Source organism: Pantoea sp. X-Soil-TKNS-1211 (assembly GCF_059730495.1).
Map to the genome: position 1 here is coordinate 3,210,668 of NZ_AP035953.1, position 115,343 is coordinate 3,326,010.

General features: G+C 54.4%; 104 protein-coding genes and 1 pseudogene (1 of these 105 cut by a window edge). 33 read left to right on the forward strand and 72 right to left on the reverse strand.

Features of this window, described 5'->3' with window-relative positions; translation table 11 throughout:
• Nucleotides 1-3,812: the 3' portion of a hypothetical protein gene (locus tag AC6I8W_RS15190; RefSeq protein ID WP_497835683.1), read on the forward strand. 1,003 nt of this gene lie to the left of the window's left edge; 3,812 of the gene's 4,815 nt are visible here — the last part of the coding sequence; the start codon falls outside the window, past its left edge; its stop codon occupies nt 3,810-3,812.
• A gap of 45 nt (nt 3,813-3,857) precedes the next feature.
• On the opposite strand, the gene nudK is transcribed toward AC6I8W_RS15190, so the two are convergent.
• The 8 genes from nudK to AC6I8W_RS15230 form a co-directional block, all read right to left on the reverse strand.
• Complete coding sequence (gene nudK / locus AC6I8W_RS15195; RefSeq protein ID WP_497835684.1) at nt 3,858-4,436, reverse strand: GDP-mannose pyrophosphatase NudK; 579 nt, start codon at nt 4,434-4,436, stop codon at nt 3,858-3,860.
• Nucleotides 4,437-4,604: 168 nt separating this feature from the next.
• The gene (gene napC / locus AC6I8W_RS15200; RefSeq protein WP_480364832.1) at nt 4,605-5,189 is read right to left on the reverse strand and encodes a cytochrome c-type protein NapC; all 585 of its coding nucleotides are present in this window, start codon (nt 5,187-5,189) and stop codon (nt 4,605-4,607) included.
• Nucleotides 5,186-5,617, reverse strand: a complete 432-nt coding sequence (gene napB, locus AC6I8W_RS15205; RefSeq protein ID WP_497835685.1) for a nitrate reductase cytochrome c-type subunit — start codon at nt 5,615-5,617, stop codon at nt 5,186-5,188. The genes napC and napB overlap by 4 nt, the downstream gene beginning before the upstream one ends.
• 11 nt (nt 5,618-5,628) lie before the next feature.
• The gene (napA, locus tag AC6I8W_RS15210) at nt 5,629-8,115 is read right to left on the reverse strand and encodes a nitrate reductase catalytic subunit NapA (RefSeq protein ID WP_497835686.1); all 2,487 of its coding nucleotides are present in this window, start codon (nt 8,113-8,115) and stop codon (nt 5,629-5,631) included.
• On the reverse strand, nt 8,106-8,390 hold the full coding sequence (locus tag AC6I8W_RS15215) for a chaperone NapD (RefSeq protein ID WP_497835687.1): 285 nt from the start codon (nt 8,388-8,390) through the stop codon (nt 8,106-8,108). Before AC6I8W_RS15215 ends, napA begins: the two co-directional genes overlap by 10 nt.
• The gene (gene napF / locus AC6I8W_RS15220) at nt 8,377-8,850 is read right to left on the reverse strand and encodes a ferredoxin-type protein NapF (protein WP_497835688.1); all 474 of its coding nucleotides are present in this window, start codon (nt 8,848-8,850) and stop codon (nt 8,377-8,379) included. Before napF ends, AC6I8W_RS15215 begins: the two co-directional genes overlap by 14 nt.
• 219 nt (nt 8,851-9,069) lie before the next feature.
• On the reverse strand, nt 9,070-10,575 hold the full coding sequence (ansP, locus tag AC6I8W_RS15225) for an L-asparagine permease (protein ID WP_497835689.1): 1,506 nt from the start codon (nt 10,573-10,575) through the stop codon (nt 9,070-9,072).
• 273 nt (nt 10,576-10,848) lie between these two features.
• Nucleotides 10,849-11,121 carry a YdgH/BhsA/McbA family protein gene (locus tag AC6I8W_RS15230; protein WP_497835690.1) on the reverse strand — a complete coding sequence of 91 codons (273 nt, stop codon included), beginning with the start codon at nt 11,119-11,121 and terminating at the stop codon, nt 10,849-10,851.
• Nucleotides 11,122-11,365: 244 nt separating this feature from the next.
• Here AC6I8W_RS15230 and narQ point away from each other — a divergent pair, with 244 nt between their 5' ends.
• The 3 genes from narQ to acrD all read left to right on the forward strand — a co-directional run bounded on the left by narQ (nt 11,366) and on the right by acrD (nt 17,031).
• Nucleotides 11,366-13,054: a nitrate/nitrite two-component system sensor histidine kinase NarQ gene (narQ, locus tag AC6I8W_RS15235; protein ID WP_497835691.1), complete on the forward strand. Its 1,689-nt coding sequence runs from the start codon at nt 11,366-11,368 to the stop codon at nt 13,052-13,054.
• A gap of 31 nt (nt 13,055-13,085) precedes the next feature.
• Nucleotides 13,086-13,718, forward strand: coding sequence for a two-component system response regulator NarL (gene narL / locus AC6I8W_RS15240; RefSeq protein WP_497835692.1), 633 nt, complete (start codon nt 13,086-13,088; stop codon nt 13,716-13,718).
• Nucleotides 13,719-13,914: 196 nt separating this feature from the next.
• Nucleotides 13,915-17,031 (forward strand): multidrug efflux RND transporter permease AcrD, encoded by a 3,117-nt coding sequence (gene acrD / locus AC6I8W_RS15245; RefSeq protein ID WP_497835693.1) that lies wholly within the window; start codon nt 13,915-13,917, stop codon nt 17,029-17,031.
• Nucleotides 17,032-17,157: 126 nt separating this feature from the next.
• Here acrD and ypfM read toward each other — a convergent pair whose 3' ends face one another.
• Both ypfM and katG read right to left on the reverse strand, forming a co-directional pair.
• Nucleotides 17,158-17,217, reverse strand: a complete 60-nt coding sequence (gene ypfM / locus AC6I8W_RS15250; RefSeq protein ID WP_139810981.1) for a protein YpfM — start codon at nt 17,215-17,217, stop codon at nt 17,158-17,160.
• 404 nt (nt 17,218-17,621) lie between these two features.
• Entirely contained in the window at nt 17,622-19,787 is a 2,166-nt protein-coding gene (gene katG, locus AC6I8W_RS15255) for a catalase/peroxidase HPI (protein WP_497835694.1), read from the reverse strand.
• 225 nt (nt 19,788-20,012) lie between these two features.
• On the opposite strand from katG, the gene AC6I8W_RS15260 reads away from it, so the two are divergent.
• From AC6I8W_RS15260 to AC6I8W_RS15270, 3 genes are read left to right on the forward strand one after another with little or no spacing between them, the layout of a single operon-like run.
• Nucleotides 20,013-20,372, forward strand: a complete 360-nt coding sequence (locus AC6I8W_RS15260) for an ArsC family reductase (protein WP_497835695.1) — start codon at nt 20,013-20,015, stop codon at nt 20,370-20,372.
• A 1-nt stretch (nt 20,373) separates the two neighbouring features.
• Nucleotides 20,374-21,501 carry a succinyl-diaminopimelate desuccinylase gene (dapE, locus tag AC6I8W_RS15265; protein ID WP_497835696.1) on the forward strand — a complete coding sequence of 376 codons (1,128 nt, stop codon included), beginning with the start codon at nt 20,374-20,376 and terminating at the stop codon, nt 21,499-21,501.
• 23 nt (nt 21,502-21,524) lie between these two features.
• Entirely contained in the window at nt 21,525-21,713 is a 189-nt protein-coding gene (locus tag AC6I8W_RS15270) for a YpfN family protein (RefSeq protein WP_480364858.1), read from the forward strand.
• A gap of 97 nt (nt 21,714-21,810) precedes the next feature.
• Here the strand turns inward: AC6I8W_RS15270 and ypfH are convergent, their stop codons facing one another.
• From ypfH to dapA, 6 genes are all read right to left on the reverse strand, one after another.
• The gene (gene ypfH, locus AC6I8W_RS15275; RefSeq protein WP_497835697.1) at nt 21,811-22,509 is read right to left on the reverse strand and encodes an esterase; all 699 of its coding nucleotides are present in this window, start codon (nt 22,507-22,509) and stop codon (nt 21,811-21,813) included.
• 73 nt (nt 22,510-22,582) lie between these two features.
• A complete protein-coding gene (locus tag AC6I8W_RS15280; RefSeq protein ID WP_497835698.1) occupies nt 22,583-24,544 on the reverse strand; it encodes a tRNA(Met) cytidine acetyltransferase TmcA in 1,962 nt (653 codons plus the stop codon).
• Nucleotides 24,541-25,410, reverse strand: a complete 870-nt coding sequence (gene ypfJ / locus AC6I8W_RS15285) for a KPN_02809 family neutral zinc metallopeptidase (protein ID WP_497835699.1) — start codon at nt 25,408-25,410, stop codon at nt 24,541-24,543. Before ypfJ ends, AC6I8W_RS15280 begins: the two co-directional genes overlap by 4 nt.
• A gap of 154 nt (nt 25,411-25,564) precedes the next feature.
• The gene (gene purC, locus AC6I8W_RS15290; RefSeq protein WP_013510031.1) at nt 25,565-26,278 is read right to left on the reverse strand and encodes a phosphoribosylaminoimidazolesuccinocarboxamide synthase; all 714 of its coding nucleotides are present in this window, start codon (nt 26,276-26,278) and stop codon (nt 25,565-25,567) included.
• A gap of 144 nt (nt 26,279-26,422) precedes the next feature.
• The gene (bamC, locus tag AC6I8W_RS15295; RefSeq protein ID WP_497835700.1) at nt 26,423-27,454 is read right to left on the reverse strand and encodes an outer membrane protein assembly factor BamC; all 1,032 of its coding nucleotides are present in this window, start codon (nt 27,452-27,454) and stop codon (nt 26,423-26,425) included.
• Nucleotides 27,455-27,468: 14 nt separating this feature from the next.
• Nucleotides 27,469-28,347 (reverse strand): 4-hydroxy-tetrahydrodipicolinate synthase, encoded by an 879-nt coding sequence (dapA, locus tag AC6I8W_RS15300; protein ID WP_013510033.1) that lies wholly within the window; start codon nt 28,345-28,347, stop codon nt 27,469-27,471.
• Nucleotides 28,348-28,490: 143 nt separating this feature from the next.
• Between dapA and AC6I8W_RS15305 the strand changes: the two genes are divergently transcribed.
• Nucleotides 28,491-29,045: a glycine cleavage system transcriptional repressor gene (locus AC6I8W_RS15305; RefSeq protein ID WP_013510034.1), complete on the forward strand. Its 555-nt coding sequence runs from the start codon at nt 28,491-28,493 to the stop codon at nt 29,043-29,045.
• A gap of 145 nt (nt 29,046-29,190) precedes the next feature.
• Nucleotides 29,191-29,658 (forward strand): thioredoxin-dependent thiol peroxidase, encoded by a 468-nt coding sequence (gene bcp / locus AC6I8W_RS15310; RefSeq protein ID WP_497835701.1) that lies wholly within the window; start codon nt 29,191-29,193, stop codon nt 29,656-29,658.
• Between the two features lie 33 nt (nt 29,659-29,691).
• Here bcp and AC6I8W_RS15315 read toward each other — a convergent pair whose 3' ends face one another.
• The 10 genes from AC6I8W_RS15315 to AC6I8W_RS15360 form a co-directional block, all read right to left on the reverse strand.
• Nucleotides 29,692-30,750: an AI-2E family transporter gene (locus AC6I8W_RS15315; RefSeq protein WP_497835702.1), complete on the reverse strand. Its 1,059-nt coding sequence runs from the start codon at nt 30,748-30,750 to the stop codon at nt 29,692-29,694.
• 103 nt (nt 30,751-30,853) lie between these two features.
• Nucleotides 30,854-32,446, reverse strand: coding sequence for a sensor domain-containing diguanylate cyclase (locus AC6I8W_RS15320; RefSeq protein WP_497835703.1), 1,593 nt, complete (start codon nt 32,444-32,446; stop codon nt 30,854-30,856).
• Nucleotides 32,447-32,614: 168 nt separating this feature from the next.
• A complete protein-coding gene (locus AC6I8W_RS15325; protein WP_497838202.1) occupies nt 32,615-33,433 on the reverse strand; it encodes a phosphodiesterase in 819 nt (272 codons plus the stop codon).
• Nucleotides 33,434-33,455: 22 nt separating this feature from the next.
• A complete protein-coding gene (locus tag AC6I8W_RS15330; RefSeq protein ID WP_497835704.1) occupies nt 33,456-34,445 on the reverse strand; it encodes an ABC transporter ATP-binding protein in 990 nt (329 codons plus the stop codon).
• Nucleotides 34,442-35,254, reverse strand: coding sequence for an ABC transporter permease (locus AC6I8W_RS15335; protein ID WP_497835705.1), 813 nt, complete (start codon nt 35,252-35,254; stop codon nt 34,442-34,444). The genes AC6I8W_RS15330 and AC6I8W_RS15335 overlap by 4 nt, the downstream gene beginning before the upstream one ends.
• Nucleotides 35,251-36,117, reverse strand: coding sequence for an ABC transporter permease (locus AC6I8W_RS15340; RefSeq protein WP_497835706.1), 867 nt, complete (start codon nt 36,115-36,117; stop codon nt 35,251-35,253). The genes AC6I8W_RS15335 and AC6I8W_RS15340 overlap by 4 nt, the downstream gene beginning before the upstream one ends.
• Nucleotides 36,117-37,139 (reverse strand): ABC transporter substrate-binding protein, encoded by a 1,023-nt coding sequence (locus tag AC6I8W_RS15345; protein ID WP_497835707.1) that lies wholly within the window; start codon nt 37,137-37,139, stop codon nt 36,117-36,119. The genes AC6I8W_RS15340 and AC6I8W_RS15345 overlap by 1 nt, the downstream gene beginning before the upstream one ends.
• The gene (locus AC6I8W_RS15350; RefSeq protein WP_497835708.1) at nt 37,136-38,146 is read right to left on the reverse strand and encodes a LacI family DNA-binding transcriptional regulator; all 1,011 of its coding nucleotides are present in this window, start codon (nt 38,144-38,146) and stop codon (nt 37,136-37,138) included. The genes AC6I8W_RS15345 and AC6I8W_RS15350 overlap by 4 nt, the downstream gene beginning before the upstream one ends.
• Nucleotides 38,147-38,272: 126 nt before the next feature.
• Nucleotides 38,273-38,881 carry a DsrE family protein gene (locus tag AC6I8W_RS15355; RefSeq protein WP_497835709.1) on the reverse strand — a complete coding sequence of 203 codons (609 nt, stop codon included), beginning with the start codon at nt 38,879-38,881 and terminating at the stop codon, nt 38,273-38,275.
• Between the two features lie 33 nt (nt 38,882-38,914).
• Nucleotides 38,915-39,520 (reverse strand): DsrE family protein, encoded by a 606-nt coding sequence (locus AC6I8W_RS15360; RefSeq protein WP_497835710.1) that lies wholly within the window; start codon nt 39,518-39,520, stop codon nt 38,915-38,917.
• 644 nt (nt 39,521-40,164) lie between these two features.
• Between AC6I8W_RS15360 and bepA the strand changes: the two genes are divergently transcribed.
• Both bepA and arsC read left to right on the forward strand, forming a co-directional pair.
• On the forward strand, nt 40,165-41,631 hold the full coding sequence (gene bepA / locus AC6I8W_RS15365) for a beta-barrel assembly-enhancing protease (protein WP_497835711.1): 1,467 nt from the start codon (nt 40,165-40,167) through the stop codon (nt 41,629-41,631).
• 2 nt (nt 41,632-41,633) lie between these two features.
• Nucleotides 41,634-41,981 (forward strand): arsenate reductase (glutaredoxin), encoded by a 348-nt coding sequence (gene arsC / locus AC6I8W_RS15370; protein WP_497835712.1) that lies wholly within the window; start codon nt 41,634-41,636, stop codon nt 41,979-41,981.
• On the opposite strand, the gene hda is transcribed toward arsC, so the two are convergent.
• The 3 genes from hda to upp all read right to left on the reverse strand — a co-directional run bounded on the left by hda (nt 41,978) and on the right by upp (nt 44,754).
• Nucleotides 41,978-42,685, reverse strand: a complete 708-nt coding sequence (hda, locus tag AC6I8W_RS15375) for a DnaA inactivator Hda (RefSeq protein WP_480364897.1) — start codon at nt 42,683-42,685, stop codon at nt 41,978-41,980. The genes arsC and hda overlap by 4 nt on opposite strands.
• Nucleotides 42,686-42,772: 87 nt before the next feature.
• Entirely contained in the window at nt 42,773-44,056 is a 1,284-nt protein-coding gene (gene uraA, locus AC6I8W_RS15380) for a uracil permease (protein WP_497835713.1), read from the reverse strand.
• A 71-nt stretch (nt 44,057-44,127) separates the two neighbouring features.
• Entirely contained in the window at nt 44,128-44,754 is a 627-nt protein-coding gene (upp, locus tag AC6I8W_RS15385; protein ID WP_021184323.1) for a uracil phosphoribosyltransferase, read from the reverse strand.
• Between the two features lie 241 nt (nt 44,755-44,995).
• On the opposite strand from upp, the gene purM reads away from it, so the two are divergent.
• Nucleotides 44,996-46,036, forward strand: a complete 1,041-nt coding sequence (purM, locus tag AC6I8W_RS15390) for a phosphoribosylformylglycinamidine cyclo-ligase (RefSeq protein ID WP_497835714.1) — start codon at nt 44,996-44,998, stop codon at nt 46,034-46,036.
• Nucleotides 46,033-46,671, forward strand: a complete 639-nt coding sequence (purN, locus tag AC6I8W_RS15395; RefSeq protein ID WP_497835715.1) for a phosphoribosylglycinamide formyltransferase — start codon at nt 46,033-46,035, stop codon at nt 46,669-46,671. The genes purM and purN overlap by 4 nt, the downstream gene beginning before the upstream one ends.
• 91 nt (nt 46,672-46,762) lie before the next feature.
• Here the strand turns inward: purN and AC6I8W_RS15400 are convergent, their stop codons facing one another.
• The 8 genes and pseudogenes from AC6I8W_RS15400 to AC6I8W_RS15435 all read right to left on the reverse strand — a co-directional run bounded on the left by AC6I8W_RS15400 (nt 46,763) and on the right by AC6I8W_RS15435 (nt 55,964).
• Nucleotides 46,763-47,512 carry a T6SS immunity protein Tli3 family protein gene (locus AC6I8W_RS15400; protein ID WP_497838203.1) on the reverse strand — a complete coding sequence of 250 codons (750 nt, stop codon included), beginning with the start codon at nt 47,510-47,512 and terminating at the stop codon, nt 46,763-46,765.
• 114 nt (nt 47,513-47,626) lie between these two features.
• Nucleotides 47,627-48,373, reverse strand: coding sequence for a T6SS immunity protein Tli3 family protein (locus tag AC6I8W_RS15405; protein ID WP_497838204.1), 747 nt, complete (start codon nt 48,371-48,373; stop codon nt 47,627-47,629).
• Nucleotides 48,374-48,487: 114 nt separating this feature from the next.
• Nucleotides 48,488-49,234 (reverse strand): T6SS immunity protein Tli3 family protein, encoded by a 747-nt coding sequence (locus AC6I8W_RS15410; protein ID WP_497838205.1) that lies wholly within the window; start codon nt 49,232-49,234, stop codon nt 48,488-48,490.
• A 2-nt stretch (nt 49,235-49,236) separates the two neighbouring features.
• On the reverse strand, nt 49,237-49,719 hold the full coding sequence (locus AC6I8W_RS15415; RefSeq protein ID WP_497835716.1) for an effector protein Tle3 domain-containing protein: 483 nt from the start codon (nt 49,717-49,719) through the stop codon (nt 49,237-49,239).
• Nucleotides 49,720-51,380, reverse strand: a pseudogene (locus AC6I8W_RS15420) (T6SS effector phospholipase Tle3 domain-containing protein).
• 127 nt (nt 51,381-51,507) lie between these two features.
• Entirely contained in the window at nt 51,508-52,275 is a 768-nt protein-coding gene (gene pstB / locus AC6I8W_RS15425; RefSeq protein ID WP_497835717.1) for a phosphate ABC transporter ATP-binding protein PstB, read from the reverse strand.
• Nucleotides 52,276-52,287: 12 nt separating this feature from the next.
• Nucleotides 52,288-53,886: a phosphate ABC transporter permease PstA gene (pstA, locus tag AC6I8W_RS15430; RefSeq protein ID WP_497835718.1), complete on the reverse strand. Its 1,599-nt coding sequence runs from the start codon at nt 53,884-53,886 to the stop codon at nt 52,288-52,290.
• Nucleotides 53,883-55,964, reverse strand: a complete 2,082-nt coding sequence (locus AC6I8W_RS15435) for an ABC transporter permease subunit (protein WP_497835719.1) — start codon at nt 55,962-55,964, stop codon at nt 53,883-53,885. The genes pstA and AC6I8W_RS15435 overlap by 4 nt, the downstream gene beginning before the upstream one ends.
• A 182-nt stretch (nt 55,965-56,146) precedes the next feature.
• On the opposite strand from AC6I8W_RS15435, the gene ppk1 reads away from it, so the two are divergent.
• The 5 genes from ppk1 (at nt 56,147) to mgtE (ending at nt 62,283) form a co-directional block, all read left to right on the forward strand.
• Nucleotides 56,147-58,207, forward strand: a complete 2,061-nt coding sequence (ppk1, locus tag AC6I8W_RS15440; RefSeq protein ID WP_497835720.1) for a polyphosphate kinase 1 — start codon at nt 56,147-56,149, stop codon at nt 58,205-58,207.
• A 5-nt stretch (nt 58,208-58,212) separates the two neighbouring features.
• Nucleotides 58,213-59,736, forward strand: a complete 1,524-nt coding sequence (gene ppx / locus AC6I8W_RS15445; protein ID WP_497835721.1) for an exopolyphosphatase — start codon at nt 58,213-58,215, stop codon at nt 59,734-59,736.
• Between the two features lie 12 nt (nt 59,737-59,748).
• Nucleotides 59,749-60,348 carry a tellurite resistance methyltransferase TehB gene (tehB, locus tag AC6I8W_RS15450; RefSeq protein ID WP_497835722.1) on the forward strand — a complete coding sequence of 200 codons (600 nt, stop codon included), beginning with the start codon at nt 59,749-59,751 and terminating at the stop codon, nt 60,346-60,348.
• A gap of 196 nt (nt 60,349-60,544) precedes the next feature.
• Nucleotides 60,545-60,730, forward strand: coding sequence for a YfgG family protein (locus AC6I8W_RS15455; RefSeq protein ID WP_497835723.1), 186 nt, complete (start codon nt 60,545-60,547; stop codon nt 60,728-60,730).
• 119 nt (nt 60,731-60,849) lie between these two features.
• Nucleotides 60,850-62,283, forward strand: a complete 1,434-nt coding sequence (mgtE, locus tag AC6I8W_RS15460; protein ID WP_497835724.1) for a magnesium transporter — start codon at nt 60,850-60,852, stop codon at nt 62,281-62,283.
• 13 nt (nt 62,284-62,296) lie between these two features.
• Here mgtE and AC6I8W_RS15465 read toward each other — a convergent pair whose 3' ends face one another.
• The 4 genes from AC6I8W_RS15465 to AC6I8W_RS15480 are packed head-to-tail and all read right to left on the reverse strand — an operon-like array spanning nt 62,297 to nt 65,639.
• On the reverse strand, nt 62,297-63,079 hold the full coding sequence (locus AC6I8W_RS15465) for a DUF3750 domain-containing protein (RefSeq protein WP_497835725.1): 783 nt from the start codon (nt 63,077-63,079) through the stop codon (nt 62,297-62,299).
• A 57-nt stretch (nt 63,080-63,136) separates the two neighbouring features.
• Nucleotides 63,137-63,973: a hypothetical protein gene (locus tag AC6I8W_RS15470; protein WP_497835726.1), complete on the reverse strand. Its 837-nt coding sequence runs from the start codon at nt 63,971-63,973 to the stop codon at nt 63,137-63,139.
• Between the two features lies 1 nt (nt 63,974).
• A complete protein-coding gene (locus AC6I8W_RS15475) occupies nt 63,975-64,922 on the reverse strand; it encodes a fatty acid desaturase family protein (protein WP_497835727.1) in 948 nt (315 codons plus the stop codon).
• A 12-nt stretch (nt 64,923-64,934) separates the two neighbouring features.
• Nucleotides 64,935-65,639 carry a class I SAM-dependent methyltransferase gene (locus tag AC6I8W_RS15480; protein WP_497835728.1) on the reverse strand — a complete coding sequence of 235 codons (705 nt, stop codon included), beginning with the start codon at nt 65,637-65,639 and terminating at the stop codon, nt 64,935-64,937.
• A gap of 315 nt (nt 65,640-65,954) precedes the next feature.
• Between AC6I8W_RS15480 and AC6I8W_RS15485 the strand changes: the two genes are divergently transcribed.
• Nucleotides 65,955-66,848: an oxidoreductase gene (locus tag AC6I8W_RS15485; RefSeq protein ID WP_497835729.1), complete on the forward strand. Its 894-nt coding sequence runs from the start codon at nt 65,955-65,957 to the stop codon at nt 66,846-66,848.
• A gap of 7 nt (nt 66,849-66,855) precedes the next feature.
• Here the strand turns inward: AC6I8W_RS15485 and AC6I8W_RS15490 are convergent, their stop codons facing one another.
• On the reverse strand, nt 66,856-67,443 hold the full coding sequence (locus tag AC6I8W_RS15490) for a TetR/AcrR family transcriptional regulator (RefSeq protein ID WP_497835730.1): 588 nt from the start codon (nt 67,441-67,443) through the stop codon (nt 66,856-66,858).
• Nucleotides 67,444-67,549: 106 nt separating this feature from the next.
• On the opposite strand from AC6I8W_RS15490, the gene AC6I8W_RS15495 reads away from it, so the two are divergent.
• Nucleotides 67,550-68,662, forward strand: a complete 1,113-nt coding sequence (locus AC6I8W_RS15495) for an NADH:flavin oxidoreductase (RefSeq protein WP_497835731.1) — start codon at nt 67,550-67,552, stop codon at nt 68,660-68,662.
• 57 nt (nt 68,663-68,719) lie between these two features.
• On the opposite strand, the gene guaA is transcribed toward AC6I8W_RS15495, so the two are convergent.
• Nucleotides 68,720-70,300 (reverse strand): glutamine-hydrolyzing GMP synthase, encoded by a 1,581-nt coding sequence (gene guaA, locus AC6I8W_RS15500; RefSeq protein ID WP_497835732.1) that lies wholly within the window; start codon nt 70,298-70,300, stop codon nt 68,720-68,722.
• A 72-nt stretch (nt 70,301-70,372) separates the two neighbouring features.
• Entirely contained in the window at nt 70,373-71,839 is a 1,467-nt protein-coding gene (guaB, locus tag AC6I8W_RS15505; protein ID WP_497835733.1) for an IMP dehydrogenase, read from the reverse strand.
• 170 nt (nt 71,840-72,009) lie between these two features.
• Between guaB and xseA the strand changes: the two genes are divergently transcribed.
• From xseA to AC6I8W_RS15520, 3 genes are read left to right on the forward strand one after another with little or no spacing between them, the layout of a single operon-like run.
• The gene (gene xseA, locus AC6I8W_RS15510; protein ID WP_497835734.1) at nt 72,010-73,383 is read left to right on the forward strand and encodes an exodeoxyribonuclease VII large subunit; all 1,374 of its coding nucleotides are present in this window, start codon (nt 72,010-72,012) and stop codon (nt 73,381-73,383) included.
• Between the two features lie 58 nt (nt 73,384-73,441).
• The gene (locus AC6I8W_RS15515) at nt 73,442-74,455 is read left to right on the forward strand and encodes a M4 family metallopeptidase (protein WP_497835735.1); all 1,014 of its coding nucleotides are present in this window, start codon (nt 73,442-73,444) and stop codon (nt 74,453-74,455) included.
• On the forward strand, nt 74,431-74,787 hold the full coding sequence (locus AC6I8W_RS15520) for a protealysin inhibitor emfourin (protein ID WP_497835736.1): 357 nt from the start codon (nt 74,431-74,433) through the stop codon (nt 74,785-74,787). The genes AC6I8W_RS15515 and AC6I8W_RS15520 overlap by 25 nt, the downstream gene beginning before the upstream one ends.
• 70 nt (nt 74,788-74,857) lie before the next feature.
• On the opposite strand, the gene AC6I8W_RS15525 is transcribed toward AC6I8W_RS15520, so the two are convergent.
• From AC6I8W_RS15525 to ndk, 11 genes are all read right to left on the reverse strand, one after another.
• Entirely contained in the window at nt 74,858-77,287 is a 2,430-nt protein-coding gene (locus AC6I8W_RS15525; protein ID WP_497835737.1) for a glucose/quinate/shikimate family membrane-bound PQQ-dependent dehydrogenase, read from the reverse strand.
• Nucleotides 77,288-77,683: 396 nt separating this feature from the next.
• On the reverse strand, nt 77,684-77,920 hold the full coding sequence (locus tag AC6I8W_RS15530; RefSeq protein ID WP_497835738.1) for a zinc ribbon domain-containing protein: 237 nt from the start codon (nt 77,918-77,920) through the stop codon (nt 77,684-77,686).
• Between the two features lie 52 nt (nt 77,921-77,972).
• Nucleotides 77,973-79,463, reverse strand: a complete 1,491-nt coding sequence (gene der, locus AC6I8W_RS15535) for a ribosome biogenesis GTPase Der (protein ID WP_497835739.1) — start codon at nt 79,461-79,463, stop codon at nt 77,973-77,975.
• Nucleotides 79,464-79,640: 177 nt separating this feature from the next.
• Nucleotides 79,641-80,822, reverse strand: coding sequence for an outer membrane protein assembly factor BamB (gene bamB, locus AC6I8W_RS15540; RefSeq protein ID WP_497835740.1), 1,182 nt, complete (start codon nt 80,820-80,822; stop codon nt 79,641-79,643).
• 19 nt (nt 80,823-80,841) lie between these two features.
• Nucleotides 80,842-81,459, reverse strand: a complete 618-nt coding sequence (locus AC6I8W_RS15545) for a YfgM family protein (RefSeq protein WP_497835741.1) — start codon at nt 81,457-81,459, stop codon at nt 80,842-80,844.
• A 38-nt stretch (nt 81,460-81,497) separates the two neighbouring features.
• Entirely contained in the window at nt 81,498-82,772 is a 1,275-nt protein-coding gene (hisS, locus tag AC6I8W_RS15550; protein ID WP_497835742.1) for a histidine--tRNA ligase, read from the reverse strand.
• A gap of 104 nt (nt 82,773-82,876) precedes the next feature.
• Nucleotides 82,877-83,998: a flavodoxin-dependent (E)-4-hydroxy-3-methylbut-2-enyl-diphosphate synthase gene (gene ispG, locus AC6I8W_RS15555; protein ID WP_497835743.1), complete on the reverse strand. Its 1,122-nt coding sequence runs from the start codon at nt 83,996-83,998 to the stop codon at nt 82,877-82,879.
• Between the two features lie 38 nt (nt 83,999-84,036).
• Nucleotides 84,037-85,071 (reverse strand): cytoskeleton protein RodZ, encoded by a 1,035-nt coding sequence (gene rodZ, locus AC6I8W_RS15560; RefSeq protein ID WP_497835744.1) that lies wholly within the window; start codon nt 85,069-85,071, stop codon nt 84,037-84,039.
• Nucleotides 85,061-85,795: a type IV pilus biogenesis/stability protein PilW gene (gene pilW, locus AC6I8W_RS15565; RefSeq protein WP_497835745.1), complete on the reverse strand. Its 735-nt coding sequence runs from the start codon at nt 85,793-85,795 to the stop codon at nt 85,061-85,063. Before pilW ends, rodZ begins: the two co-directional genes overlap by 11 nt.
• Before the next feature lie 78 nt (nt 85,796-85,873).
• Nucleotides 85,874-87,043, reverse strand: a complete 1,170-nt coding sequence (gene rlmN, locus AC6I8W_RS15570; RefSeq protein WP_480364976.1) for a dual-specificity RNA methyltransferase RlmN — start codon at nt 87,041-87,043, stop codon at nt 85,874-85,876.
• A 169-nt stretch (nt 87,044-87,212) separates the two neighbouring features.
• Complete coding sequence (gene ndk / locus AC6I8W_RS15575; RefSeq protein WP_007884899.1) at nt 87,213-87,644, reverse strand: nucleoside-diphosphate kinase; 432 nt, start codon at nt 87,642-87,644, stop codon at nt 87,213-87,215.
• A 266-nt stretch (nt 87,645-87,910) separates the two neighbouring features.
• On the opposite strand from ndk, the gene sseA reads away from it, so the two are divergent.
• A complete protein-coding gene (gene sseA / locus AC6I8W_RS15580; protein ID WP_497835746.1) occupies nt 87,911-88,753 on the forward strand; it encodes a 3-mercaptopyruvate sulfurtransferase in 843 nt (280 codons plus the stop codon).
• A 29-nt stretch (nt 88,754-88,782) separates the two neighbouring features.
• On the opposite strand, the gene sseB is transcribed toward sseA, so the two are convergent.
• From sseB to trmJ, 5 genes are all read right to left on the reverse strand, one after another.
• Nucleotides 88,783-89,550, reverse strand: coding sequence for an enhanced serine sensitivity protein SseB (gene sseB, locus AC6I8W_RS15585; RefSeq protein WP_497835747.1), 768 nt, complete (start codon nt 89,548-89,550; stop codon nt 88,783-88,785).
• Between the two features lie 51 nt (nt 89,551-89,601).
• On the reverse strand, nt 89,602-90,888 hold the full coding sequence (pepB, locus tag AC6I8W_RS15590; protein ID WP_497835748.1) for an aminopeptidase PepB: 1,287 nt from the start codon (nt 90,886-90,888) through the stop codon (nt 89,602-89,604).
• A gap of 68 nt (nt 90,889-90,956) precedes the next feature.
• A complete protein-coding gene (locus tag AC6I8W_RS15595; protein ID WP_497835749.1) occupies nt 90,957-92,129 on the reverse strand; it encodes an IscS subfamily cysteine desulfurase in 1,173 nt (390 codons plus the stop codon).
• A gap of 89 nt (nt 92,130-92,218) precedes the next feature.
• Nucleotides 92,219-92,716: a Fe-S cluster assembly transcriptional regulator IscR gene (iscR, locus tag AC6I8W_RS15600; protein WP_013510090.1), complete on the reverse strand. Its 498-nt coding sequence runs from the start codon at nt 92,714-92,716 to the stop codon at nt 92,219-92,221.
• 132 nt (nt 92,717-92,848) lie between these two features.
• Nucleotides 92,849-93,592: a tRNA (cytosine(32)/uridine(32)-2'-O)-methyltransferase TrmJ gene (trmJ, locus tag AC6I8W_RS15605; protein ID WP_497835750.1), complete on the reverse strand. Its 744-nt coding sequence runs from the start codon at nt 93,590-93,592 to the stop codon at nt 92,849-92,851.
• Nucleotides 93,593-93,709: 117 nt separating this feature from the next.
• On the opposite strand from trmJ, the gene suhB reads away from it, so the two are divergent.
• On the forward strand, nt 93,710-94,513 hold the full coding sequence (suhB, locus tag AC6I8W_RS15610; protein ID WP_480364991.1) for an inositol-1-monophosphatase: 804 nt from the start codon (nt 93,710-93,712) through the stop codon (nt 94,511-94,513).
• A 40-nt stretch (nt 94,514-94,553) separates the two neighbouring features.
• Here the strand turns inward: suhB and AC6I8W_RS15615 are convergent, their stop codons facing one another.
• Together AC6I8W_RS15615 and AC6I8W_RS15620 are read right to left on the reverse strand one after the other, a co-directional pair.
• A complete protein-coding gene (locus AC6I8W_RS15615; protein WP_497835751.1) occupies nt 94,554-95,534 on the reverse strand; it encodes a nickel/cobalt transporter in 981 nt (326 codons plus the stop codon).
• Nucleotides 95,525-96,151 carry a DUF1007 family protein gene (locus AC6I8W_RS15620; RefSeq protein WP_497835752.1) on the reverse strand — a complete coding sequence of 209 codons (627 nt, stop codon included), beginning with the start codon at nt 96,149-96,151 and terminating at the stop codon, nt 95,525-95,527. Before AC6I8W_RS15620 ends, AC6I8W_RS15615 begins: the two co-directional genes overlap by 10 nt.
• A 157-nt stretch (nt 96,152-96,308) precedes the next feature.
• On the opposite strand from AC6I8W_RS15620, the gene csiE reads away from it, so the two are divergent.
• Nucleotides 96,309-97,577: a stationary phase inducible protein CsiE gene (gene csiE, locus AC6I8W_RS15625; protein WP_497835753.1), complete on the forward strand. Its 1,269-nt coding sequence runs from the start codon at nt 96,309-96,311 to the stop codon at nt 97,575-97,577.
• Here csiE and AC6I8W_RS15630 read toward each other — a convergent pair.
• The 5 genes from AC6I8W_RS15630 to AC6I8W_RS15650 form a co-directional block, all read right to left on the reverse strand.
• Nucleotides 97,574-98,710 carry a 3-phenylpropionate MFS transporter gene (locus AC6I8W_RS15630; RefSeq protein WP_497835754.1) on the reverse strand — a complete coding sequence of 379 codons (1,137 nt, stop codon included), beginning with the start codon at nt 98,708-98,710 and terminating at the stop codon, nt 97,574-97,576. The genes csiE and AC6I8W_RS15630 overlap by 4 nt on opposite strands.
• 84 nt (nt 98,711-98,794) lie before the next feature.
• The gene (locus tag AC6I8W_RS15635; protein ID WP_497835755.1) at nt 98,795-99,559 is read right to left on the reverse strand and encodes an SDR family NAD(P)-dependent oxidoreductase; all 765 of its coding nucleotides are present in this window, start codon (nt 99,557-99,559) and stop codon (nt 98,795-98,797) included.
• Nucleotides 99,559-100,638: a ketopantoate reductase family protein gene (locus AC6I8W_RS15640; RefSeq protein WP_497835756.1), complete on the reverse strand. Its 1,080-nt coding sequence runs from the start codon at nt 100,636-100,638 to the stop codon at nt 99,559-99,561. The genes AC6I8W_RS15635 and AC6I8W_RS15640 overlap by 1 nt, the downstream gene beginning before the upstream one ends.
• A 31-nt stretch (nt 100,639-100,669) precedes the next feature.
• Nucleotides 100,670-101,365 (reverse strand): creatininase family protein, encoded by a 696-nt coding sequence (locus AC6I8W_RS15645; protein WP_497835757.1) that lies wholly within the window; start codon nt 101,363-101,365, stop codon nt 100,670-100,672.
• The gene (locus AC6I8W_RS15650) at nt 101,352-102,347 is read right to left on the reverse strand and encodes a GntR family transcriptional regulator (RefSeq protein ID WP_497835758.1); all 996 of its coding nucleotides are present in this window, start codon (nt 102,345-102,347) and stop codon (nt 101,352-101,354) included. The genes AC6I8W_RS15645 and AC6I8W_RS15650 overlap by 14 nt, the downstream gene beginning before the upstream one ends.
• 307 nt (nt 102,348-102,654) lie before the next feature.
• Between AC6I8W_RS15650 and AC6I8W_RS15655 the strand changes: the two genes are divergently transcribed.
• From AC6I8W_RS15655 to AC6I8W_RS15675, 5 genes are all read left to right on the forward strand, one after another.
• A complete protein-coding gene (locus tag AC6I8W_RS15655; protein ID WP_497835759.1) occupies nt 102,655-104,238 on the forward strand; it encodes an ABC transporter substrate-binding protein in 1,584 nt (527 codons plus the stop codon).
• Between the two features lie 91 nt (nt 104,239-104,329).
• Nucleotides 104,330-105,268 carry an ABC transporter permease gene (locus tag AC6I8W_RS15660; protein WP_497835760.1) on the forward strand — a complete coding sequence of 313 codons (939 nt, stop codon included), beginning with the start codon at nt 104,330-104,332 and terminating at the stop codon, nt 105,266-105,268.
• The gene (locus AC6I8W_RS15665; RefSeq protein ID WP_497835761.1) at nt 105,265-106,116 is read left to right on the forward strand and encodes an ABC transporter permease; all 852 of its coding nucleotides are present in this window, start codon (nt 105,265-105,267) and stop codon (nt 106,114-106,116) included. The genes AC6I8W_RS15660 and AC6I8W_RS15665 overlap by 4 nt, the downstream gene beginning before the upstream one ends.
• 18 nt (nt 106,117-106,134) lie before the next feature.
• A complete protein-coding gene (locus tag AC6I8W_RS15670; RefSeq protein ID WP_497835762.1) occupies nt 106,135-107,130 on the forward strand; it encodes an ABC transporter ATP-binding protein in 996 nt (331 codons plus the stop codon).
• A 1-nt stretch (nt 107,131) separates the two neighbouring features.
• Entirely contained in the window at nt 107,132-108,148 is a 1,017-nt protein-coding gene (locus tag AC6I8W_RS15675; protein WP_497835763.1) for an ABC transporter ATP-binding protein, read from the forward strand.
• Between the two features lie 51 nt (nt 108,149-108,199).
• On the opposite strand, the gene glyA is transcribed toward AC6I8W_RS15675, so the two are convergent.
• Nucleotides 108,200-109,453 (reverse strand): serine hydroxymethyltransferase, encoded by a 1,254-nt coding sequence (glyA, locus tag AC6I8W_RS15680; protein ID WP_497835764.1) that lies wholly within the window; start codon nt 109,451-109,453, stop codon nt 108,200-108,202.
• A gap of 337 nt (nt 109,454-109,790) precedes the next feature.
• Here glyA and hmpA point away from each other — a divergent pair, with 337 nt between their 5' ends.
• Nucleotides 109,791-110,975 (forward strand): NO-inducible flavohemoprotein, encoded by a 1,185-nt coding sequence (gene hmpA / locus AC6I8W_RS15685; RefSeq protein WP_497835765.1) that lies wholly within the window; start codon nt 109,791-109,793, stop codon nt 110,973-110,975.
• A 94-nt stretch (nt 110,976-111,069) separates the two neighbouring features.
• Here the strand turns inward: hmpA and glnB are convergent, their stop codons facing one another.
• The 4 genes from glnB to AC6I8W_RS15705 form a co-directional block, all read right to left on the reverse strand.
• Nucleotides 111,070-111,408, reverse strand: a complete 339-nt coding sequence (glnB, locus tag AC6I8W_RS15690) for a nitrogen regulatory protein P-II (protein WP_007886217.1) — start codon at nt 111,406-111,408, stop codon at nt 111,070-111,072.
• A gap of 78 nt (nt 111,409-111,486) precedes the next feature.
• Entirely contained in the window at nt 111,487-112,821 is a 1,335-nt protein-coding gene (gene glrR, locus AC6I8W_RS15695) for a two-component system response regulator GlrR (protein WP_497835766.1), read from the reverse strand.
• Nucleotides 112,818-113,486 carry a two-component system QseEF-associated lipoprotein QseG gene (gene qseG / locus AC6I8W_RS15700; protein WP_497835767.1) on the reverse strand — a complete coding sequence of 223 codons (669 nt, stop codon included), beginning with the start codon at nt 113,484-113,486 and terminating at the stop codon, nt 112,818-112,820. Before qseG ends, glrR begins: the two co-directional genes overlap by 4 nt.
• A 3-nt stretch (nt 113,487-113,489) precedes the next feature.
• Nucleotides 113,490-114,917 carry a sensor histidine kinase gene (locus tag AC6I8W_RS15705; RefSeq protein WP_497835768.1) on the reverse strand — a complete coding sequence of 476 codons (1,428 nt, stop codon included), beginning with the start codon at nt 114,915-114,917 and terminating at the stop codon, nt 113,490-113,492.
• Nucleotides 114,918-115,001: 84 nt separating this feature from the next.
• Between AC6I8W_RS15705 and AC6I8W_RS15710 the strand changes: the two genes are divergently transcribed.
• Nucleotides 115,002-115,310 (forward strand): hypothetical protein, encoded by a 309-nt coding sequence (locus AC6I8W_RS15710; RefSeq protein ID WP_497835769.1) that lies wholly within the window; start codon nt 115,002-115,004, stop codon nt 115,308-115,310.
• Nucleotides 115,311-115,343 lie beyond the last annotated feature (33 nt).

Below are 115,343 nucleotides of genomic sequence, written 5' to 3' on the forward strand. Positions count from 1 at the left end.
CAGATAAAATAGCAGTAAAACGTCTGGAGCATAATGCGTCTGAAAAATCTGGCACAGTTCAAAAATGGCTAAAAAAAATCAAGCAAAACTTTAGTTCAGCCCCCCTTCTTGCCGACTTACAACGTCAACTAAGGGCATCTCGTACTTTAAGCCTGAGTATCGCCGCCGAACAGGATCCTGGGTTAAAAATACTCGCTGCTCTCTCTCCTGAACGTGCGGAAAGCTTACTGAGTGAATTAAAAGATAAAGAAAACTGCAATAACGTGATAACTGCAATGGGTCTGTCGCAGGAGGCAAACAAAGTTATCCCAAAATTTATGACTAACAACGTATCGGTATTTGAGGCGATTTGCGTAACTCATGCACTGGATAACACCCGTCAGGTTGCAGAGAACATCCATGATATTGACCAACTATATCGTATCATGAAAAAAAAATTCCTTCACCCCGATGAAATTGAAAAACTTACTTTCAACCGTACCGATCATGAGGGTAATATTATTATCAAAGGGTTAATGCTGGCTGCGCTACGCCGCTTTGCTGCCGCTCCTGAAATGGACTACATTGCCCAAAGAAATATATTACTGGGCTTCGCCGATGATCAACACGCCGCAGCGCTCGATGCCTGTAAACAAAAAGTCAGGCTGCGCGATAACTATGAAATAAACCATTTTGTTGACCTCAATCATTTCGATAAAATCAAGCCGAAAATTATTAATAAAATTAACAAAAAAACCTTGCGATATAAACTTGAACAAAGTATTGAACATGATAGTTACCTTATCAAACTGTTAAATGAAAAAAATATAACCGAAACTTCCCAGAGCATAACCAGCAACATGGTGGACTTCTTGTTTTGTGAAGGAGCTTATGTTGATGCCAATATCAAACCCGTAACTTTCCGCACAACTCTTGCCAGCCTTTTTAAATTGACGCCACAAAAATTTGTCAGTGACCTGGATAAAATTGGCTACGCACCGTCACATCACAGTACACATCATGCTAATAAAAAGGGGGACCTGCTCACGCCGAAGCAAATGGCCTCTGTCGATCACCTGGTAGTGATTTGTGAACGTCTGCGGGAAGTAGTATCTGAAACTATTGCGACGCTTGAACATGCTGAAAATTTATTAGAGGACGCAATATTTTCTGCGCTCAACGAATTTAGCCGCAAAACACAACGGGAGTTGCAACAGGAATACGAGGAGCTGATAACTCAGTTACGTGAAAACCCGTATGATAGTCAGTTAAAAACCAGGGTAAAAGAACAAGCTGAAATTATCCTTGATGCCGTGGACGTGAAAGCATTAAGTGCAACGGGCGATGGTGAGTTGCTAAACAATATCGTTACGATGCATAATTATTTTTCATCCTTAAGGCCTAAAAATATTAGCAATTTCTATGCCTGGATGCAGGAATTGGGGCTTCCTCTCAGTAACAGCAGCCAGCAGATTATCACGCAATATCTGGCTGAAATGTTAGAAGAGAACAAAGCTGGTGAAACCTGTTGTTATGAAGTCATGTCCATTATCATTCGTGAACTATTCGCTTCACCGTTGTTGTCTGATCGACGCTGCACGCCACAAAGTATGCAATCTGTTGAGCGCCTCAATAATCTGGCCAAAAAGTCATTAGATCAGATAGACCAGATTTTACAGGATGCAATAAATAAGGTTATAGCCCCTCTGAATCCCGAAGATAAACAAACAGATCGTAATCATCAAGCCTTTTGCAAAATTATTGACGATCCCAATGCGATTGAAGAAGCATTAGACGAGTTTATTATTAAACCTAATATTAAAAACTTCAGTGAAAAGAAGGCACGCTTAACATCCGAACAATATAATTTCCTTAAAGAGGGATTATATAATTTATTCAAACTTGGCAGCAATGACTACAGTAAGGATATCGATACGATCTTTGAGAGCATGGCGGAATCTGCGATAGAAAAGAGCGCAAACAACACTAAATCCCTTTACAACAACTATTTGATTTACCGCAAGGCATATGCGGACAGAGATACTAAAAAAGCACAGGAATTGCTTAAAGATATGATTGAGAGTGATTTAGATAAAGCGATCCCTCAGCTAATCGCCCTGGGCAGTCTGGATGAGAAGGTACGCTTAAATGCCAGGACGGCTAAAAGAATATTTACTCTGGGAGAAATGAATGTCACCAGCCATGTTGAATTTATAAAAGAATTAAACGACATGTATCAGATTTCCTCCTCCATCTATTATGATATTATCCGCCTCAAAGGTGGATTACCCGTTGCAACTAAAGTACGAGCTGAGGAAATTAACTACCTCGCTAAAAGAACGAAAGATATTGCCTTTTCTGATGCTGCGGCCATCAGACATACAACGTTTCAGAGAATGGGTTCGTTGTATTACGATGATGACGGCTGGGGAAAATATCGCGCTAATTGTGAGAAAGAAGATGCTATAAGTGACAAACAAAAAATTGATAGCCAAATAAATAAAGATCTCTGGAACGATAAAATGAAGAGGATATCAAAAAAATTCCTTGAAAAGGTTAAGGAGTTTTCTGACGAATTTACGTATTGGTGGACACCGGTTTATATTGCCTATAAAACAACTGTATCCGACGCACATAAGTCAGTGATTGTATTTTCCAACGGACAACTTTTCCAAAGTGAAGCTTGTCATATATATGATGGTGCCATTACGATGCTGCGAGGCAAACGTGTCGACTTCATGATTAAAAAAGGGCAACTGGATCAAGGTAAGATACTGGCCTTTATCATGAAATACCAACCTAACTTTAAATGCGTGAATACCCAAATAACACGTAAGGAAGTGGACTACAAGATCATGGCGACTGTTGAAAATGAAGACGGTTACGTGCAGCATGAAATGGCCGCCACCATCACGCAAACACAAACGGTGAATACCACAACCCACATATCGGCAGTACCGGGTAGTTTTATGTATGGCCATCCTGACTACTATCCCAGCCAATATGATACCCAATACATTTATAAAGAATTCTTTTTTCAGCCGGATATACCCAAGGAGGTTCCCCCTGCGGTAGCAACAAAGATTGATTACACAAGTAATACCTGGCTGCCGACCTACGCGGTTAATCCCCCGCCTTTACCTGATTATCCTGACCCCACAGCCGTAGCATCAACGTCAGCGTTCAGCGTAGCCAGACCCTCCGACCCCATCACCAACAATTTGAGAGATATGGGCAGTCCGTTTACGTATAACCGTCCCGAGAACTTACAATTTTCTCAATTCGCTGTGGAACAAATGCAGTTGCATCTCTCAGATACCATCCAAAAGGAGATCGTAACAATAAACAGTAATAATCAAATGACCCACTTCCAGCCTAATGGAATACATGTTTTATTTAACGATCCACTTGAAATTTCAGACTGGGATAAACGAAAGGGGAATTATGCGATAGGATTACCGCATCCTCTCTTGAAAGCTGCCGCAGAAGGAGACATCGTATTACTTTACGAAGATGAACAGCATAAATTTAATGCGATGGAGGTTCAGTTAACAGATGAAGGTTATATATCAAGCATGATACCGCACAGTCCTGAATTACGCGATAGCGTTATTAATAATACATTTAATGATTTTCCCGAATCGCTCAACCCCGTAGCGCAGACATTATTTTCCGCTGTAATGGATGCTGGTTACACCAATTTTTTTGGTAAGCAACCGCAGAATGATATTTCACCCATCACATTGCAAAAAGCCTTTCTGGAACGGTTGAATGAAACGTATCAACAAGAGTCTCAACCGGGCCCCTCCGTTACCTCAATAATTAAGCGCTGATGTCTCAATTTTAACGGCGCGATTTCGCGCCGTTATCAATTAGCTTCAGGCCCGCAGCCATCCCGCCAGTTGCGCATGTTGCAGCAACATAATGGTTTTACCATCACGGATGCGGCCATTTTTCACCATGGCGAGCGCTTCGGGAAACAGCAGTTCCAGCACAGTGATTTCTTCATCCTCCACACCGCCACCGTTATTCGCGTGCTGCGCTTCGCTGTATTCTGCGGCGAAGAAGTGAATAAGTTCGGTGACACCTCCAGGTGACATATAGGCTTGCCAGAGCTTTTCCACGTTTCCCACCTGATAACCGGTCTCCTCAATGGCTTCCTTACGGATGCAATCCTCCGGCGTGTCGTCGTCCAGTAGACCAGCGCAGGTTTCAATCAGTTCACCGGTTTCATTGCCATTCAGGTAAGTGGCGATACGGAACTGACGCGTCAGCACCACGCTGTTTTTTTCGCGGTTATACAACAGGATGGTGGCCCCGTTGCCACGGTCATAGACTTCACGTTTGTGGCGCAGCACTTCGCCATTATTGCGGGTGATTTCGTAGGTAAAGTTGCGCAGCACAAACCAGTTTTCTGACAGCAACTTGTCTTTGATGATGTTGATCTTTAACGGCATGACCACTCCACTGCAAATTTTGAGGGAGCCTGAAAGAATAAAACGATATGGCGGGGAAAACTATCTGAATTGTAGCCACAGGAAAAAAGCGCGATAAATCGCGCCGCTACAGAACGTATTGAACACGTAGCGGCGCGATTTATCGCGCTATTAAAGAAGGAGCGAACATCAAAACCCGTTCTTTTCCTCTTTCATATCAGGCAAATGGTGAGCAATACCTTTATGGCAGTCGATACAGGTCTTACCTTCATCCACCGCTTTGGCATGCATTTTCGCCGCTACCGTTTTCTGCGCTGTGAAATCCATATATTCAAAGTTGTGGCAGTTACGACAGGCCTGCGAATTGTTGTTCCGCATCCTGCGCCACTCGTTTTGCGCCAGTTCGAGCCGTTTTTCCTCAAACTTCTCTGGCGTATCGACAATGCCGAACAACTTGGCATAGACCTCTTTGCTGGCTTCCAGTTTACGCCACATTTTCGGTCCCCACTCGTGCGGCACATGGCAATCCGGGCAGGTGGCGCGCACGCCGCTGCGGTTGTTGTAGTGCACCGTCTGCATATATTCCTGATAGACGTTGTTACGCATTTCATGGCAGCCAATACAGAATTGCTCGCGGTTGGTCATCTCCAGGCCGGTGTTAAAGCCGCCCCAAAAAATGATGCCGCCCGCAAAACCAATTATCAGCAGGGTGCCGAGCGCCAGACGACTGGGACGCCGCCACCAGCGCCAGATACGGATAATCAGCTGTTTCATTGACCAAAGCCCTCAGCCGGGCGGAAGGTGTTTTCTACCACCGGTTTGGCATCGGTCTGCGGCACATGGCATTGCAGGCAAAAATAGCGACGCGGTGACACCGTGCTGCTGACCAGCCCATCACGATCGGTAAAATGCGTTGGACTGACGCGTGGCGCACCGGTGGTGAGATAGCTTTGCGTGCCGTGACATTGCAGACAGCGGTTAACATTCTTCGTTACCTGGTAGCCATCCACGCTATGCGGGATCACTGGCGGCTGATTGACATAGTTCAGCGGCTTGCGGCTCTGCTCTTTGGGCTGATGGATGGTGCCTTGCTGCGTCGCCGTCACCTCCGGTGACTGTTGCAGATCCACGCCGTTATCGGCCCAGACCGCGCCGCCCAGCATCAGGGCGGCCAATGTAAGAAGTGTGATAAGAGGTTTCATTGCATCCTGCCTTAAATTTTCACCAGCTTAACGGCGCATTTTTTGTAATCGGTCTGCTTCGAAAGCGGGTCCGTGGCGTCCAGCGTAATATTGTTAACCAGCACTCCGGCATCGAAGAACGGCGTAAACACCAAGCCCTGAGGCGGCTGATTACGACCACGCGTCTCGACGGTGGCCAGCGCTTCACCACGTCGCGATACCACGCGGACCTTTTCTCCACGGCGTAGACCGCGCGCTTTAGCATCCAGCGGATGGATATACAGCAGCGCCTGCGGCACCGCACGGTGCAGCTCCGGCACGCGGCGCGTCATGGTGCCGGTATGCCAGTGCTCCAGCACGCGACCGGTACAGAACCAAAGATCATATTCCGCATCCGGGGATTCTGCGGGCGGCTCGTAAGGCAGCGCGAAAATCGTCGCTTTGCCGTCTGGCTTGCCATAGAAGCGCACGCCCTCACCGGCTTTCACGTAGCTGTCATAACCTTCGCGATAACGCCAGCGCGTTTCTTTACCGTCAACTACCGGCCAGCGCAGACCCCGCGCCTGATGGTAGGCATCGAACGGGGCCAGATCGTGACCATGACCACGGCCAAAGCTGGCGTACTCTTCGAATAAGCCTTTTTGCAGATAGAAACCGAAAGCGCGTGCGTCGTCGTTCAGTTGATCGTCAGCAACTTCGCTCAGCGGGAACTGGTTGACCTGACCGTTGGCGAACAGCACGTCATACAGGGTTTTGTCACGCAACTCCGGCTGTTGCGCGAGCAGGTCTTCTGACCAGACTTCTGCCACGCGGAAGCGCTTCGCAAAGTTAACCAGCTGCCAGAGATCCGATTTCGCGTCACCCGGTGCTTTCACCTGTTGATGCCAGAATTGGGTGCGACGTTCAGCGTTACCGTAAGCCCCCTCTTTCTCTACCCACATGGCGGTGGGCAAAATCAGGTCAGCCGACAGCGCACTGACGGTCGGATAGGGATCCGACACCACTACAAAGTTGCGCTCATCACGCCAGCCCGGCATACGTTCCTGCGTCAGGTTTGGCCCGGCCTGCATATTGTTGTTGCACATCGACCAATAGGCATTGATTTTGCCGTCTTTCAGGGCGCGGTCCTGCGCCACCGCGTGGTAGCCAGGTTTCGCCGGAATGGTGCCCGACGGCAGTTTCCACAGTTTTTCTGCCAGTGCGCGATGCTTGTCATTGGTCACCACCATGTCGGCAGGCAGACGATGGGAGAAGGTGCCCACTTCACGTGCCGTACCACAAGCGGAAGGTTGACCGGTCAGCGAGAACGGTCCGGTGCCGGGACGCGAGATTTTGCCGGTCAACAGATGCAGGTTGTAGACCAGGTTGTTGGCCCACACACCACGCGTATGCTGGTTGAACCCCATCGTCCAGTACGAGACCACGTTAATCTTCGGATCGGCATACAATTCGGCCAGCTTCACCAATTGATCTTTCTCTACCCCACTCATTGCGCTGGCTTTTTCCAGCGTGTATTCCGCAACAAATTTCGCGTATTCATCGAAGCTGATCGGGGTCGAGTCGCCGCTGTCCGGATTTTTCGCTTTGGCCTGACGCGGATCGGTCGGACGCAAACCATAGCCAATATCCGTCGCGCCCTGACGCAGCGTGACATGGTTTTCGAGGAAGGTTTTATCCACCTTGCCATTCTGAATGATGTAGTTGGCGATAAAGTTAAGAATCACCAAGTCGGTCTGCGGGACGAACACCATACCGTTATCCGCCAGTTCAAAGCTGCGGTGGCGATAGGTCGATAGCACCGCAACTTTGACGTTTTCATTGCTGAGACGGCGCGCCGTGAGGCGTGACCAGAGGATCGGATGCATCTCGGCCATGTTCGATCCCCACAACACGAAAGCATCGGCCTGCTCGATATCGTCATAGCAGCCCATCGGTTCATCCATGCCGAAGGTGCGCATAAAACCCACCACCGCCGACGCCATGCAATGGCGCGCATTTGGGTCGAGGTTGTTGCTACGAAAGCCGGCTTTCATCAGCTTTGATGCCGCATAGCCTTCCCACAGCGTCCATTGACCAGAACCAAACATACCGATGGATTCCGGTCCGTTGGCCTTGAGCGCAGCCTTAAACTTTTCCTCCATGATGTCGAACGCCTGATCCCAGCTGACAGGGGTGAATTCACCGTTTTTATCGTAACGACCATCGGTCATACGCAGCAGCGGCTGGGTAAGGCGATCCTTGCCGTACATAATCTTCGGCAGGAAATAGCCTTTGATGCAGTTAAGGCCACGATTCACCTCGGCCTGCGGATCACCCTGCGACGCGACGACACGGCCATCCTGGGTTCCTACCAGCACGCCGCAGCCCGTGCCGCAAAAACGGCAAGGGGCTTTTTCCCAGCGGATGGGGGCTGCCAGCGAGGTGGCGGCTTTGGTCACGGTGGGTATGACTAATCCGGCAGCGGTAGCCGCAGCCGCCGCTGCATTGGCTTTCATAAAATCACGACGACTCAGTTGCATAAGATTTCCCTGGCAAGTTCTTCAAATTCGTCCTGCTGGTGATAAACCAGCGATACCGCCAGCACGCCGGGTATATTGCGGGTGGCTTCAATGTTGTTGAGGAGCACGGCGCTATCGGACGCCCCCAACGTGACCGCCAGGGTGCCGCGCGCAGCATCCTGTGCCGCGATATCGCTGTCGGGCCAGCTCAGTAATTCTTGCGTCACGGCAGCGATTGCTGCGGGTCGTGCCTGAATCACCAGGCCACAGACGTGCCAACTATTATTCGGGTTCATGATGTAATCCTGTGGCTGAAACCGGACAAGGTGCGATACACGCGCCACAGCCGGTGCAGTGCTGTGGGGTGGTTTCAGGCTGGGCAATACCCTTGGCGGTGTGGCGAAAAACAATCGCCTGCTGCGCGCAGCTTTCCTGACAACTGCGGCAATCCACGCCCTGGAAGGTGATGCAATGGTGGCTGATGCGGATACGCTGCTGCCACGGCGGTTGCTCACGCGGATGAAACAGCGGCTGCGGACAGGCATCAACACAGGCGGCACAGAAGGTACATTCTCCCTGCTGAAAATCGAGCTGGGGTAGCGCGCCCGGAGTCAAATGGACAATTTGTGTTTCGCACGCGGTGACGCAGTTGCCACAACCGTCACATCCCGCCTGATGACGCCACCACGGTAATGCGATTGCACCGGTGACAGCTTTACGCTGCCCGGTAAAGAATTCGCGTCGTGACAGCCCCATCGGCATACCTTAATTCGGGTTAGAAAATCAGGGTTTAAAATAACCTGACACAATGGAGGGCTATATCACCCGAAAGGAGTAATTCCCGGAGTGGGATCAAGGGAGGAGCGAGTGATGATCAGACGGGTCTTGATGCAAGAAAAAACGCGGCGTTACGGCAGCTAAAAACAAAAAAAAGGCCGTCGGTGAGACGGCCTCGTGATAACGCATCATTAGCGCTTAGCGTGAAGAATCTTCCGCCAGGATACGCGGTGCGTCGTCCTGATCGTCAATCTGATGGTGTTCATGCTCTTTCATTGCTTCTTCGTGCACACGCTTACGCACGCCGAACCAACCCAGCACCAGTACCACGGCAATCAGCGGGATGGAAGCGATAGTATAGGTGCCGTTCGGGTAGTCAAACGCCATCAGCACCAGCACGCTCACCAGAAATAGCAACGTCAACCATGAGGTGACCGGCGCCCACGGCAGTTTGAAGCTGACATCTTCCGCTTTGCCTTCTTTGATGGCTTTACGCAGACGCATCTGGCAAACCACGATAAAGCCCCACGAAGAGATGATGCCCAGCGACGCCACGTTGAGGACGATCTCAAACACCTGCGACGGTACGTAGTAGTTCAGCACCACACCCACCACATAAACCGCGATAGTGACCAGGATACCGGCAAACGGCACCTGTTGGCCGCTCATCTTCGACATAAACTTCGGTGCAGAACCGCCCATCGACATCGAACGCAGAATACGCCCGGTGGAGTACAGCCCTGAGTTCAGGCTGGACAACGCTGCACTCAGCACCACGATATTCATCACGCTGCCGATGTAAGGCACACCCAGTTTAGAGAAGAAGGTCACGAACGGACTCTGCCCGGCCTGATAGGCATTCCACGGCAACAGCAGCACCAACAGCACCACCGAACCGACGTAAAACAGGCCGATACGCCAAATCACGCTGTTGATCGCTTTTGGCAGCATGGTTTTCGGGTCTTTACACTCCCCCGCCGCCGTGCCCACTAACTCGATCGAGGCAAAGGCAAACACCACCCCTTGCACCAGCACCAGGGCAGGCAACAGACCATGCGGAAACAAGCCGCCGTTATCGGTTATCAGGTGGAAGCCGGTAGCGTTACCGTCCAGCGGCTTACCGCTGCCGAGGAACACTACGCCGACCACCAGGAACACCACAATGGCCAGCACTTTGATCAGCGCAAACCAAAATTCCATCTCGGCAAACCACTTCACACCGATCATGTTCATGGTGCCGACAATGGCCAGTGCGCCAAGGGCAAACACCCACTGTGGTACGTCGCCAAACGCACCCCAGTAATGCATATACAGCGCAACGGCGGTGATATCGACGATACCGGTCATTGCCCAGTTAACAAAGTACATCCAGCCCGCGACATATGACGCTTTTTCACCAAGGAATTCACGTGCATAGGAGACAAAGCTGCCGCTGGAAGGACGATGTAACACCAGCTCGCCCAACGCACGCAGAATGAAGAAGGAGAAGATACCGCACACCAGATAGACCAATGCCAGAGCCGGGCCTGCCATCTGTAGGCGCGCACCAGCGCCTAAAAACAGCCCCGTACCAATAGCACCGCCGATGGCGATCATTTGAACCTGACGGTTACCCATGGCTTTCTGGTAACCGGTGTCGTGGGAATTAAGCCAGCGTCGTTTCGCAGCGCGTTGTTCGGCCGCGGTTTTTTTAGTAGGTTTCATAGCTTTCCTGTTTATCCTGACCATCAATCACCGGCTTACCAAACGTTTGCGTAGCACGGTGCGAAATGGGGTAAAACCCCGGTTGCAGGCGGCGGAACGATGTCGCGCAGCGATCCGGGAAATTACGGCGATGAATCCTACCCGTTCTGCAAGAACGAAGCAAAATATACCGCCAGATTGCACAGAATGAATCGAGATAATCCTTCTCAGTGCACAAAAAAACCGGCCAGGGGTGCTGACCGGTTAACATTGCGGCAGGAAAAAATCGGGGAATTAACGATAAATCTCGGCAGTACCACTCCATAGACTTGAGTCGCCCGGATTTTGTACACCGATGATGCGGTAATGGCTGGCACCCTGCTCTTGTGCTTTCAGTGACAGCTGACGAGTCGCATCGTCCAGTGAGCCACTGACACCACTCACCGAGACGCTGCCCATACTTTGCATATTTTGTGCTTGTTCCGCGTTTAACGCTGTCGCGGCCAGCGAACTAAAACTTGCTGCGGCTAGCAGTGCACCAGCCAGAACAGCGTATCGAGTCTTCATGGGATGCTCCTGTTATCTTGTGGGGAAAACCGATGGCCTACGCAAAAAGTATTAGCCAGCCAGCGCAAAGCGGAATGACGCAAGCGGTAAAACTGTTCAATTTTTCGACAGTGGTGTCAGATTTATCCTGGGAAATGTAAATAGCGGTTACTTTATGTGCGAAGAGTAACCTGATGTAGCGAGATTACGTCGCCGCCAGGACAGCGCTGCTCTATAATCCCGCGCTCATAACAGGGTTTTTATCGTGATGGTTAAACGTCCCGTAATACGCACTATCGCCCGCGCACTAAGCGCGATTGTTCTGCTTTCGCTGCTCACCTCCGGACTGGCGTTGCTGACGCTTTCCAGCAGCTTACGTGATGCGGAGACAGTCAATGTCGCCGGTTCACTGCGGATGCAGATTTATCGCCTGGCCTGGGATAGCACGCGCGACTCTCAGCAGCTAACGCATCATATCCGTTTATATGAGCAAACTCTGGATTCCCCGGCATTAAGCAATCTGGAGCGGCCGTGGGTGCCTGTCGAAGTGCAAAATCGCTACCACTATCTACGGGATAACTGGCCGGAATTAGAGCAGCGGTTACAAACGGAAAATGCCCAGGTTTACCAGCAGCAAGTCGCCAGTTACGTCAGTGAAATTAATCGTTTCGTGTTGGCCGTGCAGCATTATGCCGAGCTAAAAATGCATCTGGTGGTTGCCTGCAGCCTGTTTGGTTTTCTGGCGATTGTTGGGCTGGCACTGTGGACCATTCGCTTTTTGCGCAGCAACGTGGTGGGGCCACTCAACTCGCTGGTCACCGCGAGCCAATACGTAGAACAAACCCGATTCAGTTTTCCACCGCTGCCCATGAAACAACCCAACGAACTTGGTGTGCTGGCCCATGCTTTCACGGCGATGGCAGCCAGACTACAATCACACTATCGCCTGCTGGAAGATGCCGTGCAGGAGAAGACCGAAAGCCTGACCCAGGCGAACCGCACCCTGTCGTTGCTGTATGAAAGCTCGCAAATGCTGACCAGTAGCGCCCTCAATCCCGATGTTTTTCAGGGGTTGCTCGAGCAACTCAAACTGCGCGAGGGTTTCAACGTGGTGGTGCTGGAGAGTGAAAACCAGACATTCCTGGCAGGCAACAGTGATGCGAACCTTCCCTGGCAGCGCCTGACATTGCGCCAGGATGATCAGCCCTTCGGCGAGTTGCGTTGGCAATCGCCGCACCCCGTCTCCTCTGGGGAGTTGATGCAAAGCCTGGCCAATATGCTGGCACGCGCCCTGTGGGTCTGGCAGACACAGAAGCAGTATCAACAGATGCTGTTGATTGAAGAACGCGCCACCATCGCCCGTGAACTTCACGATTCGCTGGCGCAGTCACTCTCCTTTTTACGCATTCAGCTTACTCTACTGCGACGCACGGTCGATGGCAGCCAGTTGGAGGCGCAAAGTATTATCAGCGAGTTTGACCGAGCGCTGGCGGAAGCCTATCAGCAGCTCCGTGAGTTGCTGACCACCTTCCGCCTGACCATTGAGCAGGCAGATTTGGTGGCGGCGATGCAGGCAATGATCGTACCTTTACAGGAGCAATCCCAGGCGGCGATCCAGTTTAACTATCAGCCAGGACTGCAAAGCCTTGATGCGCAGCAACAGGTACACGTGTTGCAGATTGCGCGCGAGGCGTTACTGAACGCCATCCGCCATGCCGGCGCGCAGCAGATTACTATTTGCTATCAGCGTGTCGCTGAGGAGGATCATCTTTTAACCATCGAAGATGACGGTATTGGCATTCGCAGCACGGAAGAACCGCCGGGTCATTATGGCCTGACGATTATGGCAGAACGCGCAGCACGCCTTTCCGGCACGCTGCTGATTACCCCGCAGGCACGCGGCACGCGAGTGACGTTACGTTTTCCGCCACGCCCGACCTGGCTGCTGGAATAACGCGATACATGGACTGTTTATTGGAGAGAATATGGACCAGCCAAAACTGACAATCATGATAGTAGATGACCATCCCCTGATGCGCCGTGGTATTCGCCAGTTGCTGGCGCTGGAACCCCGGCTTCAGGTGGTGGCGGAGGCCAATAATGGGACGGAAGCGCTGGCCGAGGCCCGTCGTCTGTCACCGGATGTCATTCTGCTCGACCTGAATATGAAAGGCATGTCCGGGCTGGATACGCTAAAAGCATTGCGTCACGAGGAGATCTCCGCCCGCATTCTGGTGCTGACCGTTTCCGACGCCCGCAGTGATATCTATGCCATGATTGATGCCGGTGCCGATGGCTATTTGCTGAAGGACAGCGAACCGGAGCAATTGCTGCAACAAATATTGTCCGGTGCGCAGGGTGAGACGGTGTTCAGTGAGGTGGTCGAGGAGTATCTCGCCAATCGACCGCACAGCTCCAATCCCTTCCGGCAGTTAACCGAACGCGAACTGGATGTGTTGCAGGAGGTGGCTCGCGGTTTGTCGAATAAAGAGATCGCCACGACGCTACATATCTCCGAAGAGACGGTGAAAGTACATATTCGCAATCTATTGCGAAAATTGGACGTACGTTCACGCGTGGCCGCAACGGTCCTGTGGCTGGAGAGTCGCAATGTCTAGCACATCACATAAAATCGTCGGGATATTTACACTTTCTCCATAATTTCTCCACGATTATCTAATTTGCGCCGCGTAGAGTAGGCTGCGGCAGGAGATTCCCCGAGATAGCACACATCCCTCCGCCAGCGTGAACCCCCATGGGTTCACGCTTCTGATAATAAAAGTAAAAAACACGCAGCTGAGGAGTGTCGGTTCCATGTCGAATTTTTTTATCGACCGCCCCATTTTTGCCTGGGTTCTGGCGATTTTGCTTTGCTTATGCGGCACGCTGGCGATCATCTCGCTGCCGATTGAGCAATACCCCGACCTCGCGCCGCCAAATGTGCGCATTACCGCCAACTATCCCGGTGCCTCAGCAGAAACGCTGGAAAATACCGTCACCCAGGTAATCGAGCAGAACATGACCGGCATCGATAACCTGATGTACATGTCCTCGAACAGCAGTAACACTGGTCAGGCACAAATCACCCTCACCTTCACCGCAGGCACCGATCCAGACGAAGCGCGCCAACAGGTGCAGAATCAGTTACAGACCGCACTGCGTCAATTGCCCTCAGCGGTGCAGTCCCAGGGAGTGACCGTCAATAAGACCGGTGACAGTAACATTCTGATGATTGCGTTTGTTTCTACCGACGGAAGTATGGACAAACAGGATATTTCAGATTATGTCGCCAGTAACATTGAGGATCCCCTCAGCCGTATTGATGGCGTAGGTGAAGTCGATGCCTACGGTTCGCAATATTCCATGCGTATCTGGCTCGATCCCAACAAGCTGAACGCCTATGCGTTGACCACCGACGATGTTGTCAGCGCCATTGAATCGCAGAACGCCCAGGTGGCGGTTGGTCAATTGGGGGGATTACCCTCAGTGGAGAAACAGGCGCTGAATGCCACGGTCAATGCCCAGTCAATGCTGCAAACCCCGGAACAGTTCAAGGCCATCACGCTGAAAACCAATAGCGATGGCTCGGTGGTAACGGTGGGCGATGTCGCCGATGTGGCGATGGGTGCAGAGAAATATGACTATCTCAGCCGCTACAATGGCCAGCCGGCCTCCGGCCTTGGCATCAAACTGGCCTCCGGTGCCAACGAGATGAATACCGACAAGCTGGTGCGCGCCCGCGTTGCCGAGTTGTCGCAATATTTTCCGCACGGGCTGGAAGCGAAAGTCGCTTATGAAACCACGCCGTTTGTCAAAGCCTCCATTACCGACGTGGTGAAAACATTACTGGAAGCCATCCTGCTGGTGTTCCTGGTGATGTATCTGTTTATGCAGAACTTCCGCGCCACGCTGATCCCCACCATTGCCGTGCCCGTGGTGTTACTTGGCACCTTTGCGGTGCTCTATGCCTGTGGCTACAGCATCAATACCCTGACCATGTTCGCCACAGTACTGGCGATTGGTCTGCTGGTGGACGACGCCATCGTGGTGGTAGAAAACGTCGAACGTCTGATGAGCGAGGAAGGACTTTCACCACGCGCCGCCACCCGGAAATCAATGGGACAGATTCAGGGCGCACTGGTCGGTATCGCGTTAGTACTTTCGGCAGTGTTTGTGCCGATGGCGTTCTTCGGCGGTACGGTGGGTGCCATCTACCGCCAGTTCTCTATCACCATTGTCTCCGCCATGATTCTGTCGGTGTTGGTGGCGTTGATCCTGACTCCCGCGCTCTGTGCCACCCTGCTTAAACCACTCGAAAAAGGCCAGCATCATGGTCGGCGTGGCTTCTTTGGCTGGTTCAACCGGCATTTCAACGCCAATGCCGCACGTTATGAGCGTGGCGTGGCGCGTATTCTGGTAAAAAGCGGCCGTTGGATGCTGCTCTATCTGGCCATTATTGGTCTGATGGCCTTTATGTTTATCCGCCTGCCAACCTCGTTTCTACCCCAGGAAGACCGAGGCGTGTTTCTGACGCAGGTGCAACTCCCGGCAGGTTCCACGCTGCAACAAACCTCTAACGTGGTAGCAAAGGTAGAAAATTATTATATGACCGCCGAGAAAGATAACGTCTTGTCGGTGTTTTCTACCATTGGTGCGGGCCCTGGCGGTAACGGACAAAACGTGGCCCGTATGTTTATCCGCCTGAAAGATTGGGAAGAACGCCCCGGTGCCAACCGTACCTCCTTTGCCATCATCGACCGTGCGACCAAAGCCTTTCAAAAAATCAGAGAAGCTCGCGTGATCGCCAGCAGCCCACCGGCGATTACCGGTCTGGGCAGTTCTTCAGGCTTTGACCTCGAAATACAGGATCATGGTGGTATTGGTCATACGGCATTGATGGCCATGCGCGATAAATTACTGGATGCTGCGGCGCACGATCCGGCGTTGTCACGCGTGCGCCATAATGGTCTGGACGACAGTCCGCAGTTGCAGATTGATGTTGACCAGCGAAAAGCGCAGGCATTGGGCGTGTCGGTAGATACCATCAATGACACCCTGACCACCGCCTGGGGTTCAACCTATGTGAATGACTTTATCGACCGTGGCCGCGTGAAAAAAGTCTATGTGCAGGCCGCTCCGGAATATCGCATGCTGCCTGACGACATCAATAAATGGTACGTGCGTAATAGCAGCGGCACCATGGTGCCTTTCTCCGCCTTCGCCACCAGCCGCTGGGAAGTTGGCTCACCACGACTGGAGCGTTACAACGGTTATTCCTCGCTGGAAATTGTCGGTGAAGCGGCGAATGGCGTCAGCAGCGGGACAGCAATGGATGCGATGGAGAAGCTGGTCAGTCAGTTGCCTTTGGGCATCGGCTTCCAGTGGACCGGTGCCTCGTATCAGGAACGGCTCTCCGGTTCGCAGGCCCCGGCGCTGTATGCCATCTCGTTGCTGGTGGTGTTCCTGAGCCTGGCAGCGCTGTATGAAAGCTGGTCGATCCCGTTCTCAGTGATGCTGGTGGTGCCGCTGGGCGTGGTGGGGGCGTTGATTGCCACCTGGCTGCGTGGGCTGGAAAACGACGTCTATTTCCAGGTCGGGCTACTGACGGTGATTGGTCTGTCGGCGAAGAACGCCATTCTGATTGTAGAATTTGCCAATGAGATCAACAGCAAAGGACGCGAACTGATTGACGCGACGCTGGAAGCCTCACGCCAGCGCCTGCGTCCCATCCTGATGACATCGCTGGCGTTTATCTTCGGTGTGCTACCGATGGCGATCAGCGCGGGAGCGGGTTCCGGTAGCCAGCATGCGGTGGGGACCGGCGTGATGGGTGGGATGATCTCGGCGACGGTGTTGGCGATCTTCTTTGTACCGTTGTTCTTCGTGTTGGTACGCCGCCGCTTCCCGCTAAAAGAGAAGCCGCATGATTGATTGAAAACCCGCGCAATAAATCGCGCGGCTACGGGCAAAAAATTAAGGCAGCCGTTGGCTGCCTTAATTTATGTTTGGTAAGAATTACAGCAAGTTGGGGATTTGCCCTGCTTTTCTCTTCACGTATTACTTACGTAACATCGCGTCAATAAATTCTTTCCAGTTCCCCAGTTCAGTGTCAACCATAATACCCTCTCTTATTGTGCTGGCGATAATACGCCGTTTTTTTCTACAGGTGAATACGTTTCCACCTGTTATCTGTATCGGCAAAAGCAGGCAAAAGCGTTAATTTGCTCAAAATGCGTACTGACGCACATTTCAGCAAACCCCTAACGTAACGGGAGAAATTTCCTGGTGACAAGGCGTAGCAGATCTTTTCGCTTAGGATAATTCTGATCATGCTTATGGTACTAAGGGGAACTATTCAGGACGTTAATGAAAGCGGTTACTGGTACTAAATTTGTCCTGATGGGTAGCGGTGCGATTTATCGCGCGAGGGAGGGTGGAAACAAAAACAGCGCGATAAATCGCGCCGCTACAAACCAATAAACATCAGACTTCCGGGTGGCCCCGGAAGTCTGATTCAGGCTTTAGAAACGATCCAGGTTCATCACTTTGGTCCATGCAGCCACGAAGTCATGCACCAGCTTCTCACGACCATCGCTGCTGCCATACACTTCCGCCAACGCGCGCAGAATCGCGTTAGAACCAAATACCAGGTCAGCACGGGTGGCGCTGTATTTGACGACACCGCTGCTACGGTCACGTCCTTCATACAGACCTTTCGCCTGATCCACCGCTTTCCATTCGGTCCCCATGTCGAGCAAATTGACGAAGAAATCATTGCTCAGCACGCCTTTGTTAGCGGTGAACACCCCGTGTTCGCTGCCATCAACGTTGGCACCCAGCACACGCAAGCCGCCCACCAGCGCCGTCAACTCCGGCGCGGTCAGGGTCAGTTGCTGCGCTTTATCAATCAGCTGCGTTTCCGCCTCCTGCGTAGTACCGGCACGCTGATAGTTACGGAAGCCATCATAGCCCGGCTCCAGCAACGCAAACGCCTCGACATCGGTCTGTTCCTGGGTCGCATCGACACGACCGGCCGTGAACGGGACTTTAACCGCAACATTGGCTGCCTGCGCGGCCTGCTCAATACCCACCACGCCCGCCAGCACAATCACATCGGCCAGCGAGGCTTTACCGGAAGCCTGCTGAATGGCTTTCAGCTTCGCCAGCGCAGGCTGGATACCGGCATTCACTTCCCAGCTGTTCTGTGGCGCTAAGGCCAGGCGCGCACCATTGGCACCGCCACGTTTATCGCCACCACGGAAGGTCGAGGCAGAAGCCCAGGCCACGGCAACCAACTCGCCCACCGACAGACCGGCATCCGCAATCGCTGTTTTCAGGTTATCGATATCCGTTGCGGTCGGATTGTGTGACGGATTCGGCAGCGGATCTTGCCAGATCAGCGCTTCCTTCGGTACTTCCGGGCCTAAGTAGCGTGCAATCGGCCCCATATCACGGTGCGTCAGCTTGAACCACGCCCGGGCAAAGGCTTCATTAAACGCCTGCGGATTGTTCAGGAATCGACGTGAAATCTTCTCGAATTCCGGATCAAAACGCAGCGTCAGGTCGGTCACCAGCATGGTCGGCTTACGTTTTTTCGCCGGATCAAACGGATCAGGAATGATGTCCGGTCCATCCACCGCTTCGTACTGAATCGCGCCTGCCGGGCTGTGGGTTTTCACCCATTCATATTTGAACAGGTTCTCAAAGAAGTAATTGCTCCACTGGGTCGGGGTTTGCGTCCAGACCACTTCGAGGCCAGAAGTAATGGCATCCGCGCCGACACCGCTGTTGTAGCTGCTTTGCCAGCCAAAGCCTTGCGCTTCTAATCCTGCGGCTTCCGGTTCGGCCCCCACGTGACTGGCCGCACCGGCACCGTGGGTTTTACCCAACGTATGTCCACCGGCGATCAGCGCCACGGTTTCTTCATCGTCCATACCCATATTGCCGAAGGTGGCACGGATAGCCGGGGCCGCCGAGGCCGGATCACCGCTGGCGTTCGGACCTTCCGGATTAACGTAAATCAGACCCATTTCGGTAGCGGAGAGTGGATTTTTCGCCAGCGCTTCCGGATGGCGGTGAGTCAGCCAGGCTTTCTCATCACCCCAGTTCACATCCTGATCCGGCTCCCAAACGTCTGCACGACCTGCACCAAAACCAAAGGTACGGAAACCGGCATTTTCCAGCGCCACGTTACCCGCGAGGATATAGAGATCAGCCCAGGAAATTTTCTGGCCGTATTTTTGTTTCACCGGCCACAGCAGGCGACGCGCTTTATCCAGGCTGACGTTGTCCGGCCAGGAGTTCAACGGCGAAAAGCGCTGCTGACCGCGACCAGAACCACCGCGACCGTCAGTCATACGGTAGGTCCCCGCGCTATGCCAGGCCATACGAATAAATAAACCGGCATAGTTGCCCCAGTCGGCAGGCCACCAGGGTTGGGAGTCGGTGAGCAGCGCTTTCAGATCGGCTTTCAAGGCAAAGTAGTCAAGCTGGCTAAAAGCTTCGCGATAATTGAAGTCTTCACCGAGGGGATTCGAACGATTGGAATGCTGATTCAGTAAATCGACGCGTAACTGCTTGGGCCACCAGTCACGATTGTTGGTTCCACCGCCCGCAGCAGGCAACTCTGCGCCCTGATGAAAGGGGCATTTGGCAGCTGTCGGGTTTGTTTCGTTTGAATTGCTCATGTTGCTCTCCGCTTTTTTAATTTGTGACTAGATTAAAACACCTCAATTGATAGGTAATACTCATTTAGATCAAACGATTTGATAGTTATTATCTTTATACAATAGCGGGCCAACGCTTAATTGCCAGCGAGGATACGAGATCGCTGTTATCCCGTCTGGCAACCTTGTTACAATCCCTGGCCGACCACGCAATCCATCTTCACGCTAAAAGAGTAGTCAAATACTATGTTCCAGCTCTACGGCATTAAAAATTGTGACACCATTAAAAAAGCCCGCCGATATTTAGAGGCTTCCGGTATCGATTATCGCTTCCATGATTACCGGATAGATGGCGTGGATGATGCGCTGTTGCAATCGTTTATCGATCAGCTTGGCTATGAGCCGTTGCTCAATACCCGCGGCACCACCTGGCGCAAGCTGCCCGAAGCAGAACGCGCAGCGGTACAGGATGCTGACAGCGCCAAAGCCATCATGCTGGCGCAGCCTGCCATTATCAAACGCCCGGTGCTGGCGGCAACCAATGGCGACCTGCTGGTTGGCTTTAATGAATCCCTTTATCACGCGTTTATCCAGGAGAAGTCATAACATGTTCTGTCCGGTTATTGAGCTGGCTCAGCAGCTGATTCGCCGCCCTTCCCTCAGCCCGGATGATGCGGGTTGTCAGGCGCTGCTGATTGCCCGACTGGAAGCGATTGGCTTCCAGGTGGAGCCAATGCACATTGGCGATACCCTTAACTTCTGGGCAACGCGTGGTCAGGGTGAGACCCTGGCATTTGCCGGTCACACCGATGTGGTGCCGCCCGGTGATGCCAACCGTTGGATCAACCCGCCATTCGAACCCACCATTCGTGATGGCATGCTGTTTGGCCGTGGTGCCGCTGACATGAAAGGATCGCTGGCCGCGATGGTAGTTGCAGCGGAACGCTTTGTCGCAGCCCATCCCAATCATAAAGGTCGGCTGGCCTTTCTGATCACTTCCGATGAAGAAGCCAGCGCCACCAACGGCACGGTGAAGGTGGTCGAACGTCTGATGGCGCGCAATGAACGCATGGATTACTGCCTGGTGGGCGAGCCATCCAGTACCGAAGTGGTCGGTGACGTGGTGAAAAACGGTCGTCGCGGCTCCATCACCGCTAACCTGACCATTCATGGCGTGCAGGGTCACGTGGCTTACCCGCACCTGGCGGAGAACCCGGTGCATCGCGCCATGCCGGCGTTAAATGAACTGGTAGCCACCGAGTGGGATCAGGGCAATGAATTCTTCCCGCCTACCAGCATGCAGATTGCCAACGTCAAGGCAGGCACCGGCAGCAATAACGTGATTCCCGGCGAATTTTTCGTCCAGTTCAACTTCCGCTTTAGCACCGAACTGACCGACCAGATGATCCGTGAGCGCGTGGCCGCCCTGCTGGATCGCCACCAGTTGCGCTACACGCTGGAGTGGAATCTTTCCGGCCAACCTTTCCTGACTTCTCGTGGCAAGCTGGTGGATGCCGTGGTGAACGCGGTAGCGCACTATAATGAAATCAAGCCGCAGTTGCTGACCACCGGCGGCACCTCCGACGGACGTTTTATCGCTCGTATGGGCGCACAGGTGGTGGAGCTTGGCCCGGTGAACGCCACCATTCATAAAATCAATGAATGCGTGAAGGCGTCAGATTTGCAGATGCTGAGCCGCATGTATCAGCGCATCATGGAACAGCTGATCGCCTGACAATACGCATAAGGAGCGGGCAAATGGAATGGTTGAAAGAGTATTGGTGGATCCTGGTGATCCTGCTGATGGTCGGTATTTTGATGAACGTCTATAAAGACCTGAAACGTATCGATCATAAAAAATTTCTGGAAAACAAACCGGATCTGCCACCACATCGTGACTTCAACGATAAGTGGGACGATGACGATGACTGGCCAAAGAAAAAATAACAGCTGGCACTGACGTAGCGGCGCGATTTACCGCGCGGGTTTTTCCCGCATCACGCACAGGACCGCGCGATAAATCGCGCCGCTACAGGGCAGTTGGTTACACCATCATCACCACATCATCATCGCCGGGTTTCGCCCCGCTCAAGGCTTCGTCAAAGTAACGGCGCGGCACGGTATAGCGCAGATGATTCAACGCCAGCTCCATACTGCGATCGTCAATCGCATGCGGTAAATCCTCCACAATATCCAACGTAACGTCGCCACCCAGCGCGGTTAAACGCTGTGCCGCTTCCTCAGCATGGTGCATCGGGATCTGATCATCATACTCGCCGTGAATCAGATGGATGGTGGTACGGGTGCTGGCCTGTTCCGGTAACGTCGCGTAGCGCCCGCTGAACGCCACCACGCGCCCGGCCAGATCCGGCTGAGCCTTCACACCTTCCAGCACCATCGTACTGCCCTGCGAGAAACCAATCAGCGCCGTGGCCTCCGGCCGTACACCACTTTGTTGCTGCCAGTGGCGCACCGATTCAATAAATTCCGGCATCGCCGCATTCACGCCCTGCTGTTCAGAACGATCGTGCGCCGGGATTTCGGCAAACCATTTACGCCCCTGCGGTATGCTGCCGGGCAAGGGCGCGCCCACTGCCACCACCTGCGCTTGCGGGAAGGCACGCGCAAACCAACTGCCGATCTGCGCCATCGAGTCCGGGTTATCGTTGACTCCGTGGTACAGCAAAAACAGCTGCGCGGGGTCGGTACTCGGTTGCTGAACAATCACATAATGTAGTGCCATAATATCCTCCTCCAATCACTATACGCCGCTGTCAGCGCAGTGATATTGGGAAAATTTGAATGAGATAATGGATTTATTGCAATGACGCAAGGCGTTGTTGCCAGCTGTCTGCGAGCGCGGTATCCCGCACTCGTAACGCCTGGGCCACTTCAGCACGGAGCTGAGCAATCAAGGCTTTGCGTCCGCCATTCCCCGCCTGACTCAGCGGTTGTTTTTGCGTAAGTATGGCGTCTAACAACGGCTGTGGGTGCTGCCGGACCAGGCGCTGCAAAGCGGCATAGCTGGCTTCCCAGGGACGTTGTGCCCAGGCAAAACCAGCCAGCAGCGCCAGATCATCATCATTGAGTTGCTGCGCGCTACCCTGCTCCAACGGCAGATCCAGTTCAATTAACTGTTGCAGCCAGGGCCAGTCACGCGCCAATCGCTGTGCCGCCTGTTGTTGCAATGCCTCGCCCGCTGGCGTGAGTGCCAGTATCGCCATGGCGGCGTAACATCCACTGCTGGCTTCACGTTGCGAACCGATACGTACCAGGGTGAAACCACAGCGCTGCCAGAAATGCCATAATGCCTCAGTGTAGCCAAAACTCACTGAGAGATAGTCGTAGCCCTGTGCCTGCTGGCGGGCCTTCGCCACCAGCGACGTACCAATACCATGCTGCCGTTGCGCCGCCATCACCGCGATACGGCTGATGCGTTGGGATCGCAAGGTCGCAGCCTCGACGAAACCTGCATGAGCTGCCAGCGATTGTGCCACCAGGTTACCCCGTGGACGACGCAACCCCGCCCATACCGACCACGCCAGCGTCGATTCCAGCCCCCCTTCCTCCACCAGCCACAACGCCCCCTGCACGTTGTCCTGCGCGCCCGCCAGCCAGAAATGCTGGCCGGGCGCATCCAGCATTCGCCGCAGGTCGAGCGGCGAAGTACGATAGTGGGCGCTGGCTAACAGGCGATAACCTGCGGCCAGGGCAGCGGAATGGCGTTGCGGCGAGGCCGGAAACAGCGTGATTTCAGACGGAGGTGCACTCTCCTGCGCATCCTCAAATAACAAGGCATGACTTAACCACGTTTCTAACGGGTCGTATGCTGACCAGCGCAGCGGCTCGTCCAGCGCGAAATAATGCACATCTGGCAACGAGGCGCAGAAGCGCAGCATGAATCCGCGTCCGGTGCCTTCATAACCCTGTACCGTGGTCGTCATCAACACGCGGGGAAAACGCGCGACCAGCTGCGCCAGAAGCGGTGCAGGAATCGCTGCGGCTTCATCGATAATCAGCCATTCCGCCTGCGGGGGAGGATCGAGCGCCAGTAACGCATCTGGGGCGATAAACTGAAAATGTTCAGCGGCAAATTGGGCCAGCACATCGGTGGAGACTTTCGCCGGGGCAGTGACGAGACAGTGACGATTCTCCCGTGCCAGCATGCCAGCCAGCGCCGATTTGCCACGCCCACGCGCGGCGGTGATCACCGCCACTCCGGCGGGCATGGTCAGCAGTTGTTGCAGGATACGTTGCTGTTGCTGCGGTGCCTGGCAATGCCAGTCGGGCCAGGCAACCGCCTCCGGTTCACGCACGGGATGATCTGCACGCAGCAACGTCACATGAGGATCATCAAGTAATCCCTGTTGCAGCTGACGGGTGAAATGTGGCGTGGCGACAGGTACGGAGACATCCGCCCAACGCAGGCTGTCGGCATCAGGCAGGCTGGCCCATGTCTGCCACGGCGGCGTCAGCAATAACAACCAACTGCCCGCTTTGAGGGTACCTGCCAGCGCAGCAAAGGCTTCAACATGGAACCCTTCGCGTGCATCAAAAATGGCATGCTGGAATTCCCGCCCCAATAACGTGCGCAGCGCTGCGGGCGCGTGTGGTGTTACGGAGAGATCGGTTTGTTCGCTGATAGTCAGCCAGTCACCCGCTAAGGCGCTGCGCCATACCTCGGCCTGCTGGCGCGTCCACGCACTGCTGCCGCTGATCACACATAATCGGCGAATGCCCGCCTGCTGCATCGCCGTGCTGACTTCAACCAGGTTCATCCTTTGCTGGCAAAGGTGTTGCATTGCCCCGGATTACCACTGTCGAATCCCTGTTTGAACCAGGTATAACGTTGCTGCGATGTACCATGGGTAAAACTGTCCGGCACCACCCGCCCCTGGCTTTTTTGTTGCAGGCGATCATCACCGATCGCCTCAGCGGCGTTCAGTGCTTCCTGCAAATCCCCCACTTCGAGGATATTTTGTTGCTGCATATAATGGCCCCAGACACCGGCAAAACAGTCGGCCTGAAGTTCCATCTTCACCGACAGATGATTAACCTGTGCCTCGCTGGCCCCCTGCTGCATCTGGCGCACTTTAGGTTCGATACCCAGCAATTTCTGCACATGATGGCCGACTTCATGCGCAATAACGTAGCCCTGGGCAAAATCACCGCCCGCGCCGAGCTTGGTTTTCATGTCATCGTAAAACGACAAGTCGATATACACCGTTTGATCGGCCGGGCAGTAGAACGGTCCCATCACCGACTGACCGGTGCCGCAGCCGGTACGCGTGGCACCGCGATACATCACCAATTTTGGTGGAACGTATTGTTTGCCCATCTGGGTGAACAATTTGTCCCAGGTGTCTTCGGTGGTGGCGAGGATCACCGAGGTGAATTTAGCCGCCTCATCCTGTGCCGGTTTGGCCTGGCGCTGTTGTTGCTGGGTGGTCGGTGTCAGGTTGCCACCACCCTCCAGCAATGCCGTCAGGTCATAACCGTAATAACCGGCTACCGCCACGATAATTAATAAGATGATGCCGCCTTTACCGCGCGGCAGCCGGATCTGTCGGCCGCCGCCATAGCCCGGCGACTGGTCGCGTCTGTCTTCTACATTGTCGCTTTCGCGACGTCCCTGCCAGCGCATGGCATGCTCCTGATTTGATCAACATTGGCTTTGCATGATTTTAGATGGCGGCAGGGGGAAGTACCAGCGCGTGCTGTTTGGAATGCGACACATAAAAAAACGGCGCGATAAATCGCACCGCTACGATAACAGGTGCCGCCAGTGCGGCTACCGATTAATCCAGTTTCACACCCAGGCGGTGTGCCACTTCTTCATAGGCTTCGATCAGGCCACCCAGACTCTGGCGGAAACGGTCTTTGTCCATTTTGTCCATGGTTTCTTTGTCCCACAGACGTGCGCCGTCCGGTGAGAACTCATCGCCAAGTACCACTTCGCCTTTGAACAGACCAAACTCCAGCTTGAAATCAACCAGAATCAGACCAGCATCATCAAACATTTTGCTCAGCACGTCGTTGGCTTTGTAGGTCAGCTCACGCATGCGCGCCAGATTCTCTTTACTCACCCAACCAAAGGTTTCGCAGTAAGATTCGTTCACCATCGGGTCGTGTTTGGCGTCATCTTTCAGGAAGAGATCAAACAGCGGTGGATTGAGCAGCATGCCCTCTTCCACGCCCAGACGTTTTACCAGTGATCCTGCCGCACGGTTGCGCACCACGCACTCCACCGGCACCATCTCCAGCTTTTTCACCAGCGCCTCGTTATCCGAAAGCAGCGCTTCCATCTGGGTCGGAATGCCCGCTTCCTGCAATTTGGTCATGATGAAATGATTGAACTTATTGTTCACCATCCCTTTGCGATCAAACTGCTCGATTCGTGCACCGTCTCCTGCTGACGTATCGTTGCGGAATTCAAGTACCAGCAGATCCGGATTGTCGGTGCTGTATACGGTTTTCGCTTTACCGCGATACAACTCAGCTCGCTTTTGCATCTTGTTAACTCCAAACATGAAAGAACCCGTGTTCGTGCCGCGGTTACCCGCAGCTCGGCGGCAATACGCAATCGTTTACCTCGCCGGGCGCTATTATGCCAAAATCTCAAAAAAAAGGCCGGATATTCTCCGGCCTGAGGCAATTTATTTGTTCAGTGCGCCCTGCATCACTGCCACCAGCGCATCATTCTGCGACTGAGTCAGCACGTGACCTTTAGGATCAATGAACTGCAGACTGCTGCGGTTATCGAGATCGCCGACCTGCAATTTGTAATCGCCGTTCGGTAAGCCCGGATCTTTCGCACCGATGTCATCCCATGCACCGCTGCCCGGCTGCTTGTAGGTGACGTTCAGGCTGCCCTGCGAGCGGTTGCTGTCGGTCACTTCCATGCCCGCGCGTTTCAGCGCTGCCGGCAGGCGCTGCCAGGTCAGGTTGAACGGTGAACGCAGAATCAACAGCGGCAGGCCAGTGTCATCAGCGCCGCTCTGGACTGCAATCTGTCCAACGCCACGTCCGGCAGCAGCGTCCTGAGCCGCAGAATCAATCTTATCCATGCCAGTACTGATGTCGTTCAGCATCTGCGCGGTATAGCGCTGGGTCTGGACCGAGGAGGTGACCGTTTTGCCTTGTTGTTGCAGTTCCAACAGACGAACCGTCAGCACCTGCTGATAGCCCTGGTTCTGCACGCTAATCTGGTAACGACCACGATACTGATTGTCTTCATCCGCACGGTTCCACTGCACCCAATCGGTGGTCAGCTGCTGTGTAGCATCATCACGTTGGGCAATCGGGAATTTGTACGACTGCACCACGTTCACCACCTGAGACCAGATGGAACCACGGCTGCTTTCCACCGCCAGCACGCCAGTATTGCCGGTGAACTGCGCGCGCGTACCGTTCATCAACGCCAGCGGCTGGGCAGGAGGACGGATGTCCAGCTCTTTACCCACCGTGCCTTTGGCAACGGCGTGCGGCACATCATAATCACCATTCTGCAAAGGCAGAATCATCCCCGCCGGGGCGTTTAAATCATGCAGTTCAGGCGCCTGCAGGTAAGATTCATCACCGCTGACCTGGCGCTTATAACGCTGATCGCTGGAGCAAGCTGACAGCAGCATCAGGGTGGACAAACCCACCACTGTGGCCAGCGTCGAGCGTTTCACTGTATAACGCATTGATTCTCCCTAAATTATCGCAGACCCGCTTTGATCAATGCCTGCGCCGTTTTACTCTGACCGGCTTCGGTCAGCGGCGTCATTGGCAAACGCAGCGTGTCATCCGCGATTAATCCTAGTTGTTTCGCGGCCCATTTCACCGGGATAGGATTGGGTTCACAGAAAAGCGTCTGGTGCAGATGCATCAGACGCTGATTCAGGCGACGCGCTTCGGCGAAGTTGCCCTGCTGCGCCAGTGCGCACAGTTCAACCATTTCACGGGCCGCAATGTTGGCCGTGACCGAAATAACGCCTTTACCGCCCAGTTGCATGAAGTCCAGCGCCGTGCCGTCATCGCCACTCACCAGAATGAATTCATCATCAACCAGCTCTTGGATCTGACTAACCCGCGATAAGTTCCCGGTAGCCTCTTTGATTCCGATAATATTTTTGATTTCGGCCAGACGCGCGACGGTTTCCGGCAGCATGTCGCAGCCGGTACGTGAAGGCACGTTATACAGCATCTGCGGCAGATCGGTGCTTTCGGCGATCGCTTTGAAGTGCTGGAACAAGCCTTCCTGCGTCGGACGGTTGTAATACGGGGTCACGGTCAGGCAACCCACCACACCGGTGCCGGTAAAGCGTTTGGTGAGGGAGATCCCTTCAGCAGTGGCATTCGCGCCGGTTCCGGCAATCACCGGAATACGACCATCGGCCAGTTCGAGGGTCATCATCACCACATCGCCATGCTCTTCATGGCTGAGGGTGGCTGATTCGCCGGTGGTGCCAACAGAAACAATCGCCGCGGTGCCGCTGGCGACATGATAATCAATCAGTTTTTTCAAACTCGCGCGGCAGACATTGCCTTTGTCATTCATTGGCGTAACGAGCGCAACAATACTTCCGGTGAACATGGGCGATCCCCTCGACAAACAAGTGCTTCATGGTACGTTTTACGCCGAGGGAAAAGCAAGCGAGCCAAGCCATTCCCGCGCTTGTCAGCAGTTTTTTTTATGTTTACCTTATGGTTATTAGCGAACACACAGGAAATGTCATTTTGTCGCAGCCACAGCCTCACCATCTGGTGATCACCGCATTGGGCGTTGATCGTCCGGGTATCGTGAATACCATCACCCGCCATGTCAGCAGCTGCGGCTGCAACATTGAAGACAGCCGTCTGGCGATGCTGGGTGACGAATTCACCTTTATTATGCTGCTCTCCGGAAGCTGGAATGCCATTACCCTTATCGAGTCCACCCTGCCGATGAAAGGGGCCGAGCTGGAGTTGTTGATCGTGATGAAGCGCACCAACGCACGTGTCACGCCACCGATGCCCGCTACCGTCTGGGTGCAGGTTGAAGTGCCGGATTCGCCGCATATCATTGAGCGATTCACCGATTTGTTCGATAAACATCAGATGAACATCGCCGAGCTGGTTTCGCGCATTCAACCAGCACAGGATGGTGTACCACCTACTCTGTATATTCAGATGACGGCGCATAGCGCAGAAGATACGCGTATCGAACCGGCGTTTAATCAACTGTGTCAGGAACTGCACGCCCAGGGTACGATTCGTTTGTATAGTGTGGCGGATGATGCCGTACCGCACTGATGCGACTTCCGGGTTATTTCGTCACACACTCTGTCCAGATTGGACAAACAGTGTGCGGAAATAACCCTGACGGTAAACTCCACCTGGCACTTTTGGCCCTGATGGTGTATTACCCACAGCATGAAGAAAAAAATGGAGAGTTGTGATGAATCCACTGAAAGCCGGTGATACCGCACCGAAATTTAGCTTGCCCGATCAGGATGGCGAACAAGTAAATTTGGCCGACTTCCAGGGACAGCGCGTTCTGGTCTATTTCTACCCGAAAGCCATGACGCCGGGCTGCACCGTACAGGCCTGTGGCCTGCGCGACAACATGGATGAATTGAAAAAAGTCGGCGTGGAAGTGCTGGGTATCAGCACTGACAAACCGGAAAAACTATCCCGTTTTGCCGAAAAAGAGCTGCTGAACTTTACGCTGCTGTCTGACGAAGACCATCAGGTATGCGAACAGTTTGGCGTCTGGGGGGAGAAATCCTTTATGGGCAAAACCTACGACGGCATTCACCGCATCAGCTTCCTGATTAATGGTAATGGCCAGGTGGAGAAGGTGTTCGACGATTTCAAAACGTCTAACCACCACGACATCGTGCTGGATTACCTGCAATCAGCCTGATAGCAACGGGTGCGTGTTACGCACCCGTTTTCTTTAACTCACGATTGTCTCTTCCGGCCAGGCATGCACCACCGCTTTGATTAAGGTGGCGAGGGGAATGGCGAAAAACACCCCCCAGAAGCCCCATAACCCACCGAAAATCACTACCGACAGAATGATCACCAGCGGATGCAGATTGACCGCTTCCGAGAACAGAATCGGCACCAGAACGTTACCATCCAGTCCCTGCACCACCAGATACACCACAAACATGGTCCAGAAGTCGCTACCCAGTCCCCACTGGAACAAACCGACACCGATCACCGGGATGGTCACCAGCATCGCGCCGATGTAAGGGATCAGTACCGATACCCCGACCAGCACTGCCAGCAGTAGCGCGTAGTTAAGGCCGAGCAGCAGAAACGCCAGCCAGCTCACCACGCCCACCGCTACCATCTCCAGCACTTTGCCGCGAATATAGTTGGTGATTTGTTGGTTCATCTCCTGCCATACCACGCCCGCCAGACCACGGTTACGCGGCAACACGCGACGCACCGCGTTCAACATCTGCTCTTTATCCTTCAGCAGGAAAAACACCATCAGCGGCACCAGCACCAGGTAAATCATCAGCGTCATCAGTCCCACCAGCGACGCCAGTGAATATTTCACCAGTGATTCGCCCAGCCCGGTCAGGCGACTACGCAGATTTTCAACCACGATATCAATGATGCCCGCATCAACCAGCGCCGGATAGCGCTTCGGCAACCCGGCGGCGAACAGGTAAAGTTTGTTGAGCATGTTGGGGAGATCGCGGGTGAGGTTAATGCCCTGCTGCCAGGCGACCGGTGCGACAATCAGCACCATCACCAACACAATACCGCCAAACAGCACCAGCACGATGCTGGAGGCCCAGGTGCGACTACATCCCACCCGTTCTAAGCGTACTGTTGGCCACTCCAGCAGGTACGCCAGCACCACCGCCACCAGCAGCGGGGCCAGCAAACCACTGAAGAAGAAGAGGATGAGAAACGCCGCCAGTAAAATTGCCACCAGGCCAATTGCCTGGGGATCGCTAAAACGACGTCTGTACCATTGAATAAGCAAAGCCAGCATATCTTTCCTTTCCCGTAACGGCGCGATTTATCGCGCAAGCCCGTGCACTATACGGGAAAAACCTGCGCGATAAATCGCGCCGCTACGAATCCGTAATATCTGTTTAACGCGTGATACTGCTAACCAGCGCATCTTGTCCAGCCATCATCACACAGTTTCGTCCGGCATTTTTTGCCTGGTACAAGGCTGCATCGGCCTGTTTCAGGCTTTGCTCCTGCGAGCCGTTTTCCGGCAGCCATAGAGCGATACCCACCGAAATGGTGATATTCCCCACCGTATCGATCCAGTTTTCGGCAATACTTTTGCGCAACCGCTCCGCCAGATGCCGCGCCTCTTCTGCGGGGGTACCCGGCATCAACATCAGAAACTCTTCCCCACCATTACGGCAAACCACGTCGGTCTGACGGGCACTGCTGCGCAGCGCCTGCGCCACCTTTTTGATCACCTCGTCACCGACGTCATGACCAAAGTTGTCGTTGACCCGTTTAAAGTGATCAATATCCAGCGCCAGCACCGCAAAGGGTTGGCGCATGGCGAGGAAGTAATCCAGCACCGCACCGAGACCACGACGGTTGAGCAAATTGGTCATCGGGTCGGTCTGGACTTCGGATTTCAGGCGGCCAATTTTATCCTGCACCAGACCGATGCCCGTCAGCATCGCGCGTTTAACCTGCGCGGCTTCAAAGTACCAGGCACGGATACCATTGATTTCGCCAGAGACACTTTGGGTATCCATCTGGCTGGCCTTGCGTGCCAGTTGCCATAGCGGCAGCGCAATCAGACGCGAAAGGATGATCGCGACTAGCAAAGTTAACAGCGCAAAGGGCACCGAGTTTTTCAACACTTTCAGCAACAGGCCGGAGAGCGGAGCCAGCGTCACATCGGTCGGTTTCAGCGCTACCACCATCCAACCGGTGGTGGGCACAATCGCGTAACCCGCCAGCTTATCGGCCCCTTCTTCGCTGATTTCGAGGGAGCCGTTGGTCTGCTCCCCGCGCTGACGATCGCTGATGATTCCCGGCACGCTTTTGCCAATCAGTTGACTGTTCTGGTGGTACAACACCTGGTTGTTGCGATCCAGCACGTAGACGTGGGTGCCATCACGATAGTACTGCTCGCCCAACAAGGCATTCAGAATACTCTTCTTTTTCAGATAGATAGTACCACCAACATAGCCGAGATAGCGTCCCTCGTTACTCCAGATCGGCCAGGAGACGAAGACGATCAGGTTATTGGCCGCCGAGAGCGTCGGTTTGCTCACCATCGGCTGGCGCTTTGCCAGCGCTTCCCGTGATGCCTGACTGGTCAGTTGCATACCTTTCAGCATCAGGGATTCCGGAGAAATGGCTTTCACGATGCCGTCGCTGTTCACCACCGCCACCGAGTTAAAGCTGCTGGTCTGCTCGCGCAGGCGGTTCACTTCCTCCTGCGCCAGGTCGCTATTATCAAAATCTTTGCCCAGCTGTGTCGCGCTGAAATGCAGCTGCGATTCAGCCAGTTGAAAGAAGACCTCGGTGGTGGAGGCCAGCTTGGTGGCATAAGCGCGATTGGCTTCAAGGGTGCTTTCGATCAGGACCATGCGTTGCACGCGCCATGTTGCATACAGGGCGTTGGCAAGCGTAATAACAATACTGGTGATCGCCAGCAGCATGATTAGCGTGCGCAGATCAGTTTTAGGCCAGATGCGCGTTAACATGGCGCACCCGCCATCAGGAGTCTGTTCATCATTGGAGTGCCTGGCAGTCTTGTTATTGTTGGACGTACTTACCCTGGTGAGGTAACAGAGAATTGTACACCGACAACCCAATTTGAGCACTAAGCATCCTGCCGACACACCCATTCTTTTGCTTTTATCTGGCGCTAATTAGTCAATTAATCCGTTTATGTCGTAAAACGGAAACGGACCGGGATAATCGCCAATCGCGCACAGATGCGTAGTCATACCTTGCTGTGCATGCCAGCGATGCAGCAAAAATCCAGGCGGTTCCAGCACAAAATTGGCGGGTCCATCTTCAGACAAATCAAACGCCACCTGATGTGACACCCCAGGTGCGGTGCAGGCCAGCGTGCCGGCAAAGCGCGCCTGAATGGAACGATGCAGATGACCACTCAATACCCGCTCCACCTGCGGATGCTGGCTTACCACCGCCGCCAGCGCCTCAGGATTACGTAGCGGTTGCTTATCCATATGACCGATACCGGTGATAAAAGGTGGATGATGCAGCATCACCAGCGTTGGCGTATGTTGCGCCTGCTTGAGTTTTTCATCCAGCCACTCCAGTTGCGCTTCATCAACATAGCCCCACGGCTGTTGCGGCACGCTGGAGTCCAGCGCCAGTAGATTTAATCCTTTGACGTGATGCTGCCAGTTGAGGGTTTCTCCCTGTTGCAGATAGCTATGCTCAGGAAACGCGGCACGTAACGCCTGGCGATCATCATGGTTCCCCGGCATCAACAGGTACGGCAGCTGTAACCTTGCCAGCGCCTGCCGCAGGGTTTGATACTCTTCCGCCAGGCCGAAATCGACCAGATCGCCGGTGATCACCACCACATCCGGGCGTGGTTGCAAGCGGTTCAGCGTCTCAATCACCCGTAACAGCGCGGCCTGGGTGTCCACTTTTTTATAGGAGAGGCGCCCCTGCGCCTTAATATGTAAATCGCTGATTTGCGCAATCAGCGTCATGGCTTCAGACAATCTTCGTTCCTCAGGAAGCAGAAAAATGGAGGGCGGCGTCCTGCGCCAGTGACCAGCTCACCGGTTGTCCGGCATGCCAGGCTTCACGCGCATGACGATCCACCTGGATCGGTGCGGCAAGACCGATATCAATCATCAGCCGCTGAGATGCGCCGAGAAAGGTGCTGGCAACAACAAAACCCTGACGGGGATAGCGATGATCACTGGCGAGCAGCACGTCTTCCGGACGACAGAAACGTTGCGGGTTGCCGCGTGCATCCACATCAACGCAGTTAATCGCACCAACAAAATCGGCGACGAACTTTGAGGCCGGATGCTGATAAATGCGTTGTGGCGTATCGATTTGCACTAACCGGCCCTGCTCCATCACCGCAATACGGTCGCCGAGCGCCATCGCTTCCTGCTGATCGTGCGTCACGTAAACTGCGGTGATCGCCAGTTGCTTCAGCAACGCGCCAATCTCCAGCCGCAGACGGTCGCGCAGGCGTGCATCCAGCGCTGCCAGCGGTTCATCAAACAACAAGACTTTGGGACGTGCCGCCAACGCACGCGCCAGAGCCACGCGCTGCTTCTGCCCACCGGAGAGTTTGTCGATACTACGCTGCGCCAGCGTGCTGAGGTCCACCAGCGCCAGCATCTCCTGTACCCGCGCCTCACGCTCAGCACGCGGCACGCCCTGCACTTTCAGGCCATAGGCGACGTTGTCCGCCACGTTGAGATTGGGAAATAGCGCGTAGTTCTGGAACACCATGCCAACGTTACGTTTTTCAATGGGCAAATCGGTGACGTTGCGCCCGTCAAACCACACTTCGCCTCCGGTATCACAGCGTTCCAGCCCGCTGATAATACGCAGCGTGGTGGTTTTACCGCAGCCCGAAGGTCCAAGCAGCACCAGGGTTTCTCCGGCATTAACCGTCAGGTCCAGCGGGTGCAGCGCCAGGTGATGGTGAAAACGACGCGAGCAATGGCGAAGCGTCACAGTTACGGCAGCGTTATTCATGCCGGCTCCTTGTGTTGGCGCACAACTGCGCGGTTGAGCCATTGATTGAGCACGTTAAGTAGCAACAACAACGGCAGAATCATCAGGATAAAAATCAGGGTGTAGGCAGAACCCACCTCCAGTCGCATCGAGGCATAGCTGTCGGCAAGGCCGACCGGCAGGGTTTTAGTCAGCGGCGTGTGCAGCATCCAGGTGATGTTGAACTCCCCCACCGACAGGGTGATCACCATAAAAGCACCGGCGAGAATGCCGTTGCGACAGTTCGGCACCACCACGCTAAAGAAACGCTGCCACAGACTGGCACCGAGGCTGGCTGAGGCTTCTTCCAGCCGCGGCATATCCACCGCCTGCATCACCGCCAGCACCGGACGCATCATAAACGGCAGGGTAAACAGCACATGACCAATCAGGATAAACAGCCAACTGTCGCGCAGGGCGGAAAATTGTCCATATAACAGGATGATACCGAGCGCCGTGGCCAGCCCCGGCAACGCCACCGGCAGCATCAGACACTCTTCAATACGTGCCGCCCAGCGGCCCGGTGCTTTCAACAGTCCCCAGGCAGCAGGTACGCCAATCACCAGCGTCACCAGCAGGCAGCACAAGGCAATCAGCAACGACAACCAGAAGGTGTCGGCATACATCTGCCACACCTGTTCCACCCACTTCAGCGTCAGACCACTGCGCAGACCAATAAAATAGTTGTTGGTCACTCCAGCCAGCATCGACAACACCACCGGGACAATCATAAACAGCGCAGTGAGGGTGGTGATCAGCAGTTGCAGGATAAAAAGTCCACGACGATTCATGCCGCCTCCTTCTCAGTGCGATGCGCCAGACGACGTGCGATCATCAACGCCAGCCAGGCGACCCCGCCCATCACCACCGACAGCGCAGCCGCAGTGGCGAAGTTGGCGTAGTTGGTGAATTCGCCATAGATGGTCAATGGCAGCACCGCCAAATCGGTGCCAAGGGTAAACGCAGTGCCAAACGCCCCCATGCTGGTGGCGAAACATAACGCGCCGGTGGAGAGCAACGCCGGTTGCAACCCCGGTACAATCACATCCCAGGTGATGCGCCACTGGCTGGCACCGAGCGAACGGGCAGCCTCTTCCAGGGAGCGTTCGAGTTTTTCACTGGCCGCCACCAGGGTGACAATGGCGCGCGGCAGCGAGAAGTAGAGATAGCCGATAAACAAGCCGACCAACGAATAGGCCAATGTCCAGCGTTCATGCAGCAGACTCATGCTGATCTGTGCCAGTAGCCCCTGCCTTCCGGCCAACATCACCACCAGAAATCCCACCACCACGCCAGGAAATGCCAGCGGAAAAGTCAGCAGCGCCAACAGAGTGCCGCGACCGGCAAAACGTTGACGCGCCAGAAAGCAACCCACCGTCGCGGCAATGAGCAACGTGGCGAACGTCACCGCCAACGACAACAGCACGGTATTGATTAAGCTCAGCAAGTACTGCGGCTGACTGATCACCGTCCAGTAGCCACTGTGTTGCGTGGTACGATCCGCCTGCATACCGATTTGCAGCAAACGGGCAAACGGCAGCAGCCAGAAGGCACAGAAGAACAACAGCGCAGGCAGCGTCAGCCATAGCCAGCGGCTGCCAGGCTGTTTACGCGTCTGGCGGCGCGAGGCCGCCAGGGTGTCGGACAGCGACATTAACGGATCTCACTCAGGTAACGGGCAGAGAACGCTTTCTGCGCATCGGCCATCTGTTGGTAATCAACCGTTTTGGCTCGCGCGTAATCACTGTCCGGCAGGAAATATTTCTTCGCTTCAGCCGACATGGCGGAAGTGCGCACCGGTCGCAGGAACGCGTTCGCCCAGATCGCCTGCCCTTTGTCCGACAGCACGTAATCGATCACTTTTTTGCCGTTAGCCTCATGCGGCGCATTCTTCACCAGGCTGATGACGTAAGGCACGGTCACCGTCCCTTCTTGCGGGATGACAAAGGCCACGTTGGCGTGATCTTTATATTTGGCGCGATAAGCGTTGAAGTCGTAGTCGAGCAGGATCGGGATCTCGCCGGAAATCAGGCGGGCATAGGCGGTTTGCTTCGGTACGATCGGCTGATTGGCCTGCAATTTTTTGAACCAGGTCAGACCCGGATTGAAGTCGTGCATATTGCCGCCCAGCGCCTGGTTAACCGCCACCGCCGCCACATAACCGACGAAGGCGCTGGCCGGGTCGAGATAGCCGATCATCCCTTTGTATTCCGGCTTCAGCAGATCATTCCAGGATTGCGGAATGGGCGCGCCACCCAGCGCATCAACGTTCACCATAAAGCCCATGGTGCCCGAATGCAGCGCCACCCATTTACCGTTCGGATCTTTCATTCCGGCCGGGATGTCATTCCAGTGCTGCGGTTTATAGCTGGTGATGACTCCGGCGCTGTCCGCCTGGATGCCAAAACTGACGCCGTAATACACCACATCCGCCACCGGATTGCCCTGCTCAGCGACCATTTGCGCCAGCGCCTGGCCGGAGTTTTTGTTGTCCTGCGGCACCTGGATACCGGTGTCGTGCGCGATGGCTTTAAGCTGAGTACCCCAGTCAGCCCATTCCGGCGGGCAGTTGTAGCAAATCGCCGTCTCCGCCGCCTGGGTCAGCCCGCTGAATAACGACCCGATGGTCAGGGCCAGCGCCCCAGCCACGATTTTGACTTTTTTCTGTAATTTCATGATGGTTCCCTGGTGTTGGCAATGTAAGAAGCAAGGGGTGCGGCCACGCTTTCGCCGGGTCGCAGTTGATGCGCCAGTACGCGCGTACCGCGTCTGGCCTGTTGTAAAAGCATGTCGATGGCGCAGGCTCCCAGCCATTCAGCGGGTTGCGCCACACTCGCCAGTGACGGCGCGAGCTGTTCACCGATATCGATGCCATCAAAACCCATCACCGATAGCTGTTGCGGGATGCGTACCCCAGCACGCTGGGCAGCACCAATCAGGCTGATGGCCAGCAAATCGTTGGTACAGATGACTGCGGTCAAGGCGGATGGCCCCTGCAACCAGGGTTGTACCAGGGCGAAATCAGAATGGGTGTGGCTGGACATTTCAATCACCGGCAGGGTGGCCTGTTGCATAGCATCGCAATAGCCCTGATAACGCAGGCGGGCGCGATCGGACTGCAACATCGGTCCGGCAATCATGCCAATGTGTTGATGCCCAAGTTGGCGCAGGTAATCGGTCGCTTCACGCATCGCCAGGCGGTTATCGACGCACACCGCTGGCCAGTCGTGTTGTTGCGGTATGTTATGTGCCAGTACAAATGGCATCTGCGCCTCATGCAGGGTATGCAGTACCGCGCTGTTGTCCGCATCCGCCACCGTTAACACCAGACCCGCCACCCGCTGGCGCAGCATATGTTCGACAATCGCTGCTTCGCGCTCTGGCTGATAATCACTGGTCGCCAACAGCAGGCCAAATCCCGCCTGGCGTGCCTGGCGCTCCATGGCCTGAAGCTGCTGTGAAAAGATCGGGTTTAGCAACGAGGGCAGCAGCACGCCGAACGTGGTGGAGCTTTGCGTGCGCAACTGGCGGGCAATATGGTTCGGGCGAAATCCCAATTGTTCTGATGCAGCCAGTACCTTGTTTAAGGTATCCGGACGCAGCAGATGGGGATCAGAGAAAGCGCGTGCCGCCGTGGCGCGCGAGACGCCAGCCAGCTTTGCCACACTTACTAAATCGGACATGTTCGCCTCGTTGGTTGCCAATGAGATCGATCTCATTGACGCTTAACTTAACGGCGAACTGTGACAGCCACATCGCGGAGAAATGACAACAAGATGACAGCAGCCGATGCTGCCGTCTGGGGAAAATTACAGCATCAGGAAGGCATAACCTTCGTTTTGCAGCGTCGCCACTGTGGTGCCGCTGGAGAGGGTATGCGTCACCATTGGGTCAATCCATTCGCGCTCCAGATGATGGAAAGCCACCGACTGATCGCAAATGGACACTTTCACCCCGGCTTTTTCCAGTTCGCTGATTAACTTCAGGTTGGGGTTATCCACGCCATAGGCTTTGCGGAACTGTTCGTTGTTCAGGGCCGCGGGCACCGCATCGCTATTAATCGACACCACGAAGTTCAACTGTTCCAATGGCACCCCTGCGGCATAGTAAAGATTGGTGACGCGCGCCACCCGCTCCAGCCCGAGATTTGGTTGACGAATGTCTCCTTCGCTGCGGTTAATCTGGAACACGATTTTGTTGCTCAAACCGGGTGTGCTGCCTGGATTGTACGCAGGGGTGTTTACAAAGTGGATCTTACCGAAACCCGCGATCGCCGGTGTGCTCCAGAAATCGGCCGGTTCGGCTTTCTTATCCGCAAACTTGTCGCTGAATTTACCGACCAGCTCGGGAAGCTGGAGCACATTACCGCCAACAAAACCGGCCAGTGCTGCTACAACAATGTATGTCGTTGGACGCATCTCACTTCTCCTCAACCATCATCAAAATGCCTGCTACATTTGCAACCACGCATAACCCTGATTTTGCAGCGTCGACACCGTCGTCGGGCTGGAGAGCGCGTGAATCACCGATTTATCGATCCAGTCATTGGGATAATGATGAAACGCCACCGACTGATCGCACACCGACACCTTCACTCCCTGCTTATTCAGCTCCGCAATCAACGGCAGATTGGGGTTATCGGTGCCATAAAATTGTTTGAAATGCGTGTTATCCAGCATTGCCGGGGTGGCATCCCCGGTGACTGACACCACAAAATGCAGCTGATCGGCCGGTACGCCTGAGGCGATATACAAGTTCACCACCCTTGCCACACGCTCAAGACCGAGGTTGGGACGGGCAATATCCCCCTCATTTTTAGTGAGCTGAAAGACGATCTTATTGCTCAACCCAGGCTCGGGTTTAAAGGCGGCATCGGGTTCGTAATGAATTTTTCCGTACCCCGCGATACCCGGCGTGCTCCAGAACCCCTCCGGGTCACTCGGTGGGGAAGAAAAATGGTTTACCACCCGTTGATAGATGTCATCGCTTCTACTGACAACAGCACCGACAAAACCCCCAACAATGGCGATCAGGGCCCAGGAGACAACAGTACGCATAGAGACTCTCCGGCAGGCATTCACAGTCCGTTTGAACAAAGTACGTTATCTATACCACACCAGGACAACGCCTAAAGCAGGCGGATTGGCTGACCACACGTGGTTTACTTGCAGGAAAAATAATTAGTAAGGCTAATTGAATAACAACCTTGATGGAGTCAGAGCGAGGAGTTGAAAAATGGCTGGTCGGAAGTTTTGTCGGGCACGGTGATTGTCATGACTATCATCGAGTTAAAATATGACCATCTTAATTTGCAGTACCGCATTTAACCTTTTGCGTCATGATAAACAACGTCGATGGATAAATCGGGCCAGTACGGCCCTCTTCCGGCTGTTTTTCGGAGAAAGTCTTATGCCAAATTCAATTAATTTGAGCAACTTTACCATTCTTTAATCTAAGCCAGCCGAAAATAGCCTGCTGAAGTCCAGGTTGCTTTATTCAAATTTTTGCTGCTTTATTGCCCGGCAGCAGCAACATTTTGCATTCATCACATTCCCTCGCGCTGCTTGCTTGTATGCTGCGGGTGGTTAAGATAAGTAATCTCCCCAAATTCGTCGCAGCGCGATTTATCGTGCGGTTTTTAAACAGAACATTTGCACCACTTAACGGTCCAATTTTGGGACACTTTTTACAGGATCAAGGCATGTTAAACCGGTTGAAAAAATCAGCGCTGGCGGCCCTTATTCCTGCGCTGCTTCTCACGCCTGCACTGAGTGTCAGGGCTGACGTGAGCGACTCGCTGCCCGATATGGGCACCACCGCAGGTGCAACGCTGTCGATTAATCAGGAATTGCAGATTGGCGATTTCTATGTACGCCAGCTGCGTGCCAGCGCCCCACTGATCAACGATCCGCTGTTGAATCAATATATCAACCAACTCGGACAGCGGCTGGTGGCCCACGCCGATTCGGTGCGTACGCCGTTTCATTTTTATCTGATCCAAAATGATGAACTGAACGCCTTCGCTTTCTTTGGCGGCAATGTGGTGCTGCATTCGGCACTGTTCCGCTTTACGGACAATGAAAGCCAGCTGGCATCAGTGATGGCGCACGAAATTTCACACGTGACCCAGCGCCATCTGGCACGTGCGATGGAAGAACAGAAACGCAACGCCCCGCTCACCTGGGTGGGTGCGCTCGGCTCGATTCTGCTGGCGATCGCTAACCCGCAGGCAGGTATGGCTGGGTTGATGGGCACCCTCGCCGGAACGCAGCAGAGCATGATCAGCTTTACACAAAGTAATGAACAGGAAGCGGACCGCATCGGTATTCAGGTGTTGCAGCGCGCCGGTTTTGATCCCGAGGCGATGCCGAATTTCCTGCAAAAGTTAGCAGACCAGAGTCGCTTCTCATCCAAACCACCGGAAATTCTGCTGACCCACCCCCTGCCCGATAGCCGCCTGGCGGATGCGCGCAACCGCGCAAACCAGATGCGTCCGGTGGTGGTGCAGTCATCGCAGGATTTTTATATGGCAAAAGTGCGTTCGCTTGGCATGTACGCCACCGGGCAAAATCAGCTGACCGACGATTTGTTGGATCAATATGCCAAAGGTAACAGCCGTGAGCAGCAGGCGTCGCAATATGGTAAAGCGGTGCAGTTTTTACAGGCAAAAAGCTTCGAAAACGCGAAGAAAATTATTGCGCCGATGCTGACTAAACAGCCGGATAACGTCTGGTTTCTCGACATCATGAGCGATATTGATATTGGCCTGAATCAACCACAGCAAGCCATTACTATGCTGAGCAGCGCCAAAGGCAGCAACAGTAACCCCATCATCCAGCTCAACCTCGCCAATGCCTACGTTGAGGCCAAACAACCGGCCAATGCCAGCCGTATTCTCCATCGTTATACCTGGTCAAACCCGAACGATCCCAATGGCTGGGATTTGCTGGCGCAGGCATCCGCAGCTCAAGGCTTGCAGGATGAGGAGCTATCGGCACGCGCGGAAGGTCTGGCGTTGAATGGTCAGATGGATCAAGCGATTAGGGCACTCAGCAGCGCCAGCGCTCAGGTGCCGCTCGGTAGCCTGAAGCAGGCGCGTTACGATGCGCGCATCGACCAATTCCGTGAGCTGCAAAAACGCTTCCAACAGTATCAAAAAGGATCTTAAGCATGGTGACCATTTATCATAATCCACGTTGCAGCAAGAGCCGCGAAACGCTGGCGTTGCTACAACAGCAGGGAGTGCAGCCGGAAGTGGTGCTGTATCTGGAAACGCCGCCTGACGCGCAGACGCTAAAAGCGTTGCTGAAAAAACTCGGTATGAGCAGCGCACGCGAGCTGATGCGCCGTAAAGAGGATCTGTATAAATCGCTGGAATTAGCCGAACCGAGTCTCAGCGAGGATCAACTGATTCAGGCGTTGGTCGACCATCCCAAATTGATTGAGCGCCCGATTGTGATTAAAGATGAGCAGGCGCGTCTCGGTCGCCCGCCGGAAGCGGTGCTGGAGATTATTTAAAGCCCCAGCGCTTCTTTAACAAAAGGAATGGTGAGTTTACGTTGTGCGCTGATGGAAGCGCGATCCAGCCGGTCCAGCGTGTCAAACAGGGTACGCATTTCGCGGTCGAGGCGTTTCAGCAGGAAGCGCCCAACGTCTTCTGGCAATTCAAAGCCACGGATCCCGGCTCGCAGCTGCATCGCCTGCAACTTGTCGTCGTCCGACAAAGGTTGTAAACGGTAGATCTGCCCCCAGTCGAGCCGCGATGCCAGATCCGGCAACCCAAGATTGAGCTGGCGCGGTGGACGATCGCCGGTGATCAGCAGACGCGTTTTACCGATTTCCAGAATGCGGTTGTAGAGATCGAAGATCGCCATCTCCCACTCCGCATCCCCGGCGATGCACTCGATATTATCGATGCAAACCAGCGCCAGATGTTCCATACCTTCCAGTACTTCCGGCACAAACCAGGTGCGTTTATCCAGCGGGACGTAACCCACTGCTTCACCGCGCGCTGACATCTCGGCGCAGGCTGCGTGCAACAAATGGCTGCGGCCACCGCCTTCGCGTGACCAGAAATAGAGATAGCTGCCGTGTTGCTGCACCAGCGCACCTTGCAGCGCGGCTAAAAGGGACGGATTTTCCCCAGGCCAAAAGCTGGCAAAGGTTTCGTCATCAGGTAAGTAAAGTGGCAATGAAAGCTGTGCCGGCGTGTTCAGAAGCACCTCAGCGTATGAACGGGCAGAAAACGCGGCAAGTCTATCACGATCCTTGCCAGAGATGAACCGGGCTTCCCTGCCCGGCAAACGCGCTTAGGGTTCGCGTTGTTCTTCAGCATCCAGCACCACTTCTTCCGGACGTAACAGGCTGATTACGCGGAAGATCAGGCTGAGTGCCACACCGACGATAGTCGCCAGCGCCATACCTTTCAGCTCGGCGGCACCGATATGCACTTTGGCACCGCTAACACCGATGATCAGGATCACCGAGGTGAGGATCAGATTCTGCGCTTTGTTGTAATCTACTTTAGATTCAATCAGCACACGGATACCCGAAGCACCAATCACTCCGTACAGCAGCAGCGACACACCGCCCATTACCGGCACCGGAATAGCCTGAATCGCGGCGGCCAATTTGCCGACACAGGAAAGCAGAATCGCCAGAATCGCCGCCCCACCAATCACCCAGGTACTGTAGACGCGGGTGATCGCCATCACGCCGATGTTCTCACCGTAAGTGGTATTGGGTGTCGAACCGAAGAACCCAGAGATCATGGTGGAGAGGCCGTTGGCGAACATAGAACGATGCAGGCCCGGATCGCGGATCAGATCTTTTTTCACGATGTTCGCCGTCACCACCAGGTGGCCGACGTGTTCAGCAATCACCACTAACGCCGCAGGGAGAATGGTCAGCATCGCCGCCCACTCAAAACGCGGGGTGTAGAAAGTTGGCAGCGCGAACCAGGGGGCATTCGCCACTGATGCCCAGTTAACGATACCCATAAAGGAAGAGAGCGCGTAACCAACAATCACGCCAATCAGAATCGGGATGATGGCGAAGAAGCCACGGAACAACACCGAACCAAATACGGTCACACCCAAGGTCACCAGCGAGATAATGATGGTAGTGCTATCGGGTGAAGTGCCGTCGGCAGGCAGCAGACCGGCCATATTGGCCGCCACGCCCGCCAGTTCAAGACCGATAACCGCAACAATCGCGCCCATCGCCGCAGGGGGGAACATCACATCCAGCCAGCCAGTGCCCGCTTTTTTCACAATCAACGCGACCACACAGAACAGGAAGCCGCAGAGGATAAACCCGCCCAGCGCCACTTCGTAGCCCAGTGGCAGCAACAGCAGCACCGGTGAAATAAAGGCGAAGCTGGAGCCAAGATAGGCCGGGATTTTACCCTTACAGATAAACAGATACAGCAGCGTACCAACACCGTTAAACAGCAGCACCGTGGCCGGGTTGATGTGGAATAGAATCGGCACCAGCACGGTTGCGCCAAACATGGCGAACAGATGTTGCAGACTGAGTGGAATGGTTTTAAGTAGCGGCGGTCGTTCGCTAACGCCGATGGCGCGACGAGTCATTCAGTGATCCCCTTGAGTTGTGTAGTGCATTTTTGCCAAAAAAAAGCCGACTCTCTGGCCGGCTGCTTTATTTATTTGGTTCCGAAAATCTTGTCACCGGCATCGCCGAGGCCAGGAATAATGTATCCCTTCTCGTTCAGGCCTTTGTCAATTGACGCGGTGTACAGCTCAACATCCGGGTGTGCTTTTTCCAGCGCGGCGATCCCTTCCGGTGCGGCCACCAGCACCAGAACCTTAATGCTGTTGCAACCGGCTTTTTTCAGCAGATCAATAGTTGCGATCATTGAGCCGCCAGTTGCCAGCATCGGATCCACCACCAACGCCATGCGCTCTTCGATGTTGGAAACCAGTTTCTGGAAGTACGGTACCGGCTCCAGCGTCTCTTCATCACGATAGACACCCACCACGCTGATACGCGCGCTCGGTACATGCTCCAGCACGCCTTCCATCATGCCCAGGCCAGCACGCAGAATCGGCACCACGGTAATTTTTTTGCCTTTGATTTGTTCGATTTCTACCGGGCCGTTCCAGCCTTCAATGGTGACGCGTTCGGTTGCCAGGTCGGCAGTGGCTTCATAGGTCAGCAGACTGCCGACTTCTGACGCCAGTTCGCGGAAGCGTTTGGTGCTGACATCATGCTCACGCATCAGGCCCAGTTTATGTTTGACCAGCGGGTGTTTGACTTCCACGATCTTCATGATTGTTCTCCCGGAATTGAGTTGAGCTAAAAAAAAATCGCGGGATTATACCGCCTTTTTCCCGCCGCGCCATATGTCATTGGTCAATACAACGCCTTCCACGATCTGAGATTAAGGATTAGCGAAAAAGCGCTGCCGTGCAAAGGCAGCGTGAGATGGGACTCGCAAACGTTTGCCTGCGCTGGTAGAATTACGCCGCTTTATTTTAACCACCAACCGCAACTCGCGTGGGGATTCCGCAGTGACCGACAAGACCTCTCTCAGCTACAAAGACGCCGGTGTTGATATTGACGCAGGTAACGCTCTGGTTGACCGCATCAAAGGCGTAGTGAAAAAGACCCGCCGCCCGGAAGTGATGGGTGGATTGGGCGGCTTTGGCGCGCTTTGTGCGCTGCCGCAGAAATACCGCGAGCCAGTGCTGGTCTCCGGCACCGACGGCGTCGGCACCAAGCTGCGTCTGGCGATGGATCTGAAGCGCCATGAAAGCATCGGTATCGATCTGGTGGCGATGTGCGTGAACGATCTGGTGGTACAAGGCGCGGAACCGTTGTTCTTCCTCGACTACTATGCGACCGGAAAACTGGATGTCGACACGGCTTCCTCGGTGATCACCGGTATCGCTGAAGGTTGTCTGCAATCAGGCTGTGCGCTGGTTGGCGGTGAAACCGCAGAGATGCCAGGCATGTACCACGGCGAAGATTACGACGTGGCCGGTTTCTGCGTTGGCGTGGTGGAAAAGTCAGAGATCATTGACGGCTCGAAAGTGCAGGATGGCGACGTGCTGATCGCGCTGGGTTCCAGTGGCCCGCACTCCAACGGCTACTCGCTGGTGCGTAAAATCCTCGAAGTCAGCCAGACCAACCCGGAAACCAAGCAGTTGGAAGGTAAGCCTCTGGCGGATCATCTGCTGGCCCCGACCCGCATTTACGTGAAAAACATCCTTAGCCTGATTGAACAGGTTGATGTGCACGCGATTGCACACCTCACCGGTGGTGGCTTCTGGGAAAATATTCCGCGCGTACTGCCGGACAACACCCAGGCGGTGCTGGAAGAGAGCAGTTGGCAGTGGCCGGCAGTGTTCAACTGGTTGCAGCAGGCCGGTAATGTCAGCCGTCACGAAATGTACCGCACCTTTAACTGCGGCGTGGGCATGGTGATCGCACTGAGCGCCGCAGAAGCTGACAAAGCGGTACAGCTGATGACCGACGCTGGCGAGCTGGCGTGGAAAATCGGTGTGATCAAAGCCTCTGACTCTGAAGAGCGTGTGGTCATCAACCCATGAAAAAACTGGTTGTACTGATCTCCGGTAACGGTAGCAATCTTCAGTCCATCCTCGACGCCTGCGCAAGTGGGCGTATTAACGGCAGCGTCGCTGCCGTTTTCAGTAATAAAGCCGCAGCGCTGGGTTTAACCCGTGCGCAGGAAGCCGGTGTACCGACGCATGCGCTGGCCACCAGCCAATTTGCCGACCGTGAAGCCTTTGATCGCCAGCTGATGCAGGAGATCGATGCTTATGCCCCGGATCTGGTGGTACTGGCGGGATATATGCGTATCCTCAGCCAGGGATTTGTCGCCCATTATCACGATCGTCTGCTCAACATCCACCCTTCCCTGCTGCCGAAATATCCCGGCCTGCATACGCATCGTCAGGCGCTGGAGAATGGCGACGAAGAACATGGCACCTCGGTGCATTTCGTCACTGATGAGCTGGATGGCGGACCGATTATTTTGCAGGCGCGCGTGCCGGTGTTTGCCGATGATACGGAAGAGGATGTCACTGCCCGTGTGCAGCATCAGGAACATGCCATCTATCCGCTGGTGATCAGCTGGTTTGTGGAAGGACGTTTGCAGATGCGCGAGAACGCGGCCTGGCTGGATGGTCAACCGCTGCCACCGCAGGGCTATGCTCACGATTGATTTAATACTTGTACCGACCCGGTAACGGCGCGATTTATCGCGCTGTTTTTTTGTGAGGTGAAAACCGCGCGATAAATCGCGCCGCTACCGTTCAGAGTCCGGCATTCAGATCGCATTTCATATGCGTCCAGCCCTGGTAATTTTTGACTTCGGGGACGCGGTCGGGCAGGTTCTGGAAGTTAGCAAAATATTGACTCATCCGGCGATGCAGAATCCGGGTATCGATATAATTTAATCCCCAGGTAGAATAATCCGCCCCTACCGCGGGACGAATGGCATCAATATGGTCATGCACAATCTGGCCTTTAATTGACCTATAGGTGAAATCAATACCAGGACCACCAGGCTCCATTCGCGGATCATCGAAAGGCAGGGAGGACATGTAAATGCGTCCCTGCTTGGTCAGCAGAAAACCCTGATCGTTGACGACAGTGAGGGATTGGATGTTTTCATAACTGGGTGCATTTGAACCATCATCTTCTTCACCTTTAATTGAGGATGTTTTCCAGGTTCTGCCATAGTCTTTCGAAACAGTCATTGCACCAGTCATGCCCCAGCCCGGTAGGGCTATATAACGTTCTGAGGGATGAATATAAGGCCGGGTAAAAATACGATACCCCCAGTCATGCACTTCTGTCCTGATCCCTCGTTTCTGGTCCACAAACCACAATGCGCCCTCACAATTAAATCCCTTTAATTCCAGCCAGCGGTGATCGTCAAAACGGTATACCACTTGTACCGGCTTCTGCCGTGTTTTTAACGAATGGCCCTGGCATCCATTCAGCATAAACAAAGTAATAATCAGCACTATAGATGTAATTCTGTTTACATATTTCAGCATCATCAAAACACCATTTTGTGACCCGTTGAGGGAAGTTCTAAATAGTAGCGGCGCGATTTATCGCGCTGTTTTTTTGTGCGGTGAAAACCGCGCGATAAATCGCGCCGCTACCGTTCAGAGTCCGGCATTCAGATCGCATTTCATATGCGTCCAGCCCTGATAATTTTTAACTTCTGGAATGCGATCGGGCAGATTCTGGAAGTTGCTGTAATGCTGGTAAGTCGATTTTTTAAGGGCTGTTACATCGAAATAAAACAGCCCCCAGTCGGAAGCGTTCTCTGCGGATGCCCAATCTACCGCATTAATATGATGATGTAAGGTTCTCCCTTTAAACTCGACGGTGTAATCAATTCCCGGGCCGCCGGGTTGCAGACGTGGATCGTCAAAGGGCAAGGAGGACATATAAATACGGCCCTGTTTGGTCAGCAGAAAACCCTGCTCGTTGACCACGGTCAGGGACTGGATATTTTCATAGCCGGGTGCATTTGAACCATTGTCTTCTTCACCATTTATTGAAGTTGTTTGCCAGGTTCTGCCATAGTCTTTCGAAACAGTCATCACACCAATCATGCCCCAGCCAGGTATCGCTATATAACGCTCCGAGGGATGGATATAAGGTTTAGTAAAAATACGATACCCCCAGTCATGCACTTCTGTCCTGATCCCTCGTTTCTGGTCCACAAACCACAATGCGCCCTCACAATTAAATCCCTTTAATTCCAGCCAGCGGTGATCGTCAAAACGGTATACCACTTGTACCGGCTTCTGCCGGGATTTTAATAGATGGCTTTGGCATCCATTAAGCATGAACAGAGCAATAACCAGCACTATCGATGTAAATCCTTTTACACATTTCAGCATCATTAAAACACCATTTTGTGACCCGTTGAGGGAATATCTAAATAGTAGCGGCGCGATTTATCGCGCTGTTTTTTTGTGCGGTGAAAACCGCGCGATAAATCGCGCCGCTACCGGTCAGAGTCCGGCATTCAGATCGCATTTCATATGCGTCCAGCCCTGATAATTTTTAACTTCTGGAATGCGATCGGGCAGATTCTGGAAGTTGCTGTAATGCTGGTAAGTCGATTTTCTAAGGGCTGTTACATCGAAATAAAACAGCCCCCAGTCGGAAGCGTTCTCTACGGATGCCCAATCTATCGCATTAATATGATGATGTAAGGTTCTGCCTTTAAACTCGACGGTGTAATCAATTCCCGGTCCGCCGGGTTGCAGACGTGGATCATCGAAAGGCAGGGAGGACATATAAATGCGCCCCTGTTTAGTCAGCAGAAAGCCCTGGTCATTGACCACGGTCAGGGACTCAATATTGTCGTAGTTTGGTGCGTTAAAACCGTTATCTTCTTCGCCATTTATGGAAGATGTTTGCCAAGTCCTCCCATAATCCTTTGAAACACTCATTACCCCTGTCATACCCCAGCTGGGTACTGCAATATAGCGTTCTGAGGCATTGATATAGGGCTTAGTAAAAATCCTGTAGAACTGAAACCAGAGCTGGCTGCGAATTCCCTGTTCCTGATCAACAAACCAGAGTTCTCCCTGGCAGTTATAACCTTTCAGTTCCAGCCAGCGGTGATCATCAAAACGGTAAACTACCTGTACTGGCTTCTGGCGTGGTTTTAATAAATGGCTTTGGCATCCATTAAGCATGAACAGAGCAATAACCAGCACGATCGATGTAAATCCTTTTACATATTTCAGCATCATTAAAACACCATTTTGTGACCCGCTGCGGGAAGATCCAAATAATTCATAGGTTCCGGCATATCCCACTGAGCTAACGGGATATCCTTATGATGAAACTCTGGTGGACGAGCAGGTTCAATTTTTACAGCCGGGTGGTATTCGTTGACAACACCAAACTCTCCTTTAGGTAGGATGTTATCGGGTTTGTTCATGAAGTCCTTGGTCTTCTTTTCGTTTAATTCACCAGTTTGATAATACCTGTTTGCATCCTCATCCGGATTATACTTATGCCGCCAGTCGGCCAGCTTTCTCAGCCTCAGCCAGAACTCCGGATCTTCAAACGCCATACAGTTACCAATCGCCAGGTCATACGCCACCGCTTTTTCCTGCACGTTCGGGTCCATCACAATGGCCGAATGCTGGCTGAGTTTTACCGGGTCGCCATATTTCGCCATCTCATCAATTTCCTGATCGGTTTTATTCCGTAACAGCAGATATTCCATTCACTGCTTCGAACCAATAATACGACCACCGGTGAAATGGGTTTTGTAGTGAACATTCACCGCACTCAACTCGGCTTCGGTTAGAATATGCCCCGGCTGCATACCATAGCCGTGTAGCGGGAGCAGGGGCCGGGTTTCCTTTACCTGCCATACACCCTCATGGGCACGGGCAGAGTAGTCGATATAGCGATCTTCCCCTGTTACCCCGGTCTTAAACTTCATGTCTCCGTCATGACTGCTGCCCATCATGCTCAGCTCAAACACCTGCGGCAACGCTTCGGCATTGAGGGTCACGCCACTGTGGTACGGATAGGCCGCGTTGGTTGCCCGGCCGTCATAACGGAAGTCCCCTTCCCGCCAGGCGGGCTTTTCAAATGGCTGATGCGTCGGGTTACCGCCGGTGGCGTAGTGCTGGCAAAACGCCCGCTGGTAAAGGTTCTCCATCCCCGTTGCAACCTGATCGGGAATGCCGCGCCAGCCGATCCCCTGCACACTCTGTAGCGACACGATGCCATCGTCAGGGCAGAAGTAGTTATACACCCGGCCATAATTGTTACGGCTGTAGCGCGGATCGCTATGCCACTGGTGTTTGCGCGCCAGCGTGCCGTCGTTCAGCATCGCCTGCACAAAGTCCGGGTGATAGCGCCCGCCCGGATCGTATTTGGGATTGGTAGCCATCAGGCGGCAAAAGTTGCGCAGCGTTTCCTGACGGGCTTTAGCGGTCTGCTGGCGGCCCGGTAGCAGGTTTTCCAGAAAGCGCGGTTCCAGCGAATAAGGGGAGTGGCAGAGGATGGTGCAGTCAGCAACTGGGTATGCAGGTGCCTTCTGCCTGAGAATCATGTTCGCCAGCATGTGATCAGGGTGCCCTGGCTATGCGCCACAATATTGATCGTATCGTATTGCGTAGGTTCGTTTTTCCTGATCTCAAAAACCAAATCCGCCAGCCGCTGCGCCGCAAAGAACTGATAAATCCGGTGCGGATTGCCGTAAATCGGGTGGGTAAAGTCGCCGCCATTCAGCTTGCGGCTGTAAACGCCCGCCATCCAGATCGCGCCGCCGTTGGCGCCCGGCCCGAGCATATCCGGAATACAGGTGGTGGCATTGGCAAAGGTGCCACCATTTTTAGTCACTGCAAGATTCAGCACATTGCCGTAGTTATCGTTGCAAAATCCGCGCATTTCAGGATTAAGTTTTTTCAGGCGTTGCGGATCATTCTCCTGAAAGGCGTCATATGGCAGTACCGATTCCAGCCCGAGCTTTTTGACCTCGGCACGATAACGCTGCTGGTCGGCGTCATAGGTTTCCCGATCCACCGGACGATATCCCCAGTAAAACGGGATCACCGGCGAGCGACCGCTCTGGATGATACGCCGCGCGGCACCGTTCAGGTCGGTTAAGCCACACATCTCCGTCCATTCATGGGGATACATATCGGTGCGGGCCAGCCGGGTATTCAGCCCGTCGACAATCCCTTGCTCCTGCATCTCGTAGGCTTCACCAATATCGTTGACGCCATGCACCAGAATAACGATGCAGGGTAGCGGGCTGCTCACCGCAAAATCCTGGGTAAGCATCGCCCCGCCAGTCTCACGGTCCACACCAATACAAGTCCCGAGTACCGGGTTGTTAAACGCGCCGTTCGCGTAATTTTCCTTGCTCATCGCGTTGCTTCCCTAGCTCACGCCATCAGGCGTGATATCCATTTAGCTGCGGGAGAGGATAGTCAACAACAGTAATTAAGCGAGGAAATCTTTGTCAATCTGGACGGCAGAACACAAAATTACCCCGTCAGCCAAATCGTCCAGTGATGTAATCCTCCGTACGCCGCACTTGCGGAGAAGTAAAAATGCGATCGGTCTCGTCAAACTCCACCAACTGTCCGTTATGCATAAACGCGGTGTAATCCGATACGCGCGCTGCCTGCTGCATATTGTGCGTCACCAGCACCAGCGTGAAATGCTGCTTCAGCGTGGTCATCAACTCTTCAATCACCAGCGTGGAGATGGGATCGAGTGCGGAGGTGGGTTCGTCCAGCAGCAGCACTTCCGGCTCAATGGCGATCGCCCGCGCAATCACCAGGCGCTGTTGTTGACCGGTAGACAGGGTTAACGCGTTTTGTCCCAGCTGATCTTTGACTTCGCTCCACAGCGCCGCCGCACGCAGCGCGCGTTCACAGGCTTCGTTCAATATCCGACGGTCACGCACCCCTTGCAAACGCAAGCCATATACCACGTTTTCATAAATCGATTTGGGAAACGGATTAGGTCGCTGAAACACCATGCCAACACGCCGACGCAGTGCCGCCCGATCCTGCTCCGGCTGCATAATGGCATGCTGCCCCAGCCAAATCTCCCCTTCCATGCGGCAACGATCAATCACATCGTTCATGCGATTAAAACAACGCAGTAGCGTCGATTTGCCACAGCCGGAAGGGCCAATCAACGCCGTGATATGGTTCTTTGGCAGTTGCAGATCAATATTATTCAGCGCCTGGCGCTCGCCATACCACAGCGAAAGCTGATTAACTTTGAGAGCAATGTCGTAATCGGGCGTCATGTGAAGAACCTTTTAATGCGTCATAAGCCGGTAACGCTCGCGTAGACGGTGACGGAGCGCCATTGCCAGCAGGTTGAGCGACAGGATGATTACCACCAGCAGCAAGGCGGTGGCATAAACCAGAGGGCGATCTGCGTCGATATTTGGGCTTTGAAACGCCAGATCGTAAATCTGAAAGCCGAGGTGCATAAATTTGCGGTCAAGATGCAGATACGGGAACACCGCATCCACCGGCAGTTCCGGCACCATTTTTACCACCCCCACCAGCATCAATGGGGCCGTTTCCCCGGCGGCCCGCGCCACCGCCAGGATCAAGCCCGTGAGCATCGCCGGGACCGCGAGTGGCAACACCACGCGCCACAGTGTCTCCGCCTGGGTTGCGCCCAACGCCAGCGATCCCTGGCGCAGACTATCCGGGATGCGTGATAATCCCTCTTCAGTGGCGACGATGACCACCGGCAGCGTCAGCAGCGCCAGCGTTAACGACGCCCATAACAATCCCGGCGTGCCAAATGTCGGATTGGGTAGTGCACGTGAGTAAAATAATTGGTCGATAGTGCCGCCAATCAACCAGACAAAAAAGCCGAGGCCAAACACGCCATAAACTATTGACGGCACACCCGCCAGATTGACTACCGCAATGCGCACCAACCGGGTAAGCGCGGTACGCCCGGCGTATTCATGCAGCCAGAGCGCGGCCACGACACCGAGCGGCATAACGATCACCGACATCAGCAGTACCATCAGCACGGTGCCAAAAATCGCTGGTAGCGCCCCGCTTTCACTCTCGCCCGCCGCCGGGTTATTGCTGACGAATTGCCATAGTTGGCTGAGGAAATGCTGTACTTTCTGGCCGACGCTCATGCTATTTGGATACCAGGCCGCGACAATCTGTGCCAGTGGAATTACATGGTCCTGCCCCTGCACATCTCGCAGCACCAGCACATCCCGCTGGCTTGCGGTTTGCAGCTGACTCAGTTGATTCGCCAGGGCGTTAAAGCGCCGTTGCAACGCGGCGCTATTGGCATCGAATTCGGACTGGCGGAGTGCGCTGAATTCCCCTTTACGTTGCTGTTCTTCCGCCTGCTGTTGCAGGTTTTCCAGCTGTGCATTAAGACGCGCCATATCGATACGGCGAATCTGGCTTGCCTGACGCAGCTGGTCATGCACCTGTTTCAGGCGTTGGTGCAGCAACGCATCACGATCGCGTGCCGTCAGTACTTCATTATCTTCACGCAGTGCGATAAACCAGCCGTAGGCGTTCCCACCGCTACGACGTTGCAACACCATCACATCCGATGGCTGACGGGTTTTGGCTGGTGTCTGACTGTCAATCACGCGGAAATCGGGTGGTGCGAAATCACGGTTGCCGGTTTTCACCACATAACGCCAGCCGCTGCCATGCTGCTGGCGTTGCACGGTCTCTCCCAGCAGCATCACCGATTCACCCTCAGGCAGTTGGAACTGATATTGATCGACCGGTTGAGGCCAGAACGCGCGCATTCCCTGCCAGGCCAGCAGACCAATCAGCAAGGTAAAAGCCAGCAAACAGACGGCCACAGCACCGGCGGTCAGCCAGCGCCAGCGATCATTTTGGCGCATGGCCTTCATCCCTGCCCCTCATGCTGGCTGTAGCGTTGCCGCAGGCGTTGACGGATCACCTCAGCCACTGTATTGATAATCAAGGTAAAAATCAGCAGGATCAGCGCACTCAGGAACAGAATACGATAATGGGCGCTGCCTGCCGCCGCCTCCGGCATCTCAATGGCGATATTGGCTGACAACGCGCGCAACCCGGCAAACAACCCGCCTTCACTCACCGGTGTGTTACCCGTCGCCATCAGGACAATCATTGTTTCACCCAGCGCACGGCCAAAACCGATCATCAATGCGGCGAAGATACCCGCTGATGCCCCTGGCAGCACTACGCGTGTCAGGGTTTGCCACGGCGTCGCGCCCAATGCCAGCGAACCTTGCCCCAGCGAAACCGGTACGCTGAATAACGCGTCTTCCGATAGGGTAAAAATCAGCGGCACCAGCGCGAACCCCATCGCCAGCGCGGCCACCAGCAGGTTGCGTTGCTCGTAATGGGCCAGACGCTCCCCAATATTCGGCCAGAAGCAGGTTGGCAGCCATAGCGTCAATAAGGTGACGGCCAGCAATATCGGCAGCAACAGCAGCACTTCATAGCCCGGTTGACGCCAGCGTGCGGGCAGACGTGGGCTGAACAAGCCACACAGCAGCAAGGTCGTCGCCAGCATCAGTGGCAGCAACAGCACGCCAATCAACGCATTGCTGATGTGCGGTGCCAGCCATACCCCGGCAATCAAACCGATGACCACACTCGGCAGCGCACCCATCATCTCAATACCCGGTTTGACCCAGCGGCGCAGACCCGGCGTCATAAACCACGCGGTATACATTGCCGCCGCCAGTGCCAGCGGCGTGGCAAACAGCAGCGCCAGGCTGGCGGCTTTTAACGTGCCGATCACCAGCGGCATCAGACTAAACTTCGCCTGGTAGCTATCTCCGGCGGCGGTGGATTGCCACACCCAATCGGGCTGCGGATAGTTTTCGTACCAGATTTTTTGCCACAGATTACGCCAGCTGAAATCCGGCCAGGGATCGTCAAGGTGCAAGCGTTGCCATTGTCCTGCCCGCTCCACCAACAGCGTATCGCCGCGTGGTGAGAAAGCGGCCGCCTGAATACCCGGTGCCAACTTGCGCGTGACAATCGGTCCCTGTTGTTTGCTGGCGAACAGGCTAATCTCACCTGACGTATTCAGGGTGGCAAATACGCGACGTTGCGGTTCGGTGACAATCAAGCTCGCACCCGCGCTGGCGTTAAAAGTACGGATTTCCTGTAAACGCGGCCCCTGCGACCCGGCGATGGCGAACCACTGGCTGACACCGCGTGAATCCTGAATTAATAAGGTACGTCCACCAGCCAGTAAATGCAGGCTTTGCGGTTTCTCTGTCAGGGTTTGTGTTTCGCGCAGTTGCGCACCATCAGCACTAATTTGCCAGACGCGCAGCAGACGGCCTTCGCTGGTATACAGCACGCAGCCATCGGGCGAGAAAAGAAGATGATCGGCCTGCTGCTGCGCGAGGGTAATCTGCGCAACGCTGTTTGATTTATCCAGCGTCAGCAGGATAACCCCGGCAGCGGTTTGCGCAGCAATTCGCCATTGGTTATCTGCCAACGTCGCCAACGCCATCTGGGATACCGTACCCTGGGGTAGATGCAGTGGGCGATCGCCGAGTGGAAAACGCCATTCGCCGTTAACCGGCTGCATCAGCAGCAGGTCGCCCTGCATATTCAGCAGCAGGCTGTGCTGGTCGGCACTCTGCACCACCGCATCCGGTTTGCCCTGCAATGCCAGCGCCGGTCCCGCAGGCTGACCATCCAGCGGAATAAAACGCGCTTCGTTACGGCTGATACGCCAGCCGAGCTGCCCATCACTGCCCATTGCCAGCACCGGGGCTTTGTCCCACAGTTGCTGGCTGGCACCCGGCTGGATACCTGGCGTGCTAAAAAGAGGTAATACCACCCAGATTAACCAGAAGAACAGCAGTAACATCAGGAGCAGAATTCCCACGCCACAGGCGGTGACAATACGCTTCACCCACCGGTCAACGGCGCGGCGGCGGCTATCGCTAAAGTGGACGGGAATGCTTGTTATGCTCATGCAGCTCTGGGTTAGGCTCGTAGACAAGACGCTATGTTGCCCGTAGCTGATTGATAAGACAACTGTTGGCGTTGGACAAGCCTGCCATACTCTCGCCATAATGGTGACGGACACTGAGCGAAACAGCGCAATGGCGCCTTTTCGCCGGGCATCCCGTCCAGCAACAGCATCACGGAGTCAGAATGGGTCAGGAAAAGCTGTATATAGAAAAAGAATTAAGCTGGTTATCGTTCAACGAACGTGTGTTACAGGAAGCAGCGGACAAAAGTAATCCGCTGATTGAACGTATGCGCTTTCTCGGGATTTATTCGAACAACCTTGATGAATTTTATAAAGTTCGCTTTGCCGATTTAAAACGCCGCATTCTGATTGGGGAAGAACAAGGATCGCCCAGTACACCGCGCCACCTGCTGAAAAAGATCCAGCTACGGGTGCTGAAATCCGACCAGGAATTTGATGCGTTATACAACGATCTGCTGCTGGAAATGGCGCGTAATCAGATCTTCCTGATCAACGAACGCCAACTGTCGCCCAACCAGCAAGTATGGTTGCGTTATTACTTTAAACATCAGTTACGTCAGCACATCACGCCCATTCTGGTCAATCACGACACCGATCTCATCGAATTCCTGAAAGACGATTACACCTACCTGGCAGTGGAAATTATTCGCGGAGACGATAAACGCTATGCACTGCTGGAGATCCCATCCGATAAAGTGCCACGCTTCGTCAACCTGCCTGCTGAATCACCGCGTCGTCGCAAGCCGATGATCCTGCTCGACAATATTCTGCGTTATTGTCTCGATGACATCTTCAAAGGTTTCTATGACTATGACGCACTCAACGCCTACTCGATGAAGATGACGCGTGATGCCGAGTATGATCTGGTTACGGAGATGGAATCCAGCCTGCTGGAACTGATGTCTTCCAGCCTGAAGCAACGCCTGAACGCGGAGCCAGTACGTTTTGTGTATCAACGGGATATGCCGGATGAGATGGTGGAAATGCTGCGCCATAAACTCTCCATTTCCAACTATGATTCGGTCGTGCCGGGTGGCCGTTACCACAACTTTAAAGATTTCATCAGTTTCCCGAATGAGGGCAAAAGCAATCTGGAAAACCGCCCGTTGCCGCAGATTCGTCATATCGGCTTTGATGGTTTCCGCAACGGTTTTGATGCGATTCGCAACCGCGATGTGCTGCTCTACTATCCCTATCATACGTTTGAGCACGTGCTGGAATTGCTGCGTCAGGCGTCCTTCGACCCGAGCGTGTTGGCGATCAAAATCAATATCTACCGCGTTGCCAAGAACTCGCGCATCATGGATGCGATGATCCATGCGGCCTACAACGGCAAAAAAGTGACGGTGGTGGTGGAGTTGCAGGCGCGTTTCGACGAAGAAGCCAATATCCATTGGGCGAAGCGTCTGACCGAAGCGGGTGTCCACGTGATCTTCTCTGCACCTGGTCTGAAAATTCACGCCAAGCTGTTCCTGATCTCGCGCCGTGAAGGGGAAGAGATTGTGCGCTATGCCCATATCGGCACCGGTAACTTTAACGAGAAGACCGCGCGCCTTTATACCGACTATTCTTTATTGACGGCGGATGCGCGTATCACTAACGAAGTGCGTCGGGTGTTTAACTTTATTGAAAACCCCTATCGTCCGGTAAGTTTTGACCATTTGATGGTCTCGCCGCAAAATTCGCGCAGTATGCTTTATCAATTGATTGATAACGAAATTGCCAACGTGCAGCAGGGAATCGCAGCGGGCATTACGCTGAAAATTAATAACCTGGTGGATAACGGATTGGTGGATCGGTTGTATGCTGCTTCAGCGGCGGGAGTGAAAGTGAATCTGCTGGTACGCGGCATGTGCTCGCTGATCCCCGATTTGCCCGGTATCAGCGAAAATATTCGCGTGATTAGCATCGTTGACCGCTACCTTGAACACGACCGCGTCTATATTTTCGAAAATGGCGGCGATAAAAAAGTGTTCCTTTCCTCTGCGGACTGGATGACACGCAATATCGATTACCGCATTGAAGTGGCCGTGTCGATCCTGGATCCGCGTCTGAAACAGCGCGTACTGGATATCATTGCCATTCTGTTTAGCGATACAGTAAAAGCCCGTATCGTCGACAAAGAACTGAGTAACCGTTATGTACCGCGCGGCAACCGCAGAAAGGTGCGCTCGCAGCTGGCGATTTACGATTACATCAAGCAACTGGAACAACCTGAATAATTCCTATGCCAATATCCCATAAAAGTACGCCGAAGCCCCAGGAATTTGCGGCCATCGACCTTGGTTCCAACAGTTTCCATATGGTGATTGCCCGTGTGGTGGATGGTGCCATGCAGGTGTTGGGACGCCTCAAGCAGCGCGTGCATCTGGCCGATGGGCTGGATGCACAGAATCGCCTGAGTGAAGAGGCAATCCAGCGCGGGCTGAATTGCCTGGCGTTATTTGCTGAGCGCTTACAGGGGTTTAGTCCGGCCAATGTGACCATCGTCGGAACACATACGCTGCGTCAGGCCATCAATGCGGAAGAATTTTTGCAGCGGGCGGCGGATGTTATCCCCTACCCGATTGAGGTGATCTCCGGTAATGAGGAAGCGCGTCTGATTTTTATGGGCGTGGAACACACCCAGCCGGAAAAAGGCCGCAAGTTGGTGATCGATATTGGCGGTGGTTCTACCGAACTGGTGATCGGTGAAGATTTCGAGCCGCAGCTGGTGGAAAGCCGCCGTATGGGCTGCGTCAGCTTTGCTCAGCTCTACTTCCCGAAAGGTGAAATCTCGCCGGAAAACTTCCGGCGCGCGCGTCTGGCCGCAGCGCAAAAGCTGGAAACCCTGTCATGGCAATATCGCTTGCATGGCTGGCAATATGCGCTGGGCGCGTCGGGCACCATCAAGGCGGCCTGCGAAGTGCTGCTGGCGATGGGCGAGAAAGAGAAACTGATTACCCCGGAACGGCTGGACCAATTGTATAGCGAGGTGATCAAGCACAAATCCTTCGCCGCACTCAGCCTCCCGGGCCTGTCCGAAGAACGCAAAGTGGTGTTTGTTCCTGGCCTGGCAATCTTGTGTGGCGTGTTCGATGCGTTGGCGATTCGCGAGCTGCGTTTGTCAGATGGCGCGCTGCGTGAAGGCGTATTGTATGAAATGGAAGGCCGCTTCCGTCATCAGGACATTCGCAGTCGTACTGCCCAGAGCCTGGCAAATCACTACGCGATCGACAGCGACCAGGCACGCCGCGTACTGGAAACCACCGAGCAGCTCTATCTGCAATGGCTGGATCAGAACCCCAAACTGGCTAACCCGCAGCTTTCCGCGCTGCTGAAATGGGCCGCGCTGCTGCACGAGGTCGGGCTGACCATCAACCATAGCGGTCTGCAACGCCATTCGGCCTACATCCTGCAAAACACCAACATGCCAGGGTTTAACCAGGATCAACAGATGCTGCTGGCGATGCTGGTACGCTTCCACCGTAAAGCAGTGAAGATGGATGAGATGCCACGCTTCACGTTGTTTAAGAAGAAGCAATTCTTACCGCTGGTCTTCCTGCTGCGTCTCGGCACGTTATTGAATAATCAGCGTCAGGCCACCACGCGCCCGGATTCGCTCAAGTTGTCCACCGATGACGGCCACTGGACACTCACCTTCCCGGTGGGTTATTTCAGCCAGAACACCCTGGTGCAGTTGGATCTGGAACGCGAGCAAAGCTACTGGAATGAAGTGACCGGCTGGAACCTGATTCTGCAAGAGGAGTAAACGCGGTTTATTATGACCATTCGTCCTGATAACTATTTCGCGGAAAAATATGGCCTGACGCCACCGCATTCAGAAGTGCTGGAAGCGCTACCTAAATTAACACCAGGCAAAGCGCTGGATCTGGGCTGCGGCCAGGGTCGCAACAGCCTGTATCTCAATCAGCAGGGGTTTGATGTGACCGGCTGGGACAGCAATCCGCAGAGTCTGGCGCGACTCCAGCAGATTATCCATGAGGAGCAGTTGCAAAATATTCGCGCGGAAGCCTGCGACCTGAATCAGGTACGCTTCAACGGCGAATATCAGCTGGTGCTCTCCACGGTGGTGATGATGTTCTTGCAACCGCAGACCATCCCGCAGTTGATTGCGGATATGCAGGCCAGCACGGTGAAATATGGCTATAACCTGATCGTCGCGGCCATGAGCACCGACGATTATCCCAATCCGCTGGACTTCCCTTTCACCTTTAAATCCGGGGAGCTCAGTCACTACTATCGCAACTGGCATATCGTGAAATACAACGAGCATGTCGGTGAGTTGCATCGTCGTGATGAACATGGCCAGCGCATTCGCTGTCGTTTCGCCACGCTGCTGGCGCAAAAGGCGAGTTACTGACCCGTAGCGGCGCGATTTATCGCGCGGGTTTTTCCTGCAACGCGCACGAAATTGCGCGATAAATCGCGCTGCTACGTGCTGTGTGTGGGTGTCTTTAACCTTTTCTGCTCATTTTTCACACAGCGATTGATTTACCGATCTAAGTATGACTAAATGTTGCAATCGCCCAGACGGGTATCAACAGGAAACTCCCCGCGTGAATAACGCTTTCCCCGCACGAAGACGTCCCAAAACCGGTTCGATGACACGCATTGTTTTGCTGATCAGTTTTTTTATTTTGGTTGGCCGTCTGATTTTCACCATCCCGGGTGCCATTGAGCATCATCAGCAGAAGAAAACCACGTCCGACCCGGTGACACAAAGCAGTAACGACACGCGTTAATGAAGTTGCGAGCCACTGCGCCAGCACATTGTCCCTTGAGACGATGACGATTGTTACGTCCTGTTTACCCGTAACGCGCTACACTTCGACCTGATATCTACAGACACAAAGGACGCGTTATGTCTGCCACGCCCGCGCAACAACTCACTGAAACCCGTCATCGCATTCTTAACCTGCTGCTCACACAAAACGATCTGGTCGATGTGCTGCTGGATAAATCGGTTGATCTGCCTGCCAGCAAACTGAAGGAAGTCAGCGAGTGGCGTCATCAGTTGGAAAGCGATTTGCAGCTGCTGCACGCGGCGGATTTGGCCGATATTCTTGAGGCGCTGCCACAGGAAGAGCGTCAGGCGCTGTGGCGTTTAGTCCCAAGTGAACAGCGTGGCCGGGTGTTGGTGGAAGCATCCGAAACTGTCTGGGCCAGTCTGACTGAAAGCATGACCGATCGCGAAATCCTGCGCGCTATCCAGCCGCTGGATATTGATGATCAGGCTTATCTGGCGCGTTATTTGCCGCGCGATCTTACCGGACGTCTGCTGACCACCCTGGATCCCAGCGAGCGCGCCCATGTACTCAGCGTGGTGGAGTTTGATCGCGATCGGGTGGGCCGCATTATGGATTTCAATATTCTGACAGTGCGCGCCGATGTCACCCTTGGTACTGTGCAGCGCTTTCTACGCCGACGTCAGACGATGCCGGACGGCACCGATAAACTATTTATCACCAATAAAAGCAATCAACTGCTGGGTGAACTGCCTCTCACCACAATCCTGCTTAATCCGCCGCAAACACGGGTAGATGAGGTGATGAATGCGACCCCAATCACCTTCCAGCTTAACGATAAAGCCGAAGATGCCGCGGGTGCATTTGAACGTTATAACCTGATTTCCGCCGCCGTCACTGATGCAAAAGGTAAGCTGATTGGCCGCGTCATCGTCGAAGACGTGATCGACCTCGTCAATGAAGAGAATGAGAGCAATATCCGTAAAATGGGCGGAATCAGCCAGGAAGAGGATGTGTTCGCGCCGGTACGCAAAGCGGTGAGTAAACGCTGGGCATGGCTGGCGATTAACCTCTGCACTGCATTCGTGGCTTCTCGGGTTATCGGCCTGTTTGAAACGACCATTTCCCAACTGGTGGCGCTGGCGACCCTGATGCCGATTGTCGCCGGGATTGGCGGCAACACCGGCAATCAAACCATCACCATGATTGTGCGTGCGTTGGCGCTGCATCAGGTGGAGCCGGGCAACTTTTCATTTCTGATCCTGCGCGAATTAGGCGTCGCGCTGCTTAACGGCGTGTTCTGGGGCGGCATCATGGGCGCTGTCACCTGGATGATGTACGACAATCTGGCACTGGGTGGCGTGATGATGCTGGCGATGGTGCTGAACCTGCTACTGGCTGCGCTGATGGGAGTGCTGATCCCGCTAATCATGACTAAGCTGAAACGCGATCCGGCTGTCGGCTCCAGCGTGCTGATTACCGCCATCACCGATACCGGTGGATTTTTTATTTTCCTCGGCCTCGCCACCCTGTTTTTGTTACACGCTTAGTTTTTCCGGGCAATTAACCCGGCGGATTATCCTGCTGCACGTTGTCGCCGCCAATGCCGCCAATAAAGGGCAAACGCAGACGCAGTGGGGTAAAATCCAGCCCCAAATTTAAACCCAGAACATTCAGTTCAAAACCCTCTTCGGCACCGAGGGTTACTCCCGCCACACCCAGCACCGACACCTGAATCCCCCGCCCTGATGGCGGCAATCCGATCGGACGCCACAACGGACGATAATCTTTACCCACCGCGTTGGCGGGTAAATCCAGCTCCAGCGCAGGTACTTCACGACCAATATGGGCGAGGAAGGTATTACTGTTTGGTCCAGGCCAGGCATGGTAGGTCTGCGGCCAGGGGTAGGATTTAATCGCCGCTTCGATCTGTGGAATCATCGCCTGCGCCGCTGCGCCACGATGGTCGACCAACAATCTCGGCCTTGCGCCATACCAGTAACCATCCGGGAGATTGGCGTTATGACGCACTTTGTCGTCGCTACCCCAGCTTATCACCTCATAGCGGTTGTAACGTGTTTCACCGGCGCGTTTAAAGATGATCCACGGATGTACCGCTACGGCCCCTTTCCAGCCATAGGTGGGTGCCGCATAGACCTGCACAATAGCTTGTGAGGCATAGACGCGGGGATCGGGTGCGATACCGGCAGAATCACGCCGTGCCGACCACCAGCCACCGCGTTCGCTGGATAACATACCGCCATGCGTGGCTTGTGCCAGGCTGGCAAACAGCGACAACAACACGATGATAAAAACACCAATAGAAAATGCTTTGATGGTCAGCATGGCAACATCCGGCGAGAAAACAGGCCATTCACCATAACCTGTCTCTCGCGGGCCTGCTTAACGTGATGTGGCTTTCGGGGTCAGTTTCAAAAAGCGCATCATGCAGGGGCGACGTTCAGAGGTAAATAACAGACGATTGTCGTCGGTCATATCCCTTAATTCTGGCAGATGGCTGGTTGTACGGTCGATACGCTCAACCATTTCGATTTCAAAGAAGTGATGCGCGTTACGCAGCAACTGAGCATATTTTTCCAGGAAATCTTCAACCCAGTTATGCACCTCAATAATAATGGTGCACGCTTGTAATTTCGCTAAAAAAGCCCGGGTCAACAATTCAAATTCAAATCCTTCGATATCAATCAACACCAGCGAACGTTGTAGCTCTTCTGGCCGTAACGATGACAGGCTCTGCTCATTAGCCTCACCGAGGATTTTCAGTTTTCCCGGTGCCTGATTACGCTGCCAGTTAGTCAGAATGGTTTGCTGCCCTTTTTCCGACTGCTCAAAACAAATGCAATTGTTGATTTTTTTCGACACCAGCATGCCAATGGCGTAATAACCATCCGCCGCGCCGATATCGATAAAATGAGAAAACCGATCGTCAGGCAAGGTTTCAATAAAATCGAGCAACTCTTTCTCATATAGCCCGAGGCACTGTGAACCTAAATCGAGCTTACCCCACCAGGTCTCACGATTTAAATGCAGGCCTGTAAACGGCCCATATTTAACCTGACCATTAACCGAGTCAAAAACCTCCAGTGAGATGCGTTCCTGTCGCTCACGCACCGTCTCCTGTTGCCACAACGCACGCTGTTCCGCAGTGGCTTTCTCTGCTCTGGCCATCATCGGTGCGAAATATGTTTTTTCCGCATCAATGAGTTCTTCAATATTCATGTCACTCTCCAGATAAGCTGGCTACATCCTGCGATTTTTGCTGTTTGCGTCCAACTTCATCCCAGAAGGTGGTGAAGAGATAACCCACACCGACCTCTTCAAACGCCACGCCGGCAGCCTTTAATCGCTGATTCAATTCAGGCAGATGATAGTAGGGAATGGCGGGCATGATGTGATGTTCACAATGGTAATTCATGTTGGCATAGAGGAATGCCAGCCATACCGGTAATCTGATGGTACGGGAATGGCCTAATGGCCCAATCTCTTTTTGATCTTCCAGCCCCAGATGCTGCGCCTGTGCCAACATACGATTCGGTAACTGGCAGGAAAACTGGGCAACAAAATAAGCCAGCACCACCCAGAGGCTGCGCGTTACGAGATAGATACTGAGATAAATCAGAGCATTAATCACTAAAATTTCAATCGCTGCTCGCTGGATATTGACCTTAATGGCAGAAAATGAGGCGGGAATGATCCCGCAGGCATTTTTGACCGTATAGCTGACCTTGCGCCACATAAAAGTATAATCAAACAGCGCGTAACGGATAATATTCGCGACACTCCAGTTCTGAAAACTATGCCCCTCGTCATCGTCATCATCGAAGGTTTTACTGTGATGACGCATATGGCTGGCTTCAAAAAATGCCCGATTATTAAATGTCACCGCAGCAGAAAAGCGGAAAAGTAGCGGATTTACCCATTTGGAAGAGAAAACACGCTTATGAAATAACTCATGCGCGTAACCAGCATAACCCCAAAAACTGTGCACAAAACCAAGCAGCAGGATAGTTAATATCAACAACACCATTTGATGTTGCACTTTAAATAATAAAAAGATGAGAAATAGCTCAATCCCCAGACGCAGCAAGAAATGCAGCGAGGCAATCTTGTTATTGGTCGCTGACAACGTTCTTAATGTGCCTTTATCAATGATATCGATGATGCGCATTTTGCCTCCAGTTTAGAAACCGACAAAAGCAAAGGCACACAACGAATTCTTCACATGGAATATTTTCAGGTCATTGCGGGAATTCAGATATTGGGTGACGTCACTGTGAATACCTGATGCATAATCATGCCAAATCACGATGCCCTGACGTACCGCCTGCAAAGCGTTTTCAGTGTCGCTTTGAATAATATCGTAAGCATGACCACCATCGACAAAAACATAATCCAGTTCACCGAATGCCTGGAGAAAATTAACCTGAGTCGAATCCTTTTTAATCAGGTTAACGCGCCCGCGTTGTTCATGGCTTAAGTTCTCCAGATACACCACACCTTCAATGGATTGCGTATGGCGCAGGAAATCATCATTCACATTACCGTCGGTGAGAATTTTCTCGTTATCAAACTGGGTTTCTACACAGGCATCATTCGGTAAATCGAGAGAGTAAATTTTAGCATCGCTGTTCAATGCCAACAGCGTCGTGGAGTACCCCAGATAGGTGCCAACTTCAAGGATGGTTTGCGGCGGCGCGATTTTTAACAGGCTGAGCAGGACGATCTGATCAACCAAGGTGATGCTGCCAATTTCTACTGGCGGGAAAAGCGTGGATATTTGCTGATCGGCGGAACAGATATTTTTCAGGGTGAGGAGATCTTTTAACTTTATCTCATTGATTCCATTATTATAACTGGATAAAAAATCAATCACTGAACTGTTCACATCCCTCTCCTCACACCTTGCTAACGCGATTCGCCATTGTTTTGTTCTGAACCACGACAGGGGAACAGAAGCACATTGTCGTTATCTTAACGTTTCGCACTCGCCTACCGTGGGGCAAATAGCAACCGCTTTTGCGGATAATTCTGCTGATTGGCAGGGTGAAGTTGACGCTTGAGGGTTAAAAGTCTGCTACGTTATTCTGTCATCATTTACTGGAAAAATTGTGGCACATTCCGTAGCGGCGCGATTTATCGCGCAGGTTTGAATAGCGCGATAAATCGCGCCGCTACGCATTCTTGCGGAAAGAGAGTGACGATGAAAAACGAAAATCCCACTGTTGCGCTGATTGGCCCTGGCGCTATCGGCACCACCATTGCGGCTGCGTTGCATGAAGTGGGCCGCACACCGACGATTTGTGGCCGCACGGCACATACGCAGTTGGTATTGCGCTACGACGAGGGCAAGATTACCGTGCCAGGGCCAGTGCTGACCAATCCGGCGGAAATATCAGCCCCTTTCGATATGGTTTTTGTTGCGGTCAAAACCACCCAGATTGCAGCCACCGCCCCCTGGCTGGCCGCGTTGTGCGATAAACAGACGGTGGTCTGCGCGCTACAAAACGGTGTTGAACAGCAAGCGCAGCTCAACCCTCTGGTCTCAGGTGCCACGGTTATCCCCTCGGTGGTGTGGTTCCCTGCGCAACGTGAACCAGACGCCTCCGTGTGGCTGCGCGCTAAACCGCGCCTGACCCTGCCGGATACGCCGCAAACCCCTCTGGTGGTGGCTGCGTTACGCGATACACGTTGCCTGGTGGATGTGTCAGACGATTTTAAAACGATTGCCTGGCGTAAGCTGCTACAAAACGCAGTTGCCGGGTTGATGGTGCTGGCAAATCGTCGTGCAGGCATGTTCTCTCGCCCTGATATTACCGGACTGGCGCTGGCCTATCTGCGCGAATGCCTGACGGTGGCACGCGCCGAAGGCGCTAACCTGAGCGATGTAGTGCCACAGGAAATTGTTGATGGCTTCCATCGTGCGCCTGCGGATTTAGGCACCTCGATCCTGGCGGATCGTCAGGCAGACCGCCCGCTGGAGTGGGATATCCGCAACGGCGTGGTGCAGCGTTATGGCCGTATCCACGGCATTGCGACCCCGATTAGCGATGTGGTGGTGCCGCTGCTGGCGGCGGGCAGTGATGGGCCGGGTTAAGTTTTACTCATTGTTTATCAAGCATTTTTATCAGTAGCGCCGATGCCCAGGCGAAGTCGGGCAAGGTATCGGCGAATAAAATACGATAAATAATCGGGGCAATCACTTCATCCATCACCTGCTCCGTTTCAGGAGGTATTTCGCCACGCTGTAACGCCCGAAGACGAATAGCGTTGATTTGATCATGATGACGCTGTTGGCAGCGTAAACGATTTTCGTCACTTTCCGCGCCAGCAATGTCACGTAGTAGCTGGCGTCCGGTTGCGGTTGCCAGCTCATCAACATACTCTTCCAGCCAGTGACTGAAATCCCCAGACATACTACCGGTATCTTCGGGTTCAGAATCCGGCAACAGTTTCTGTAACGCGATATCGGAGATCAACTGCCCCAGAGATCCCCAACGCCGATAAATTGTCGTTGGATTGACCGCCGCCTCCTGCGCGATGGCATGAACACTCAAATTCTCAGCCCCCTGATCATTCTGCAAACGTGCGACCGCAGCGTAAACCGCAGCCTGAATGCGCGCCGCGCGTCCACCAGGACGTGGTGCCGATCGGGTATTTATCTCTTTCTCACTCATCATGCTTCTCGTCATCACGCATTTCTTGATCAGGCGAACATAAAAGCAAATAAGTTGCTTTTATGCGAGCATAGATTTATAAAAGCAACAAAATTGCTTTTATTGCTCACCGGAGAGAATCATGCATCCTTTAAAAATGTTGTTTTCCCCTTACAAGTTAAAAAATTTACTTCTACCTAACCGTGTAGTGATGGCCCCCATGACGCGTTCCTTTTCTCCGGGAGGCATACCGACCAGGGAGGTTGCTGCTTATTATCAGCGTCGGGCAGCCGCAGGTGTAGGGTTGATTATTACTGAGGCCACCGGAATTAATCGCCCGGCATCTGTCAATGAACCTGATGTCCCGCTATTCCACGGTACTGCGGCATTGGCTGGCTGGAAGAAAGTTGTCGATGAGGTACATGCCGTAGGTGGCAAGATCATGCCGCAGCTTTGGCATGTTGGAACCAAGCGTTCTATTTTTCATCGCGACTGGCAGGCTGCCGCCAGCGTCGAAGGTCCTTCCGGTTTATCGATCACGGGCGACCGCATTGGATCGCCAATGAACGATGCTGCGATTGCCGACACCATTGACGCTTTCGCACAGGCTGCTGTAGATGCTGAACAGCTAGGATTTGATGGAATAGAAATACATGGCGGCCACAGCTACCTGATCAACCAATTTTTCTTCGAACACCTCAACCTGCGCAACGATCGCTGGGGTGGAGAGTCGCTGCTGGCACGTTCACGTTTTGCGATCGAGGTACTGAAAGCCATCCGCCTGCGAGTTAGCACCGATTTTCCCGTGCTGTTCCGCTTCTCGCAGTGGAAAGCGCAGGCTTTTGATTCCCGTATCGCTGAAACACCCGATATTTTAGGTAAGTGGCTCGCTGCATTGGTCGATGCTGGTGTGGATGTCTTTGACTGTTCACAGCGTCATTACTGGGATGCTGCATTTCCTGAAGTTGATAGCACACGGAATATGGCTGGCTGGGTAAAAAAACTCACCGGCGTAACCAGCATTGCCGTCGGTGCTGCCGGGCTAAGTGGCGACGTATTTTCTTCACTGGCAGGAAAACAGTTTGCAGCCGCATCGCTCGATCCGCTATTGGAAAGGCTGGAACGGGGTGAATTTGATTTGATGATGGTAGGTCGTCCGTTACTACAGGACGCGCAATGGCTACAAAAAATCCGTTTGGGACAGTTTGATCAATTGGCAGGATTTAATACTGAGGCTTTAAAAAGCCTGAATTGAAAGAAAAAAAGCCCGCAAGAATGCGGGCTTAGGATGATTATGCCACTAAAGCAGGAATCACTCCCACTCAATGGTAGCCGGTGGTTTACCCGAAATATCGTAAACCACGCGTGAAATACCGTTCACTTCGTTGATGATGCGGTTGGAGACGCGGCCAAGGAAGTCATATGGCAGGTGCGCCCAATGTGCGGTCATAAAATCGATGGTTTCGACAGCACGCAGCGACACCACCCAATCGTATTTACGGCCATCGCCCATCACGCCTACCGAACGGACCGGCAGGAATACGGTGAACGCCTGACTGACTTTGTTATACAGGTCAGCTTTGTGCAGTTCTTCGATGAAGATGGCATCGGCACGACGCAGCAGGTCGCAATACTCTTTCTTCACTTCGCCCAGCACGCGTACACCAAGGCCCGGCCCCGGGAACGGATGACGGTACAACATGGCGTATGGCAAGCCCAGTTCCAGACCGATTTTGCGCACTTCATCTTTGAACAGCTCTTTCAGCGGCTCAACCAGACCCAGTTTCATCTCTTTCGGCAGGCCGCCCACGTTGTGGTGCGACTTGATCACGTGCGCTTTGCCGGTGGCAGAGGCCGCAGATTCGATCACGTCCGGATAGATGGTGCCCTGTGCCAGCCATTTCACGTCGGTCAGCTTGCCCGCTTCTTCGTCGAAGACTTCAACAAACACGCGACCGATGATTTTACGTTTGGCTTCCGGATCGTTTTCACCCGCCAGCGCGTCAAGGAAGCGAGCTTCCGCCGCCACGTGGACAATGTTCAGGCCGAAGTGGTCACCGAACATCTCCAGCACCTGATCGGCTTCGTTCAGACGCAGCAGGCCGTTGTCGACGAATACACAGGTCAGACGGTCGCCAATCGCGCGGTGCAGCAGCATCGCGGTGACTGAAGAATCTACACCGCCAGACAGGCCAAGGATAACTTTGTCGCTGCCTACCTGCTCGCGAATCCGCTCAACCGCATCTTCGATAATTTTTGCCGGGGTCCACAGCGCTTCACAGCCGCAGATATCGCGGATAAAACGCTCCAGCATACGCAGCCCCTGACGAGTGTGGGTCACTTCCGGGTGGAACTGCACGCCGTAGAAACGCTTCTCTTCGTTCGCCATGATGGCAAACGGACAGGTTTCGGTGCTGGCGACGGTGACAAAGTCAGCCGGGATGGCAGTCACTTTGTCGCCGTGGCTCATCCACACGTCCAGCAGCGGTTTACCGGCGTCGCTGATGGCATCTTCGATGTCACGAATCAGCGCGCTTGGGGTGATCACTTCAACCTGCGCGTAACCAAACTCACGTTCCGTAGAACCTTCAACTTTACCACCCAGCTGCATCGCCATGGTCTGCATGCCATAGCACACGCCCAGCACCGGTACGCCAGCGTTGAAGACATATTCCGGCGCACGCGGGCTGTCCAGCTCAGTCGTACTTTCCGGGCCGCCAGAAAGAATGATGCCGTTCGGGTTGAACTGACGAATTTGCTCTTCGGTGACATCCCACGCCCAGAGTTCGCAGTAGACGCCCAGCTCACGCACGCGGCGCGCGACCAGTTGCGTATACTGAGAACCAAAATCGAGGATCAAAATGCGATGTTTATGAATATTTTCAGTCGTCATTGCGGCGTTTCCATTGGGATGGACTTAATAATAAAAGCGCCCGGCCAGAGCCGGGCGGTAAATCTTACGGGATTATGAACCCATGCGGTAGTTCGGCGACTCTTTGGTGATGGTCACGTCATGTACGTGACTCTCCTGAATGCCCGCGCCGCTGATGCGCACAAATTCTGCCTTAGTACGCAAATCATCGATAGTCGGGCAACCGGTCAGACCCATACAGGAGCGCAGGCCACCCATCTGCTGATGCACGATCTCTTTCAGGCGACCTTTGTAAGCCACGCGACCTTCGATACCTTCCGGCACCAGTTTGTCAGCCGCGTTATCGGTCTGGAAGTAACGGTCTGAAGAACCTTTAGACATCGCACCCAGTGAACCCATACCACGGTAGGATTTGAATGAACGGCCCTGATACAGCTCGATTTCACCCGGAGATTCTTCCGTACCGGCCAGCATGGAACCGACCATGACCGCCGCCGCACCAGCCGCGATGGCTTTCGCGATGTCGCCAGAGAAGCGGATACCGCCATCGGCGATCACCGGAATGCCCGTGCCTTCCAGCGCTTCAACAGCGTCAGAGACGGCGGTGATCTGCGGAACACCGACGCCAGTCACGATACGAGTAGTACAGATGGAGCCAGGGCCGATACCCACTTTCACCGCGCTCACGCCGGCCTGCGCCAGCGCCAGAGCGCCTGCACCCGTGGCGACATTGCCGCCAATGATCTCGAGGTCCGGGTATTTCGCACGGGTTTCACGGATACGTTGCAGTACGCCTTCAGAGTGACCGTGTGAGGAGTCGATCAGCAGAATGTCAACGCCAGCGGCAACCAGCGCGTCAACACGCTCTTCGTTGCCCGCACCCGCACCGACCGCAGCACCTACACGCAGACGGCCCTGCGCATCTTTACAGGCGTTGGGTTTACGTTCGGCTTTCTGGAAATCTTTTACGGTGATCATGCCCAGCAGGTGGAAACTATCGTCCACCACCAGCGCTTTCTCAACACGTTTTTCGTGCATTTTCTGCAACACGACGTCGCGGGCTTCACCCTCTTTCACCGTGACCAGACGCTCTTTCGGGGTCATCACCGCAGAAACTGGCTGGCTCAGATCGGTCACGAAACGCACATCACGACCGGTGATGATGCCCACCAGTTCGTTATCGGCGTTAACCACCGGGTAACCGGCAAAGCCGTTACGCTCGGTCAGTTCTTTCACTTCCGCCAGCGAGGTAGTCGGCAGGACGGTTTGTGGTTCGGTCACCACGCCGCTTTCGTGTTTCTTCACCTTGCGAACTTCATCCGCCTGGCGCTCAATTGACATGTTTTTGTGGATAAAGCCCAGACCACCTTCCTGTGCCAGCGCGATCGCCAGACCGGCTTCGGTCACGGTATCCATAGCCGCTGAGAGCATTGGGATGTTCAGACGAATGTTTTTCGTCAGTTGGGTGCTGAGATCGGCCGTGTTTGGCAGAACGGTAGAATGAGCAGGAACGAGCAGAACGTCGTCAAATGTGAGTGCTTCTTTTGCGATTCGTAGCATGGCAATATCTCAACCTGGGGGTGAATGAGAACAGATAAAATATTGCCGCGGCATTATACAGGCCGAAATCGGTTGCCTCCAGTGTTTTTTCAGAAAAACTCTTGATCCCCTGTACCAGCCATGTAGTATCGGTTGATTAACCCTCTGATTTGATATTTGATCTCCATCACATGTCGCTACCGCCAACCGCCAATATTTTTACTGTCAGCCGCCTGAATACCACGGTGCGCCAACTGCTGGAAAATGAAATGGGCCTGGTGTGGCTCAGTGCCGAAATCTCCAACTTTACCCAACCCGCATCCGGTCACTGGTACTTCACCCTGAAGGATGATGGCGCGCAGGTACGCTGTGCCATGTTCCGCAACAGCAACCGTCGGGTGGCTTTCCGTCCTCAGCATGGTCAGCAGGTTTTGGTGCGCGCCAGTATCACGCTGTACGAACCGCGTGGCGACTATCAGCTGATTATCGAAAGCATGCATCCGGCCGGTGAAGGCTTGTTGCAGCAGCAGTTTGAGCAGTTGAAAACCCGGCTGGCGGCAGAAGGCTTGTTTGATCAGCAATTTAAACAACCATTGCCAGACCCGGCGCGTCAGGTTGGGGTGATCACCTCAGCAACCGGCGCAGCGTTGCACGATGTGTTGCGCGTGCTGCATCGTCGCAATCCTTCCCTGCCGGTCGTGATTTATCCTACGGCGGTACAGGGAGTGGATGCGCCAGCCGCGATTGTGCGCGCCATCGAACTGGCGAACCTGCGAGATGAATGTGATGTGCTAATTGTCGGACGCGGTGGCGGTTCGCTGGAAGATTTGTGGAGCTTTAACGACGAACGGGTGGCACGCGCCATTTTTGCCAGCCGCCTGCCGATTGTCAGCGCCGTCGGGCATGAAACTGATGTCACCATCGCCGATTTTGTTGCCGACCTGCGCGCGCCGACACCGTCAGCGGCTGCCGAACTGGTGAGCCGTAATCAGTTGGAGCTGCTGCGCCGTCTGCAATCCCAGCAGCAGCGGCTGGAAATGGCGATGGATTACTATCTGGCACAGCAGCAACGGCGCTACACGCGTATTCTGCACCGTTTGCAACAGCAACACCCACAGTTGCGGCTGGCGCGTCAGCATACCGCGCTGCTGCAACTGAAACAGAAATTGAACGATGCAATGGATCAGCGTCTTCGTAGCGCACGTCGACAGCAGGATCGCCTGCAACAACGCCTGAACGGACAGCAGCCACAGCCACGTATTCTGCGGGCACAGCAACAGCTGCAGCACTGGCAATACCGACTGCAACAGGGCATGCAAAACCAACTGAATCAGCAGCGCCAGCACTTTGGCGCTCTGGCGGCACAGCTGGAAGGGGTCAGCCCGTTGGCAACGCTGGCGCGCGGTTTTAGCGTCACCACCGATACCCAGGGCCATGTGGTGAAAAAAATGCAGCAAGTGAGCAAAGGCGACCTGCTGCGCACCCGGCTGGATGATGGTTGGGTGGAAAGTGAAGTGACCGCCCTCACCCCGCAAAATACAACCGGACGTAAACCCCGTACCTAATCGCGCCGCGAAGACCTGGCTATACTTTCTGGGACATTCATCTGCCAGGGAGTCTGGTATGCCTTACAGCGTGATTCCTCCTTACATCCTGCGCAACATCATTGCGCATGGCTCCGTTCCTCAGCAGGATTATGCGCGCCGCACTCTGACCCACGTTCAGCATCTGATGGCGGAACATAAGCGCACCGCGTCTCCCAACAGCGCCGTAACCCCGGGTCAGGTGGTGCGCGCCATTTACGATGCCGAACATACGCAAACCCTGCCCGGCACACTGATTCGCCAGGAGGGCCAGTCCGGCAACGGTGATGTGGCCGCTGAAGAAGCCTGGGACTACCTCGGCATCACTTACGATTTCTACTGGAAAATCTATCAACGCAACTCGCTGGATAACCAGGGGCTGAAGCTGGATGGCACTGTGCATTATGGTAAGGAGTACCAGAACGCCTTCTGGAACGGCCAGCAAATGGTGTTTGGTGACGGCGACGGTGAGATCTTTAATCGCTTTACCATCGCCATCGACGTGGTGGCACATGAGCTGACCCACGGTGTAACCGAGAGCGAAGCCGGGTTAGTTTACTTCTCACAATCGGGGGCACTGAATGAGTCGATGTCGGATGTGTTTGGCTCACTGGTGAAACAATTTAACCGGCAACAAACCGCCGATCAGGCTGACTGGATCATTGGTGAAGGGTTGCTGGCAAAAGGAATCAACGGACGTGGCCTGCGTTCCATGTCGGCTCCCGGCACCGCCTACGACGATCCGATGTTGGGTAAAGATCCGCAACCCGCCGATATGGCGCATTACATCGAAACCCGTGATGACAACGGCGGCGTACACCTTAACTCCGGCATTCCTAACCGGGCGTTTTACCTCGCTGCGAAGGCGCTGGGCGGCTTTGCCTGGGAACTGGCGGGTCAGGCATGGTACGACACGCTTTGCGATAGCAGCCTGCCACAGGATGCTAATTTCAGCACTTTTGCTGGCTTTACCATTCAACATGCCAACAAGCGTTTTAATCGCTCGGTGGCGGATGCGATTCAATCTGCATGGCAGGAAGTAGGTGTGACGTGAACATTCCCCCGCTAACCGATGATGCGATTATTGAGCTGGCACGTGAGGGCGGGCTGGCATTTATCCCGCGTTTGCGTGGCGAGCGACGTTTTGCACTGGCACAGTTGCCTGAACCACAAAAACAGCGGGTATGTTCCGTGCTTGAGCAGGCGATGCCGCTGGGTGAACCGGAAGATCAGGCCGCCAATATCGGTCGCGGCGATCAACGCTATTTCCGCCTGCAAATCAGCTATGCCACCCATCAACAGGCCGGAACGATTGTGATATTGATTCCGGAACAGGTAGCACCTCCCGAGTTGGAAGCCCTGTGGCGTGATGGTGAGCAGGCATAAAAAAAGGACCGGCGATGTCGGTCCTTTTTTCGTTTACCCGGCCAGCAGGCACTGGCCGAAGCAGTGACGGTTACGGCAGCGCGTAGGCGATCACGTAATCACCACGGTCCGGAGACTGACGAGCACCGCCTGCGGAGATCAGGATGTACTGTTTGCCAGTTTTCGGAGACACGTAGCTGATCGGGCCACCCTGGCTACCGACTGGCAGACGGGCTTTCCACACTTCTTTACCGGTTGAGCTGTCAAACGCACGCAGGTAGTAATCCTGAGTACCGGCGAAGAACACCAGGCCACCCTGGGTTGCCAGTGAGCCACCCAGCGTCGGCATACCGATAGGCATCTGTGCGTGCATTTTAATACCAAACGGACCGGTATCCTGCACCGTACCTACCGGCACCTGCCAGACGATTTTACGGGTCTTCATATCAATCGCCGACATGGTCCCAAACGGCGGAGCCTGGCACGGGATACCCAGCGGAGACATAAAGCGGTTTTTGTTGACTGCATACGGCGTGCCTTTCAGCGGAACCGCACCCATACCGGTGTTCACCGCCTCGCCACCATTGCTGGTAGCCGCTTTGCTGGTATCCTGCGGAACCATCTGCACCCACAGGCCGAGACGCATATCGTTGACGAACATGTACTGGTTGTTCGGGTCAAACGAGATGCTGCCCCAGTTCATGCCACCCAGTGAACCTGGGAAGCTGAGGGAGACATCGGTGTCCGGTACGGTGAACAGACCGTTGTAACGCATGGATTTGAAGCTGATACGACACATCAGTTGGTCGAACGGCGTAGCACCCCACATATCAGACTCTTTCAGGGTCTGGTTACCGATGTTTGGCATTTCTACCGAGTGCGGCTGAGTTTTGGTGTATTGCTCGTTCGGGATATGGCCCTGCGGCATCGGCAGTTCTTCAACTTTGGTCAAAGGCTTGCCGGTCAGGCGGTCCAGCACCCAGATCATACCGGTTTTCGCACCGATCACGACCGCAGGCTTGGTGGTGCCATCCTTCATCGGGAAGTCAACCAGGCTCGGCTGCATCGGCAGATCGAAGTCCCACAGATCGTTATGGACGGTCTGGTAAACCCACTTCTCTTTACCGGTAGTGGCATCCAGCGCCAGAATTGATGCACCGTATTTGTGATCCAGTTTGGTACGATCGGCACCATACAGGTCAACAGACGAGCTACCCATCGGCAGGAACACGGTGTTCATGGCCGGATCGTAGGACATCGGTGCCCAGGAGTTCGGGGTACTACGGGTGTAGTCTTTGCCCGGCATCAGCACGGCATTCGGGTCCACGTTGCCTGGGTCAAACGCCCAGCGCATCTGGCCAGTGATGACGTCGAAGCCACGCAATACACCGCCCGGCATGTCAGTCTGCACGTTATCCGCAACACGACCGCCAACCACCACGGTAGTCCCTGCCAATGCAGGAGCGGAAGTCAGCTGATATTGTGGGTCTGGTGCGTTGCCGAGGCCCGCTTTCAGATCCACCACGCCGTGATTACCGAAGTCTTCACAGAACTCACCGTTGTCAGCGTTGATAGCAATCAGACGCGCATCGATGGTGTTCATCAGGATACGACGCTGACAGGTATCACCCGCCGCCAGAGTCACCGGAGTCACCGGCGTTGAGCCAGGTTGAGTCGGTTGCGTCAGCGGTTTGGTCGCGTCAAAGTACGCCAGGCCACGGCAGCGGTTCCACACCTGAGACTGGGCGTTGATTTCACGTTTCCAGATCTGCTTACCGGTATCGGCCGCAACAGCGATCACGTTGTTATGCGGCGTACACAGGTACAGGGTGTTGCCAACCTGCAACGGGGTTTCCTGATCTTCCGCACCGTTGCCGGTCGGGCTGATCGGGGTGTCACCGGTGTGGAACGTCCAGGCCACTTGCAGGTCTTTCACGTTGTCACGGGTGATCTGGTCCAGCGCCACAAAGCGGTTACCCCCCGGGGTGTTGCCGTAGTTGTCCCAATCTTTCTGCTGTTTCGCTTTATCCACCGGAATCAGCGGCAGCTCTTTGCCTTCAAACGCCACCGTCGGGTGCGGCTGGAACATCTGCACAAAAGTCGCCACCATACCCACGGCAATCACCGCAGAAAGTACGTAAGACACTTTTGCCAGAGAGGTTTTGCCTTCAGCTTTACGCAGAGCAGGCCAGGTCACGAAGGCCAGCAGCATCAAGCCTGCCGGAACCATCAGACGGGATACCAGCGGCCAGAATACCCAGCCTGCATCCACCAGCGCCCAAATCAGGGTGCCGACAAATACCAGGATAAACAGCGTGACCGCCGAGGATTTACGACGGAAGAATTGAATCGCCGACAGCAGTATCACAATACCGCTGATGAGGAAGTACCAGCTGCCGCCAAGGGAGACCAGCTTGCCACCACCGATGGCGAAGAACAGGCCAACGGCCAACAGGACCAGTCCTAACAATACAGACCAGATGCTCAACCCTTTACAGGGGCGAGCGGAATTTTCTGCCATAACACAAACTCTCCTGAAAAAATAAAGCGCAGGTGCCGAATACTGGGTGTTGTCCGGTCACAGATCCCCTGCCCTGCCTGTGGCAGGAATCGTTTCGTTTACGTCTTTATTTTAGAACTATTGGTACGGGTGCGACGCCCGAGATGCAGTCTTGTGAGGAAGGACACAGCGAAGCGCTATTGAGACTCGCCACAAGGCGGCAGGATTGTACCACCTGGTACATTAAAAAGTGAACATCCATAACGCAGGAGTTACTGAGCAATAGCATTTTTGCTACAAATCCAGTCGTAACTTATTAAAATTTAAGAAGCTGAAATGGCATATTTCCTTAGCGGCGCGATTTATCGCGCGGGTTTTTCTTACATCGAGCGCGGAACTGTGCGATAAATCGCGCCGCTACGATTCTGATGGGTCGGTAACGTCTGGAATAAACGCCACACGTTTTTTCGAAATCAACCCATCGCCGTGCTGGCAAAAATAATCCACCGCGCCACAGGCTTTCAGCACCTGCAATGGTTGATGGCAATTCGGGCAGATGGCGATCTGATCAAAATGGCTGCCACAGTGGCGACAGTCGAATCCCGCCTCGCTGTGAGTGAGTAATTGCTGACAATTGGGACAATTGGCGCTCATATCGTTCTCCAGACAGATAAAAAAAATGAGGGCCAATCTGGCCCTCATCATCTTATTTCTTGTTCTTTTTCAGGTGCGCCATCAGACGCTTACGTTTACGTTGTTGCGTTGGCGTCAGCAGGTTACGTTTGCCCGCAAACGGGTTATCACCCTCTTTGAACTGGATACGAATCGGCGTACCCATCACATTCAGCGAACGGCGGAAGTAGTTCATCAGATAGCGTTTGTAGGAATCCGGCAGATCCTTTACCTGGTTGCCGTGAATCACCACAATCGGCGGGTTATAGCCACCGGCATGCGCATATTTGAGCTTCACGCGACGACCACGCACCAGCGGTGGCTGATGGTCATCAGCAGCCATATTCATGATGCGCGTCAGCATCGAGGTGTTCACACGCTTGGTGGAACAATCGTAAGCTTCCGTCACCGACTCAAACAGGTTGCCCACACCGCTACCGTGCAGTGCCGAGATAAAATGCACGCGCGCGAAATCGATAAAGCCAAGACGGAAATCCAGCGTCTCTTTCACTTCATCTTTCACTTCCTGCGACAGGCCATCCCATTTATTGACCACGATGACCAGTGAGCGCCCACTATTCAGGATAAAGCCCAGCAGAGACAGATCCTGATCGGAAATGCCCGCACGCGCATCAATCACCAACATCACCACGTTGGCGTCTTCAATCGCCTGTAGCGTTTTGATGACCGAGAATTTCTCTACGGTGTCGGTGATTTTTCCGCGTTTACGCACACCCGCGGTGTCGATCAGAATATATTCACGATCGTCACGTTCCATCGGGATGTAGATGCTGTCACGCGTGGTGCCTGGCATGTCATACACCACCACACGGTCTTCACCCAGGATGCGGTTAGTAAGCGTTGACTTACCTACGTTAGGACGGCCAACGATAGCCAGTTTGATCGGCAGCGTGGTCGGGTCGAAATCCTCTTCTTCCTCATCGATCAGCTCCTCGCCGTTCTCTTCTGCCGCTAACGCTGCCCAGTAGGCTTCGTTTTCGTCTTCTTCACTCACTTCCAGCGGTGCCACTTCGTCCATCCACGGCAGCAGCGCCGTTTCCAGCAACGAGGTCACGCCACGGCCATGGGAAGCCGCGATGGCGTGGATCTCACCGAGACCCAGCGCGTAGAAATCCAACACCGCCGCTTCCGGATCGAGACCGTCAGTTTTGTTCGCCACCAGAAAAGTCGCTTTCTGACGCGAACGCAGATGATTGGCAATTTGCTGATCGGCTGGCATCACACCCGCACGGGCATCCACCAGGAACAGCACCACATCAGCTTCTTCAATCGCCAGTAGCGATTGCTCCGCCATGCGGTTTTCGACGCCTTCTTCGGTGCCATCGATACCACCGGTATCAATAACAATAAACTCGCGCCCTTCCACTTCGGCGCGACCATATTTGCGATCGCGAGTCAGTCCAGGAAAATCCGCCACCAGCGCATCACGGGTGCGCGTTAAGCGGTTAAACAGCGTAGATTTTCCCACATTGGGACGCCCAACCAGCGCGACCACAGGTACCATAACACTTGCCTCAGTTTTTTAAATTTAATCGCCCGAATGGCGTGATTATAACGGCATTTGCCGTAAGGTTCAGGCTGAAGGCGCTAAGAATACCATGCCTGACTAAAAACGAAACGGCCCCTGATAAATCAGGAGCCGTTGCAGCAGACGAGAATCACTTCCCGCAGAGCTGAACCCTTAACGGGAAATCGCGTAAACCTCGCCGTCTTTCGACTGGATCAGCAGCTTGTCACCTGCCACCACTGGTTCAGTCTGGAAGCCGGAGCTGTCGAGTTTCTGCTGTGCCACAAAGCGGCCATCCTGCGTGTTGATCCAATGCACATAGCCTTCGCTGTCACCCACTACCAGGTAGCCGTCGAACAGCACCGGGGAAGTCAGATTGCGATGCAGCAGCTCACTCTGACGCCAGATAGCCACACCGCCATCCGCGTTGAGTGCGTCGACACGGTCATTCTGATCAACCAGGTAAATACGGCCACCATCAACAATCAGATCCTTCACACCACCGATTTCGCGTTTCCAGACAATCTGGCCAGAACGCAGGTCCAGTGCCGTCAGGTTGCCGTTGTACGCCAGGGCGTAAACCACACCGTTCACAATCACTGGCGTGGTATCAACGTCATTCAGACGATCGATCTCGGTCGCCCCGCTCGGCTGCGAAATACGCTGCTGCCAAATCAGCTGCCCCTGATTCATGATCACTGCGCTGACACGACCGTTGTCGCCGCCGACAATTGCACCACCAAAGGCAACCGCTGGCGCGGATTCACCACGCAGCGACAGCGCTGGCATATCAAGGTTGACGCTCCACTTAATGGCACCGGTCGCCTGATCCAGTCCCTGCAACTGACCGTTGCTGGTGTGAATCAGCACCAGACCATCACTGACCACCGGACGCGATAATGCTTCACCGGCGACTTTGGTCTGCCAGGCAATGCTGCCATCGCTGGTATTCAGGGCAAAAACCTGGCCGCGTTCACTACCGATAAAGATGTGATCGCCATTAGCGGTAACGCCACCAGACAGCAGTGCGGAGATGTTTTTCGAGAAGAAGCCGGTCTTCTCAGAGAGATTCACTTTCCATTTTTCTTTGCCGTTGCTGGCATCGAGCGCTTTCACAATGCCAAAGCGGTCAGCTGCGTAGACAGTGCCGTCCTGCCAGGCCGGATGCAGATTGGAGTAGAAATCACCCACACCATCACCAACCGAAGTGCTCCACGCGGTCTGCGGCGTAAACTGGTTTTCTACCTTCGGCAGCGGGGCCATTTTCACTACATCTTCTTCGCCGCTGAACAGCGAGCAACCGCTGAGCAGGGTGACTGAAATCAGCCCTGGCAGCAGGTATTTACGTAATTCCATGTGCGCTCTCTTGACTGGCTTAACTTAAGTTATTCATCTTCATCTGCAACATTTGCTTCAGTGCCGGAGACGCTTGTGACTCCGCACCTTTACTCCAGGCATCACGCGCACCTTGCTTGTCGCCTTTACTCAGCAGTGCTTCGCCACGAATGTCCGCCACGATAGCTGTCCAGCCATCACCCTTAACATTGTTGAGGGTCGAAAGTGCGGCATCGGCCTGATTTTGTTGCAGTTGAATGCGTGCCAGACGCAGGTTAATTACCGCCTGCAGGTTGGCATCTTTAGTATCTTTCAGCCCGCTCTGTAACAGAGTAATGGCTTTGTCCAGCTGATTGGTCTCAACGTACTGCTTCGCCAGATCCAGAGACGCCAGCGCACCGTAGGTGTTGTTGTTTTCACTGGCAAAACTGGCAACCGCTTCCAGCGTTTGCGGCTTGTCAGCCTGCATGGCGCTGGTCAACTGCTGATACTGCGCAGAGGCTGCTTTGTCGTTTCCGGCCTCATGACTGGCCCAAAAACGCCATCCACCTAATGCCGCGATACCAATGACAACGCCTACCGCCAGTGCCTTGCCATTGTTGGCCAAAAAGCGACGCAGCGCATCAACCTGTTCGTTTTCGTTGCTGTAAACTTCCACGCAATCTTTCTCCTAAAAATGGCTGTTGCGATACACGCTTACTGCAACAGCGTGCGCAACGTCGCGGCGGCTTCACCCTGGGCCAGCGTCTGCTGATCGCCGGTACGCAGGTCTTTAATTACCACCTGACCGGTTGACACTTCATCTTCACCCAGCACCAGCGCAATGCGCGCGCCCCACTTGTCTGCACGGGCAAACTGCTTCTTGAAGTTACCACCACCGAAGTTGGTCATCAGCTTCAATTGTGGGTCAGCATCACGCAGTTTTTCCGCCAGTTGCATCGCGGCGGACTGCACGCCCTGCCCCGAAGCGATAACATAGACATCAACAATGCGCGTCGGTTCAAATTCTGGGTTAACTGCCTGAACCAGCAACACCAAACGCTCCATGCCCATGGCAAAACCAACGGCTGGCGTCGGGCGTCCGCCCAGCTGTTCCACCAGGCCATCATAGCGACCACCACCGCACACCGTGCCTTGTGAACCCAGCGCACTGGTCATCCACTCAAACACAGTACGGTTGTAATAGTCGAGGCCACGCACCAGGCGTTGGTTGATGCGGTATTTGATACCGGCATCGTCCAGCAGCGCACACAAGCCGCTGAAATGCGCGCGTGAGTCTTCATCGAGGAAATCACCCAGCGTCGGTGCATCATTCAATAGCTGCTGGATGTCCGGGTTCTTGCTGTCGAGCACCCGCAGCGGATTGGTGTACATACGGCGTTTGCAATCTTCGTCCAGCACTTCTTTATGCTGTTCGAGGAAGGCCACCAGGGCATCACGATAGTTGGCTCGCGCGTCAAGTGAACCGATAGAATTCAGTTCCAGCTGTACATGGTCGGCGATACCCAGCGCTTTCCACCAGCGCGCGGTCATCATGATCAGCTCAGCATCAACATCAGGTCCTTGCAGACCAAATACTTCCGCACCCATTTGGTGGAACTGACGGTAACGGCCTTTCTGTGGGCGCTCATAACGGAACATTGGCCCCATGTACCACAGACGCTGCTCCTGGTTATACAGCAAGCCGTGTTCGATACCGGCACGCACACAACCCGCCGTGCCTTCCGGACGCAGCGTCAGGCTTTCGCCATTGCGGTCCTCAAAGGTGTACATCTCTTTTTCAACCACGTCGGTGACTTCACCAATCGCGCGGCTGAACAACGGAGTCTGCTCAACGATCGGCAGGCGGATTTCACTGTAACCATAGCTGGCCAGCACCTGCTTGAGCGTGCCTTCGATTCGTTGCCAGATTGCTGTGTCTGCTGGCAGGTAATCGTTCATCCCGCGAATCGCTTGAATATTCTTCGCCACGTTAGAATCTCTTAAGACCAAAAAACCTGTCCGGCATCATACCTTATGAGGATGAAACCGCACAGGTTCAATCACAAACTGGCACCGCTTACGCGCGCCTTCCCTTATTTTTCCAGCTGCTGCACGTTGATGCGACGGCTTTCATCCAGCATCGATGCCTTGGCGCGAATGCGCGCCTCCAACTGGTCGATCATGTCGTTGTTATCAAGACGGTCACGTTGGCGTACACCATCTTCATAGAAACCACTTTTCTTGTTGCCACCGGTCACGCCCAGTGTCGACACCGTCGCTTCACCCGGACCGTTTACCACGCAACCAATAATGGAGATGTCCATTGGTGTGATGATGTCTTCAAGGCGCTCTTCCAGCGCATTCACCGTGCCAATCACGTCAAACTCCTGACGTGAACAGGTTGGGCAGGCAATAAAGTTGATGCCGCGCGAGCGAATACGCAGTGATTTGAGGATGTCGTAACCGACCTTAACCTCTTCCACCGGATCGGCCGCCAGCGAAATACGCAGCGTATCGCCGATCCCTTCAGCCAGTAGCAGCCCTAAACCAATGGCGGATTTCACCGCACCTGCGCGCGCGCCACCCGCTTCAGTGATACCGAGATGCAGCGGTTGATCTATGGCTTTCGCCAGCAGGCGGTAAGATTCCACCGCGAGGAAGACATCGGAAGCTTTGACACTAACTTTGAATTGATCAAAGTTGAGACGATCGAGGTGATCCACATGACGCATTGCCGATTCGAGCAGTGCCTGTGGCGTTGGTTCGCCGTACTTTTCCTGCAAATCTTTTTCCAGCGACCCGGCGTTCACACCGATACGGATCGGAATATTGTAGTGCCGTGCGCAATCAACCACCTGACGGATACGCTCGTTGTTACCGATATTGCCAGGGTTGATACGTAGACAATCGACACCGTATTCAGCGACTTTCAGTGCAATGCGATAGTCAAAGTGAATATCCGCCACCAGCGGCACATTAACCTGTTGCTTAATCAGTTTGAAAGCTTCCGCCGCATCCATCGTCGGCACTGAGACACGGACGATATCGACGCCCACGCGCTCCAGCGCCTTGATCTGATTGACTGTCGCTTCAACATCCGTGGTGCGGGTGTTGGTCATCGACTGAACGGCAATAGGCGCACCATCGCCGACTGGCACCTTGCCGACGTAAATCCGCTTTGATTTGCGACGGATAATGGGTGCTTCGTTATGCATATTCTCTCTCCACAATTGCCCGGCAGGCGAGGTGCGCGTTATTGCGCACCCACAGTCAGACGAGCAACCTGGTTATTACGGATAAAACGACTTAAATCAACGGGCTGATTCTGATATTGCACCTGAACAGCGGCGGGTGCGCCAATTTTCAGACGATACGGAGGCTGACCCGCGAGACTGAGTTTGCCGCCGCTACGTTGCAGACCGCTAAACAGCTTTTTGCCGCTCGCGTCGGTCACTTCCAGCCAGCAATCCGCGCTGAAATTCATTACCAGTGCGTTCGGATCGCTCGGTGCCTGGCTTACGCCTGCACCACCGGTGGGCAGTTGACCTGCCACGCTGTTGACCGGCGCGGGAGAAGTCGCAGGCGGCGGCGTGGTATCAACCGGTGCCTGGCTGGGAGACACCACTGCATTGTCATTGCTTTGTGTAGTTGGTGCAGGCGTTGCCGCTGGCGCATTGCTGGCCTGTGCTGGCGTGGTGCCCGCGGTGTCCGGGGTAGTCAGTGCACCGGCCCCATTATCCACTGGCGTACCGGCACCGTTAGTATCGGCATCGGCAGAGGTATCGCTGCTGCTGTTATCACCCAGCGGGATAGACTGGCTGTTATCGCCGCTGCTGCCGTTCTGGTCAGCCATTGAGACCAGTTCATCCTGGGAGGCTTTATGGTTTTGCCACCACCAGGCACCGGTCAAACCGACGACGACGAAAATCACCAGCCAGGTGAAGATCATCAGCCAGCCATCGCGCTTCTTACGGCGTTTACCCAAAGAGAAGCTCTGCATCGGCTCGATTTTGGCAGCACGTACCGGAGCCTGCTTCGCCATCATCGGCAGCAGATCGTCTTCCGGCACATGGACCAGGCGTGCATAGGATCGAATGTAACCGCGCAGGAAAGTGGAGGCTAAATCAGCAGGCGATTTGTCCTCTTCAATATCACGTACGGTGGAAAGTTTCAGGCACAGGCGTTCCGCGACGTTTTGCTGGGTCAGTCCCAATTGCTCACGGGCCAGTCGCAGGCGTTCACCTGTGGAATGTACTGCAGATTTCTCTTGAGTGGCTTCAGTATTCATTAGCTAAATAACGCTGGTACTGTATCGATTGTGGAAAACTTCGCGCCAACCGGCCGCCATAACGTGTAACGTCAGCAGCGTTTCCCTGTTGCGCGGCGAAACGTATCTGTAACCATAAACTGTCTGCACGGGCAGGCAGCCTTTGGTGGTAAACCTCTAAGAGCAATGAAACCTTGTCCCATGCCTGCTGATCAAACTGCCTTTCCGCCTCCGTCAGCAGTTGATTCCCCTGCTCCGGCGCTTCATCCAGCGCGCGGGTTAATTGCTGTCGCGCGGCGGTATAATCTTCAGCCTGCAGGTAACAATAGCCCGAAAATAATAATGCATCGTGACGAGCGTCGGGTTCCTGCGCATCAGCCGCTAACTTAAACTGTTGATGCGATTCGTCATACTGCCTCAAACCGCAAAGAAACGCACCGTAATTGTTAGCGACGTAGCCGTTAGTTGGATCCATCTGCTGCGCTCGCTGGTAGTACCAGCGCGTTTGCGCAATATTCTGCTGCGCCTGAGCCAGACGTGCAAGCGCCAGGGGTACGCGATAGTCCGTTGGCGCAGCTTGTTGTGCTCGCAGCAAATTACGCTGCGCTGACGGAAAATCCTTTACAGCCAGGTAGTGCAATCCTAACTGCAAGCGAATATCTGCGGCTCCCTGACGCGCCGGTTCACTGACACAACCGGTTACAACAAAGCCTGCCAACACCACTGCTGGTAATCCCTTACTCATTGTCCGTTCTCCCTGAGTGATTCAGGTGGAGGAGACTGACATGAGTTGCGCCTGGTGAATATCACCAGACGCGGAGTTTCAGAGCGCCTTCACAGAGATGGCTTCACCCGCCATCTTTTTACGCATGGTACGTTTGGTTCGGTCGATCACGTCACCCGCTAACTGACCACAGGCGGCATCGATATCATCACCTCGGGTTTTACGCACGATGGTGGTGAAACCGTATTCCATCAAGACCTTAGAAAAACGATCAACACGGCTGTTGGAGCTACGACCATAAGGCGCGCCGGGGAAGGGGTTCCACGGGATCAGGTTGATTTTGCAAGGCGTATCCTTGAGCAGCTCGGCCAGCTGATGCGCATCGTCGGTGCTGTCATTCACATGATCCAGCAATACGTATTCGATGGTCACGCGCCCCTGATTGGCATTGGATTTCGCCAGATAGCGCTTAACCCCAGCGAGGAAAGTTTCGATGTTGTACTTCTTGTTAATCGGCACGATGTCATCGCGCAGCTTATCGTTTGGTGCATGCAGCGAGATCGCCAGCGCGACATCAATCATATCACCCAGCTTGTCGAGCGCCGGAACCACACCCGAGGTCGACAGGGTTACGCGGCGTTTTGACAGGCCGAAACCGAAGTCATCCAGCATGATTTCCATCGCCGGTACCACGTTGTTAAGGTTCAGCAACGGCTCGCCCATCCCCATCATCACCACGTTGGTGATGGGACGCTGACCGGTGACTTTTGCGGCACCGATGATTTTCGCCGCACGCCAAACCTGGCCGATAATTTCTGACACGCGCAGGTTACGGTTGAAACCTTGCTGCGCCGTCGAACAGAATTTGCACTCCAGTGCACAGCCGACCTGTGAAGAGACGCACAGCGTGGCACGGTCATCTTCCGGGATATACACGGTTTCCACCAGTTGGTCGCCCACGCGGATTGCCCATTTGATGGTGCCATCGCTGGAGCGCTTCTCTTCCGCCACTTCGGGGGCGCGAATCTCAGTGAGCTGCATCAACTTGCCACGCAACACTTTGTTGATGTCAGTCATCTGCTCAAAATCATCACAGCAATAGTGATACATCCACTTCATCACCTGGTCGGCGCGAAACGGCTTCTCACCCAGCGAGACAAAGAATTCGCGCATCTGCTGACGGTTGAGATCCAGCAGGTTAATTTTTTCGTTTTTCGGGGAAACAACCACGGGGGAAGCGGACGACGGCGTCACAATCTGTTCGGACATAATGTTCTCTGGCCTCGTTGTTACACGTTATGGCTCTGGTTAAGAATAGGAAAAAAACAGCGCCCTTGCTGAGCAAGCTCAACAAGGGCGCATAATTGTACTACATCTGCGGCATGATGCCAGGGGAACAGATTTACGCCTGATTAAAAGGTGTAAACCTTATGCCGCCTTAGCGAGTGCGCGGGCAGACTTCGTTTTCAGCGAAGAAGTAGGCGATTTCACGTGCAGCAGATTCGGCAGAATCTGAACCGTGAGTGGCGTTCTCGGTGAAGCTGTCAGCGTAGTCAGCACGCAGCGTGCCAGCCAGAGCGTTGTCCGGGTTAGTTGCGCCCATCAGGTCACGGTGACGCTGAACGGCGTTTTCACCTTCCAGCACAGAAACCACAACCGGACCAGAGGTCATGAATTCAACCAGACCGTCGAAGAACGGACGGCCTTTGTGCTCCGCGTAGAAGCCTTCAGCCTGCTCTTTAGTCAGGTGCAGCATTTTTGCGCCAACGATTTTGAAGCCCGCGCTTTCAAAACGGTTGTAGATAGCACCAATCACGTTCTTAGCGACAGCGTTTGGTTTAACGATTGAGAAAGTACGTTCGATTGCCATGTTGACCTCTGTTTTTGCGGCATAGCCATTCTGAAGAAACCGGGAACCGGCCCGGTAAGAAAACGGGGCGATTATAGGGACATCATCGGGCGTTGCCTATTGCCGATCGTAGGAATTATTGAAAATAATTGATTTTAGTCGGGGCAGACAGATTAAAAATGTGCCATACCCAAACGACCGGCCTCAACTTTCTCCTTACTAACCCTTGAGATAGCATCCACATTCCCGGACACTGAGTCTTTCCCGATTGATGAGAAGAGGTTGCGATGACAGCTCCCCTGTTTGTATCTGCTGACTGGTTAAAAGAACATTACACCGAGGAAACCTTACAGGTGCTGGATGCGCGCATGCTGCCACCCGGTCAGGAAGCGGTGCGTGATATCCAGGCGGAATATCTGGCGGGCCACCTGCCCAATGCCCCCTTCTTCAATATCGAAGCTCTGTCCGATCACACCAGCCCCTACCCGCACATGATGCCGCGTGCCGAAGCCTTTGCCGTAGCAATGCGTGAACTGGGCGTCAACCAGGATAAACATTTGGTGGTGTATGACGAAGGCAATCTGTTCTCCGCCCCGCGTGCCTGGTGGATGTTACGCGCCTTTGGCTGCGTCAACGTGTCGATCCTCGCGGGAGGGCTGGCTGGCTGGAAGGCGGCAGGTTACGCGCTGGAAACGGGTCCGGTCATGTTATCCGAAGGGGAATTTGACGCGAAGTATGACAGCGCGCAGGTGAAACGCCTGACCGATGTGTTGCTGATAAGCCATGAAGGCGGCGCACAGATTATCGATGCCCGCGCCGCTAATCGCTTCAACGCTGAAGTGGACGAGCCGCGCCCTGGCCTGCTGCGCGGGCATATCCCCAACAGCCTCAATGTGCCGTGGAATAATCTGGTGGTGAATGGCGCACTGAAACCGGCAGCGGAACTGCGCACGGAATTTGATCGGGCAGGCGTGACGCTGGATCAACCGATCATCACCAGTTGCGGTTCCGGCGTGACGGCGGTGGTGGTGATTCTGGCGCTGACATCGCTCGGCGTGCGCGATGTCACCCTGTACGACGGCTCCTGGGGCGAATGGGGTAGCCGCGACGATTTACCGATTGAGAAATGATAAAAAGCGCGGTCCTCGGACCGCGTTTTTTAGATAATGCGCTGGCTGCCTTTAAAATCACGCAGGAAGCTGCCCCAGCGGCGCTCGTAAAATGGCGTAATGTGGGCGGTAAAGAAATGGCTGACGCCATGCTCGCCACTTACCACTTCACAGAGATCGATCGGTGCATCGTCGGTGAGCGTATCGGTTGCCACGCTACCCGCCGCCTGAATGATCGCGTCGATATCGCTATCTGCCTCGATGCCAATCAACAGATTCGGTACATCGTCAGCCTGCTCACGAATACTGGCAATATACGCGCGACGTACCTGTTTATATTTGGCAAATAGCTGGGTAAGCGAGTCAACCATCTGCGCCGGTGGCTCGGCCACTTCGGAGAGCAGCAATGCCTGGCCGCTTTCCAGCAGCGTTTGCTGACTGAGCGCACTGCCCTCTTCACCCAGCAAATGCGCAATTTCACCTGGTGAAAACTCTTTCCCCGCAGGAAGCTTCGGGTTAAGGAACAGTGTTTCGCCCTGCGTCATTTCAAACAAGGTGCGTACCGGCAGACGCAGGTAAGGCTGTTCATCTTTGATGGCTTCGCTCATCGCCTGTTCAGATGTGAAAAAAGGGATGACGCTGCCGCCTTCTTCTTTTTCCCAGTGCTGAAGATCGACTGGTGTGGTGGCATCGAACTGCTGCGCGCTACTCTCGCCCGGCACCCAGACATCCGCTTCCAGCAACAGCTGAAAAAATTCCGGACGGTGCGCAGGCTCAGTGGCCGCCAGCTTCAGCACCTCTTCAAGACGGTTACTCATGGTTTAGTTTTTCCAAAAAAGACGGCAGGGTGATACCTGCCGTCAGCGAGATTATTTCAGCAACATATTGGCGATGGTGCGCACACCCAGGCCGGTTGCGCCTGCTGACCACTGATCCACCGCGCTTTTACGATAGGTCGCTGAGCAGTCGATATGCAGCCAGCCCTGTTGGTACTTGCTGACGAAGTGCGACAGGAACGCCGCCGCGCTGCTGGCACCGGCGGAGTGCGCCGGGCTGGCAATGTTGTTCAGATCGGCAAAGTTCGACGGCAGATGGCTGCGATGGAATTCCGCCAGCGGCAGACGCCAGAAAGCTTCGTTTTCACTGGCCGCGCTACCCAACAGCGATTGCGCCAGCACATCATCAAAGGTGAACAGCGCGTGATAATCGTTACCGAGCGCGGTTTTCGCTGCACCGGTCAGCGTTGCTGCATCAATCAATAGTTCCGGGTTTTGCTCGCTGGCATCAATCAGGCCATCGGCCAGCACCAGACGCCCTTCCGCATCGGTGTTCATCACTTCAACGGTTTTGCCGTTGCGATAGCGAATGATATCGCCAAGGCGGAACGCATTGCCGCTTACCATGTTGTCGGCGCAGCACAGGTAAAGCTTCACACGTTTGTTCAGGCCGCGAGAAATTGCCAGCGCCAGCGCGCCAGTCAGAGTGGCAGCGCCGCCCATGTCGGACTTCATCGAGTCCATAAAACTGCTCTGCTTGAGGCTGTAACCACCGGTATCAAAGGTGATGCCTTTGCCCACCAGACAAGCGTAAACCGGAGTCTTCTCGTCACCGCCCGGATTAAAATCCAGCGCCAGCAGCACCGGTGCACGGGTGGATCCACGGCCTACGGTATGAATGCCGAGATAACCTTGCTCGCGCAGATCCTCACCCTTGGTAATGCGATAACTCACCGCATTGCCGCCGACATCGGAAATCAGATCAATCGCGCTGTGCGCCAGTTGTTCCGGGCTAAGATCCTCAGCAGGCAGGTTGATGGTATTGCGCACCCAGTCAACGATCTTCAGGCGACGATCAAATTCGCGCTGCTCCTGTTCACTCAGGGTCGGCCAATCCACCTGGCGCGATCCTTTCGGGCCACGGTAACCCTGCCAGAAAGCCCAGCACTTCTCCAGATCCCAGCCTTCGCCGCTTAAGGCGACATGGCGAATGCCCTGACCATCGAGTTTGCGCGCCGCGCGCTGAATACTCAGCAGCGCATCTGCGCCGGTGAGATGAAGAGTCATGCCACTGTCATTGCTGCTCAGCAACGCTTTTTCACCCCAGCGCGCATCGGCGGCCTGGGTGCTGAGCGTAATCGTCATCGGTTGTGTTGTCATCGCGTGGCTCCGTATGCGTGAGTTATCACCTTCCGCCAGACCGGCGGAATGATGCTGTTAAACAATAATTAGCGAGAATTGGCCGCAGGCATCAACGCCCGTAGACGGGTTACCGCTTTGTTGACCAGCTCAATGGCGTAATCAATTTCCTCTGCGGTGGTAAAGCGTCCGAGTGAAAAGCGCAGCGAGCTGTGTGCCAGCTCCTGGTCAACACCCATCGCGCGCAGCACGTAAGAGGGTTCGAGACTGGCCGAGGTACAGGCGGAACCGGAAGAGAGCGCCAGATCTTTCAGCGCCATAATCAACGATTCACCTTCAACGTGGGCAAAACTGATATTGAGAATATTTGGGGCACCCTGCTCCAGCGAGCCATTCAGCGTGACATCGCTCAAGGCGTTGATGCCCTGCCACAGGCGCTGACGCAGAGCGGCAAGACGCGCAACTTCGCTGCTCATCTCTTCACGCGCAATGCGATAAGCTTCGCCCATGCCAACAATCTGGTGTACCGGCAAGGTACCAGAGCGCATGCCACGCTCGTGACCACCGCCATGCATCTGCGCATCAATCTGCAAACGCGGTTTGCGTCGTACCCAGAGCGCACCGATGCCTTTCGGGCCATAGATTTTGTGTGCCGAGAAAGACATCAAATCCACCGGCAGAACACTGAGGTCAATCGGCAGTTTACCCACGCTTTGCGTCGCATCGACATGGAACAGAATGTCGCGATCGCGGCACAAGGCACCGAGCGCGCCGATATCCTGAATCACCCCGGTTTCGTTATTCACGTGCATCAATGAGACCAACACCGTGTCTTCACGTAATGCTGCCGCCAGCATGTCAGGTGTGACGATGCCGTCATGGCCGGGTTGCAGGTACGTGACGTCAAAGCCTTCGCGCTCCAGCTGCTGGCAGCTATCGAGCACCGCTTTGTGTTCAGTCTGGCTGGTAATAACGTGTTTGCCGCGCGCCTGATGGAACTGCGCCGCACCTTTGATGGCGAGGTTATCGGCCTCAGTAGCACCGGAAGTAAAAACGATTTCACGCGGGTCGGCATTGAGCAGCTCCGCAACCTGATTGCGTGCCACATCAACGGCTTCTTCAGCCTGCCAGCCAAAACGGTGAGAACGGGAAGCGGGGTTACCGAACGTGCCATCCAGGGTGAGAAACTGCATCATTCTGGTGGCAACACGCGGATCCGCAGGCGTTGTGGCTGCGTAATCCAGGTAGATCGGTAATTTCATTGCGCTAAAGCTCCGTATAAAAAATCATACGTCTTTATAGCACGATTCGGCCCCTGCTGTATTAGCAGCAAAGGCCGAAAGAGAGCGGATCAGGCACGCAAGTTAACGTTGATGGTTTCCTGCACGCGGTGAGTCTGGAAGCGGCGATTGTCGATGGCATTTTGACGGTCAGCTACATCCAGAATTTCCTGATTGTTAACCAGTTCCGCCAGCGTGATGTTGTTGAGGAATTCGCTGATACGTACGCTCAGATCACGCCACAGGACGTGAGTCAGGCAACGTTCCCCGCCCTGGCAACCTTCTTTGCCCTGGCATTTGGTGGCATCAACGGATTCGTCAACGGCGGTGATTACCGCACCAACGGCAATCGCGCCAGCATCTTTACCTAACAGATAACCACCGCCCGGACCACGAACGCTGGCAACCAGACCGTGCTTACGCAAACGCGAGAATAACTGCTCCAGATAGGAGAGCGAAATGCCCTGACGCTCAGAAATGTCAGCCAGCGGCACCGGCCCCTCGTGCGAGTGCAGGGCAACGTCCAGCATAGCGGTAACGGCATAACGTCCTTTGGATGTCAGTCTCATAGCATACAACCTCGTAAGCGTCCGTCGGTTATCGGCGGGTATCTGTGAATGGCCGCTAGTCTGACATTCCTGAGTAAATTGGTCAACTATTTAACCTAGTAATTCGCTCAACTATTTAACCAAGCGTTTTACTCAACTATTATCCTCACTACCTTTACGTTTTTCGAACGACGCCAGCATACCGCGCAGAATGTTCAGCTCATCGCGTTCCGGGCGGGCACGGGTATACAAACGACGTAGCTTGCTCATCACCTGGCCGGGATTGCCTTCACGGATAAAGCCGCTGTTCAGCATCATCTGTTCCATGTGGAGGTAGAAGCGTTCCAGATCATCAACCAGCGGATAAGGTGACTCCTCAAACTGCGGCTGCGGTGTCGCTTTTTCCTGGGCATCCAACCATGCCATACGCACTTCGTAAGCAATGATTTGTACCGCCATCGCCAGGTTTAGCGAGCTGTATTCCGGGTTGGCCTGAATCGCCACATGATAATGGCACTTCTGTAACTCTTCGTTGGTCAGGCCAACGCGCTCACGGCCAAACACCAGCGCGACCGGTGCCTGCTGGCCCTCTTCGACGCTTTTGATGCCACATTCACGTGAATCCAGCATCGGCCACGGCAGAGAACGTGAACGCGCGCTGGTGCCCACCACCAGGCTACAACCGGCGATCGCCTCATCAAGGGTATCCACGATCTGCGCATTGCCGATCACATCGCTGGCCCCTGCGGCGAGGGAGATTGCCTGAGAATCAGGTTTGACTAATGGGTTAACCAGATACAGATTGCTTAAACCCATAGTTTTCATGGCACGGGCGACAGAACCCATGTTGCCGGTGTGGGAGGTTTCCACCAGTACAATTCGGATATTTTGCAGCATAATAGAAGCAGGTAAGAAAATGATGGCGAGATGCTAACATAAAACAGGACATTTACCGAATGCGCTGCTATACTCCGCGCCGTTTTCCTGTTCTTTAACATCCAGTGAGAGATACCGATGCATCCGATGCTCAACATCGCCGTGCGCGCTGCGCGCAAGGCCGGAAATTTAATTGCAAAAAATTATGAAACCCCGGACGCTGTCGAAGCCAGCCAAAAAGGCAGCAACGATTTCGTCACCAATGTTGATCGCGACGCAGAACGTCTGATTGTCGAAGTGATTCGCAAGTCTTACCCGCAACACACCATCATCACCGAAGAAAGCGGTGAACTGGCGGGCGACGATCAGGACATTCAATGGGTAATCGATCCGCTGGATGGCACCACTAACTTTATCAAACGCCTCCCCCACTTCTCCGTTTCTATCGCTGTGCGCATTAAAGGTCGCACTGAAGTTGCGGTGGTTTACGATCCAATGCGCAATGAACTGTTCACCGCCGTACGCGGTCAGGGCGCACAGCTGAACGGCTACCGTCTGCGCGGCAGCACAGCACGCGATCTGGATGGCACCATTCTGGCCACCGGTTTCCCGTTCAAACTCAAGCAGCATGCTCAGACGTATATCAATCTGGTGGGCAAACTGTTTACCCAGTGTGCTGACTTCCGCCGTACCGGTTCTGCGGCACTGGATCTGGCTTACGTGGCTGCGGGTCGTGTGGATGGCTATTTCGAAATCGGTCTGAAACCGTGGGACTTCGCCGCCGGTGAACTGCTGGTACGCGAAGCGGGCGGTCTGGTGACTGATTTTACTGGCGGCCATGGCTACCTGATGTCAGGTAACATCGTTGCCGGTAACCCGCGCGTAGTGAAAGCGCTGCTTTCCACCATGCGTGAAGAACTGAGCGAAGCGCTGAAGCGCTAATCCTTCTTGCCGTAGCGGCGCGATAAATCGCGCCGCTACGTTAAAATGGCCGTAGGCCGCTACTCATCATGGGTTGAGCGCTTTGCCACAGCAGTGCCCCCACCACCAATAACACCACGCTTCCGACTAATGCCAGCATCGGCATCAGCACTTTCGCGCCCTGCGCCGTCGGGTTGGCGCTGCCAAGTTTTTCCGCCAGTTTACGCGAACGCTGTACCAGTAATCCCATCGCCGAGACGGTCACCGCCGTGCCCATCGCCATCGCCATCGCCGAGGCAACGCCCCAGAGATACACATCAATCACTTTGGCAAACAGCAGCATCATAATGGCACCCGAACAGGGACGCAGCCCCATCGAGAACACCACCAGCGCCTGCGTTTTGCCACTGACGGCTTGCTCCATCTGCGCAGCACTTGGTAAATGCGCATGGCCGCAGCCGCAGTTTTCATCATGCTGATGATGGGGGCGGATAGCATGGATCTGCATTTTGGGCACCGGCTTTAACGCTGACCGTAACGCACGTATAGCGCGCCAACCCACCCAAATACCCAATGCCATCACCAGCAGATAACTGCCCTTCTCCAGCCAGTAGCTTCCCAGATGCATGGTGCGCGACGAGGTTTGTAGCACCACCAGCATCACCGTCACCAGTCCGATCGCCACGCCCCCCTGCAACAACGCCGCCAGCAGCGTCAGCTTCATGCTGGTTTTTAAACGCGCCGGATGGGTGGCGAGGAAGGTACTGATGACCATTTTACCGTGACCGGGACCAAGGGCGTGCAGCACGCCGTAAGCGAGACTGAATAGCATCAGGGTCATACCAGCTTGCTGCGGCTGTTGCGCCACCTGCTGTAACAACTGCGTCATTTCACGGTTCAACACCTTTTGCCACAACACACTTTGTAGCAAGATTTGCGGCCAGTATTGCCACAGCATGCCCGCTGCCAGCAGCAAAACCAGCGCCAGCAACCATAACGGCCATAAGCGGCGGGAACCGGAAGGTAGAGAGATTAATGACATGTCAGCGTTACCGTCTGTGCGAACTGCTGCCCGAGATCCATATCTTCCGGCGGAGCATCAGCTTTATCCAGTGACAAGGCGTATTGTTTCAACGAGTCATCCGGTTTTGGCGTGTGTAAATCCAACTGGCAGTGCGATTTCAGCGTGTCCGGCAGAGTCAGCGCCTGAGCGTTGTCGTAATACATATCGACAAAGTAGCTCGGATCAAAGGTCAGAATGCGGTACTGGGTATTACTCAGGGATTGCGGCTCACCCAGCGGCAGAATGAACTCCAGCACCGCTTTGTTACCGTTGCGCGATAGCTGGTATTCCTTCGGCAGATTGAGGAATTTCACCCGATTTTTCCCCTGCCACACTTCGGTGAAGTAATGCTGACCCAGCACATTCGCCATCACCTGCGCGGCCAGTTTCTTCCACACCACGCTACCCGGCTCGGCTTTACCGGCATCGTACAGCAGGTCGGCGGAGGTGATTTCATCCATGGTCCAGACCATTTTGAAGCCTGTGAGATGATCATTGTCGGTCAGAAGCTCAGTTTTCATATCAATAAAGCTATGCGGATGTGACCAGGCCACGTGGCTGACCAATAGCATCAGGGTAAAAAGCGTAATTTTCATAACGTTATAAAGTAACAATTAAAAGGTGCAGATTCCAGTGGTCCAGAAAAACTGTGACCCGCTTTGAAGCTCTGAATAAAAGTCACGACAAAGTGCAGGGTTACCGCACGGAGTTGGCTATTCTTAGCTCAAAAATGACCTGCTGGAATGACTATTGATGAGTTCTGCAACCTCCTCTGCACCACTCTTCAGCCGTTCCCAACGTCGCTGCCATCTGCTGTTGCTGCTGTTTCTGCCCGCTCCCGCGCTGACGCTTGACAAGCTCTGCCAGTTAAATGGCGTGGACCCTGTTGTCGCCCGACAGGATATCGCGGATGTCAGTGACGAGATACAGCGTTATCATCAACTGGAACTACACCAGATGGTTGATGGCAGCTTTCGTATACATGGAACGGAGCTGGACAGGCGTTTATGCCTGCTCCACTGGCTGCGACGCGCTTTGCGCCTGTCGCAGGATTTTGTCTGCGAACACTTTGCGCCGGTGCTGCGCCAGCGCCTGAAAGTGTTGAAAATCGAAAAAGCGTTGTGGGATGAAACCAACTTACAGGCGCTGATTCAGCATTGTAGCCTGCGACTCCAGCGGAACTTTAGTCCGCGCGATCGGCTATTTCTGCAAATCTATATGAAATATGCCCTGTGCCAGCGGCAGATGGCTCTGTTCAACGATGCCCAGCGCGCCTGGCTGGCTGAAAAGGCAGAACGTGAAGCCGCCGATGATGTCATTCATCACTGGCAAAAGCGTTGCCACCTGGTGCCCGATACCAGCGAAACTGACTTCTGGACGCTGCTGTTTAGCCTGATCCACGCACCGGATGGCACGCAGTTGCAGCACCGGCAAGCGCAAATTCTGATGCAGGCGGTGGAAGATTTAATCATCCGCTTTGAAAAACTGGCGCTGACCCAAATTAGTCATCCGGAGGAGTTAAAGCAGCAGCTGTTTACCCATCTGGCGCAAGCGCTGGACCGCAGTCATTTTGCCATCGGCATTGATAATAGTGTGGCGCTGGAGGTAGCACGGCTCTATCCGCGCCTGTTGCGCACTACCCGTGCCGCTCTCGATGATTTCGCCGTGCAATTTGCCACCCGTTTCAGTGCGGAAGAGGTGAGTCTGGTGGCGGTGTTGTTCGGTGCCTGGCTGATGCAGGAGAGTGCGTTGCAGGAGAAACAGGTACTGCTACTGACGGGTGACGATGCCAGTCTTGAGCAACTGCTGGAACAACAGATCCGCGAACTAACGTTGCTGCCGATTAACATCACCTATCAGGATATGCTGCAATTTCGTCAGCATGGCGCACCGCGTGACATTGCGCTGGTGATTACCCCTTATGCCACCTCGCTGCCGCTGTTTTCTCCGCCACTGATTCATGCGGAGCTGCCGCTGAGCGAACATCAGCAGCAGCGTATCCGCCAATTGCTGGAGTCTTAAGCTGCTCGTGGCCGCAGGAACAATGCGGGCAGTGCCACCAGCGCCATCACCCAGAACAGATGCCCCTGTAAAGGGGTAAACAGTACGCCACAAATCATGGTCATCACCGCAATCCCGCCCCCCATCGCCAACGCCGAATACAGCGATTGCAGACGGATCACCTCCGCACCTTTGCGTGCCGCGATAAAACGCATCGCCGCCAGATGGCAAACGGTGAAGCTACCGCAGTGCAGAATCTGTCCGACGATCAACAACGGCAAGGCCGTGCTGGCCCCGAGTAACGTCCAACGCACCAGAGCACAGATGCAAGAAAGCAGCAGCAGGTCGCGTGCCGTCCAGCGGCGGAACAGTCGGTTGCTGAGAGCAAACACCACGATTTCCGCCACCACGCCAAGCGACCAGAGATAACCCACGATGCTGGCTGAATAACCTGACTCCTGCCACCAGATAGCGCTAAAGCTGTAATAGGCTGCATGTGCCCCCTGCATCAGGGTCACGCACAACATAAAACGCCAGACGGCGTTTTCCCGCAGCAGGTCACGCCAGGCGGACCAACCGCCACTCGCTCCCTGACGTGCATCGCCCTGCGGTTGTGTTTTGGGGGGCAACATCATGCCGGACAGCATCGACAACACCCCGACCGAGAGCAACAGCAGAATCGCCTGTGATGAATATTGGCTAACCAGCATTCCGGTCAGCGCAGAACTGATCACAAACGCCAGCGATCCCCACAAGCGCACCGGGCCATAGGCGAGGCCGATTTGTTGCGTCCAGGTGGCGGCCAGCGCATCACTCAGAGGCACCAGCGGAGAAAAGAACAGGTTAAAACCAATCATCACCAGCAGCAGCCACAGCCACTGGCCGCCCAGCCAGAAACCGAGCGCGAACAGACAGCTCATTAGCGCCAACAGACGTAACGCACGAATCAAATGGGAGGGATTTTTTACCTGCGAGGCAATCAACAGGCTACCGACAAAACGTGCCACCATGCCGCAACCGATCATCAGACCGATTTTTTCCGCATCCAACCCTAAGCCTTTGAGCCACACGCTCCAGAAGGGCAAATAGATGCCGTAGCAGAAAAAGTAGGTGAAGTAGCTCAGTCCCAGCCACTTAGCCGATCCGATGGTCATACAAACTCCGCAGGGTAATTATTAACGTTATTATTTTGCGCGGTACTTTGTCAGAGCCATGAGTAAAAGGGAATAGAAAAAAGATTATCTGCCGCCGTCAACGCTGAGCGTTTGCCCCGTCACCCAGTTCGCCCAGTCCGAAGCGAAATACAGCACCGCATGGGCAATATCCTCGGCAACACCGAGCCGTCGCAGCGCAATATTATCGACCAACTGCTGCTGGCCTGCGCTCCCCATCGCCTCCCACTGTTTCTCGGTGGAAGGATTGCTGCGAATAAAACCAGGTGCCACGTTGTTGACGGTGATGTTCCACGCCCCCAGCTCGTGGGCCAGTTGACGTGTCAGGCCAATCTGCCCGGCTTTGGCACTGGCGTAGGCCTGAATGCCGGTGAGACTGACATCCAGTCCGGCGCGGCTGGAGATATTGATGATGCGACCAAATTGGCGCGCTTTCATCCCCACCACCGCCGCCTGCGACATTAAAAACACCCCATTCAGGTTAACATCGACAATCGCCTGCCACTGCGCGAAGGTGACATTTTCCAACGGCTGCCCCACCTGTCCAACCACGCCGCCCGCGTTGTTGACCAGCGTATCGATATGAATCTGGCGCGACGCCAGCGTGCCAAACAACGCGTTAATCGCCTCGGGCGAACTGATGTCGACGGTAAACGCCAACGCTCTCTCACCACACAACGCCGCCGTCTCCTCAACCTGCGTCTGCTGGATATCGCAGGCGATAACCTGCGCACCACGCGCAGCAAAAGCCAGACAAATGGCGCGACCAAATCCCTGCGCGGCACCGGTCACCAGCACCGTACGTTGTGAATAGTCAAAAGGGTTTTGCATCAGGAGGTTCCCGCTTCGTTGTCTTCGAGCAAGGCCAGGGTTGCCAGATTTTGCGGCAGCTCGCCACGCTCCACCAGGTGGATAAGCTGCACCAGTCGCGTGGTCAATGGCATCGGCAAATGAAAGCCAAGGCCAATAGCGATAGCCGGGGCGATCTGCGCGTCAATCTCGGTCTGGCGCTTACGCACCGCCAAATCGCGCCAGATGCCGGAGTGCGATTTCGCTGAACGGCGGTTATGCGCCACCATATCATCAAAGGATTGTCGGGTATGGGCGGGGCTGGCATCGGGCAAAAACGCAGAAGGATCAAAACCATCAAACCCTTCCAGCACGATGTTCTGTGCCTGCGCTACGCTACCGATTTCCAGCGCCAGCGCCGTCAGTACCGGGCGAAAACGTGGCATTGCAAGGACATCGGCAATGCTGTCGTTCGTCAATGCGGTGGCGAATAACAGCGCGCCGTAGATCATCTTCGCCCACAGAAATCCCCAGATGTTGGGCGTCATGATCGCCGCCGGGTCAAAGCTCAGCAGCAACCGATAAAGCATTTCAGTGCGTGGGCGGGTGATACCGTCCAGCTCGCCAATCACCACCGCGCCGCGCCCACCATGATGGATCACGCCGGGTTCGAGGAAGTCTGCGCCAAAATTGAGGAAAGCGCCGACGGTACGATCGACACCAACGACCTCAGCGATAACCCGCTCGTTGAGGCCGTTTTGCAACGACACCACAAAGCTTGCGGGTGCGAGGTGCGGCGCAATCTGTTGGAGCGCGTCAAGGGTATGGTGAGATTTCACTGCCAGCAACACACAGCGATAGTGGCCTGCCAGTTGCTCGGGTAAAAACGCCCGCGCCCGAACCACTTTTTCACCGAGGGGACCAGTGATGCGCAGACCATGAAGGTTAATAGCAGCAACATGCTCCGCCACGTTATCGACAAAAATTACCGACTGACCGGCGGCGATAAACGCAGCGCCGATGGCCCCACCAATCGCCCCAGCCCCCCAAATCACCAACGGGTCATGTGGTTGCGGCACTGCAGGGGAAAGATCGGCTTCTGGCTGAGTGACAACTGACATCCGTACCTCCGGGCAAGTCGCGCATCACCGGCTAGAGCGCGTCAATAATCTCGCGAATTTCCGCCAGCGCGGTTTGCCAGATGGCGAGCATTTCCTCATCGGCGCGCTGATAATAGCCACCGTAGTTGCCATCACCGAGATACGCTTTGGCTCGCGTCGGGTCCAGTTTGCGCAACGCCACCAAATCCACCATCGGTTTTTGCTGTTCCGGTTGTGTCACGCCCGGCAAACGCGTCCAGGGGAAGTTTTCCATCCAGGACGCGTGCGACGCGACCGGATCGATAGACATCACTTTTTCCCAGGTTTTCGGCGCATTCCACCAGTTATGTAGCTGAACCGTCACCCCCGGATGGGTCACCATCCATTCACTGATGATGTTCTGCGCCGGGGCGTTGCCACCGTGGCCGTTGATAAACAAAATGCGGCGAAACCCCTGTCGTTGCAGATTATTAAGAATGTCATTCAGCAGGCATACATAGGTTTGCATGCTCAGACTGATGGTGCCGGGATAGTCGCTAAACGCAGGCGTCATACCAAACGGCATCACAGGGAAGACAGGAATGCCATAAGGCTCTGCGGCCTCGGTGGCAACCCTCTCGGCCAGAATCGAATCCACTGACAAACTGAGCAGCGCATGCTGTTCGGTACTGCCGAGTGGCACGATGACCCTGTCATCGGTGGTGAGATAGTGGGCCAACTGCTGCCAGTTCATTTCACTGATTTTCATTACGGTCCCCGGTGTTGGACACGTGTAAAATATCCTGTTGCAGCAACGGCAAAATCACCCGTTGAATCTCCCCTGCATCAGGAACATGGCGGTACTCAAAAGAACGTTGGTGCTCTCCCAACTGGGTGGTGAGTTCCTGAACGCCGGTGGCATATACCAGGGCATCGGTCTCTTTTAATAGTTCACCCAAGCGGGGATCATCACTTTGCACCACGTTGACCTGGGTAACATGGGGCGCAAAGCGCGCCACGCCAGATGTCATCAACGCAGTAAATTCCGGGAAAATCGACACCACCAGCGTGCGCGTCAGTGGATCGAGCGAGGCCAACGCACGGCGCGTGGCTTCAGACGGAATAAAACTGATATTCAGTAACGGCAGTCCCGGAATCAGTTGGCTGACCTCGCGTCGACGATGGGCAAAGGTCAACAACAGATCGGCGCTGGCCACACGCTGACGCAGTAACAGATCGTTTTTTATATCGCTGAGGGTTGTCGCTTCTACACGGGCGACTTCACCCAAGGCTTCGGCAATACAATGCGCATAATCCCGTGCCGCATCGATAAAATTGCCAATAAAAAACACCGTCTTCTTCTTGAGCTGGCGTTGTCGTTCAGCAAAACGGCTGCTGACCAACGCCCCCAGCTCTGCCGCGCTTAAACCGAGCAACATTCCGCTGTTGATAAATGCATCAAGATGCTGATGCAGATCGTCAAGAGCGAGTTCTGAAGACCCCAACGCCAGCGCCGCATCGGCGATAAAAGTGCCTGCGCCCGGCTTGCTGTACACCAGCTCGGCCGCTTTAAGTTCGCGATACACCTGCGCCACGGTCATCGGTGCGACACCAACCTGTTCGGCCATGTCACGCACCGAGGGAAGCTGCTCGCCCGGTTTTAACGCGCCAAAAGTGATGGCGTATTCAATTATCCCGCGCAACTGCGCCCCCAGCGGGATTGAAGAGTCACGGTCGAGGTGGAATTCCATAACCTGCCTGGTCAGTGTACTGGTCTGCTAATACAATTATGCTGTTTTTTACATCAATTCAAGTCATCAGGCAAAAAAATCATGAAGAAATAATTTACTGTTATAACTATTTCTTATTTTTTGCATTTTTTTTGCGCTAATTATTGACAGTTTGTGAGCAATACATCAATTATCGTACCAGTTAACTAGAACACAATCATCACCGCCATTTTTGCCGGCTCCGCTCGCCCACGTTTTTGGGGGGCATCAATGAGCCAGACAAACCTTTTTTCTGACTTACAAACAGAGAGGCAAGGTCATGAAAGTTATGCCTAAATTAACGTTAATCGCCTTACTGGCAGCGGGGGCGTTCAACACCCTGACGGCCCAGGCGGCGGAGGTAGTACAGCGCGGCGGCACCCTGGTTTACGGGCGCTATGCTGACAGTAATTTCCTCGAACCCATCCTGAACGAAAGCAATAACGATATCTGGATTCTCTCTAACCTCTACGACACCTTGCTGTTGCCGACGAACGACGGCAAGGGCATCAGACCCGGTCTGGCTACGGCCTGGAAGCTCTCGGAGGATGGTAAAAGCCTGACCCTGACCCTGCGTCCCAACACCAAATTCTCTGATGGTTCGCCGATTACCGCCGAAGATGTGAAATGGTCGCTGGAGCGTGCCGCCAAGCCTGGTAATGGCGTGTGGCAATTTCTGGTGAGTGCTATCAATAACGTCACCATCAGCGATCCCCATACCGTGGTGATTCACCTGTCGCATACCGATCCCGCGATTCTCACCGCACTGACGGTTTTCAACACCGCGATCTTGCCGGAGAAACTGTTCGAAGCGGAACCCGGCGCGACCGACCACGACAAAGCCGCAGCATTTGCCGAGCATCCTGTGGGTTCCGGTCCGTTTATCCTCAAGTCGTGGCAACATAATTCCACCATGACGCTGGTGCGCAACCCGTACTACTGGGAGAAAGGCACTGACGGCAAAGCGCTGCCCTACCTCGACAGCATCAAGTTTGAAATCATCCCCGACGATGCGACCCGTATCCTGAAACTGCAATCTGGTGAACTGGATGGTGCCGAGTTTATCCCTTACTCACGCGTTAAAGAATTGCAGGGCAATCCGGCGTTGAATATGGCGCTGTTCCCCTCCACCCGCGTAGAAGTCGCCAGCGTCAACGCCCGCCCGGAGATTGATGGCAAGCCAAACCCACTGGCAAACCCGAAAGTGCGTGAAGCGCTGAATTACGCGACCGACAAAGAGGGCATTATCCAGTTGGTGACCTTCGGACTCGGCAAACCGATGACCTCGTTTATGTCGACCTCCACCCCGCTCAACTCGGGTACCAAGCCGTTGTGGCCGGTAGACGTTGAGAAAGCGCAGTCGCTGATGAAAGAAGCCGGTTACCCGGACGGATTTAGCACCAGCATGAATATCCTGGCAGGCAATGAAGACAGCCTGAGCATCGCCACCGGCCTGCAACAGATGTGGGCGCAGATCGGCGTCAAGTTGACCATTAACCAGATGGACAACGCCACGCTGAACGCCAACTATCGTAAGGGGAATTTCAGCACCCGCATCGGTCCGTGGACTGATGATATCGCCGACCCGAACGAGATCACCTCCTACTACGCGTATTCGAAGAACATTCAGGCGCTGCATTCCGGCTGGAAAAGTGACGAGTTAGACACGCTGTTTGAAGCCTCGCAGCAAGAAACCAATCCGACGAAGCGCGCCGAGCAATACAAGCGCATCCAGGATATCTACAACAGCACCGGTCCGACCATCCCGCTGTATGAAAGCTCCTATCCGGTGGCGCTGAAGAAGAATGTCGAAGGATTTGTCCAGATCCCGCTGGGTAATAACATCTTCACCGAAACCTGGCTGAAGAAGTAATTCACCCTCCTTTACATTGAGTGAAATCCAGGCATCTGGCGCTGTACCCGTGCGGGCTACAGCGCCTGTACGCTGGATTTGGGAGCACGCGTTGACTGAGCTGAATTATATTTTCAAACGCATTCTGCTGATCATCCCGACGCTGCTGGTGATCCTGATAGTCACTTTTGCTATCGTGCGCCTGCTGCCCGGCGATCCAGCCAGCGCCATGATTGGTGATCGCGCGACCGACGCTGACGTCGCGCGCATTAATAACGAACTGGGGTTGAGCCAACCGCTGCCGGTGCAATTTGTCTACTTTGTACGCCAGGTAGCCAGCGGTAACCTCGGCAACTCCTATGCGATGCATGCCCCGGTGACTACGGTGATTGCCGAACGTTTACCCGTCACATTGCTGTTGACCGGGATGGCCGCGCTGTTTTCGTTGGTGATGGCGATCCCACTGGCCTTTATCTCAGCGCTCAAACGTAACGGCGCCACCGATATCACCATTCGTGGCGCATCGCAGGTTACGCTGTCGATGCCTTCGTTTTATATCGGGCTGGTGCTGCTGACGGTGTTTGCCGCCCAGTTGCACTGGTTCCCGGTGGGTGGCTATGGCGATAGCTGGGGACAGCGCCTCTGGCACCTGTTTCTGCCGGCAATGACGCTGGCGGTCAGCATCACTTCGGTGCTGATTGGCAGTCTGCGTAACTCGATTATCGCGGTGCTGGACGCGGAATACGTCACTTTCGCCCGCGCCAAAGGCCTCAGCAGCCGCGTGGTATTGCTGCGCCATGTGTTGCGTAACGCGCTGATCCCGATGCTGAGCCTGTTTGCGCTCAACATTGGCACCACCATTGGCAGCGCGGTGATCACCGAAACCGTCTTCGCCGTGCCCGGTATAGCACGACTGATGGTCGATAGCATTTTTAGCCGTGACTATCCGATGATTCAGGGTCTGGTTATCGTGTTGTCGGTGCTGGTGTCGCTGATTTTCCTGCTTACCGATATCGTGCAGGTGATGATTGATCCAAGGAGAGCGCGATGAGTGAATTGATTGCCCAGCGCTCCCTCACGCGCAAATGGCGTAAACATCTGCCCTGGCCGTCGCAGCTGGGCTGCATCATCCTGGTTCTCAGCCTTTTGATGGCGTTCTTCCCTCATCTGGTTGCTAGCGCCGATCCGCTAAAATTTGATTATCGTGCGATCCTGAAAGGGCCAAGCCTGCAACATATTTTTGGCACCGATAATTTTGGCCGCGATATCTTTTCACGCGTGGTTTTCGCCTACCGTATTGACCTGCAAATCGCCTTCTTCACCACGCTGTTTCCGATGGTGTTTGGCACCCTGGTTGGACTGTTGGTGGGGTATTTCGGCGGGGTTGCCGAAATGTTGTTTCAACGTATCGTGGATGCAGTGGTCACTTTCCCGCTGCTGGTATTGGTGATCGCCATCGTCGCGATTCTCGGTCCGGGCCTCAACAGTATGTATATCGCTGTCGGCATTATTTATTGGGTGTTCTACGCCAAATTGATCGCCGGTGAAGTCAGTATCCAAAAACGCCTTGAGTACGTTGCCGCTGGCAAAGTCATGGGTTACAGCACGCCACGCATCATCTTCCGTCATGTACTGCCGAACGTTATTACCACCACGCTGGTGTACTGGATGACAGATATGGCGCTCGCCATCCTGCTCGGCTCCAGCCTCGGTTATCTTGGCCTTGGTGCGCAACCACCCACCGCAGAATGGGGGGTACTGATTGCCTCCGGCAAGAATTTCATGGACACCGCCTGGTGGATCACTATTTTCCCCGGCATCGCCATCGTCCTGACCGGGCTGGGATTCAGCCTGTTTGGTGACCTGCTGGCCGACTGGCTACGCCCCGGCAGCCGTTAGAAAACATGAGAACGAATTATGCCCAGTGATACATCCCCTTTGCTGGAGGTGAATCAGCTCAATACCCTGATTCACACTTCACGTGGTAGCTTGCGGGCGATCCAGAACGTGAACTTCAGCCTGAAGCCCGGCGAAATTCTCGGGTTAGTTGGCGAATCCGGTTCCGGCAAAAGTGTCACGCTGCGCTCGTTGTTGCATCTGATGCCGTCGAGTGCGGAAATTTCCGGATCGGTGAAATGGCAGGGACGCGAGATTTCGACCATGCGCCCCGCTGAACTGCGCAGCATCCGTGGCGGCGAAATTGCCATGATATTTCAGGAACCGATGATTGCGCTGAATCCGGTGTTAACCGTCTGGCGACAAATCGAGGAAAGCCTGCGCGCGCATACCGATCTGAACCGCAAGCAGCGCCGCTCACGCGCCATTGAGTTATTAAATCAGGTCGGTATCCCCGCTCCGGAACTGCGCCTTGACGATTATCCGCATCAGTTCTCCGGCGGGATGCGCCAGCGCGTGATGATCGCCATCGCGCTGGCGGGCAATCCACGTCTGTTGCTGGCCGACGAACCCACCACCGCGCTGGATGTGACCATTCAGGAGCAGATCCTTAAACTGCTGTTGAGCCTGCGCGATCAGCTCGACATGGGGATTATTTTTGTCACCCACGACCTGGGTGTCGTCGCCCAGCTGTGCGATCGTGTGGCGGTGATGTATGCCGGACGGATCGTCGAGACCGCGCCAGTGGAAGAGATCTTCAGTCAGCCGCGTCATCCCTATACCCAAGGGTTGATTGCCTCAGTACCGCAAAGTGGTGGCGAACGCCAGCCTCTGTTGTCGATCGAAGGGACGCCTCCTTCCCTGCTCGATCTGCCAGCGGGGTGCAGTTTCAGCCCGCGCTGTCGTTATAAAACTGACGTTTGCCTCAGGCAATTGCCCGCGACTGAGGTACTGAATCCACACCATCAGGTTGCCTGCCATCATCACGCCAACCTGATGTTGCCGGAGGGGGTTTGAGATGAGTGAAATGACTTTGCAACGAGGCTTGCCGATTGTCAGCGTCGAGGAAGCCATGGTGCACTTCCCGGTAACCCAGTCGATTTTCGACAAACTTCAGGGCAAGCCACGTAAGGTTGTCCAGGCTCTGAACGGTGTCCGGCTGGAGCTGATGCCTGGCGAGACACTCGGCGTGGTGGGTGAATCGGGCTGCGGTAAATCGACTCTGGCGCGCGCTATGGTCGGGCTGCTGCCCACCAATGAAGGCAAAATCTACTTCAATGGCAAAGACATCGCTACCCTGCATGGCAAAGCGCGACGCAGTTTTAACCGCCAGGTGCAGATGATTTTTCAGGATCCCTACAGCTCACTGAACCCACGCATGACCGTCGGGCAAGTGCTGACCGAGGCGCTATCGGTGCACAACATGTGCCCGAAAAAGGAGATTCCCGCCCGCATTCGCGAACTGATGACGCTGGTACGTCTCCCGCTTGACGCTATCGATAAATTGCCACATGAGTTTTCTGGCGGTCAGCGTCAACGTATTGGTATCAGTCGTGCGCTGGCGGTAGAACCAACGGTGCTGATCGCCGATGAGCTGGTGTCGGCGCTGGATGTTTCGGTGCAGGCGCAGGTGGTCAACCTGCTGCTGGATTTACAGCAGAAACTCAACCTGACAGTGTTGTTCGTCGCCCATGATCTGCGGCTGGTCAGGCATATTTCTCATCGCGTGGCGGTAATGTATCTGGGCGAAGTGGTCGAAATTACCGAGACAGAGCGGTTATTCACTTCGCCATTGCATCCTTATACCCAGGCCCTGCTACGTGCCGCGCCGAGCATGAATCCGCGCGATCGCGGGAATAACGTTAGCCTGACGGGTGAACTGCCCAGCCCACTGTCTCCGCCGACTGGCTGCCGCTTCCATACCCGTTGCCCATATGTCACCGATCGCTGCCGCACGGAACGGCCAGTGCTGGCGGTGAAAGTCGAGGGGCAGCGCGTGGCCTGCCATCTGGTGCCAGTCGAATCCGGAGCATAAAAAAAGGATGGCTTTACGCCATCCTTTTTATCGCTGCAAATTCAGGCCTGATCAGGCATAAACCGGCAGACGTGCACAGATATCCAGCACTTTCTGTTTGGTACGTTCGATGGTGGCTTCATCATTGATGTTGTCCAGCACATCAGCGATCCAACCCGCCAGCTCACGCACTTCCGCTTCTTTAAAGCCGCGACGGGTTACTGCTGGCGTACCGATACGGATACCCGAGGTGACAAACGGGCTTTTCGGATCGTTCGGCACGCTGTTTTTGTTGACGGTGATGTTGGCACGGCCAAGTGCGGCATCCGCTTCTTTACCGGTCAGGTTTTTGCTCACCAGGTCAATCAGGAACAGGTGGTTATAGGTGCCACCTGAAACGATGTTGTAACCGCGATCCAGCAGCACTTCCACCATCGCTTTGGCGTTTTTAGCCACTTGCTGCTGGTAAGTTTTGAACTCGGGTTCCATCGCTTCTTTGAAAGCAACCGCTTTACCGGCGATAACGTGCATCAGCGGACCACCCTGACCACCGGGGAATACCGCGGAGTTCAGTTTTTTGTACAGCTCTTCGTCACCGTTTTTCGCCAGGATCAGGCCGCCACGCGGACCCGCCAGGGTTTTATGGGTGGTAGAGGTCACAATGTGCGCATGCGGAACCGGGTTCGGATAAACATCTGCGGCAATCAGACCAGCAACGTGTGCCATGTCAACGAACAGCCAGGCGTCAACGCTGTCAGCGATTTCACGCATTTTTGCCCAGTCAACTACGCCTGAGTAAGCAGAGAAACCGCCAACGATCATTTTCGGCTTATGGGTTTTCGCCAGTTCAGCCAGTTCGTTGTAGTCAATTTTACCGGTTTCATCGATGCCGTACGGCACCACGTTATACAGTTTACCGGACAGGTTAACCGGAGAACCGTGAGTCAGGTGACCACCGTGCGCCAGGTTCATACCCAGAATGGTATCGCCCGGTTGCAGCAGTGCAGTGTACACCGCAAAGTTAGCCTGAGAACCAGAGTGCGGCTGCACGTTGGCGTAATCAGCGCCAAACAGCGCTTTGGCGCGGTCAATCGCCAGCTGCTCAACGATATCAACGTATTCACATCCGCCGTAGTAGCGCTTGCCCGGATACCCTTCCGCGTATTTATTGGTGAGCTGTGAACCTTGCGCCTGCATAACGCGTGGGCTGGTGTAGTTTTCAGAAGCAATCAGTTCAATGTGCTCTTCCTGACGCACTTTCTCTTGCTCCATCGCCTGCCACAACTCGGCATCATAATCGGCAATGTTCATATCACGCTTTAACATCCGCATCTCCTGACTCAGCTAACTTTTTAACGGCAGTTTAAGCCCCGCGAAGGGGCGAAGGCCCACAGTGTAAACCGTTTTGGCAGGTGGCGGTAGCCGCAATCCTTTCTTTTTACGCAAACGATTGGCAGGGCGCTGGAACGGGTTTTTTACGCATTTTTGCAAGCCAGATAATCACGATATTTACTCAGGATGAAGCGGAAAAAATTTCAGGTTTGCGAGGCGGATTCCAGAGCAGGCGAAAGATCCCGCAACAATCAGGGGGATTTACAACCGCTGCGTCTCGATCATAAGATGCATTTAAAATACATCTTTTAAATTGCTATGAGGATTCACCATGCTCGACGCACAAACCATCGCTACGGTTAAATCGACCCTGCCCGCCATCGCCCAATTAGGCCCTCAGCTCACTGGCCATTTCTATCAGCGTATGCTGACGCAGCATCCGGAACTCAAAGACGTGTTCAACATGAACAATCAGCGCAGCGGCAATCAACGTGAAGCGCTGTTCAACGCGATCTGCGCTTATGGTGCCAATCTGGAGAACCTTGCCGTGCTGCTGCCTGCGGTAGAAAAAATCGCCCAGAAGCACGTCAGCCTGAATATTCAGCCGGAGCAGTACGCGATCGTGGGTGAAAATCTGCTGGCGACCATTCAGGAACTGCTGAATCCGGGCGAAGAAGTATTGCAGGCCTGGGGCAAAGCCTACGGGGTGCTGGCTGAGGTGTTTATCCAGCGCGAAGAGAGCCTTTATCGCACTTCAGCGGCGAAGCTCGGCGGCTGGCGTGGCGCGCGTGATTTCCGCATCCTTGCCATTCATCAGCAAAGCAGCGTGATTAAAAGTTTCGAACTTGCCCCCGTTGATGGCGAGGCGGTGGCAGACTTTCTGCCTGGCCAGTATCTGGCGATCAGCCTGCGCCCGAACAGCACGGGAAATCTGCAACATCGTCAATATTCACTGACACACCAGCCGAATGGTCAGTTCTACCGTATTGCCGTAAAACGCGAAGACCAGGGAAGCGTATCGGGTTGGCTGCATGATCTGGCAAAAGTGGGTGATGTGGTGCAGTGCGCAGCACCCGCGGGGGATTTCTTCCTGCAAGTGACACCGACGACGCCAGTCACGTTGATCTCGGCGGGTGTCGGCCAGACACCGATGCTGGCGATGCTGGCGACGCTGGCCGGGCAGGCGCATCCGGCTGCCGTTAACTGGCTGCATGCGGCGGAAGATGGCGAACAACATGCATTCGCTAAAGAAGTGACCGAACTGGGTCGCCGCCTGCCACACTTCGCCAGCCATATCTGGTATCGCCAGCCCACCACCGAAGATGCGGGGCGTTACGATGCGCAGGGATTAATGGATTTAGGCTCTGCTTCCGCATCGTTGGGCCAGGCTGATCATCAGTTTTGGTTGTGCGGCCCGCTGGCGTTTATGCAGTTTGTCGCTCGTCAGTTGCTGGATGCCGGTATCGATGCTGACCGCATCCATTACGAGGTGTTTGGTCCGCATAAGGTGTTGTAAATCAGGGATTACGCGATAAATCGCGCCGCTACGCCTGCCATAAAAAAGCCCGCAGCGCGAAACGGTGCGGGCTTTTCAGCAATTCAAGGGGCGATTAGATCGCCTCTTCGTCCTCTTCGCCGGTACGGATACGTACCACGCGGGCGACATCGAAGACAAAGATTTTACCGTCGCCGATTTTGCCAGTCTGTGCCGTTTTCATGATGGTCTCGACGCAGGTATCAACGATATCGTCGCCCACCACCATCTCGATTTTTACTTTCGGCAGAAAGTCGACCATATACTCGGCACCGCGATACAACTCGGTATGGCCTTTCTGACGACCAAATCCTTTCACTTCGCTGACCGTCATCCCGGTGATACCGACTTCGGCTAATGCCTCGCGTACATCATCGAGTTTAAATGGTTTGATAATTGCATCGATCTTTTTCATGACAGATCCTTTTTTCACTCCCTCCGTGGCCGGACGGGTAACAGATAGTATAAGTGTTTCTGCCGCAGCCGCAGCAAGCTACTCTTTAAAATCGCTGGCGTCCAGTTCATGGCGCGACAGCAGCTTATAGAATTCAGTACGGTTGCGTCCAGCCAGACGCGCCGCATTGGTGACATTTCCTTTGGTCATTTGTAACAGCTTGCGCAGATAGTTCAGCTCAAACTGATTACGCGCTTCGACAAAAGTCGGCAGCGCCGTGTTTTCCCCCGCCAGCGCCTGTTCCACCAGCGCATCACCAATGACCGGCGAAGTGCTCAGCGCTACGCACTGCTCAATCACGTTGACCAACTGACGCACATTACCCGGCCAGCTGGCACCCACCAACCGTTTCATCGCATCGACGGAGAAACTGCGCACAAAGGGTTTATGGCGATCGGCCGACTGGCGTAACAGATGATTAGCCAGCAATGGGATATCCTCCGCACGCTCATGCAGCGCCGGGATCTTCAGATTCACCACGTTAAGGCGATAGTAAAGATCTTCACGGAAACTCTTCTTTTCCATCGCTTTAGGCAGATCACGATGGGTGGCAGAAATGATACGCACATTGATATTGACATCATTGTTGCTACCGAGCGGGCGCACTTTGCGTTCCTGCAACACACGTAGCAGCTTCACCTGCAATGCCTGCGGCATATCACCAATTTCGTCGAGGAACAGCGTACCGCCTTCCGCTGCCTGGAATAGCCCTTCACGTGCGCTAACCGCACCGGTAAACGCCCCTTTGGCATGGCCGAATAGCTCTGACTCCAGCAATTGTTCCGGTAACGCACCGCAGTTGATAGCGATAAAGGGTTTGCTGGCGCGGGGACTGGCCGCATGGATCGCCTGTGCCAACACCTCTTTACCCGTGCCGCTTTGACCATTAATCAAAATGCTGACATCCGATTGTGCCACCATATGCGCCTGTTCGAGCAGACGCAGCATCAATGGGTTACGTGTGACGATCGCTTCACGCCATCCGTCATCACTGGCCGGAGCGCGCTGCGCCAGCGCTTCATCAATGGCTTTGTACAGCGCATCACGATCCACCGGTTTGGTGAGAAAGCTGAATACCCCCTGCTGGGTGGCAGAAACCGCTTCCGGGATCGATCCGTGCGCGGTCAGAATGATCACTGGCAGACCCGCATGGCGCTTCTGAATTTCACCAAACAGCGCCAGGCCATCCATCTCATCCATGCGCAGGTCGCTAATCACCAGATCAACCTTCTCTTTTTGCAGATGGCGTAGGGCCTCCGGGCCGCTGGCGGCGGTTGCCACCTGATAGCCTTCACTGCTTAAACGCATCCCCAATAACTTCAGCAAACCAGGATCGTCGTCCACCAGCAATAATCGTGCGGCCTGTTTCATCATGGCTGCTCCTCATTGGTGCTGCTGCTGTGTGAAGTGTCGCTGCTGTCGGGTGCTTTACGCGAGGACAACTGGCGTTCAATATCGGTCAGACGCTCCAGCTTGTGTTGCGTATCATCCAGCGACTTACGCAAGGTGCGTTGCTGCTGACGCAGATTATCCAATTCGACGTCGCTGCTCTGTTGCAGACGTGCATAACGTCCGCGCGCCTCACTCAGTTCAAGTTGCGCGGCCTGATTGCTACGCCACAATTGAATCAACGGACGTACCGCCGCAGGAAACGCCATGCTGTAACCATCCAGCGTTTCCACGTAATCACGGCGCTCCTGCGGCGTGACGTTGCCGTTCGCCAGCAAAATGCCCTGCTTAAAGGCACGCGACCAGCTCTGCACCGGCCAACGACGCGCTTCTGCTCTGGCTTCCGCCGGGGAAAGGCGCTCGGCGCAATCAATCGCACGCTGCCAGTACAAGGGATTATTCATCGCCGCAGCGTAATCAATTTGCCAGATGTTGCCGCAATCAGTAGCCAGATAATCCGGCAGACGCACCTGCGGCTCCGGCAGGGTGCTGTCATCACGCGGGGCATTGCCTTTCGTCGGTGCATGGCAGCCCGCCAGACCGAAAACGATCAAGCCAGCTGCGAATAAGTTGTTGAGGGATAATTTCATCGATCAGGCATTCCCGGCGGTGGTAGTCAAAATGATACGAAAACAGACATCCGCGTCCTTGCGCGTCACCAATTGCAAATCACCCCGCATCCTGCGCAGGCAATCTTTGGCAATGCTTAAACCCAGGCCGCTGCCTTTAACCGGCCCTTTGCGCTGCTGGCTGCCCTGGTAAAAAGGCTCAAAAATCATCGCCTGCTCCTCAGCCGGGATGGGTGTGCCGGTGTTTGCCACCTCAATCCACACCTCATCGCCCTTCTGTTGGCTTTGCAGCCAGATGTTACCGGATTCACTACCGTAGTTCACGGCGTTCGAATAAAGGTTATCGATCACCCGTTGTAACAACGTGGCTTCCGCCAGGCAGTGATTCACCTGCAAATCCACATGGGTGTTCATTTGTCGGGCATGCGCGGGCAGCGAATGTGACTTGACCACGGTTTCGATGATGGTATCCAGCGTCACACTCTCCAGCGCCATTGGGCCATCCGCCAGCTTGCGGTTGTAATCCAGCAGTTGCTCAATCAGGCGTTGCAGATGACGGCTGCTGGTATCGAGAATCGCCACCACTTCCTGCTGCTCGCTATTGAGCGGACCGGCCACCTGATCGGCCAGCAATTCCGTACCTTCACGCAGGCTGGCAAGCGGCGTTTTCAACTCATGGGAAAGATGGCGCAGAAACTCATGTCGCTGCGTCTCCAGCCAGCTTAGGCGTTCACTTAACCAGACGATGCGTTGGCCGAGGGAGCGAATTTCTCGCGGACCACGAAAGCTAACGCTGTCGCCTAACGCTTTCCCCTCGCCCAGCCGGTTAATCATGCGTTCGACACGTTTGACCGGGCCGATGATCATCCCGGTAAACAGCAACACCAATGCCAGACTGATCAGGAACAATATCAGCGCCTGCCAGCCAAAAAACTGTCCGCGATCGGCAATTTCTCGCTGCAATTGCAGCCCGCGTGAAAATACCACTTCGCGCGTTGCCTGTACCATCTGGGCGTTAGTATCAGAGAAACGCTCCAGCGCCTCCGCCGCGGCTGTAGCCGGGTTGCCATTGGTGCATTGCAACGTTTCCAGCTGCGGCAACGTTGCCGCCAGGATTTTGAACGCAGGTAATTCCGGCAGGCTGGCCGCATGACTGCTGAGCATCTGATCGTAACGCACGCGTTGCGACTGATATAAACGGGCCAGCGTCTCATCACCCAATACGCAATATTGGCGATAGCTGCGCTCCAGCTCGATAGCCGTGCGTGCCATCGCTTCGCTACGACGCACATCGGTAAAGGTGTTGCGATTGGTATCCGCCGCCTGATTACTCAGCGCCGACAGGCTTTCCCATGCCTGCCATGCCAACACCAGCAATGGCAACAGCACCAGCAGGAACGCCATCAGCACCAGTTGACGCAACGATCGGGGAAACAGACGCCATCTCTTCACAACGGATTTCCTTAAAATTTGACTGAGGAATGCTAGCGGAGTCTGACAGCGGAAGAAAGAACAGAAAAGAAAACGGCAGGCGCTATGCCTGCCGTTGAGCGCGACGCCAAATGCCTCACGCGGGAAAAGGTGGTGCCTTACTCAACGTTACGTCCGATGCTTGATAACGTTGCAAAGCAAGCGATTATCGGTTGGGTGGACGGCAGGCACCGTTTGGTGCGTCATTCAGTTTTTATGAGCTCGGCCGCAATGCGGGGCAATCATAAGCAGGAGAATGAGCAACATAAACAGTATAGCAAGTATCGTGCCAAAAACAAAATAACGTTGATTATCAGAGTAATGCCCGATGAAATGCGCGACTCGCTGGAATTTTTTTACCGTTCGGTCCGGTAAAGTGTCGCTGATTAGCAACGCGTTTTCGGAGTA

Bases quoted from the DNA above. Each gene is read 5' to 3' on its own strand.
- nudK (WP_497835684.1), bottom strand. From the start codon at position 4,436: ATGCCGTTAAAGATCAACATCATCAAAGACAAGTTGCTGTCAGAAAAC.
- napC (WP_480364832.1), bottom strand. From the start codon at position 5,189: ATGAAACAGCTGATTATCCGTATCTGGCGCTGGTGGCGGCGTCCCAGT.
- napB (WP_497835685.1), bottom strand. From the start codon at position 5,617: ATGAAACCTCTTATCACACTTCTTACATTGGCCGCCCTGATGCTGGGC.
- napA (WP_497835686.1), bottom strand. From the start codon at position 8,115: ATGCAACTGAGTCGTCGTGATTTTATGAAAGCCAATGCAGCGGCGGCT.
- AC6I8W_RS15215 (WP_497835687.1), bottom strand. From the start codon at position 8,390: ATGAACCCGAATAATAGTTGGCACGTCTGTGGCCTGGTGATTCAGGCA.
- napF (WP_497835688.1), bottom strand. From the start codon at position 8,850: ATGGGGCTGTCACGACGCGAATTCTTTACCGGGCAGCGTAAAGCTGTC.
- ansP (WP_497835689.1), bottom strand. From the start codon at position 10,575: ATGAAACCTACTAAAAAAACCGCGGCCGAACAACGCGCTGCGAAACGA.
- AC6I8W_RS15230 (WP_497835690.1), bottom strand. From the start codon at position 11,121: ATGAAGACTCGATACGCTGTTCTGGCTGGTGCACTGCTAGCCGCAGCA.
- narL (WP_497835692.1), top strand. From the start codon at position 13,086: ATGGACCAGCCAAAACTGACAATCATGATAGTAGATGACCATCCCCTG.
- acrD (WP_497835693.1), top strand. From the start codon at position 13,915: ATGTCGAATTTTTTTATCGACCGCCCCATTTTTGCCTGGGTTCTGGCG.
- katG (WP_497835694.1), bottom strand. From the start codon at position 19,787: ATGAGCAATTCAAACGAAACAAACCCGACAGCTGCCAAATGCCCCTTT.
- AC6I8W_RS15260 (WP_497835695.1), top strand. From the start codon at position 20,013: ATGTTCCAGCTCTACGGCATTAAAAATTGTGACACCATTAAAAAAGCC.
- dapE (WP_497835696.1), top strand. From the start codon at position 20,374: ATGTTCTGTCCGGTTATTGAGCTGGCTCAGCAGCTGATTCGCCGCCCT.
- AC6I8W_RS15270 (WP_480364858.1), top strand. From the start codon at position 21,525: ATGGAATGGTTGAAAGAGTATTGGTGGATCCTGGTGATCCTGCTGATG.
- ypfH (WP_497835697.1), bottom strand. From the start codon at position 22,509: ATGGCACTACATTATGTGATTGTTCAGCAACCGAGTACCGACCCCGCG.
- AC6I8W_RS15280 (WP_497835698.1), bottom strand. From the start codon at position 24,544: ATGAACCTGGTTGAAGTCAGCACGGCGATGCAGCAGGCGGGCATTCGC.
- ypfJ (WP_497835699.1), bottom strand. From the start codon at position 25,410: ATGCGCTGGCAGGGACGTCGCGAAAGCGACAATGTAGAAGACAGACGC.
- purC (WP_013510031.1), bottom strand. From the start codon at position 26,278: ATGCAAAAGCGAGCTGAGTTGTATCGCGGTAAAGCGAAAACCGTATAC.
- bamC (WP_497835700.1), bottom strand. From the start codon at position 27,454: ATGCGTTATACAGTGAAACGCTCGACGCTGGCCACAGTGGTGGGTTTG.
- dapA (WP_013510033.1), bottom strand. From the start codon at position 28,347: ATGTTCACCGGAAGTATTGTTGCGCTCGTTACGCCAATGAATGACAAA.
- bcp (WP_497835701.1), top strand. From the start codon at position 29,191: ATGAATCCACTGAAAGCCGGTGATACCGCACCGAAATTTAGCTTGCCC.
- AC6I8W_RS15315 (WP_497835702.1), bottom strand. From the start codon at position 30,750: ATGCTGGCTTTGCTTATTCAATGGTACAGACGTCGTTTTAGCGATCCC.
- AC6I8W_RS15320 (WP_497835703.1), bottom strand. From the start codon at position 32,446: ATGTTAACGCGCATCTGGCCTAAAACTGATCTGCGCACGCTAATCATG.
- AC6I8W_RS15325 (WP_497838202.1), bottom strand. From the start codon at position 33,433: ATGACGCTGATTGCGCAAATCAGCGATTTACATATTAAGGCGCAGGGG.
- AC6I8W_RS15330 (WP_497835704.1), bottom strand. From the start codon at position 34,445: ATGAATAACGCTGCCGTAACTGTGACGCTTCGCCATTGCTCGCGTCGT.
- AC6I8W_RS15335 (WP_497835705.1), bottom strand. From the start codon at position 35,254: ATGAATCGTCGTGGACTTTTTATCCTGCAACTGCTGATCACCACCCTC.
- AC6I8W_RS15340 (WP_497835706.1), bottom strand. From the start codon at position 36,117: ATGTCGCTGTCCGACACCCTGGCGGCCTCGCGCCGCCAGACGCGTAAA.
- AC6I8W_RS15345 (WP_497835707.1), bottom strand. From the start codon at position 37,139: ATGAAATTACAGAAAAAAGTCAAAATCGTGGCTGGGGCGCTGGCCCTG.
- AC6I8W_RS15350 (WP_497835708.1), bottom strand. From the start codon at position 38,146: ATGTCCGATTTAGTAAGTGTGGCAAAGCTGGCTGGCGTCTCGCGCGCC.
- AC6I8W_RS15355 (WP_497835709.1), bottom strand. From the start codon at position 38,881: ATGCGTCCAACGACATACATTGTTGTAGCAGCACTGGCCGGTTTTGTT.
- AC6I8W_RS15360 (WP_497835710.1), bottom strand. From the start codon at position 39,520: ATGCGTACTGTTGTCTCCTGGGCCCTGATCGCCATTGTTGGGGGTTTT.
- bepA (WP_497835711.1), top strand. From the start codon at position 40,165: ATGTTAAACCGGTTGAAAAAATCAGCGCTGGCGGCCCTTATTCCTGCG.
- arsC (WP_497835712.1), top strand. From the start codon at position 41,634: ATGGTGACCATTTATCATAATCCACGTTGCAGCAAGAGCCGCGAAACG.
- uraA (WP_497835713.1), bottom strand. From the start codon at position 44,056: ATGACTCGTCGCGCCATCGGCGTTAGCGAACGACCGCCGCTACTTAAA.
- upp (WP_021184323.1), bottom strand. From the start codon at position 44,754: ATGAAGATCGTGGAAGTCAAACACCCGCTGGTCAAACATAAACTGGGC.
- purN (WP_497835715.1), top strand. From the start codon at position 46,033: ATGAAAAAACTGGTTGTACTGATCTCCGGTAACGGTAGCAATCTTCAG.
- AC6I8W_RS15400 (WP_497838203.1), bottom strand. From the start codon at position 47,512: ATGCTGAAATATGTAAACAGAATTACATCTATAGTGCTGATTATTACT.
- AC6I8W_RS15405 (WP_497838204.1), bottom strand. From the start codon at position 48,373: ATGCTGAAATGTGTAAAAGGATTTACATCGATAGTGCTGGTTATTGCT.
- AC6I8W_RS15410 (WP_497838205.1), bottom strand. From the start codon at position 49,234: ATGCTGAAATATGTAAAAGGATTTACATCGATCGTGCTGGTTATTGCT.
- AC6I8W_RS15415 (WP_497835716.1), bottom strand. From the start codon at position 49,719: ATGGAATATCTGCTGTTACGGAATAAAACCGATCAGGAAATTGATGAG.
- pstB (WP_497835717.1), bottom strand. From the start codon at position 52,275: ATGACGCCCGATTACGACATTGCTCTCAAAGTTAATCAGCTTTCGCTG.
- pstA (WP_497835718.1), bottom strand. From the start codon at position 53,886: ATGAAGGCCATGCGCCAAAATGATCGCTGGCGCTGGCTGACCGCCGGT.
- AC6I8W_RS15435 (WP_497835719.1), bottom strand. From the start codon at position 55,964: ATGAGCATAACAAGCATTCCCGTCCACTTTAGCGATAGCCGCCGCCGC.
- ppk1 (WP_497835720.1), top strand. From the start codon at position 56,147: ATGGGTCAGGAAAAGCTGTATATAGAAAAAGAATTAAGCTGGTTATCG.
- ppx (WP_497835721.1), top strand. From the start codon at position 58,213: ATGCCAATATCCCATAAAAGTACGCCGAAGCCCCAGGAATTTGCGGCC.
- tehB (WP_497835722.1), top strand. From the start codon at position 59,749: ATGACCATTCGTCCTGATAACTATTTCGCGGAAAAATATGGCCTGACG.
- mgtE (WP_497835724.1), top strand. From the start codon at position 60,850: ATGTCTGCCACGCCCGCGCAACAACTCACTGAAACCCGTCATCGCATT.
- AC6I8W_RS15465 (WP_497835725.1), bottom strand. From the start codon at position 63,079: ATGCTGACCATCAAAGCATTTTCTATTGGTGTTTTTATCATCGTGTTG.
- AC6I8W_RS15470 (WP_497835726.1), bottom strand. From the start codon at position 63,973: ATGAATATTGAAGAACTCATTGATGCGGAAAAAACATATTTCGCACCG.
- AC6I8W_RS15475 (WP_497835727.1), bottom strand. From the start codon at position 64,922: ATGCGCATCATCGATATCATTGATAAAGGCACATTAAGAACGTTGTCA.
- AC6I8W_RS15485 (WP_497835729.1), top strand. From the start codon at position 65,955: ATGAAAAACGAAAATCCCACTGTTGCGCTGATTGGCCCTGGCGCTATC.
- AC6I8W_RS15490 (WP_497835730.1), bottom strand. From the start codon at position 67,443: ATGACGAGAAGCATGATGAGTGAGAAAGAGATAAATACCCGATCGGCA.
- AC6I8W_RS15495 (WP_497835731.1), top strand. From the start codon at position 67,550: ATGCATCCTTTAAAAATGTTGTTTTCCCCTTACAAGTTAAAAAATTTA.
- guaA (WP_497835732.1), bottom strand. From the start codon at position 70,300: ATGACGACTGAAAATATTCATAAACATCGCATTTTGATCCTCGATTTT.
- guaB (WP_497835733.1), bottom strand. From the start codon at position 71,839: ATGCTACGAATCGCAAAAGAAGCACTCACATTTGACGACGTTCTGCTC.
- xseA (WP_497835734.1), top strand. From the start codon at position 72,010: ATGTCGCTACCGCCAACCGCCAATATTTTTACTGTCAGCCGCCTGAAT.
- AC6I8W_RS15515 (WP_497835735.1), top strand. From the start codon at position 73,442: ATGCCTTACAGCGTGATTCCTCCTTACATCCTGCGCAACATCATTGCG.
- AC6I8W_RS15520 (WP_497835736.1), top strand. From the start codon at position 74,431: ATGGCAGGAAGTAGGTGTGACGTGAACATTCCCCCGCTAACCGATGAT.
- AC6I8W_RS15525 (WP_497835737.1), bottom strand. From the start codon at position 77,287: ATGGCAGAAAATTCCGCTCGCCCCTGTAAAGGGTTGAGCATCTGGTCT.
- AC6I8W_RS15530 (WP_497835738.1), bottom strand. From the start codon at position 77,920: ATGAGCGCCAATTGTCCCAATTGTCAGCAATTACTCACTCACAGCGAG.
- der (WP_497835739.1), bottom strand. From the start codon at position 79,463: ATGGTACCTGTGGTCGCGCTGGTTGGGCGTCCCAATGTGGGAAAATCT.
- bamB (WP_497835740.1), bottom strand. From the start codon at position 80,822: ATGGAATTACGTAAATACCTGCTGCCAGGGCTGATTTCAGTCACCCTG.
- ispG (WP_497835743.1), bottom strand. From the start codon at position 83,998: ATGCATAACGAAGCACCCATTATCCGTCGCAAATCAAAGCGGATTTAC.
- rodZ (WP_497835744.1), bottom strand. From the start codon at position 85,071: ATGAATACTGAAGCCACTCAAGAGAAATCTGCAGTACATTCCACAGGT.
- pilW (WP_497835745.1), bottom strand. From the start codon at position 85,795: ATGAGTAAGGGATTACCAGCAGTGGTGTTGGCAGGCTTTGTTGTAACC.
- rlmN (WP_480364976.1), bottom strand. From the start codon at position 87,043: ATGTCCGAACAGATTGTGACGCCGTCGTCCGCTTCCCCCGTGGTTGTT.
- ndk (WP_007884899.1), bottom strand. From the start codon at position 87,644: ATGGCAATCGAACGTACTTTCTCAATCGTTAAACCAAACGCTGTCGCT.
- sseA (WP_497835746.1), top strand. From the start codon at position 87,911: ATGACAGCTCCCCTGTTTGTATCTGCTGACTGGTTAAAAGAACATTAC.
- sseB (WP_497835747.1), bottom strand. From the start codon at position 89,550: ATGAGTAACCGTCTTGAAGAGGTGCTGAAGCTGGCGGCCACTGAGCCT.
- pepB (WP_497835748.1), bottom strand. From the start codon at position 90,888: ATGACAACACAACCGATGACGATTACGCTCAGCACCCAGGCCGCCGAT.
- AC6I8W_RS15595 (WP_497835749.1), bottom strand. From the start codon at position 92,129: ATGAAATTACCGATCTACCTGGATTACGCAGCCACAACGCCTGCGGAT.
- iscR (WP_013510090.1), bottom strand. From the start codon at position 92,716: ATGAGACTGACATCCAAAGGACGTTATGCCGTTACCGCTATGCTGGAC.
- trmJ (WP_497835750.1), bottom strand. From the start codon at position 93,592: ATGCTGCAAAATATCCGAATTGTACTGGTGGAAACCTCCCACACCGGC.
- suhB (WP_480364991.1), top strand. From the start codon at position 93,710: ATGCATCCGATGCTCAACATCGCCGTGCGCGCTGCGCGCAAGGCCGGA.
- AC6I8W_RS15615 (WP_497835751.1), bottom strand. From the start codon at position 95,534: ATGTCATTAATCTCTCTACCTTCCGGTTCCCGCCGCTTATGGCCGTTA.
- AC6I8W_RS15620 (WP_497835752.1), bottom strand. From the start codon at position 96,151: ATGAAAATTACGCTTTTTACCCTGATGCTATTGGTCAGCCACGTGGCC.
- csiE (WP_497835753.1), top strand. From the start codon at position 96,309: ATGAGTTCTGCAACCTCCTCTGCACCACTCTTCAGCCGTTCCCAACGT.
- AC6I8W_RS15630 (WP_497835754.1), bottom strand. From the start codon at position 98,710: ATGACCATCGGATCGGCTAAGTGGCTGGGACTGAGCTACTTCACCTAC.
- AC6I8W_RS15635 (WP_497835755.1), bottom strand. From the start codon at position 99,559: ATGCAAAACCCTTTTGACTATTCACAACGTACGGTGCTGGTGACCGGT.
- AC6I8W_RS15640 (WP_497835756.1), bottom strand. From the start codon at position 100,638: ATGTCAGTTGTCACTCAGCCAGAAGCCGATCTTTCCCCTGCAGTGCCG.
- AC6I8W_RS15645 (WP_497835757.1), bottom strand. From the start codon at position 101,365: ATGAAAATCAGTGAAATGAACTGGCAGCAGTTGGCCCACTATCTCACC.
- AC6I8W_RS15650 (WP_497835758.1), bottom strand. From the start codon at position 102,347: ATGGAATTCCACCTCGACCGTGACTCTTCAATCCCGCTGGGGGCGCAG.
- AC6I8W_RS15655 (WP_497835759.1), top strand. From the start codon at position 102,655: ATGCCTAAATTAACGTTAATCGCCTTACTGGCAGCGGGGGCGTTCAAC.
- AC6I8W_RS15665 (WP_497835761.1), top strand. From the start codon at position 105,265: ATGAGTGAATTGATTGCCCAGCGCTCCCTCACGCGCAAATGGCGTAAA.
- AC6I8W_RS15670 (WP_497835762.1), top strand. From the start codon at position 106,135: ATGCCCAGTGATACATCCCCTTTGCTGGAGGTGAATCAGCTCAATACC.
- AC6I8W_RS15675 (WP_497835763.1), top strand. From the start codon at position 107,132: ATGAGTGAAATGACTTTGCAACGAGGCTTGCCGATTGTCAGCGTCGAG.
- glyA (WP_497835764.1), bottom strand. From the start codon at position 109,453: ATGTTAAAGCGTGATATGAACATTGCCGATTATGATGCCGAGTTGTGG.
- hmpA (WP_497835765.1), top strand. From the start codon at position 109,791: ATGCTCGACGCACAAACCATCGCTACGGTTAAATCGACCCTGCCCGCC.
- glnB (WP_007886217.1), bottom strand. From the start codon at position 111,408: ATGAAAAAGATCGATGCAATTATCAAACCATTTAAACTCGATGATGTA.
- glrR (WP_497835766.1), bottom strand. From the start codon at position 112,821: ATGATGAAACAGGCCGCACGATTATTGCTGGTGGACGACGATCCTGGT.
- qseG (WP_497835767.1), bottom strand. From the start codon at position 113,486: ATGAAATTATCCCTCAACAACTTATTCGCAGCTGGCTTGATCGTTTTC.
- AC6I8W_RS15710 (WP_497835769.1), top strand. From the start codon at position 115,002: ATGCCTGCCGTTGAGCGCGACGCCAAATGCCTCACGCGGGAAAAGGTG.